General features: G+C 69.9%; 96 protein-coding genes, 3 tRNA genes and 4 pseudogenes. 43 read left to right on the top strand and 60 right to left on the bottom strand.

Translation table 11 applies throughout. The annotated features are described in order from the left end of the window. Window positions 1-13 precede the first annotated feature (13 nt). The 3 genes from rfbH to AB0D04_RS05275 all read left to right on the top strand — a co-directional run bounded on the left by rfbH (window position 14) and on the right by AB0D04_RS05275 (window position 3727). Window positions 14-1318: a lipopolysaccharide biosynthesis protein RfbH gene (rfbH, locus tag AB0D04_RS05285; protein ID WP_362699575.1), complete on the top strand. Its 1305-nt coding sequence runs from the start codon at window positions 14-16 to the stop codon at window positions 1316-1318. A 106-nt stretch (window positions 1319-1424) separates the two neighbouring features. Continuing rightward, window positions 1425-1976, top strand: a complete 552-nt coding sequence (locus tag AB0D04_RS05280; protein WP_362699573.1) for a PH domain-containing protein — start codon at window positions 1425-1427, stop codon at window positions 1974-1976. Next, window positions 1973-3727, top strand: a complete 1755-nt coding sequence (locus tag AB0D04_RS05275) for a PH domain-containing protein (RefSeq protein WP_362699571.1) — start codon at window positions 1973-1975, stop codon at window positions 3725-3727. Before AB0D04_RS05280 ends, AB0D04_RS05275 begins: the two co-directional genes overlap by 4 nt. Window positions 3728-3772: 45 nt before the next feature. On the opposite strand, the gene AB0D04_RS05270 is transcribed toward AB0D04_RS05275, so the two are convergent. The 4 genes from AB0D04_RS05270 to AB0D04_RS05255 all read right to left on the bottom strand — a co-directional run bounded on the left by AB0D04_RS05270 (window position 3773) and on the right by AB0D04_RS05255 (window position 7315). Beyond that, a complete protein-coding gene (locus AB0D04_RS05270) occupies window positions 3773-4378 on the bottom strand; it encodes a response regulator transcription factor (RefSeq protein WP_362699570.1) in 606 nt (201 codons plus the stop codon). After that, a complete protein-coding gene (locus tag AB0D04_RS05265) occupies window positions 4375-5571 on the bottom strand; it encodes a sensor histidine kinase (protein WP_362699568.1) in 1197 nt (398 codons plus the stop codon). Before AB0D04_RS05265 ends, AB0D04_RS05270 begins: the two co-directional genes overlap by 4 nt. 95 nt (window positions 5572-5666) lie before the next feature. Next, window positions 5667-6401, bottom strand: a complete 735-nt coding sequence (locus AB0D04_RS05260) for an ABC transporter permease (RefSeq protein WP_362699566.1) — start codon at window positions 6399-6401, stop codon at window positions 5667-5669. Further along, a complete protein-coding gene (locus AB0D04_RS05255) occupies window positions 6401-7315 on the bottom strand; it encodes an ABC transporter ATP-binding protein (protein WP_362699564.1) in 915 nt (304 codons plus the stop codon). The genes AB0D04_RS05260 and AB0D04_RS05255 overlap by 1 nt, the downstream gene beginning before the upstream one ends. Window positions 7316-7793: 478 nt before the next feature. Between AB0D04_RS05255 and AB0D04_RS05250 the strand changes: the two genes are divergently transcribed. From AB0D04_RS05250 to AB0D04_RS05240, 3 genes and pseudogenes are all read left to right on the top strand, one after another. After that, a complete protein-coding gene (locus AB0D04_RS05250; RefSeq protein WP_362699562.1) occupies window positions 7794-8210 on the top strand; it encodes an enediyne antibiotic chromoprotein in 417 nt (138 codons plus the stop codon). 185 nt (window positions 8211-8395) lie between these two features. Then, window positions 8396-9315, top strand: a pseudogene (locus AB0D04_RS05245) (histidine kinase); the annotation flags it as partial. Continuing rightward, a complete protein-coding gene (locus AB0D04_RS05240) occupies window positions 9298-9612 on the top strand; it encodes a DUF2637 domain-containing protein (RefSeq protein ID WP_362699667.1) in 315 nt (104 codons plus the stop codon). The pseudogene AB0D04_RS05245 and the gene AB0D04_RS05240, both read left to right, overlap by 18 nt. A 373-nt stretch (window positions 9613-9985) precedes the next feature. On the opposite strand, the gene AB0D04_RS05235 is transcribed toward AB0D04_RS05240, so the two are convergent. Together AB0D04_RS05235 and AB0D04_RS05230 are read right to left on the bottom strand one after the other, a co-directional pair. Further along, window positions 9986-10111, bottom strand: a complete 126-nt coding sequence (locus AB0D04_RS05235; protein ID WP_362699560.1) for a hypothetical protein — start codon at window positions 10109-10111, stop codon at window positions 9986-9988. A gap of 842 nt (window positions 10112-10953) precedes the next feature. Then, a pseudogene (locus AB0D04_RS05230) lies at window positions 10954-11178 on the bottom strand (hypothetical protein); the annotation flags it as partial. Window positions 11179-11281: 103 nt separating this feature from the next. Between AB0D04_RS05230 and AB0D04_RS05225 the strand changes: the two are divergent. Both AB0D04_RS05225 and AB0D04_RS05220 read left to right on the top strand, forming a co-directional pair. Next, window positions 11282-11560 carry a hypothetical protein gene (locus tag AB0D04_RS05225; protein WP_362699558.1) on the top strand — a complete coding sequence of 93 codons (279 nt, stop codon included), beginning with the start codon at window positions 11282-11284 and terminating at the stop codon, window positions 11558-11560. Further along, on the top strand, window positions 11557-11949 hold the full coding sequence (locus AB0D04_RS05220) for a PIN domain-containing protein (protein ID WP_362699556.1): 393 nt from the start codon (window positions 11557-11559) through the stop codon (window positions 11947-11949). The genes AB0D04_RS05225 and AB0D04_RS05220 overlap by 4 nt, the downstream gene beginning before the upstream one ends. A gap of 63 nt (window positions 11950-12012) precedes the next feature. Here the strand turns inward: AB0D04_RS05220 and AB0D04_RS05215 are convergent, their stop codons facing one another. From AB0D04_RS05215 to AB0D04_RS05205, 3 genes are all read right to left on the bottom strand, one after another. After that, the gene (locus AB0D04_RS05215) at window positions 12013-14592 is read right to left on the bottom strand and encodes a DUF6397 family protein (protein ID WP_362699554.1); all 2580 of its coding nucleotides are present in this window, start codon (window positions 14590-14592) and stop codon (window positions 12013-12015) included. 306 nt (window positions 14593-14898) lie between these two features. Then, window positions 14899-15624 carry a UPF0158 family protein gene (locus AB0D04_RS05210; RefSeq protein ID WP_362699552.1) on the bottom strand — a complete coding sequence of 242 codons (726 nt, stop codon included), beginning with the start codon at window positions 15622-15624 and terminating at the stop codon, window positions 14899-14901. Window positions 15625-15740: 116 nt separating this feature from the next. Beyond that, window positions 15741-17834, bottom strand: a complete 2094-nt coding sequence (locus tag AB0D04_RS05205) for a hypothetical protein (protein WP_362699550.1) — start codon at window positions 17832-17834, stop codon at window positions 15741-15743. A 461-nt stretch (window positions 17835-18295) separates the two neighbouring features. Here AB0D04_RS05205 and AB0D04_RS05200 point away from each other — a divergent pair, with 461 nt between their 5' ends. After that, on the top strand, window positions 18296-18430 hold the full coding sequence (locus AB0D04_RS05200) for a hypothetical protein (RefSeq protein WP_362699548.1): 135 nt from the start codon (window positions 18296-18298) through the stop codon (window positions 18428-18430). Between the two features lie 12 nt (window positions 18431-18442). After that, on the top strand, window positions 18443-18622 hold the full coding sequence (locus tag AB0D04_RS05195; protein WP_362699665.1) for a hypothetical protein: 180 nt from the start codon (window positions 18443-18445) through the stop codon (window positions 18620-18622). Between the two features lie 707 nt (window positions 18623-19329). On the opposite strand, the gene AB0D04_RS05190 is transcribed toward AB0D04_RS05195, so the two are convergent. The 5 genes from AB0D04_RS05190 to AB0D04_RS05170 form a co-directional block, all read right to left on the bottom strand. Continuing rightward, window positions 19330-20292, bottom strand: coding sequence for a hypothetical protein (locus tag AB0D04_RS05190; protein ID WP_362699547.1), 963 nt, complete (start codon window positions 20290-20292; stop codon window positions 19330-19332). 5 nt (window positions 20293-20297) lie between these two features. Then, on the bottom strand, window positions 20298-21896 hold the full coding sequence (locus tag AB0D04_RS05185) for an N-6 DNA methylase (RefSeq protein ID WP_362699545.1): 1599 nt from the start codon (window positions 21894-21896) through the stop codon (window positions 20298-20300). 236 nt (window positions 21897-22132) lie between these two features. Then, window positions 22133-22206 (bottom strand) — tRNA-Met (locus AB0D04_RS05180). A gap of 113 nt (window positions 22207-22319) precedes the next feature. Then, window positions 22320-22820 carry an NUDIX hydrolase gene (locus AB0D04_RS05175; RefSeq protein WP_362699543.1) on the bottom strand — a complete coding sequence of 167 codons (501 nt, stop codon included), beginning with the start codon at window positions 22818-22820 and terminating at the stop codon, window positions 22320-22322. 10 nt (window positions 22821-22830) lie between these two features. Beyond that, on the bottom strand, window positions 22831-24051 hold the full coding sequence (locus AB0D04_RS05170) for a helix-turn-helix domain-containing protein (protein WP_362699541.1): 1221 nt from the start codon (window positions 24049-24051) through the stop codon (window positions 22831-22833). 207 nt (window positions 24052-24258) lie between these two features. Between AB0D04_RS05170 and AB0D04_RS05165 the strand changes: the two genes are divergently transcribed. Genes AB0D04_RS05165 through AB0D04_RS05140 form a run of 6 tightly spaced genes read left to right on the top strand, consistent with a single transcriptional unit; the run spans window position 24259 to window position 30433 of the window. Continuing rightward, complete coding sequence (locus AB0D04_RS05165; protein WP_362699539.1) at window positions 24259-25491, top strand: methionine adenosyltransferase; 1233 nt, start codon at window positions 24259-24261, stop codon at window positions 25489-25491. A gap of 11 nt (window positions 25492-25502) precedes the next feature. Beyond that, complete coding sequence (locus AB0D04_RS05160; protein WP_362699537.1) at window positions 25503-26417, top strand: aminoglycoside phosphotransferase family protein; 915 nt, start codon at window positions 25503-25505, stop codon at window positions 26415-26417. Continuing rightward, window positions 26414-27124 (top strand): histidine phosphatase family protein, encoded by a 711-nt coding sequence (locus AB0D04_RS05155; RefSeq protein ID WP_362699535.1) that lies wholly within the window; start codon window positions 26414-26416, stop codon window positions 27122-27124. Before AB0D04_RS05160 ends, AB0D04_RS05155 begins: the two co-directional genes overlap by 4 nt. Then, complete coding sequence (gene serS, locus AB0D04_RS05150) at window positions 27117-28409, top strand: serine--tRNA ligase (protein ID WP_362699533.1); 1293 nt, start codon at window positions 27117-27119, stop codon at window positions 28407-28409. The genes AB0D04_RS05155 and serS overlap by 8 nt, the downstream gene beginning before the upstream one ends. Further along, on the top strand, window positions 28410-29435 hold the full coding sequence (locus AB0D04_RS05145; protein WP_362699531.1) for a glycosyltransferase: 1026 nt from the start codon (window positions 28410-28412) through the stop codon (window positions 29433-29435). Then, the gene (locus AB0D04_RS05140) at window positions 29426-30433 is read left to right on the top strand and encodes a hypothetical protein (RefSeq protein ID WP_362699529.1); all 1008 of its coding nucleotides are present in this window, start codon (window positions 29426-29428) and stop codon (window positions 30431-30433) included. The genes AB0D04_RS05145 and AB0D04_RS05140 overlap by 10 nt, the downstream gene beginning before the upstream one ends. A 75-nt stretch (window positions 30434-30508) precedes the next feature. On the opposite strand, the gene AB0D04_RS05135 is transcribed toward AB0D04_RS05140, so the two are convergent. From AB0D04_RS05135 to AB0D04_RS05110, 6 genes are all read right to left on the bottom strand, one after another. Continuing rightward, on the bottom strand, window positions 30509-31045 hold the full coding sequence (locus tag AB0D04_RS05135) for a hypothetical protein (protein ID WP_362699527.1): 537 nt from the start codon (window positions 31043-31045) through the stop codon (window positions 30509-30511). 175 nt (window positions 31046-31220) lie between these two features. After that, complete coding sequence (locus AB0D04_RS05130) at window positions 31221-32963, bottom strand: mobilization protein (RefSeq protein ID WP_362699525.1); 1743 nt, start codon at window positions 32961-32963, stop codon at window positions 31221-31223. Window positions 32964-32968: 5 nt separating this feature from the next. After that, entirely contained in the window at window positions 32969-33523 is a 555-nt protein-coding gene (locus tag AB0D04_RS05125; RefSeq protein ID WP_362699523.1) for a MobC family plasmid mobilization relaxosome protein, read from the bottom strand. Between the two features lie 346 nt (window positions 33524-33869). Next, window positions 33870-34670, bottom strand: coding sequence for a DUF2637 domain-containing protein (locus AB0D04_RS05120; RefSeq protein ID WP_362699663.1), 801 nt, complete (start codon window positions 34668-34670; stop codon window positions 33870-33872). A gap of 492 nt (window positions 34671-35162) precedes the next feature. After that, window positions 35163-36497, bottom strand: coding sequence for a DUF3631 domain-containing protein (locus AB0D04_RS05115; protein WP_362699521.1), 1335 nt, complete (start codon window positions 36495-36497; stop codon window positions 35163-35165). Window positions 36498-36859: 362 nt separating this feature from the next. Next, window positions 36860-37111: a hypothetical protein gene (locus AB0D04_RS05110; protein WP_362699519.1), complete on the bottom strand. Its 252-nt coding sequence runs from the start codon at window positions 37109-37111 to the stop codon at window positions 36860-36862. A 94-nt stretch (window positions 37112-37205) separates the two neighbouring features. Here AB0D04_RS05110 and AB0D04_RS05105 point away from each other — a divergent pair, with 94 nt between their 5' ends. Next, the gene (locus tag AB0D04_RS05105; protein WP_362699517.1) at window positions 37206-37889 is read left to right on the top strand and encodes a helix-turn-helix transcriptional regulator; all 684 of its coding nucleotides are present in this window, start codon (window positions 37206-37208) and stop codon (window positions 37887-37889) included. 77 nt (window positions 37890-37966) lie between these two features. Continuing rightward, window positions 37967-39592: a tyrosine-type recombinase/integrase gene (locus tag AB0D04_RS05100; RefSeq protein WP_362699515.1), complete on the top strand. Its 1626-nt coding sequence runs from the start codon at window positions 37967-37969 to the stop codon at window positions 39590-39592. Window positions 39593-39723: 131 nt separating this feature from the next. Here the strand turns inward: AB0D04_RS05100 and AB0D04_RS05095 are convergent. From AB0D04_RS05095 to topA, 5 genes are all read right to left on the bottom strand, one after another. Beyond that, window positions 39724-39797, bottom strand: a tRNA-Thr gene (locus AB0D04_RS05095). A 74-nt stretch (window positions 39798-39871) separates the two neighbouring features. Next, complete coding sequence (locus AB0D04_RS05090) at window positions 39872-41479, bottom strand: alpha/beta hydrolase (protein ID WP_362699513.1); 1608 nt, start codon at window positions 41477-41479, stop codon at window positions 39872-39874. Window positions 41480-41899: 420 nt separating this feature from the next. Next, window positions 41900-43150, bottom strand: a complete 1251-nt coding sequence (locus AB0D04_RS05085; protein ID WP_362699661.1) for a DNA polymerase III subunit delta' — start codon at window positions 43148-43150, stop codon at window positions 41900-41902. A gap of 215 nt (window positions 43151-43365) precedes the next feature. Continuing rightward, window positions 43366-46575, bottom strand: a complete 3210-nt coding sequence (tmk, locus tag AB0D04_RS05080; RefSeq protein WP_362699511.1) for a dTMP kinase — start codon at window positions 46573-46575, stop codon at window positions 43366-43368. A 151-nt stretch (window positions 46576-46726) separates the two neighbouring features. Further along, window positions 46727-49573 carry a type I DNA topoisomerase gene (topA, locus tag AB0D04_RS05075; RefSeq protein ID WP_362699510.1) on the bottom strand — a complete coding sequence of 949 codons (2847 nt, stop codon included), beginning with the start codon at window positions 49571-49573 and terminating at the stop codon, window positions 46727-46729. A 482-nt stretch (window positions 49574-50055) separates the two neighbouring features. On the opposite strand from topA, the gene AB0D04_RS05070 reads away from it, so the two are divergent. Then, entirely contained in the window at window positions 50056-50718 is a 663-nt protein-coding gene (locus AB0D04_RS05070; RefSeq protein WP_362699508.1) for a hypothetical protein, read from the top strand. Between the two features lie 5 nt (window positions 50719-50723). Continuing rightward, window positions 50724-51128: a DUF2752 domain-containing protein gene (locus AB0D04_RS05065; RefSeq protein ID WP_362699659.1), complete on the top strand. Its 405-nt coding sequence runs from the start codon at window positions 50724-50726 to the stop codon at window positions 51126-51128. 61 nt (window positions 51129-51189) lie between these two features. On the opposite strand, the gene AB0D04_RS05060 is transcribed toward AB0D04_RS05065, so the two are convergent. The 7 genes from AB0D04_RS05060 to bldG all read right to left on the bottom strand — a co-directional run bounded on the left by AB0D04_RS05060 (window position 51190) and on the right by bldG (window position 58341). Next, the gene (locus AB0D04_RS05060; protein WP_362699506.1) at window positions 51190-51594 is read right to left on the bottom strand and encodes a hypothetical protein; all 405 of its coding nucleotides are present in this window, start codon (window positions 51592-51594) and stop codon (window positions 51190-51192) included. 194 nt (window positions 51595-51788) lie between these two features. Continuing rightward, entirely contained in the window at window positions 51789-51986 is a 198-nt protein-coding gene (locus tag AB0D04_RS05055) for a hypothetical protein (RefSeq protein ID WP_362699504.1), read from the bottom strand. A gap of 121 nt (window positions 51987-52107) precedes the next feature. Next, window positions 52108-53646 carry a methyltransferase gene (locus AB0D04_RS05050; protein ID WP_362699502.1) on the bottom strand — a complete coding sequence of 513 codons (1539 nt, stop codon included), beginning with the start codon at window positions 53644-53646 and terminating at the stop codon, window positions 52108-52110. A 101-nt stretch (window positions 53647-53747) separates the two neighbouring features. Next, complete coding sequence (locus tag AB0D04_RS05045; protein ID WP_362699500.1) at window positions 53748-54332, bottom strand: small secreted protein; 585 nt, start codon at window positions 54330-54332, stop codon at window positions 53748-53750. 216 nt (window positions 54333-54548) lie between these two features. Further along, window positions 54549-56954, bottom strand: coding sequence for a sodium-translocating pyrophosphatase (locus tag AB0D04_RS05040; RefSeq protein WP_362699498.1), 2406 nt, complete (start codon window positions 56952-56954; stop codon window positions 54549-54551). Window positions 56955-57459: 505 nt separating this feature from the next. Further along, window positions 57460-57891, bottom strand: coding sequence for an ATP-binding protein (locus tag AB0D04_RS05035; protein ID WP_362699496.1), 432 nt, complete (start codon window positions 57889-57891; stop codon window positions 57460-57462). Between the two features lie 108 nt (window positions 57892-57999). Then, window positions 58000-58341, bottom strand: a complete 342-nt coding sequence (bldG, locus tag AB0D04_RS05030; protein ID WP_046926810.1) for an anti-sigma factor antagonist BldG — start codon at window positions 58339-58341, stop codon at window positions 58000-58002. A gap of 80 nt (window positions 58342-58421) precedes the next feature. Here bldG and AB0D04_RS05025 point away from each other — a divergent pair, with 80 nt between their 5' ends. Continuing rightward, a complete protein-coding gene (locus AB0D04_RS05025; protein WP_362699494.1) occupies window positions 58422-60866 on the top strand; it encodes a DEAD/DEAH box helicase in 2445 nt (814 codons plus the stop codon). Between the two features lie 96 nt (window positions 60867-60962). Here the strand turns inward: AB0D04_RS05025 and AB0D04_RS05020 are convergent. The 7 genes and pseudogenes from AB0D04_RS05020 to ssd all read right to left on the bottom strand — a co-directional run. Then, window positions 60963-61196: pseudogene (locus AB0D04_RS05020) on the bottom strand (Rv3654c family TadE-like protein); the annotation flags it as partial. A gap of 13 nt (window positions 61197-61209) precedes the next feature. Next, window positions 61210-61590, bottom strand: a complete 381-nt coding sequence (locus tag AB0D04_RS05015; protein WP_362699492.1) for a TadE family type IV pilus minor pilin — start codon at window positions 61588-61590, stop codon at window positions 61210-61212. Next, window positions 61577-61777 carry a DUF4244 domain-containing protein gene (locus tag AB0D04_RS05010; RefSeq protein WP_362699490.1) on the bottom strand — a complete coding sequence of 67 codons (201 nt, stop codon included), beginning with the start codon at window positions 61775-61777 and terminating at the stop codon, window positions 61577-61579. Before AB0D04_RS05010 ends, AB0D04_RS05015 begins: the two co-directional genes overlap by 14 nt. A gap of 73 nt (window positions 61778-61850) precedes the next feature. Then, on the bottom strand, window positions 61851-62651 hold the full coding sequence (locus AB0D04_RS05005) for a type II secretion system F family protein (protein WP_362699489.1): 801 nt from the start codon (window positions 62649-62651) through the stop codon (window positions 61851-61853). Further along, window positions 62648-63541, bottom strand: a complete 894-nt coding sequence (locus tag AB0D04_RS05000; RefSeq protein ID WP_362699487.1) for a type II secretion system F family protein — start codon at window positions 63539-63541, stop codon at window positions 62648-62650. The genes AB0D04_RS05005 and AB0D04_RS05000 overlap by 4 nt, the downstream gene beginning before the upstream one ends. Next, on the bottom strand, window positions 63541-64698 hold the full coding sequence (locus tag AB0D04_RS04995; RefSeq protein ID WP_362699485.1) for a TadA family conjugal transfer-associated ATPase: 1158 nt from the start codon (window positions 64696-64698) through the stop codon (window positions 63541-63543). Before AB0D04_RS04995 ends, AB0D04_RS05000 begins: the two co-directional genes overlap by 1 nt. Then, window positions 64695-65882 carry a septum site-determining protein Ssd gene (gene ssd / locus AB0D04_RS04990; protein WP_362699483.1) on the bottom strand — a complete coding sequence of 396 codons (1188 nt, stop codon included), beginning with the start codon at window positions 65880-65882 and terminating at the stop codon, window positions 64695-64697. Before ssd ends, AB0D04_RS04995 begins: the two co-directional genes overlap by 4 nt. A gap of 506 nt (window positions 65883-66388) precedes the next feature. Between ssd and AB0D04_RS04985 the strand changes: the two genes are divergently transcribed. Then, window positions 66389-67270, top strand: a complete 882-nt coding sequence (locus tag AB0D04_RS04985; protein WP_362699481.1) for an HAD-IB family hydrolase — start codon at window positions 66389-66391, stop codon at window positions 67268-67270. 430 nt (window positions 67271-67700) lie between these two features. Here the strand turns inward: AB0D04_RS04985 and AB0D04_RS04980 are convergent, their stop codons facing one another. Continuing rightward, window positions 67701-68558, bottom strand: a complete 858-nt coding sequence (locus AB0D04_RS04980) for an oxidoreductase (protein ID WP_362699479.1) — start codon at window positions 68556-68558, stop codon at window positions 67701-67703. Between the two features lie 101 nt (window positions 68559-68659). Here AB0D04_RS04980 and AB0D04_RS04975 point away from each other — a divergent pair, with 101 nt between their 5' ends. Then, a complete protein-coding gene (locus AB0D04_RS04975; protein ID WP_362699477.1) occupies window positions 68660-69646 on the top strand; it encodes an ATP-binding protein in 987 nt (328 codons plus the stop codon). Here AB0D04_RS04975 and AB0D04_RS04970 read toward each other — a convergent pair. Next, a complete protein-coding gene (locus AB0D04_RS04970) occupies window positions 69627-70916 on the bottom strand; it encodes a hypothetical protein (protein ID WP_362699475.1) in 1290 nt (429 codons plus the stop codon). The genes AB0D04_RS04975 and AB0D04_RS04970 overlap by 20 nt on opposite strands. A gap of 342 nt (window positions 70917-71258) precedes the next feature. Between AB0D04_RS04970 and AB0D04_RS04965 the strand changes: the two genes are divergently transcribed. From AB0D04_RS04965 to AB0D04_RS04940, 6 genes are all read left to right on the top strand, one after another. Beyond that, window positions 71259-73595 carry a bifunctional SulP family inorganic anion transporter/carbonic anhydrase gene (locus AB0D04_RS04965; RefSeq protein ID WP_362699473.1) on the top strand — a complete coding sequence of 779 codons (2337 nt, stop codon included), beginning with the start codon at window positions 71259-71261 and terminating at the stop codon, window positions 73593-73595. A 149-nt stretch (window positions 73596-73744) separates the two neighbouring features. Next, window positions 73745-75715, top strand: a complete 1971-nt coding sequence (gene acs / locus AB0D04_RS04960) for an acetate--CoA ligase (RefSeq protein WP_362699471.1) — start codon at window positions 73745-73747, stop codon at window positions 75713-75715. A 278-nt stretch (window positions 75716-75993) separates the two neighbouring features. Then, a complete protein-coding gene (nhaA, locus tag AB0D04_RS04955) occupies window positions 75994-77346 on the top strand; it encodes a Na+/H+ antiporter NhaA (protein WP_362699470.1) in 1353 nt (450 codons plus the stop codon). Between the two features lie 45 nt (window positions 77347-77391). After that, window positions 77392-77847 (top strand): phage holin family protein, encoded by a 456-nt coding sequence (locus tag AB0D04_RS04950; RefSeq protein WP_362699468.1) that lies wholly within the window; start codon window positions 77392-77394, stop codon window positions 77845-77847. Continuing rightward, window positions 77844-78782 carry an alpha/beta hydrolase gene (locus AB0D04_RS04945; RefSeq protein ID WP_362699466.1) on the top strand — a complete coding sequence of 313 codons (939 nt, stop codon included), beginning with the start codon at window positions 77844-77846 and terminating at the stop codon, window positions 78780-78782. Before AB0D04_RS04950 ends, AB0D04_RS04945 begins: the two co-directional genes overlap by 4 nt. Window positions 78783-79010: 228 nt before the next feature. Next, a complete protein-coding gene (locus AB0D04_RS04940; protein WP_362699464.1) occupies window positions 79011-79208 on the top strand; it encodes a hypothetical protein in 198 nt (65 codons plus the stop codon). 72 nt (window positions 79209-79280) lie between these two features. On the opposite strand, the gene AB0D04_RS04935 is transcribed toward AB0D04_RS04940, so the two are convergent. From AB0D04_RS04935 to nth, 3 genes are all read right to left on the bottom strand, one after another. Further along, a complete protein-coding gene (locus AB0D04_RS04935; RefSeq protein ID WP_362699462.1) occupies window positions 79281-80480 on the bottom strand; it encodes a MarP family serine protease in 1200 nt (399 codons plus the stop codon). Window positions 80481-80493: 13 nt separating this feature from the next. Next, window positions 80494-81222 carry a CoA pyrophosphatase gene (locus AB0D04_RS04930; RefSeq protein ID WP_362699460.1) on the bottom strand — a complete coding sequence of 243 codons (729 nt, stop codon included), beginning with the start codon at window positions 81220-81222 and terminating at the stop codon, window positions 80494-80496. A 74-nt stretch (window positions 81223-81296) separates the two neighbouring features. After that, a complete protein-coding gene (gene nth, locus AB0D04_RS04925) occupies window positions 81297-82250 on the bottom strand; it encodes an endonuclease III (protein ID WP_362699657.1) in 954 nt (317 codons plus the stop codon). 551 nt (window positions 82251-82801) lie between these two features. Between nth and AB0D04_RS04920 the strand changes: the two genes are divergently transcribed. After that, window positions 82802-83476: a Crp/Fnr family transcriptional regulator gene (locus AB0D04_RS04920; RefSeq protein ID WP_006604164.1), complete on the top strand. Its 675-nt coding sequence runs from the start codon at window positions 82802-82804 to the stop codon at window positions 83474-83476. Window positions 83477-83554: 78 nt separating this feature from the next. Here AB0D04_RS04920 and AB0D04_RS04915 read toward each other — a convergent pair whose 3' ends face one another. From AB0D04_RS04915 to AB0D04_RS04895, 5 genes are all read right to left on the bottom strand, one after another. Continuing rightward, entirely contained in the window at window positions 83555-84613 is a 1059-nt protein-coding gene (locus AB0D04_RS04915) for an agmatine deiminase family protein (protein WP_362699458.1), read from the bottom strand. 24 nt (window positions 84614-84637) lie between these two features. Then, window positions 84638-85468, bottom strand: coding sequence for an MBL fold metallo-hydrolase (locus tag AB0D04_RS04910; RefSeq protein WP_362699456.1), 831 nt, complete (start codon window positions 85466-85468; stop codon window positions 84638-84640). Beyond that, complete coding sequence (locus AB0D04_RS04905; RefSeq protein ID WP_362699454.1) at window positions 85465-86418, bottom strand: NUDIX hydrolase; 954 nt, start codon at window positions 86416-86418, stop codon at window positions 85465-85467. The genes AB0D04_RS04910 and AB0D04_RS04905 overlap by 4 nt, the downstream gene beginning before the upstream one ends. 101 nt (window positions 86419-86519) lie before the next feature. After that, window positions 86520-86984, bottom strand: coding sequence for a RidA family protein (locus AB0D04_RS04900; RefSeq protein ID WP_362699452.1), 465 nt, complete (start codon window positions 86982-86984; stop codon window positions 86520-86522). Next, complete coding sequence (locus AB0D04_RS04895; protein WP_020129281.1) at window positions 86981-87139, bottom strand: DUF4177 domain-containing protein; 159 nt, start codon at window positions 87137-87139, stop codon at window positions 86981-86983. Before AB0D04_RS04895 ends, AB0D04_RS04900 begins: the two co-directional genes overlap by 4 nt. Window positions 87140-87312: 173 nt before the next feature. Here AB0D04_RS04895 and AB0D04_RS04890 point away from each other — a divergent pair, with 173 nt between their 5' ends. Further along, entirely contained in the window at window positions 87313-88290 is a 978-nt protein-coding gene (locus AB0D04_RS04890) for an ArsA-related P-loop ATPase (RefSeq protein WP_362699450.1), read from the top strand. Beyond that, window positions 88287-89597: an ArsA family ATPase gene (locus tag AB0D04_RS04885; protein WP_362699449.1), complete on the top strand. Its 1311-nt coding sequence runs from the start codon at window positions 88287-88289 to the stop codon at window positions 89595-89597. The genes AB0D04_RS04890 and AB0D04_RS04885 overlap by 4 nt, the downstream gene beginning before the upstream one ends. Before the next feature lie 70 nt (window positions 89598-89667). Here AB0D04_RS04885 and AB0D04_RS04880 read toward each other — a convergent pair whose 3' ends face one another. Next, window positions 89668-90009, bottom strand: coding sequence for a WhiB family transcriptional regulator (locus AB0D04_RS04880; RefSeq protein WP_362699447.1), 342 nt, complete (start codon window positions 90007-90009; stop codon window positions 89668-89670). Between the two features lie 384 nt (window positions 90010-90393). Between AB0D04_RS04880 and AB0D04_RS04875 the strand changes: the two genes are divergently transcribed. Then, a complete protein-coding gene (locus tag AB0D04_RS04875; RefSeq protein ID WP_362699445.1) occupies window positions 90394-92592 on the top strand; it encodes a transglycosylase domain-containing protein in 2199 nt (732 codons plus the stop codon). 167 nt (window positions 92593-92759) lie between these two features. Here the strand turns inward: AB0D04_RS04875 and AB0D04_RS04870 are convergent, their stop codons facing one another. Continuing rightward, a complete protein-coding gene (locus tag AB0D04_RS04870; RefSeq protein ID WP_362699443.1) occupies window positions 92760-93224 on the bottom strand; it encodes a GatB/YqeY domain-containing protein in 465 nt (154 codons plus the stop codon). A gap of 121 nt (window positions 93225-93345) precedes the next feature. Between AB0D04_RS04870 and AB0D04_RS04865 the strand changes: the two genes are divergently transcribed. The 3 genes from AB0D04_RS04865 (at window position 93346) to AB0D04_RS04855 (ending at window position 95227) form a co-directional block, all read left to right on the top strand. Then, on the top strand, window positions 93346-94272 hold the full coding sequence (locus AB0D04_RS04865; RefSeq protein ID WP_362699441.1) for a metallophosphoesterase: 927 nt from the start codon (window positions 93346-93348) through the stop codon (window positions 94270-94272). Between the two features lie 203 nt (window positions 94273-94475). Continuing rightward, window positions 94476-95141: an integral membrane regulator gene (locus AB0D04_RS04860; protein WP_362699439.1), complete on the top strand. Its 666-nt coding sequence runs from the start codon at window positions 94476-94478 to the stop codon at window positions 95139-95141. A 12-nt stretch (window positions 95142-95153) separates the two neighbouring features. Continuing rightward, window positions 95154-95227 (top strand) — tRNA-Pro (locus AB0D04_RS04855). A 110-nt stretch (window positions 95228-95337) separates the two neighbouring features. On the opposite strand, the pseudogene AB0D04_RS04850 reads toward AB0D04_RS04855, so the two are convergent. From AB0D04_RS04850 to AB0D04_RS04830, 5 genes and pseudogenes are all read right to left on the bottom strand, one after another. After that, a pseudogene (locus AB0D04_RS04850) lies at window positions 95338-95581 on the bottom strand (site-specific integrase); the annotation flags it as partial. A gap of 153 nt (window positions 95582-95734) precedes the next feature. Beyond that, a complete protein-coding gene (locus AB0D04_RS04845; protein WP_362699437.1) occupies window positions 95735-96028 on the bottom strand; it encodes a hypothetical protein in 294 nt (97 codons plus the stop codon). Beyond that, window positions 96018-96257, bottom strand: a complete 240-nt coding sequence (locus AB0D04_RS04840; RefSeq protein ID WP_362699435.1) for a hypothetical protein — start codon at window positions 96255-96257, stop codon at window positions 96018-96020. Before AB0D04_RS04840 ends, AB0D04_RS04845 begins: the two co-directional genes overlap by 11 nt. Before the next feature lie 285 nt (window positions 96258-96542). Next, window positions 96543-98081, bottom strand: a complete 1539-nt coding sequence (locus AB0D04_RS04835; protein WP_362699433.1) for an FG-GAP-like repeat-containing protein — start codon at window positions 98079-98081, stop codon at window positions 96543-96545. A gap of 99 nt (window positions 98082-98180) precedes the next feature. After that, window positions 98181-98678, bottom strand: coding sequence for a hypothetical protein (locus AB0D04_RS04830; RefSeq protein WP_362699431.1), 498 nt, complete (start codon window positions 98676-98678; stop codon window positions 98181-98183). Window positions 98679-99100: 422 nt separating this feature from the next. Between AB0D04_RS04830 and AB0D04_RS04825 the strand changes: the two genes are divergently transcribed. The 5 genes from AB0D04_RS04825 to AB0D04_RS04805 all read left to right on the top strand — a co-directional run bounded on the left by AB0D04_RS04825 (window position 99101) and on the right by AB0D04_RS04805 (window position 109239). Beyond that, on the top strand, window positions 99101-102409 hold the full coding sequence (locus AB0D04_RS04825) for an ALF repeat-containing protein (RefSeq protein WP_362699429.1): 3309 nt from the start codon (window positions 99101-99103) through the stop codon (window positions 102407-102409). Window positions 102410-102420: 11 nt separating this feature from the next. Beyond that, window positions 102421-102705: a hypothetical protein gene (locus AB0D04_RS04820; protein ID WP_362699427.1), complete on the top strand. Its 285-nt coding sequence runs from the start codon at window positions 102421-102423 to the stop codon at window positions 102703-102705. Window positions 102706-103287: 582 nt separating this feature from the next. After that, window positions 103288-107295, top strand: coding sequence for an AAA family ATPase (locus AB0D04_RS04815; protein ID WP_362699425.1), 4008 nt, complete (start codon window positions 103288-103290; stop codon window positions 107293-107295). A 391-nt stretch (window positions 107296-107686) separates the two neighbouring features. Beyond that, the gene (locus AB0D04_RS04810; RefSeq protein ID WP_362699423.1) at window positions 107687-108475 is read left to right on the top strand and encodes a GntR family transcriptional regulator; all 789 of its coding nucleotides are present in this window, start codon (window positions 107687-107689) and stop codon (window positions 108473-108475) included. 5 nt (window positions 108476-108480) lie between these two features. Beyond that, window positions 108481-109239, top strand: coding sequence for a glycosyltransferase (locus AB0D04_RS04805; RefSeq protein WP_362699421.1), 759 nt, complete (start codon window positions 108481-108483; stop codon window positions 109237-109239). Here the strand turns inward: AB0D04_RS04805 and AB0D04_RS04800 are convergent. The 3 genes from AB0D04_RS04800 to AB0D04_RS04790 all read right to left on the bottom strand — a co-directional run bounded on the left by AB0D04_RS04800 (window position 109229) and on the right by AB0D04_RS04790 (window position 112737). Next, window positions 109229-110359 carry a PP2C family protein-serine/threonine phosphatase gene (locus tag AB0D04_RS04800; RefSeq protein ID WP_362699419.1) on the bottom strand — a complete coding sequence of 377 codons (1131 nt, stop codon included), beginning with the start codon at window positions 110357-110359 and terminating at the stop codon, window positions 109229-109231. The genes AB0D04_RS04805 and AB0D04_RS04800 overlap by 11 nt on opposite strands. Window positions 110360-110503: 144 nt before the next feature. Next, window positions 110504-111427 carry an FkbM family methyltransferase gene (locus AB0D04_RS04795; RefSeq protein ID WP_362699417.1) on the bottom strand — a complete coding sequence of 308 codons (924 nt, stop codon included), beginning with the start codon at window positions 111425-111427 and terminating at the stop codon, window positions 110504-110506. A gap of 74 nt (window positions 111428-111501) precedes the next feature. Then, window positions 111502-112737 (bottom strand): amidohydrolase family protein, encoded by a 1236-nt coding sequence (locus AB0D04_RS04790; protein WP_362699415.1) that lies wholly within the window; start codon window positions 112735-112737, stop codon window positions 111502-111504. Window positions 112738-112916: 179 nt separating this feature from the next. On the opposite strand from AB0D04_RS04790, the gene AB0D04_RS04785 reads away from it, so the two are divergent. Both AB0D04_RS04785 and AB0D04_RS04780 read left to right on the top strand, forming a co-directional pair. After that, window positions 112917-113366, top strand: coding sequence for a DoxX family protein (locus AB0D04_RS04785; RefSeq protein WP_362699413.1), 450 nt, complete (start codon window positions 112917-112919; stop codon window positions 113364-113366). 244 nt (window positions 113367-113610) lie between these two features. Continuing rightward, window positions 113611-114168: a hypothetical protein gene (locus AB0D04_RS04780; RefSeq protein WP_362699411.1), complete on the top strand. Its 558-nt coding sequence runs from the start codon at window positions 113611-113613 to the stop codon at window positions 114166-114168. 15 nt (window positions 114169-114183) lie between these two features. Here the strand turns inward: AB0D04_RS04780 and AB0D04_RS04775 are convergent, their stop codons facing one another. Beyond that, window positions 114184-115239: an LCP family protein gene (locus AB0D04_RS04775; RefSeq protein ID WP_362699655.1), complete on the bottom strand. Its 1056-nt coding sequence runs from the start codon at window positions 115237-115239 to the stop codon at window positions 114184-114186. Window positions 115240-115343: the final 104 nt, after the last annotated feature.

Here is a 115343-nt window from a genome sequence, read left to right as displayed (position 1 = left end):
GGAGGCTGGCCCGATGGCCGACCAGGTGAAGGCTCGCCTGCTCGACGAGGTGCGCACGTACCACCGCGATCAGGAGCAGGACACGGGCTTCGTCCCAGGCGTGACGCCAGTGCTCTCTTCCGGCGCCGTGCTCGACGAGGACGACCGGGCGGCCCTGGTGGGCGCCGCCCTGGACCTGCGGATCGCGGCGGGTACGCACACCCGCAAGTTCGAGAGCACCTTCGCCAGGACACTCCGGATGCGCAAGGCCCATCTGACCAACTCCGGCTCCTCGGCCAACCTGCTGGCCCTCTCCGCCCTGACCTCCCCCCAGCTCGGGGACCGACGGCTGCGTCCGGGTGACGAGGTGATCACCGTTGCCACGAGCTTCCCGACCACGGTCAACCCCATCCTGCAGAACGGCCTGGTTCCGGTATTCGTGGATGTCGAGCTCGGCACCTACAACGTGGCCGCGGAGCAGATCGCGGCGGCCATCGGACCGCGGACCAGGGCCGTCATGATCGCGCACACCCTGGGCAACCCCTTCCCGGTGGCGGAGGTGGCCGCCCTCGCGGAGGAGCACGACCTCTTCCTGATCGAGGACAACTGTGATGCGGTCGGCTCCACTTACCAGGGCCGGCTCACCGGCACGTTCGGCGATCTGAGCACGGTCAGCTTCTATCCGGCGCACCACATCACCATGGGAGAGGGGGGCTGTGTCCTGACCGGGAACCTCGCCCTGGCCCGGATCGTGGAGTCGATGCGTGACTGGGGCCGCGACTGCTGGTGCGAGCCGGGCGAGGACGACCGGTGCATGAAGCGATTCCAGTACCAGCTGGGTACGCTCCCGGCCGGCTACGACCACAAGTACATCTTCTCTCACGTGGGTTACAACCTGAAGACGACCGATCTCCAGGCGGCACTCGGGCTCTCGCAGCTCAAGAAGCTTCCCGAGTTCACCGAGGCACGCAAGCGCAACTGGCGGCGGATGCGCGAGCGGCTGGACGGCGCCCCCGGCCTCCTCCTCCCCGAGGCCACCCCCGGGTCCGACCCCAGCTGGTTCGGCTTTCCGATGACGGTGCTGCCGGACGCGGGCTACACCCGTGGTGCGCTGGTGGACTTCCTCGAAGCGCGAAAGATCGGCACCCGCAGGCTGTTCGCCGGAAACCTCATCCGGCACCCCGCGTACCAGGACCGCCGGTATCGCGTCGTCGGCACTCTCGCCAACAGCGACGTGATCACCGAACACACCTTCTGGACCGGCGTCTACCCCGGCCTCACCATCGAAATGATCGACTACGTCGCGGACTCCATCCGGGAGTTCGTCGCCAAGAGCTGACGTCCGAGTGCGACGGCACGTCCCGGCCGCCGGGACATCTGTCCCGGAAGAGTCGGGACGCGAACCTCTGGGAGCGGGCCGCCGGTTCGGCCAGTGTGGAGTGGTGATGAAGACAACCATGGACAGGACGGACGGCTCCGCCGGGCGGGCCGTGGTGCGCCTGCGGACGCCCAGGGAGACGGCCAGCCGCCGCGCCCCGCTGTTCTGGGCGACCCGCGCCGGACTCGGCTGGGCCGTACCGCTGCTGGCGGAAGCCGGCTGGTTGCTGAACGGCCGGGTCGATACGGTGCCGTACCTGCCGGTGGCCTGCCCGCAGTATCTGCTCATCGCGGTGACCGCGGTGCTGGCGCTCCTCCACCTGTCCGTCATGCCCCGCTGGCGCTTCCGGGTGCACCGCTGGGAGGTCGCACCGGTCGCCGTCTATACCCGAACGGGCTGGCTCAACCAGGAACGGCGGATCGTCCCCGTGTCGCGCATCCAGACCGTGGACACTCAACGGGGACTGCTCGCCGCCCTCTTCGGTCTGGTCTCCGTCACCGTGACGACCGCCTCGGCCCGCGGTCCGGTCCGGATCCACGCACTGGACCGGGATGTCGCGGAACGGCTGGTCGAGGAGCTCACCGTCCAGACCGGCCAGACCCCCGGAGACGCCACATGAAGGACCGGAACGCTGCCGCCGCCGAGGGAGCACCGGCGACGGACACCGAGCAGGAGACCGCGTGGCGGCGGCTGAGTCCGCGCATGCTGGCGGTCCATCCCCTCCACGAGGCGCTCCGGTTCCTGCCGGTGGTCCTGGGCGTCTTCGTCCTCGGCCACGACAGCGAGAAGCCCTGGGGCCTGATCGGTCTCGCACTGGCCCTGGTGATCGGCCTCGGCCGTTACTTCACCACCACGTACCGGGTGACGGCCGATTACGTACAGGTCCGCCGCGGGCTGCTGCGCCGGGAGGTGCTGTCCGTTCCCCGGGACCGCATCCGGTCGGTCGACATCAGCGCCCGGGTGCTCCAGCGGGCGCTGGGGCTGCGGCGGCTGGCAATCGGCACGGGCCGGTCGGACCGGCACGGCGACGGACTGGCACTGGACGCTCTGGACACCGCGGCCGCCGAGCGGCTGAGGAGTGAGCTTCTGCACCGCACCGGGCAGCCCGCCCAGGCCGCGCCGCAGCCCGGCGTCCCCGGGGACGCCGATGCCTCGGTGCCGCGTCCCCGTCCCGCCGAGGCCGAGCGCCCCCGCGCCGCGAAGCCGCGTCCCCCGGGCCGTGAACGGAGCCGCGAAGAGCGCGGCGACGAGAGCCCGGGAAAGGACCGCGGGGATGCGGACCTCGCGGGGGAAGAGCTGATCGCCGCGCTGCGGCCCGCATGGGTACGGTTCGGCGCCTTCACCCTCAGCGGACTGGCGGGCGCCGGTGTGCTGCTGACGTCGGCCGTCACCTTCCTCAACTCCGCGGAACTCGGCCCCGACCGCTTCCCTCCGGTGCGCGCTCTCGCCCGGCAGCTCTCCTCGCTGCCGACGCCGCTGGCGGTGCTGGAGTGCCTCGTACTGGGCGTGCTGGCGGTGTCGCTGCTATCCGCCCTCGGCTACGCCGCGTCCTTCTGGAACTTCCGGCTCACCCGGCTCGCGAACGGCACCCTGCGGCTGACCCGGGGCCTGGCAACTACGCGCTCTGTCACCATCGAAGGGCGCCGGCTCAGGGGGGTCGAGATCAGCGAGACGCTGCCGCTGCGCCTCGTCCGCGGCGCCCGCTGCGTCGCCATCACCACCGGCCTGCGGGCCGGACGAGGGGCGGAACACGGCGGCTCGCTGCTGCTGCCCCCGGCGCCGCTCGCCCGCGCCCGCGAGGTAGGCGCGGCCGTGTACGGGAACGCGGCACCGATGGACTGCCCGTTGACCCGGCACGGCGACGGGGCCAGGAGGCGCCGGCTCACCCGGGCCCGGACCACGGCCGTGGTGGGCGTCGCCCTGACCGGTGCACTGACGCTGTGGGCCGGGTGGTGGCCCGCCTGGAGCTGCGCGGCTTCCCTGGTGCTGCTCCCGCTCGCCGAACTGGTCGGCCGGGACCGATACCGCAATCTCGGCCACGCCCTCCTGGACGGGGGCCACTTGGTGACCCGGCAAGGGTCGCTGGTGCGGCGCCGCCAGGTCCTGTCCGGTGACGCGGCCGTCGGCTGGGTCTTCCACCAGTCCTTCTTCCAGCGCCGGTCGGGCGTGACCACCCTCACCGTGGCCACGGCTGCCGGGCGGCAGTACTACAACGTCCTGGACCTTCCTACGGACGAGGCGACCGCACTGGCCGCCGCCGCCCGTCCCAACTGGCTCGAACCCTTTCTCGTCAGCGAGGACGACGCCAACGGCGGTACCCCCACCGGCACCGGGGCCGCCACCGCGCGGCGCCTGCCCGCACGCAGCTGAACCCGCGGCCCCCACGGTCCTCGTGGAGCCCGTGACCGCCCGGCCCTACAGCCAGCCGTTGTCACGGGCCGTATGGGCCGCCTCGAAGCGGTTGGCGCAGTCCGTCTTCTGGATGGCCGAGGAGAGGTAGTTCCGCACCGTCTTCACGGAGAGGTGCACCCGCGTCGCGATGGCCGGGATCGGTGAACCGTCGATCGCCGCGGCCAGGACCTCCCGTTCCCTGGGGGTGAGCGGGTTGGGCGCGGCCCGCAGCGCGGTGGCGGCCAGCGCGGGCTCCATCACGGTCTCTCCGGCCATCACCTGCCGGATCGCCGCCGCGAGTTCCTCCACCGGCCGGTTCTTCCCGATGAAGCCGCTGGCCCCGGCCGCAAGCGCGCGCCGCAAATGGCCGGGCCGGTCGAAGACCGTGAAGACCAGGATCTTCGTCTCGGGAAGCTTGGTGTGCAATGCCTCCGCGGCGTCCAGCCCGCTGCCGCCGGGCATCTCTATGTCCAGCAGGCACAGGTCCGGGCGCAGCTCCAGGGCGGCGGACACCGCGCCGGGCCCGTCACAGACCTGGCCGACCACCTCGATGTCCGGCTCCAGCCCCAGCAAGGTCGCGATGGCACCGCGCACCATGGCCTGGTCCTCTGCGAGCAGTACCCGGATCACGTCGTGCCTTCCGTAAGGGAGTGGGCGAGGGAGCCCCTGGAGTCCGTGGAGTCCGTGAGCGGGACGGCGGCCAGGAGGCGAAAGCCGCCGCCCGGCGCGGCACTCGTCCGGAGGGAGCCGCCGAGGGCGGTAACCCGCTCGGTGAGACCGGTCAGCCCGTTCCCGCCCGGTCCGGAGAGCGGGCGCCGGACGGGCCCCTTGCCGTCGTCGAGCACCTCCAGGACGGCACGGCCACCCTCCGTGGACAACGCGACCCGGCAGTGGGTCGCCTGTGCGTGCCGGACGACGTTCGTCAGCGCCTCACGGACGACCCAGCTCAGTGCCGTCTCCACTTCCTGGGGCAGCTGGTCCGTCGCAGCGTCCACCGACACCGAGACACCGGCGTCGCCCAGCGTCGGCCGGGCCTCCTCGATGACCGCGGGCAGGCTGAGCCGCCGGTATCCGGTGACCGCCTCCCGCACCCGGTCCAGGCACTGACGGCCCATGTCCTCGATCTGCTGGAGCTCCGCCTCCACATCCATCCCACCAGCCCGGTACAGCCTCCTTGTCACCTCCGTGCGCAGGGTGAGCTGGAGCAGGTCGTGGCCCAGCGTGTCGTGCATGTCCCGGGCGAAGCGCAGCCGCTCCTCGGTCACCGCGGCCCGCGCCAGTTCGCGGCGGGTGCGCCGCAGCTCGGCGTTGAGGTCGAGGATCCGGCGGTAGGTGGTCATGGAGAGGCCGACCGCCGCGGTCATCACCACCAGCGAGGTGGTGTCCGCTCCGTTGACGTGCTCGGCCACGAAGGCGGCCAGCGAGACCGATGTCGCGAGGGCCGGCAGGGTCAGCCTGGGAGGTACGGCGACCGCGCAGGTGGCCGCCAGATACGTCAGCAGGATCGTCCAGTCCTTGCCGAGCCACAGCGGGAGGGCCACGGACAGCGCCGCGAGCGGCACCAGCAGCGCCAGCCGGAACCGGTCGTCGAGCCGAGCGGAGTGGTAGGACCAGGAGATGGTCACCTGGGAGACCGCGAAGAGGGCCAGGGCGAAGGCGGCCACGAGGACGGTGATGAGCGGGCTGTCCGACGCGGAGAGCGAGGGAACCAAGCCGAAGAGGGGAATGACGGCGGCCGTGGCGCCCACCGCCGCGCCCCGGGTGGAGGGGAGCCCGGCGAGTCCGCCCGCCCCCTCCGTGCGCGCGCCGAACCTCTGGCTCATCGGCTTCCCCCTTCCGTGCCCCCAAGCCGGGGCCACGCCGTGCGCCCCTCACTCTAACCTCAGCTTTTTCCAGGGACAGGGCCGCCCGAGGGGGCTCAGCGCGCGGTGTCCCGGCGGAAGGCGAACCCGGCCAGCAGCGCGAAGCCCAGCGTCCAGCCCCCCAGTACCAGAAGGTCCGACAGCGGGGACGCCCCGCCGTCCAGCAGGGCCTGGCTGAGGTGGGCCCAGCGGCTGGTCGGCAGCGCCCTGGATATGTGCTGGAGGGTGTCCGGGAACAGCCGAGTCGGTATCCACAGCCCGCCCAGCGCGGACATGCCGATCACACAGGCCATCACGGCGGGACCGCTGGTGGTGGGCGAGGTGAGGAATCCCAGGGCCATGCCCAGCAGGGCGAACGGCAGGCTGCCCAGCCAGGTGATCGCGCCGATCTCCAGCCACTGGGTGGCGCTCAGCTCGACACCCTGCGCCAGTCCGCCGATCAGGAAGATGGCGAGGAGGGAGAGCAGGGACAGCAGCAGGCCGCTGACGGTCTTGCCGATGAGTACCTGGGGCGCACGCAGCGGAGTGGTGCGCAGCTGGGCGATCCAGCCGATGTTCCGGTCGAGCGCGACGTTGACGCCATTGGTGATGGTCACCATCAGCACTCCGTAGCAAGCCATCCCAGCCATGACCCCGGCATCCGCGCCGCCCGCGGCTCCCGAGGACGCCCTGTTCCCGGCCGTGGAGACCATCAGGTACAGCAGCGCCGGAACGGCCACCGTGAGCACCACGAACCTCGGGTCACGACGGAGCCGTCCGAGTTCGAAGAAGATGTAATGGCGCGTCAGCATCAGTGCTTCACCTCTTGTGCGGTGCCGGTGAGCGCACGGAACGCCTCTTCGAGGCTGCCCCCGGACGTTTCGAGATCCCTGACCGTGAAGTCGCCGGACAGCAGGGCGTTGATGGTGGCATCGGAGTCGGTGGTGTGGAGACGGACCCGGTCATGGTGCCGCTCCACACCGCATACACCGGGCAGCAGCTCCAGTCCCGTTGGGGCCGGGCCGTCGGGGCGGAAGCTGACCGTACGCTTGCCGACGGTCCGTTTGATCTCCTCGCCGGTGCCCTCGACCAGGACCTTGCCCTTGGCCAGCACGGTGATCCGGTCAGCCGCCTCGTCGGCCTCTTCCAGGTAGTGGGTGGAGAACAGCACGGTGCGGCCCTGCTCGGCGTAGCTCCTGATGCCGTCCCAGAACCGGGTCCGCGCCTCGACGTCCATCGCGACCGTCGGCTCGTCGAGCACGAGCAGGTCGGGCGCTCCAGCGGCCGCGAAGGCGAAACGCACCCGCTGCAGCTGGCCGCCCGACAGCTTGTCCACCCGACGGCTCAGGAGGCTGCCGAGATCGGCCACGTCGACCAGCTCGCCCAGGGGCGCCGGCTGTGGGTAGAGGCGGCGGGCCAGCTCCAGGACCTCCCGGACCTTGGCGCTGGCGGGGAAGGCGCCGCCTTGCCGCATGGCCCCGACCCGGCCGGCCCGCACGGCAGCGGCCGGCGTGCCGCCCAGCACTTCGATCTGTCCGCGGTCCGGGGATAGCAGGCCCAGGAGCATATCGATCGACGTGGACTTCCCCGACCCGTTCGGGCCGAGCAGCGCCGTCGTCTGCCCACGACCGATCGACAGGTCCAACCCGTCGACCGCTTTCACCTGGTCGAAACTCTTGAACACGCCGGAAAACCGCATTGCGTGATCCGTGGCCATCTGTGACATGCCAACACGCTAAATAACTGGCACCTCCGCCGACAGTGACACCGACCCTGAATTCCCCGGGACAATTGTCCCGCGTTTCCTGGGACATTTGTCCCGCCAAACTCAGGCCATGACCGCACGCCTTTCTGGCCCCGCCATTCCCTCTCCCTCGGTTACCTTTCGCCTCCTCCCGAGGGCCTCCCGGCAAGGACCGAGCACCTTCGGGCCCCAGGCCCCAGGCCCCAGGCCCCAGGGCCTCGACGGAGCATGACTCGAAATCCAGTAGAGATTCCCTTTACGCATCAACGAGGCACCATTATGACCAACGTCACTCCTACCCTCATGCTGAATTCCGGGAGGGCGCCAAGTAGATTGACGACGGGTGATCACAAAGGTCATCCTGAGCGAGCGACCCGGGTCCCATTCAGCATTTCGCAATCAGTGCTACGTCAGGAGATAAGCGATGACATCGCAGAACAGTCTGCGTTCCATAGTGCGAGTGTCTGCGGTTGCCGCGGCATCCCTCACTCTCGCCTTCAGCGGCGCCACGGCGATGGCCGCATCGGCACCGACCATGAAGGTGACGCCGTCGAGCGGCCTGAGCGACGGCGCCACCGTCTCCGTCACCGGGGCCGGCTTCGCCAAGAACACTCCCGTCTTCCTCGCGGAGTGTGCGCAGGTGAAGGGCGGCACCGTGGTGTGCAACAGCCACGATGTGAAGGTCGTGGCCACGACCGCTGACGGCAAGATCCCGTCAACCTCGCTGACCGTGAGGAAGACGTTCAAGGGCTACACCCCGGATCACAAGCTGTGGGGCACGGTTGACTGCTCGACCACGCCCAACGGCTGTGTGATCGGCGCGGCAACCGACAAGGCCCCCGCGGGGGCTCGCACAGCCATCACGTTCAAGAAGTAGCTTCCGAGTATCCGAAGGGCCGCACCCACAGCGCGGGGTGCGGCCCTTCCGCTGCCTCGGAACCGGTGCGGCTCCCCCGAGCCCGGCCCCGCCCCGTCGGCCGGTGGTTTCTCTGCCTTCCGGCAGAGGAACCATCCCCCGCAAGTCGCAGGGGCACAGCGCCGGTGGCGCCGATGATCGGCGGTATGCCGTCCAGTGCTCCGTCAGTGTCCGCAAACCGTCCGGCCCGCCGGGGCCCTTCGCCGGTCCCGGAGACGCGGGGCGGGGGCTTTGGCTGGCGGCGGGTGAGGCGATCGCCGCCGGGTGTGGCTCACGTACGGGATCGATCCGTCGCTGTTCGGCATGCGTCGCGGCGGTGGGGTCATGGTGGTCCTGGCGCTCGTCGGACCGGGCTGGTGCTGGTGCGGCGCCGGTTCCCGGTGGTGGCTGTGCTGGGGCTGTCGGCGCTGGTGGGCGTGGTGCCCACGGCCGTACGGGCTCGCGCTCGGTGCGGTGCTGGCCGCGACCACGGTCCTGGTGCCGGCCGGGCCTGGCCGGCACCGCGGGCGGGCAACAGGACCAACTGGTGCCGACGCTGCGGGAGCGTACGGCCGCCACCGAGGAGGCTCGGCGGCTCGCGGACAGCGAGTCGCGGATGCACGAGCGGTCGCGGATCACCGCCGAGATGCACGATCTGGTCGGCCACCGGCTGAGTCTGATCTCGCTGCACGCGGGCGGCCTGGAGATAGTGCTGCATGAGCAGGCCCTGAGCTGCGGGAGGAGGCCGCGCTGGTGCGTGGCGCCACCCGCGATGCGATGCGGGAGCTGCGCGAGGCGCTGGGGGTGCTGGGTCCGCTGGGTCGGGACACCGGTACCGACGCGCTGACCGACACGACGGGTACCTGTGCGGACATCGAGGCGCTGGTGGCGGAGTCGCGAGGGGTCGGCGTGCCCGTGGAGTTCTCGTGGGACGGCGGACGATCTGGACGCACGGCCGGCCCGGGTGCGGCGAGCGGTGCACCGGGTGGTGCGCGAGTCCCTCACCAACGTGCACCGGTATGCGGCCGGGGCCCATGTGACGGTGGCCGCGACCCATACCGGGGAGCGGGTGAAGGTCCGCGTGCGCTTCTCATACGACGCGCTGCGGCAAGTCGCCATTGCCGTCCACGCACGAGAGTCGCTCTCGTACCTGTTCCCGGTCTTCGTTGACGGGTCTATCGCCTATGGGGTGAGGGCGCTGGTGCTGCTCCGAAGCCGTGACTTCGGCTCCCATCTGTACGTCTGGTTTCCCTTCTTGGCGGCCACCGGAGCAAGTCTTTGGGCGAACGCCTTGCACGCGATCACGCTGAACCACGGACCGCTCGCCGGACGGTCCGCGCTGCACCTGGGGGGCAGTGTCGTCGGTGTGCTTGCGGTCGCTTGATGAGGCCGTGCTTCTCCGCAGCAAGCTTGATCGCGGGCACCCAGCGCAGGCGACAGAGCGTGCCTGGATCCCACTTACCCCCTTCAGGGCCCGTGAACAGGAGCGCGTCGGGAGCCAGCCCCTTGGCACGCCGCCTCAGCATCCGGTCCAGCTTGTGGGTGATCACGATGGTCCGGCGAGACTTCCTGGTTTTCGGCGGGCCGAGTACGGACTGGCCGTCCTCGTCCTCCTTCCAGGCCCTCTGGACGCGGATGGCGGGCCTGCCGTTCCGGCGGCGGAGGTCCCGGGGCTGGAGTGCGGTGGCCTCGCCCCGTCGAAAGCCTGTCTCGGCGAGGTCCTTGGCGTCATCGGCGATGCACTCATACAGCCAGGCTCATTCCTCGCGTTCGAGGAAGACCATCTCCTCCTCGTCCTCGGCTCCGTCGAGCCGCGGCAGGCGCGTCTTTGCGCACGGGTTGGAGGCCCGCAGGGGCGGTTCTGCGTCGACGGCGGACTGCATGATTGCGTAGAGCAGACCGTGTTTGTTCTGGATGGTCTTCGGTTTGTATTCCGTCCGGGACCCCGGACGCTTGGGTCGAGAGGGGCCGGAGATCCGGCCTCCAGGCAGTTGACCCAGCCCTACACCATCTCCTGGACGATGCTGCCCTCGCCGTCCTCCACGGAGTAGGGCCCGAACCAGGGCGCCATGTTCTCGCGTATCTCTTTTCTGTACCTGGCGCGTGTCGCGCCCTGGATGCCCCTAGCCGATCGACGTAGGCGAGCGCGAAAGGCCCGAACGTAGTTGCTGACCTGCGCTGGTCCGCGATGAAGGCTTGGCCTCGCACCCGTCCCGGCGGCCACTGCTGGCCGTGCCCGTTCACCAGGTCACGGAAGCGCTCAGCGGCCGTCAGGTCGTCGAAGACCTCGGATCCAGGGGGTCGAACCCCTGGGTTCATGCGTCCCCTCGCGCTCCCCTCGCTCCAACGCCGGACGCCGGACGCCGGACGCCGGACGCCGGACGCCAAACTGATACCCCATCAGGGGCTCAGCACTAAAGACCAGGTCAGACACGGTCTGACCTGATCTTTCTCTGAGCCGCCTTTGGGATTCGAACCCGAGACCTACGCATCACGAGGCCGGTAGTGATCGTGCCGTGCTGTGCCACGCGGTTGCATCAGGTCCTGTTTCTGCAGATCAGAGCACCGATCGCGGTCCCGCTGCTCGCATGCCGTGTTGCACCGTCCACAGGCATCCGCGCTCCCCTTGCGCTCCCCGCCCCTTGAAAAGCGATGAACCGGCCTGCGCGGCTCCTTGGCGACACCATGGTGGCGCAGCTTGTAGAGATCGCACATACGAGATGATGGCCATCACTCGCAGACTCAGCTTGAGCAAGCCGGCGGTAACGACCCGGTAGGCGTTGCCCAAACGCAAGACCGTGCACGGATACCGGCCGCGCTTGGCGAGGTCGTACCCCGTGGTGCGACTGAGAGACAGCGCGCGGTTCGCCGTCTCCAGGTCCACGGCTGCAGGCAGCGCGAGCAGTTCCTCGCGCGTCAGCCCACGGGACGCATCGTCGCGCTTAGTGATCACAGCGGATCTGTACCCCGAGGCAATCCGCCACTGTCTCCAGACAAGCCGCACACCGCAGAATCACTCCACCCAATAACAAGAGTTTTGTTAATATGGCTCCATGGCCACCACCCCCGAACCCGCTCCCGGCGAAGGCCCCGTCCGCCCGGTCTCCGTCTCCCTCCACGAAGGCACCATCGCCGCCCTCAAGGCACGCACCGGCAAGCGCGGCATGTCCGCCTACGTCGAAACCCTCATCCAGCGCCAACTCGAACGTGAACGGCTGCGCGAACTCATTGAAGACGCGGAGACCGACCACGGGCCTGTGGATCAGGCAGCGGTCGAGGCCAAGCGGGCGCTCCTGCGTGGCGACGCAGCCGGCTCGGCGGACGCCGCATGAGCGGCACCCTCGTCCTGGACTGCGAAGGCCTGTCCAAACTCGTACGCCGCACACCCGAACTCACCGAATGGCTCGCTGCCGCCGAGGCGGAAGACATCCGCGTCATCACCAGTTCCGTCACCCTCGTCGAAGCCCGCGACCCCAAGACCAACCAGGCCCGCTTCGACTACGCCGTCTCCCGCGTGAACATCATCCCGCCCACCGAAGCCATCGCCCGCCACGCCAGCAAACTCCTCGCCGCGGCCGACCTCCACGGCCACAAGTACGCCATCGACGCGATCGTGGCCGCCACCGCGATGGCCTCCCCCTCCCCTGTGACCGTCCTGACGTCGGACCCCGAGGACCTCCTGATGCTGTGCGGCCCTGGCGTCCGTGTGATGAAAATCTGACCACGCATCCCCAACCCGCTCGCGAGGTGTGGAAGAAACCGGGCGGCCGGAACCACGCCGCTCTCACCAGTCGAGCCACTCGGTGTCATGGCAGGAGAAGCGGGAGGAGTGGCAGGCATCGCAGTGTGTGTACCAGGGAGCGCAGGGTTCGCCGCAGGAGGCGCAGCTGCCATGCGTGGCCAGTGGCCGGGAGGCAGCGACCAGTTGGTTGATCCGTTCAGCAGCCGCCTGCTCGCAGGTGGCCACTTCCTCGGTGCTCAGGCCGCCACATTCACGGCCGAAGGCCAGGACGGCGATGCGCAGGTCCCGCATGGTCGCGGCGTACTCCTCGGCTTGGGGCAAGGTCATTCGTTCGATGCCTGTGAGCGGACGGACCAGGTGGTGCAGGGCCGCGCCACGCAGGACCGCTCGGCAGATGACCGGGTAGGCCGGGCGGTCCGCGTCGACGGGCAGGGTGATCAAGCGCCAGACGGTGTGGCCGTCGCGTGGCCAGCAACCGTCGACGCCCCGTGGTGCCCCGACGGCCTGGCGTGCCGCCAATAGTTTGGAGTGAACCTCGTCCACGGGCATCGGCCGCAGCCATGAGCGCTCCTGGGCGGCCGTACAGGCGGCAGCGGTCCAGCCGGCCAGAGCGTGCGGAATCTCTCCGGGCTCCGGTTGTCCGAGGTCGGCCCAAGCGGGGCGCAGCCGGGCCGTCGTGACGCGCAGGTCACCGGGCCGCGCTCCATGGGCTGCCTGGACAGCCCGGTCGAGGAGCTTGGCCCTGGCGGTGAGGCCGGGCAGTCGGCTGCGGTAGGCGCCCACGAGCCCCTCCCCCGCGTCATGGCCCTGTCGGCCGGCCCGGCCGGCGATCTGGGCCGCTTCCCAGATCAGCAGCTCCCTGCGGGATCTGCCGTCGTACTTGCCCGTTTCCGCGAACGCCACGGCACGCAGCGGAAGGTTGACGCCATGACCGATCACATCTGTAGTGACGATCACGTCGACCTCGCCCTCGGACAGGCGCCGGATCTGCTCGCGGCGGGCCGCGGGCGGCATCGCGCCGTAGAGGACAGTCGCTGATCGGCCCGCCCCGAGCAACTCGCGGTGCAGAGCGAGAACGGCTTTGCGGGAGAAGGCCACCACCGCGCTTGCCGGCGGGAGGGTCGCAGCACTGAACTCCTTCGTCCGGCTCAGTGCGCCGTGCCGGGTGTGTCGGACCACGGTGATGTCCGTGCCGGGGGCGAAGAGCTTGCGCAGCAGGTCTTCGGCTTCCGGCGCGGCACAGACGTGTACGTCGGTGTGGGCTCCGCCCAGTAGCAGGCCGGTCCAGGCGTGGCCGCGGTCTTCGTCGGCCAGCCAGTGCGCTTCGTCGACGACCAGGAAATCGCCGGCGGTGGGCGCCGCCTCAGCCGTGCAGCACAGCACCGGCGCGTCCGGGTTGAGATGCTCCTCACCCGTGCGCAGGCCGACCCCCTCGGCACCGAGCCGGGTGCGCAGCCGTTCGTAGACCTCCAAGGCGAGCATGCGTAGCGGCGCCGCGTACACGCCGGTCCGGCCGGCCTCGGCGTGGGCGGCCAGCAGGGCAATGGCGTCATGCGTCTTGCCGGAGTTGGTGGGGCCCAGGTGGAGGGTCACTTCGGGGACGGTTGCCCGTTCCGGGATATGGGCGCGGGCACGCGCGGCGGCCGCGCGCTCGCGCTGCTCGCGCAGCCGCTTCGCCGCCTGTTCACCTTCCCAGGCCGCCTTCCGCTCGTCCTTCCGGTGCTGCGCGGCCCGTCGTGCACGCACCGCCGCGACCCGCGCGGGGGTGGGCACCGTAGCCAGGCCGTCGGCCACGCTCTGCTCAAGCAGATCCGCGGGGACGCCGCGGTCACGGTACTCGTCCGGGATCCGCTCCACGTCACAGCCCAGCCGTGCCGCCGCGTCGGCGGGCGCGACCAGTTCGGGCGCCGGGCGGCTGCGCCTGGCTCTGCGCAGCGCGGCCGTGAACTCCCGGGCGGCTTCTGCCTGTTCCTCAAGAGTGACGGGATTCACGTGTGAGCCCAGCACATCCCCCAGCCTCTCCTCCGCCGCACGCCTCGCGAGATGAACGGCCTCGGCCTGACTGATCCGCGCGGGGTCGACGGGCGACTGCGCGGAACGCAACCAGTGCGACCACGCGGCAACCTTCGTCCAGGGGTCACGCAACATGAGCAACGTCTGGGCACGGAGCCGCGAGCGGTAGCCCTCGGCCCGGCGGTCGGCGCCGGATGTCAGTTCGGCCAGGAAGGGACCGGGCAGCCTGGTACCAAGCAACTCGGGACGCCGCTCGGGCAATCGGCGGGCCTCGGCGGCCGAGTACTGCCAGACCTCGGCGTGATAGCGGTTGGTGTACGACCGGACCGGGCGGATGACACCGCCGCGCGTCAACTGGTCGAAACGGTGCCTGCTGATGCCTGCAAGCTCGGCGGCCTCTGCCGCGTGCACCAGGCGGGTGAGCTCGGCGAGTTCACCGGGGCTCGCGCGCCACCGGGCCACCTCGCCCGCTCTGACGCATAGTTCGTCCCCGCTCCAGCATGTACGGATCACTCCGTGTTCGACCCCCAGGGCGAACTCGTCCTTGCGCAGGCCGAGTTCCCGGCGTGCCGCTTCGAGCGTGGCGTGTTTTGCCGTCGTACCGGCCACGATGGTCCTCCCCCGTGTTCACCGTGCTTCACACTGTGACACGACGGTCTGACAATCAGTGATCGGGCCATCGCTGGCAGCGGGCCCGTCCGGGCGTGAGAGCGCGGGTGCGGCCTGCTGCGTCCCCCGTCCCGGGCAACGCCGCATCCACCATCAGCCGATGGTCCAGGGGCCATCCAGTGGAGCCCTGCACGATGTCCCCCCGGTCGGCGCCCACATCCTCGGCCTCGCACTGTGGGAGCCCGGCGTTCCTTCCCACTGCGGTACGGCAGTCCAAGGACCGGTTCGTCCCGGCCTTTGCACGGGTCAGGGCTGCGCTGTCCTCCGTGGTGCGGGAAACCTCGGAAAGTACCCTTCCTCCGCCAGCCAGGCCCGGGCCCGACCGCGCTGTCGCTCATCGCTGAGCCGGTGATACCGGCGCCAGGCGCGCTCGTCACGCGCGAGGACGTCCTTGAAGCGCCGGAAGGTGCCCCGCCCGCCGACGGCGATCCGCAGTCGGTCGGCGAGGGCCGCGTCGCCGAGCCCTTCGATGAACAGCTCCATGTCTCGGTTGCCGGCACGGGAACCCAGAGCCGGCACACGCAGCCATCGCTCGGGATCGTCCGCCTCCTCGGCCTCGTACCTGGCATCCAGCTCCTCGGTGAACGCCGGCCGGCACTCCCCGGTGAACAGATCGAGCCGACCGCCGGACTCGGCCGGATCTCCCTCCAACAGCATGACGAGCATCTCCAGATCGACTGCCAGCGGGCGCAGGAGGGGGATAGCCGCGTGTTCCGTGGTCGTGGGCAACCGGTCCGCCAGCTCCTGATCGCCCCGGAAGCCGCGTTCCTGGAGTGCGCCGAGAAACGAGGCCGCCGTCTCCACTGCCCCCGGCAGCCCTTGCGCCGCGGCCATGGCCACACCATCGCCGGCCAGTTGCAGCACCTCACGTGCGGGGCCACGGCGCAACGCAGCGAGCAGCGCCGCCCAGTCCTGCGCGTGGAGCGCGCCGCGCACGGCTCGCAGCCCGTCCTTGTTCCATTCCCCGGCCATGTGCCGACGGTAACGTGCGCCACCGAGGCCGTAAGCCGCCGAGGGCTACCCGGCTGCCGGCTCCGTGCCCATGCCGGTCCCGCCTCGCGCAGCAGAAAAGAGCGGTGTCGCCCTGGTCAACGTCGCCGCTTACGGCCACTCTTGCCGGCGTGGCGTCGCCCCTTCCGGGCGCGGCCGAGGCGGGCGGCCGGAGTACGCAGTGCCCGGGCCGCCAGTTGCCTGAGTTCTTCGAGCCCGGCCCGGTCCGGGTGCGCGGAGTCCAGCACGGCGGCGACCGCGTCCCTGGCCTCGCTGCCCTGGGCGCGCAGAGCGTCCTCGGCGCCGTCGCGACCGCCCGCCAGCTCCACGAGTTGGAGCAGGCTCTCTGCGAGCACCAGCAGATGCTCCGCATCGGTCATGTCCTCGGGGGACAGCAGTTCACGGTGCGCCAGCGTGGTCAGCGCGAGCGGCGCCAGCACCGGATCGCCGCGCAGCGCGCGCAGCAGCCGCTCGCCCTCGCTGCCCGGCAACGCCGTCAGAAGTACGTCGAGCATGGCCTGCGCCCGCGTGCGGAGGACCATGGTCCGTACGGCTTCGGCGAGTTGCCGCAGTGCGGCTTCCCGCTCGCCGTGGGCAGAGATCCAGCCGGCCAGCTCCGCACGAGCGGCATCCGGGTCGTAGTCCTCGGCCAACACCCCCAGCAGGCCGGCCGCCGACGCCTGGGCCAGTTCACCGACCAGCGGTGCGTCCCGGCCGGCCGTCAGCAGCCGCTGCCGTACCGCTCGGGTGCCCAACCCGGTGAGACGGATGAGCTCCACCGGCCCGGCGGTCAGCTCCTCACGCTGGGCGCGGGCACGCTCCCGCGCCGCCGGGGCCGCCGCCGCCTCCGCGACGCCCAGCAGCTCCGCGAACTCCGGCGGCATGTCCGCAGGCAGCTCGTCTCCGGCACCGGAGAGGTCGACTTCGAGGAACACGGGATCGGCCATCCCCCGATCGCGTTCGACCGCGCCCAGGTCCACCAGCGCGTCGAGCACCGCGCGCAGGTCCCGGTCGGCGTGCTCGAACCACATCCGGTGCTGGATGTCCGACCCACCCTCCAGCCGGAAGCGGGCCCGATAGGCGAGGTGCACGGAGTCGCGCAGGCGGGGCCAGGGCATCGGGTGCGGCAGGCTGTAGAGCGTGTTCAGCACGTCCTCCATCACATCCTCGTAGACGTCGAAGAGCATCGACTCGATGTGCCGGCCGCTGCGGGCCCCGATCAGGGCCTGCCTCAGTTCAAAGCACGCGTCGAAGGCACGCAGCCACAGCTGCAGCGGGTCGGCCAGCACCGGCCGGGCCTTGGCCACCGCGTACAATCGCCCCTTGGCCACCCGAACCAGCCGCGCCTTCTTCGCCCACTCCACCAGCAGTCCCAGACGCGGCAGGTCGGCCGAAGAGCGCACCCCCTCGGTGTTGTCGCCAGTACCCAGTACGTCCACCAGCTCGCGGGCGTCGCCCATCCTTAGCCGCCCCGCCGCCGTCACCGCGCGGCCGCCGCGGCCCGCCCACTCGGCGAGCCCGCACAGCTGCGCCACGACGGTCGACGCCTCGGCCTGTCGGCGGAGCTCGTCGCTCGGGGGCAGCACCACAGGCAGCTGCGGCTCGGCCCGGGCCACACCGGACAACACCTGGCCGGTCAGCCGCCGTTCCATGACCGCTTCAAGGGCCTCTTCGTCGTAGGCGACCTCCCCGCGCTGAGCACGCTCCGCGAATCGCTGCAACGCCGACCCGTCCGACACGTCCACACCCTGCTCGGCAGCGGTCATCACCCAGAACTTCGCCAAACCCCAACGGGCGCGGTCCGCCATCGCCGACGGATACTCTCCCGCAGCCGCGTTGACGGCAGCGAGGGAGTCCGGAAGTGCGGGACCTCGCGGGTCCGCCAACTGTACGGCGTGCAGAAAGCGCAGCAGCGTACGCAACGTGCCCGGGGCGTCGGCACGTTCCTCACCGGGAAGTTCGGTGACCTGCTCCGGCAACCAGGACACCAGCAGCTCCTCCACATGCCGCGGCTCCCACAGCCCCAGCCGACCGTCGATAGTCGCCCGGTGCCGGTAATCCAGCGCCACCTCGGCCATGAACCCGTCCGCCGGCAGCCCCTGCTCCCCGGCCCACCGGACCAGCCGGTCGACCAGCAGCTCGCACGCCGCCTCGAACTCCTCCTCGGCCCCGGCTTCGAACCGCATCCGCATGAACCCGCCTGCCCAACCTGTCCGCAGCACTGCTTACCTCGCCACGCTATCGCCGAACCACGGCACACAACCCGGCCGAGGAACAACAGCCCACTACCGGGCAAAGGTCACCCCTCCGCGGACCAGGTACTGGGCCAACTCCAGTACAGAGGCGCAGCTTTGGCCCGGAGTTCCGGTTTCGGGAGCTGTGCGCATCGTGAGGGAAACCGGTAAGCCGTCCACTGAGGCGGCGCGGGATCTGGGGATCAACGCGTACACCCTGCACAACGGGGTGAAGGCCGACCACGAGCCCGGCAGCCAGGACGCCGGTGCAGGCGGTGCGTTGAGCGAGTCGGAGCGGGAGGGCTGGCCCGGCTGCGGGCGCAGAAGGCACAGTGGGACAAGGAGCGGGCCGAGTTGCTGCTGGAGCGTGATGTCCTCAAGCGCTCGGTGACCCTGTGGGTGAAAGACGCGATGAACCGGTGAGCGTGGCGGAGTCCATCGCGTCCCTGAGGACCAGGTTCGGTATCCCGCACGCGATCGCCCGCCGGGTCCTTGAGGTCTCGCAGTCCTGGTTCTACAAGTGGATCAACCGCAAGCCGACCGCCCGCGAGTAGCGGCGGGAGCGGCTGGATGAGGAGATCAAGCGGCTGTTCACCGCCTCGGGCGGCACCTACGGCTCGCGGAGGGTAGCCCGTGACCTGGGCGAGGCGGGGTGGGGTGGGGTGGGCGGTCGCCAAGAACACGGTCGCGGCGCGCATGGCCGAGCTGGGGCTGTGCGGGCGTGCGCCGAAACGGCGGTGGCCTGACCCGGCCAGGCCGCCGGCCCGCGGCCCGTGCCCTGATCCGCCGGAACTTCAGCGCCGTTGCGCGGAACGTGCTGTGGTGCGGGGGACGTCACACAGATCGACACCCACGAGGGACCGCTCTACCTGGCCACCGTCGAGGACCCGTTCTCCCGCCGGATGCTCCAGATGCTGTTCGTTCCCGACAACGGCAACATCAACGCACTCACCGGACAATCCGACACCGCACACCACCGCCCACCGCACGACTTCTGCACCGATGCGCTCCCCTGGCGCACCCCAGCACCGGCCACAGCTGACCACGCGTCAGCCAACCCACGAAAACGCCAGGTCAGACAGTATTCAGAGGCCCTCGGGCCGCCCCCTACCCCAAACCTCTGACCGACGCATTCCGATACGCAGGCCAGAAAGTACGTCCAGCACCGGACCACCCAGCACGAAAGCAAAGAAACCCCAGGTCAGATCCCTGACCTGGGGTTTAAAGAGAGCCGCCTTCGGGATTCGAACCCGAGACCTACGCATTACGAGGGGGTGCAAGATCGTGACGGATGGTGGCCCGTGATCACACTCGGTCCGGTTTTGCCTGGTCAGAGACTTGCCGGCCTCGCTGGCGTGACACTCAATCCAACGGGTGCTGTCCCGTCCGCTCACGCATCGCTCACGCAGATCAGCGCCTAGCCCACCGCAGCAGGCATGAGATTGCCCGAGCGTCACTCAGCGTCGTCAGCCTCATCTTCAAGATCTTCTACGGCTGCGGCGACGCTCGACATGAAGATGTGATGCTTGTCGTCGTTCGCCAGGTAGGTCACCAGGTTCTCGCGCAGCCGCTGCGTCCCCAGGTAGTAGTCCCGAAACGCCTTCGAGACCTCGTCTGCTGCCTCGCGGCTCGAAGGGACAGGGATACGAATTTCCCTATACCGCCGGCCGACGTCTTCCCGGTTGGTCTGCATGAAGACGACGCGATCCCACTGCCGACGCACGGCTTTCAGCGTCATTGCCCACAAGAGATAGAAGTTATCGAAGGAGGCGGACTCGGAGGCCCGCAGCACCAGCACCTCCTTGGTCAGCACGACTCTCTCTTGACCTGGCATGATTACCGCAAAATCGCCGATATTTTTGCTGGTCCGGATCGGGGAGATCAGGTCATACTCTTCGAGCCCGGACTCACTCCCTTTCCAGAAGCGTTCGGCGACCACATCCGGCACACGATTCGTCGGATTGATATTCACCTGCCCGGCGCGAATATCGGAGACCTTAATGTAAGGGACGTGCCCGGTCCGAAAGTCTGCCGACGGGCTTCCATGCCCATGCATCGAGACCAGCACCCCATCGTCAATCAATTCTCCGATAGAAGCGCTCGCGAAAGCTCCCATCTCGGGCGCATCCATAAGCGTGAAGAAGTCACGCACTGAACGTTCGTCGAAATAGTTTGGAACGGCAGTCAGCTGTTCAGTGAGCTCGCTCTCATCTACCCAACAACTCGTTGCCGTCGTACCGAACTCGTCCACCAGAGCAGTGACATCTGCGGCGATCTGGTCGTCGATCACATCTGTTCGAGTTCCAGTATAAGCATCAACGACGAATAGATCTTCGCCGTCCTTATTAATACCTACGGTCGGAGCGTAGGAAACGAATACCTGACCTTCACGGAACCAAGCCGGCCTATGCACCATGGAAATCACTTCTTCTCAAATACGTAGAAGTTGGTCTTTGCTCGGCAGAACCCTTGAAACGCTTCCATGGGGATGTTGAGAACGCCCCGCAGGGCGAACCGGTCACTCAGCCATTCTGGCAGCCATTTATACGTGGGCGAAAAGAAGTAGGTTTCCGGCAGGATGATTCCGAGCCTGCCCCCCTTCATCAGGAGCCTGTACGCGCGCTCAAGAAAGACGAGGCCGATTTCGAGGTCCGCATACTCGCCCTTCTTCCGGTTGGCTGCGGCCGCGATGCTGTAATCGTTACGGCGCGCATCAACCTTGCTGACCTTTAGGTTCTTACCGAAAGGCGGGTTTGTGATCACCACCGTGAACGACCCGTCACTGAGAGGTCGCTCAAGCTGAGGGTAGTCCTTCGCCCACCTGTCTCCCCTTATCGAATCGCCAATGTGCACATTGACAGATCCGTCGCCAAGACCCACCATGATCGCCCGGGTAAGCTTGACGTTAATGGAGTCTTTGTCCACTCCGTAGACGTTCCGGTGCGCCCAGGTTCTCGCTGCAGCGGCAGAGTCGCCAGCAGGGATGCGATCGACCAGCGAAAGGAACGCTTCGGTGAGAAACCCGCCCGTTCCACATGCCGGGTCGATGATCCTGTCTTCCAGGCGAATATCCATCATTTTGACGGCGGCAGCGATTACGCGCTGCGGGGTGAAGTACTGCCCTTCACCCGCCTTCAGGTTTGCCCTGCGAAAGACCTGGAAGGCGGAAGAAATCGCTTCAGGTCCCACACTATTGAGATTCAAACTGGAAAGCTCATACACCGCTTCCTGAATGGTGTGATCATCCAGCTCGAGGGCGCCTTCACGATGCTCAGCAAATACTTCTGGTCGAAAATTCTTGAGAGTATCGAACTGTGCCCGCATCGCTTTAGCGGTCGCGGATTCCCCTCCCTGGGAGAGCTGGAAAGCAACTGCCTTGCTGTGGTCATACGACGCGTTTGAATCTGACTCCAGCTTAAGTAGCAAGAGGTTGCAAAGTTCGTTAAGTTGTGCTTCCGAACGAGTCGATCGGCTATCCCGTGCAACCACTACATCCAACAGTCGACCAAAGATTGACCGCAGCTGGCCGTTCTTCGGTGTAACCAAGTCGCTGAACGTCAACGGCTTCTCGGAGGGGCGCGTAAACCCTTCCCCAGGCTGTGGCAGGCCGCGGTTTCGAACATGCTGAAACCTACCGTCGGCCAACTTATAGACCCTGACGTTATCGGAACCATTGGTCCAATAACCCATCCGCGCACGCGGCTCACGGCTGAGGTAGATCTCAAGCTGCGAAATGCCGGCGTCGATCGTAGGCTGCTTGAATTCACAGATGACTAGGAGGTGTTCCCAATCACCCGCATTCCGCACATCGTCAAAAATGGCCAGATCAACAGGCCATCCAGCGAAGGACTTTCCATCCTCCCGCTTCGCCGCGTCGTGAGGTGACTGCGGTACGCGCCACTCAGGCTTCCACTGCAGCTGGCCTGAATCCCAACCTGCCTCCATGAGGCTCTTGAGCACCGGCACCCGCACCTTCTGGTGCTCGGGGCCACTGGGAGTACGCGTAGAGTCATCCGTCACGGCACAACCTTAGCCGCTCGTCGCAAATCGCTGGCGCCAACCACGAGTACGCCCCGGGGTGCGCGGGCCCTGAACAGGATCGTGTCAGGCGTTGGGGAACCTTCGGGGGTGGTCAATGCGGAGCGCACGTGTGTCATTGGGTAGACGCCACCCGGCCCCATCCGCTGAAACAACAGACGGCCGAACCCATGACTAGCGAGTTCGGCCGTCCAGGATGTCCTGAGACATCACACTCGTAGCGGGGACAGGATTTGAACCTGCGACCTCTGGGTTATGAGCCCAGCGAGCTACCGAGCTGCTCCACCCCGCGTCGGTGCCCTAACCATACGCCATGCTGGCACCGACGTTGATCCCCCTCCCCTGGGGACCAGGTTGGTGCCAACCACAGCCCCGTTCAATCTTGGGGGTGTAGCGCCGCCTCTCTTACTTCCCCGGTCCTGGACCGCCTACTGCTTCCGGCGCCGTTCCATGCTCCAGATAGGCGGTCACACCGCTGGCGCGGGCCTCGATGCCCTCGGTGATACGGCGTACGAGGCGGGGGATGGTGAGTTCCGGCAGCTCTCCGGCGTCGTGGAAGGCGTAGCCGCGGAGCTCATTGGCCTGTAGCTCGATGTGCCGACACTCGTCCGCGGCGAGGCGCCCCCCGTCGAAGAGATAGAGGACCTTGTCCCCCTCTCCCGGATTCGGTGCCCAGTCCACGACGAGCAGGCGGCCGATGCCGGGCTTGATGCCGAGCTCCTCGTGGACTTCGCGCACGCAGGCTTGCAGGGGTGACTCCCCCCGCTCGACATATCCGCCGGGGATGTCGCGGTAGTCCTTGTACGAGGGTTCGACGAGCAGGACACGGTCGGCGTCGTCGAAGAAGAGCGCGCCAGCTGCCATGCGCGGGTGGGCCATCTTCGCTTCGTGCTCGTTCTCGCTCACGGGACGGACTCTAACCGCCGACTACCCCGAGCCGACGGGCCAGGTCTGCCGCGGGCTGGGACGGACGGCCTCGGGTGCCGCGGATCCATCCGATGACTAGCTCCCGGCTCAGGTAGTGGTGGCGTACCTGTTCGGGGGCGGCCTGCTCGGCGTCGAGCAGGGTAGCCAGAGCTTCGTCGGTCCGGTTCCAGGCGCTGAGTGCTCGGGCGACTTCCAGGCTGTGCCTCACGCGCCGTTCCACCGGCAAGCCGCTGGTGTCGATTCGTTGCCCGAGGTCCGCGGCTATCTGGATGTCGCCGAGCTCGCCGGCGGTGGCGACGCAGTGGATGGTCACGTTGGTCGGGCCGAAGGCCGTCCACAGGTGGTTGGCGTCGGCACCCAGCCGCTGTGCGGCTTCGTCGGCTTCCCGGAGGAAGGTCTGCGCAGCTGCCCGGTCCTCTGCTCGTGCAGCCGCCATGGCGCCGGCGAGGAAGAGCGTGCCATAAACCGAAAGGTACTCGTCGTTCGCGGTGCCCAGGCCGGGCTGCATGACGGCCGCCGCATCGTTGACCAGCTGGATCGCTGCGGTGAAGCGGCCGGTGGCCATCAGGCAGTGCGTGACCGCACGGAAGAGCGAGCCCGTCACTGTGCTCTGGCCGCTCTGCTGCGCTGCCGCCAGGCCACGGTCAGCGGCGATCCATGCCAGTTCTGACTCACCGACCTTGCCCAGCACCATTGCCGCACCGTGGTAGGCCAGAGCGAGCTCGGCGTGGGCCTCCTCCCCTTCGCGCCCTGAGTACGCGCGGGAGGCGGCAAGGGCATCGGCCAGGACGAGGGGAAGCCGTCGGGTGGCGAAGCCGTACCGGGATACCTGGTACGCGTCGAAGACTTCCTTCACGTCGGCCCGCAGGTCCTCCAGGGCGGGTGGTTCGTCATCGGGAGGAGTTCCCAGCAGGGGCGTGAGCTGCTTGTAGTCCATGAGCGCTTCGCGCAACGCGGGGACTGTGCGGTGGCCGCTATCGCTCGACCACTCCAGGAGGGTCGGCTCGCCGAGCAGGTCTCCGAGGGAGACGTCAAGGGCGTCGGCGAGTGAGGTGATGACCGAGAGGCGGTCGAGCTCGATCCGGTTGTTCTCCGCTTTGCTCAGCCAGTCCGTGGTGCGTCCGACAAGGCCGGCCAGGACCTCTTGGGAGAGGCCACGTCGGCGGCGGTACCAGGCGACGCGCTCGCCGATGGTCAGGTTCTCTGTCATTCCTCGCATGTCCTGAGCATCACCTCGTGGCCGAAAGGGACCCCGGAAGGTTTTTCCGGGGTGCTGCCGGGCGCCTTGCCTACTGTCGCAGCAGACCGAGAAAGCCGCCGGGCAATGCGGTCAGCTACCTGCCGGACCGACTGACGCTCGTCCGTTCCACCCCTTCCTCAGGTACAGAGATCGGAGCTTGTCGTGCCCAAAACAGTTGTGACTGACGGAAGCCACCTGTCCATAGAGACCGGCGTCGCCGAGCCGGATGCGACGACGATCGTCGAGCGCAAGGGCCTCGGCCACCCGGATACGCTCGCTGACCACCTCGCCGAGCGACTGTCCCGTGCCTACAGCCGCTACACCGTGCAGCGCTTCGGCGCCGTGCTGCACCACAACTTCGACAAGCTCGCCCTGCTCGGAGGAGCCAGCGAAGTCCGTTACGGGGGCGGCGAGATGACGTCTCCGGTGCGGGTCCTGGTCAATGGCAGGGCGGCACCCATGTGTGGTGGTGAGCGCATCCCTGTTACCGAGATCGTGGAGGCCGAAGTCAGGGCGTTCTTCGCCGAGCGGCTCGCGGAGGTCTCGGAACACCTCGACATCACCTTCAACATCACGAGCAATTCGAGCCCGGGTGCCGTCCTTACCGGTGACGGCGTGCCTGATCGGACCCGCTGGTTCAACCCGCGTTCCGTCGACGACCTCCGCGAACGTCGGGTACGGCTCTCGAACGACACATCTCTGGGCACCGGTTGGGCGCCGGAGAACCCCTTCGAATCGTTCGTGCGGGAACTGGTTGATCACTTCTCCGGAGAGAGCGACTTCACGCGCGCCCACCCGTGGTGCGGCTCGGACGTCAAGCTCATGGGGTACTGGGACGGAGATCGGGCGGACGTCGTGCTGTGCGTCCCCCAGAAGTCGCGTCATGTCGGCAGTCGTGAGGCGTACGTCCGCAACACGGAGGCCGTCCTTGCCGAATGCCGTCGGCTCGCCGGCCTTCGGCTGCCCGGCGCGGCGGCCCGCTTCCGGTTGAACGCACGTGATGTCCCGGAGAAGGACGAGTTGTACCTGACGTACACCGGCAGCTCGATCGAGTCGGGTGACGAGGGCGTCGTGGGGCGGGGCAACCGCGTCAACGGGCTCATCACGCCGCTGCGGCCGATGAACCTGGAGGGCGCCAACGGCAAGAACCCCGTGTATCACGTCGGCAAGCTCTACAACATCGCCGCGCAGCGCCTCGCCGGCCGTCTTCACGAGATGACCGACGGACATGCAGAGGTTCACCTGGTGAGCACCACCGGGCAGCGACTCGATCAGCCCTGGCGCATCCTCGTCCGTCTCTCCTCGCCTGACGCCGAGCTCGACAAGGTGCAGGCGATGGTGACGGAGGCCCTCGGCGAGTTCCCCGCGCTGACGGACGAGCTCGTCTCCGACGGGATCGTGCTCAGCTGATGACGGAATGGATGCTCGGAGAGGTACCCGCAGGATGTCGGCAGCGGCTGGTCGCGCACTACGGACCGCAGGCCCAAGCGTGGCTCGACGACGTACCTGATCTGCTGGAACGGGCCGCGGAACGCTGGAAGCTCACCGTCGAGGACTACCACGATGCCGGACATGCCTCCGTCATCGCGACGGCGGTCACCTTCGACGGGCGTCCGCTGCTGCTCAAGGCATGGGCGGACCCTGCCCGCTACCGTCAAGAGGCCACCGCACTACAGCTGTGGTCCGGCGGGCCGGCGGCAGCCGTCGTCGAGGCTGCGGACGATCTGGCCGTGGCCGCGTTGGAACTGGTGGGAGGCCGCCCAGGTGGTGGCGAGCGGCCGCAGCGCGAGGTGCAGATGGTGGCTGCCGCTCTTCAAGGGCTGCACACCCTCGGGCGTCGCAGGGGCCGGCTGAATCGCTTCCCTCTCCTCGCCGACCACCTGCAACAGGAGGTACTACCGCGGATTCGGCGCCGGACGCGAGAGCTCGACCTTGGTTCATGGCGCCCCCTCGTCGATGTCCTGCTGCCGACTCTCGACGGCCTGCAGCAGGACACGGACCGGCTGACGGTTCTGCACGCCGACCTGTACCGGGAGAACGTCCCGTTCGACGGGCGTGGGCACCCGCGCCTGATTGATCCGCTCCCCATGCTGGGTGACGCGGCCTTCGACTGGGCTTTCTGGACCGTGTACTACGACCTCGGCAACGGGACCGATGGCAGGCTCTCCGCCGCCGCCCTTGTCTCCCGTATCCCCGTTCCGCTGCTTGGGCCGTGGTGTCGAGCGCTGGCGCTCGACGGCTTCCTCTTCTACCTGGAGACCGGCGACCCAAGGGCACCCCGGATGGCGGACGTGCTCTCCAGCCTGTCGCCGTCGGCTCCAAGGAGCGGATCATGACTACCTACCTCCTCCGCCACGGGCAGACGAACTACAGCAGGCGGTACCTCGTCAACGGCGATCCGTCCCAACCCATCCATCTGACAGAGGAAGGCCGGCGGTCACTCCGCAACGTCTGGTCAGAGGTCCCCCTCCGCTCCGTACGGACATGGCTGACCAGCGAATTCCCGCGCGCCCAGCAGACAGCCTCTCTGCTGATGGGCGTTCCGGCACCAGACCTGGTCATCGACACTCGGCTGAACGAACTCGACTACGGGGATTTCGAGGGCGGCCCATTCCTGGAATACGCGGCGTGGCTCGACGCCCACGGTCCGACCCAGGGTCCACCGGGTGGCACAGAATCCCAGCGGGACGGCATCCACAGGATGCTCATCGGCGTGCTCGCCGCGTTGGAACACCCTGGCCCCCGTGTCCTCGTAGGCCACGGCCTGCTGCTCTCCGTACTCCTCTGGTACCGGGACCGCGCCGAGGGCGAGGTGATGCCGCTCTTCTTCCCGGAGGCTCCCTATGTCGAGCCGATCGCGATACCCGACGACGAGCTGCCGAAGTGGGTCACAGCGCTGTTGAATCATCTTGAGACGGGCGTTCGCCGAGATCGCGCCTTCGACAGTGATGCGGGGAAATTCCGGATCGAGGGCGGCTCGGCGGTTGCTACCGTCGATTCCGTATCCCACTCGCCGGATCAGAAGGATTTCCCTCATGCATGATGCCCGCGCCCTGCTTGAAATGGGTGCCGAAGCGGTTCGTCGGCTCGCTCGTCGCGGTTACTCCCTGGACCTGTCCGTGCTGGAGGACCTCCAGTCTCGGCGCAACCAGAGCATCCGCTCGGCCGACGAGCTGCGGGCGGAGTCCAAGCGGGTGGCGAACGAGGTCCAGCAGACGGCCAAGCAGGGCGGCGACATCTCCAAACTGAAGGAGCGCGCCCGCGAGCTGAAGGACCAGATCCGGGGCATCGACACCGAGCAGGAGAAGGTCCAGGAGGAGCTCCGCGACCTGCTCCTGAGCATCCCGAACCTGCCGGACGACGCGGCCCCGGACGGTGACTCCGAGGAGTTCGCGGTCGAGGTCCGGCGCGTAGGCACTCCGCCCGCGTTCTCGTTCGAGCCGAAGGATCACGTCGACATCGGGGAGGCCACCGGCATCCTCGACTTCGCACGGGCGACGAAGCTGTCCGGCCCGCGCTTCGCGGTCTCCCGCGGCGCCGGCGCGGCCCTTGAGCGTGCCCTGGCCACGCTCTTCCTCGACATCCACACCCGTCGGCACGGGTACGTCGAGCACGCGGTCCCGTATCTGGTCACGCGTAAGACCATGACCGGTACCGGGCAGCTGCCGAAGTTCGAGGAGGACCTGTTCAAGACCGGCGTCGCCGACCGCGAGCTGTTCCTGATCCCGACGGCCGAGGTGCCGCTGACCAACCTCTACGCCGACGAGATCATCCCTGCGTCCGAGCTGCCGGTGGCCATGACGGCGCACACCCCCTGCTTCCGGTCCGAGGCAGGTTCGTACGGCCGCGACACCAGGGGCCTGATCCGCCAGCACCAGTTCGCCAAGGTGGAGATGGTCCGCATCGTCGACCCGGCGGACGCCGACGCCGAGCTGGAGAAGATGGTCGGCCACGCCGAGGCGTGCCTCAAGGAGCTGGGCCTCGCCTACCGGGTCGTCACCCTCGCTGCCGGCGACACGGGCTTCTCCGCCCAGCTCACGTACGACATCGAAGTCTGGATTCCGAGCCAGAACACGTACCGAGAGATCTCCTCGGTCTCCAACTTCGGCACCTTCCAGGCCCGCCGGGCGAACATCCGCACCCGCGGCGAGGACGGCAAGCCCAAGCTCGTGGCCACCCTCAACGGCTCCGGCCTCCCCGTCGGCCGCACCGTGGCCGCGCTGCTCGAACAGTGCCAGCAGCAGGACGGCTCCCTCGTCCTGCCCGAATCGCTCTTCCCATACCTTGGCTTCCGCCGTATTGCGGCGGACGGAACACCGGAGGCATAAGTGCTCGTCGGCGTCTGCGACTTCCCTGGCAGCTACGCCTTTCCACCCGCCGGATACGGCGGAATCGAACGCTGGCTGTGGGCGGTCGCCGTAGGCGCCCGAACCACAGGCGCCGACGTACACCTCCTTGGGCCGGGCTGGCTCACGGACCTGGAGAACGACTGGGTCCGCAAGCCAGCCCGCCTGGAGGACGTCACCTCCGGGTCGCTCGCCGAGCGCGAACTCCGCAGCACCGGATACGACCTCCTGGTGGTGGGGCACGAATACCCGTCGCTGCCCGCCTGGACGCGGACCCGGAATCAGCTGGACTGCGACGTCGCCACGTTCCAGCACTCGCCGGTCTTCCGGCACACCGAGGCGGCCTTCGACGGCAAGAAGTCACGGCTCTACTGCTACTCGCCTGAGATGATCGAGCGGTACGCGGACCACCAGCCGATCCCCGAACTCGCCGTTCACCTCGGTCTCGACGAGGAGGAGCCGCCGGCGGTCGATGGTAAGGACCTGGTGTGGCTCGGCCGAATAGACGAGGAGAAGGCGCCACACCTCGCCGTACGAGCGGCGCAGATACTCGGCCGCCGGATCCGCATCGTCGGCCCGGTCTTCGACGAGAGTTACGTGCGGCGCCACCACCGGCTCTTCAGCGCGGATCACGTCGAGTGGGTGGGCGAACTGGGCGGCCCCGCCAAGGCCGCCGCCATCCGGGACGCCTCCGTCTTCGTCTACACCTACGCCCGCACCTACGTGGAGGCCGGCGCTGCCGTATTCGGCGAGACCCTCCGAGCAGGAACGCCCATGGCCGCGCTCACTTGGCGCGAGGGCACCTGTGCCGAGGCTGCACTGTGCGACCAGACCGGTGTGATCGCCGTGGCTGACCCCGACGAGGATGACGAGGCAGCTGCCCGTCAGCTCGCCCGCGCGATCGAACAAGCTGAGGTTCTCAATTACGGGCAGGTCCAGGCGATCGGCATGGATCGATTCGATCCCGCCCGTCACTTCAAGGCGATGTCAGCCGGGCCGTGCTCGTGACCGGCCGTATAGGCCGTGTCACCAAGCCATCGATAGACAAGGAAACCCAGTTATCCACTGTTCTGCGCCAAGCTCTGGGGAACCATTGGGAGTTCGCCGTTGCTGATGGCCGAATCGACATTCAACATGCGCACCGCGGTTCTCCCTACCGGCCGCCACGTCGCCTGCCCACGTGGGCAGACCTGCTGGAAGGGTTGAAGGCGGGTTTCGCAGCGCAGGGCGTCCCACAAGCCGCCTGCTTGCCGCTTCGATGGGGCCGTGAAACCGAGCTGACCATCTCGGCAGTCCAGGCCCTCGATCCACTCCTCAAAGACGGGCGTCCGCAGACCTACCGAAGCGGTTTCCTGCCCCAGCCCGTCGTCCGCTTCACCGGACAGCGCGACGCTGCGGGAGACCTCGCGAAAGGCTTCCTGACCTCCTTCGTCAACGTCTCCCGGGTCCACCCCATACAGCGCATCGACGAGTACGGGGTGATCCTGGATGGCTGGCTCACGGTGCTGTCCCGACTCGGTTTCCATGCCCGGCACCTCAGTGCCCACGGCAAGCTCACGACGTGGAGCCGACGCCAAGTCGAAGGCGTAACCATCCACTTCAGCCACTTGGACCTCCCCCTTGGTGACCTCGTCCTTCTCTGGAACGTCGAGAACCCGGGACGCATGGCCGTAGACCTGGGCACGGGGCTGGAACGCCTGGCGTGGGCCCGCACTCGCATGAACTGGCACCGACTCGTCTACGGCAGATTCGCCCAGGCGGCACCGACGGGAACCTTGGACGCCATCCGCACAGCCACGCTCCTCGTAGGGCACGGGATTACTCCCGCGGCCAGAGGGCCTGGTGGAATCACCCGGCGGGTGGTTGGCGCGATCTCGCCCGACTCCGCGCACCTCGGCGTCAGCGCCTTCGTCCGCGCCTCGTACGACTACTGGTCGCTCTTTGGCCCTCTCTCCGTTTCGTGGCCAGCGGTTGCGGCCACTATCGAGAAGGAGCTGCGGCTGTGAGTGCACGTTCCGGACGCCATATCCGCCATGTGGGGATACCAGCAAGGCCGGAAGGCCAAACAAGAGGATCACGTGTCACAACTCCGCGTGCCCCAAAGCGCGAAGGCGCTGATTCTCCTTCTCCAAGGCGGCCACGCGGCGCTCAAGCTGAGCACGGGTGGGTTTCTTTGGGGGCGGCACCGGCGCTGCCACTGGCTCCGGCGGAGGGGGAGGTTCGCCGGCCAGCCCGATTGGTTCGAAGGCCACGATTTTCGACGGGTCCTTCCCGCACTCCGGGCACGTCATCGACGTTGGGCTGTGCCCGGTGAGAGTGGTGACCTCGCGATGCCGACGGGTCTCGGCAATGTGGCCGCAGTAGAGCCGTACGCGCCAGCGCATGATCTCGTGGTCAGGCTTCTTGAAGGACTGCATTAGTTTCCAGGCGTTCTCGAAGCACACACGGCGGCGCTCCGCCCGCTCCGGATCTGCCCGGCACTTGGCAAGGTCCTCTTCGACCTGCCGCGCAATCGACTGGCTACTCACCTCATGCTGCTTCTGTCGACGGTGGTCACTGTGTGTGAGCTGATAGTCCTCAAGTGGAACACCGTGGTTCTCGTACTCGACTTTACGCATGGTCGGCACCGTAGCTTCGGGCTAGCAGGTGGCCGAGGTAACGATCGATCCTGACCGACCGTGATGCCGACCTGAGCGGGGGTGACGGCCGACTAGAGCAGGCCCGTTCGAACCTGACCGGCTGTGGGGCCCTGCGCCCAGCGCAGGACCTCACAGGACTCCCAGTCGAACTGCTCTACCGTCGGGGGCGGTTGCTCCGTCCTGGGGTCGTGGACAGGATGGCCGGCTGTGGTGCTGGCATCGTGCCACTGGCAGGCCCTGCCCCTGTAGTCGTGCGCTGTCGGGCGGCTGCGGCGAGACGGTTGCGTACCGGGTTGCGGCTGGTGTGCTGGATGCGGGTGATCAGGACGCGGGCGGGCTGGCGGGCGGTGTCCAGTTCGCGCTGGACAGCGGCCTCCTTGAGCAGTTGGTGGGGTTGGTGGCCGCGTGCTTCGGCGTCAGCGAGGACCGTGGCGAGTGCGGGCCAGCTGGTGTCGGTGAGGATCCGCTCGGCGTGGTCGGGCACGGCGGCGCGGACGTCGCTGGCCAGGGTGCGGCGGGCCTGTTCCTTCGGTTGGCGGTTGTCGAGCTCCGCGAGTGTGGGGGCCAGGGCTTGGTTGGCTGCGGCCTGGAGGTGGTGGAGGGCTTGTCGGGCCGCGTCGGCCTGGTGGGCGTGGTTCTTCGCCTCGTGCCAGCGCCCGGCCAGGATGGCCGCCCAGACCATGGCTGCGACGAGGGCGGCCAGCGCGCTGCCGTCCGGGCCGGTGGCGGTGTTGACGATGTCGCGGGCGGCGATACGTACGGAGTCGGCGGCGCGGTCTTCTGTTCGGATCTGGGAGCGCTGGGCGCGGACGAACGCCTTGGATGCTGCTTGGAGTTCAGCGTGCAAGTCCGCGGGGGCCTTCTGCGCGGTCGCTTCCATCAGTTCGCCGAGGGCGGCGATGTGCCCCTGTGCTCGCGCGTCTGCACCTTCGTCACCCGTGCCGGTGTCGGTGCCGGTGAGCTGGCTGTGGAGGGTGTCGAGGGCCTCGGTGGCCTGGTGCCAGGGGGTGGTGGGCCGGTTGCGGCGGGCGGTGGGGTGCTCCACCGGCGTGCTGGTCTCCAGGCGGGCCTTGAGTTTAGGCAAGGAGAGGTCAGGGGCGATCCTGCCGCCGGGGTGGAAGATCTGTTCGTGTTTGCCGTTGAGGTCGCCGGGGCGGCCAGCGGCGTAACCGAGGGGATCCCCGGACGGGCCGCGCTTGACCTTGAGCAGGACACCATCGGCTTCGAGGTAGGCCAGGAGTTCCTCGGCATCGGTGACGTGCGGGATGGCGGCGCGGATGCGGTCTTCGAGCCACTGTTGGGCGGGCTGCTCCCAGCCGAGGCGTTCGGCCTTGTGCATCTCGGCCTGGGTGGGGCGGCGCGTGCCGGTGCCATCGCCCTTCTTCAGCCGACGCAGCCCGTAGTCCTTCTCGATCTCGCGGCACTCGTCGCCGACGCGTATGCCGCTGTCGTGGAGTTTGGGGCGGCGGCCGTCTTCTCGGACGGTGGTGGCGAGGATGTGGATGTGGTCATCCGCGTGGCGTACCGCGATCCAGCGGCAGGCCAGGTCATCACCTTCAGGCGCGATGCTGGCGGCGGCCACGATGCGCTGGGCGATCTCGCCCCACTCGGCGTCGGAGAGGTAGCGGTCCTCGGGGGCGGCGCGCACGGGGCAGTGCCAGACATGGTCAGTGACCGGCTTGCCGAACTCACTGTTGCGCAGCCGCACCGGCTCATCCAGGTAGTGGCCGAGCTCGGTCAACGTCGCGTTCTCGTCGCGGCCGGGGTCGGGCATGGCGAGCATCGCGAAGGCAGCGACGATGTGCGGATCGAAGTGCTCGTCGTGGGTACCGCGGCCGTAGAGGTAAGCGAGCAGCCCACGGGTCTTGGTCCCGGCGGGTTTGATGGCGGCGATCATTCCGGTCAGACCTCCGTCGGGTCGTCGGCGGGCTCGCGCAGGGCCTCGGCGATCAGGGCTAGCAGGTGGTCCAGCTCGTCGAGACGCTCGCGTATATCAGGTGGGGTGAGGTCGCTATTGAGCGCGCGGGCGATCTGGTTGACGTTGACGCCGATGCGGTTGAGCTGGCGCAGAACCTGGGCGCGGAAGTGGTGGGTGCGGCGGCGGTCCTCAGACAGAGGCAGGTTCGCGGTGAACCGGTTGGTGACGAACGCGAGTACGACGTCGGCGGCGAAGCCGGACTTGCCCTTGTAGCCGTGCTCGGCGGTGGCCTCCTGGAGGCGGGCGTCCTCGGCCTCGGTGAAGAGCATGGGACCGACGCGGACGGTGCGCTTGGTGCCGGTGAAGCGGCGGATCGTGGGCTGCACGCTCTTGACGGCGGGCTCGCCGGCGGTGGGAACAGCTTCGGGTACGGGGCAGAGAACGGCTTGCTGGACGGCGTGAAGCTCGTCCGGGTCGGGGCCGCCCTCGACCCCGGCCTCCTGGTCCAGCGCCCCCTGGTGCTGGGCCTCCTCCGCCACCCCCGGGGCGGAGATCCCCGAAGTCCGGCCTTGAGTCGGACTCGGGGTACTACTGGCTCCGCCAGGGGCAGCCCGTCCGAACGCCCGCCGCAGACGGCTCATCAGCGTAGGCGACTTCGTCAGCGGCACCGGCTTGTCGAGAGCGTCCTTGGGATGGTGCGGGTCGTGCGTCACAGGCGGTTCTCCATAAAGGGCTGGGGAGGCAGGCAGGTCGTCGGCGCAGGATTGACGGAGTGCTGGGTCACCACCCCCGTCCACAGGTGTGGATAAGCGGGGCGACGAGTGGGGCGGTGACCGGCTCGCCGGGTGACCGGAAAGGGTTCCGATCACCCGGCAGGGGTTCCGGTCAGTCGTCGTTCGGGCCAGTCACGGCGACGGCTTCGATTTCGGGCCGGAGGATCACCATCACCTCGGTCTGCCGCTTGCTGCCGATCGTCAGGTCCCTCGTCTTGACGGCCTTTCGGAGAAGGGACCGGGTGAGCGTGCCGTGCTCAGCGAGGGCGGTCCGGCCGATCTCCACGAGTTTCTCGATCGGAGCGCCGGGCGGACGACCACCGCGCGGCTTGCTCTCCGAAACCTCGGAAGGTGGTTCCGGCGACTGGACGGACATGGCGGCCGATGACTCAGCGGGCTGGGCAGGCCCGACTGGTGGCTCGATGGGCTGGACGGATGCGGTGACCAGCGCTTCCGGCACCTCGACAGGTGCGGGGTGCGGGTGTGCGGCAGGCCGGTCGACGAGTTGGTGGATCTGCCGCATCAGGACACCGAAGGCCAGCAGCGCGGCGGTCGGGGGAACCGCGGCGACCACGTAGTCGAGCAGCGGCACGGTGCTGGCGTTCCCCGTGCCGCTGACGCCGGCGACGTTCAGCGCGATGGAGCCGACCGCCCCGGTGGTGGTCAGCGCGATCGCCCACCCGTCGGTGACCCGGCGCAGGCCCGCGCGAAGCATGAGCAGTTCGCCCGCGACGATGAACGCGTCCAGGGTCGCAGGCCACGCCCAGCGGCGAACCGGTGAACTTCCCAGCCCGTGCTGGCCAGCGACATCAGCCAAGTGCGCGTACGAGAGCCAGAACGCTCCGGCGGTGAGGGCGACGATGACGGCTCCCGCCGCGAGGAGCGCGTAGCGCTCGGCAGCGCGCTTGGCGATCGCTGGCTGCCCTTCGCCGGGCCGGTCACTCGGCGGCTGATGGTGCGGTGGATGCGGGATGGCTTGGGTGGTCAAGCGGGGTACTCCTGCGGTAGCGGTGTGGTGCGTCTTTGCCGTCTTGGGCGTTGCAAGCGCAGGTCAGGGCGAGTACGGGAACAGTCCCGGCCTTCCGTCCTGGCGGGTGCTGCTGGCGTCTCGGGCCTGCCGCGAGCGGGCTCAGGCCAGTCATCGCACCTGAGCCCGGCTTCGGGGGTCTTGTCCGGCCAGGACGGTGGCGTTGCGCCTTCCGTCCCGGCAGGCAGGGCTTTGACCTGCGGTGATACGGCAAGGACGCTGAGGACGGCACAAGACGGATGTGGGCGGTATCTGGGCGGGCGGCACGCGATTCGTGATCGCGTTGCCGTCTTGACTCCGGCTGCCGTCTTGGCCGTATGCCGTATGACCTGCGAGATCACGGCAGGGACGGCAAGGACGGCAACCAGGGTCGGGGGCTCAGCCCTCGCTCGGGCCAGCAGGTTGGGCGTTCCCTGAGGGAACAGGTTGGGTGTCTACCGGGTGAACGGTGGGGCAGTAACGCCGCCAGGCGTCGAGGAACTTGTTGCGCATATACCCCTTGCGCTGGGTTCCGTCGGCCATGCGGACGTTGCCTGACTTGATCCCGTACTCGCGTAGCATCGCGCCCAGGTCGCGGGCGGTCAGCCCACTGCGCCCCCACTCCACCCACGGGCTTTCTACGTCTTGACGCAGGTGGTGGAGGAGTTCCTCGGTGCTAAGGCTGTCGACCTCACGCTGGGCGACGAAGACCCGGCGGATGTCGGCGAGGATGCGCGCCCCGCTGGGATGGTCCTCCTCGGCTGCCACTTCGGCGGCGACCATCTGCGCGCACGCGCTCCGAGCCAGACGGGGCCAGGCCCCACCAGCCAGGTCGGCGACGATCACCAGGGGCTCCCAGGTGTCGGCAGCCCGGTCCTCAACCGGCATCTCCGGCTCCAGGTTCGCGGCCTCGTCAAGGAGCGGCCGTGTCCAGGCGGCGATACGGTCGCGCAGCTCGTGCAGGGCGGGCGTATCTCGGCGGGACCGGAACGGCTTGACGCTCTCGCCCTCGGCCCGGCGGCGCATACGGATCACCACCGACCGGTCCATGACCGTGTCGGGCAGATCCCCGATTCCGGCCAGGGCAGCCATGGCGAAGGTGGCGAACTGGTGGGGCGTATGGTCGTTGCCGACGACCCGGGTGACATAACGGCCCCGCTGATGACCGGCGTTGAGCAGGCCGCGCATCTCCTCATTCTTCTCCGCCTGCTTCGGCGTACCGAAGATCGTGTCCGCCTCGTCGACGAGCAGAGTCGGCGGATTCTCCTCGGTGATGGAACGGAAGATCGCCGCAGGCGTGGTGTTGATCGTCAGCATCGGCGCGTGGACCGTCTCGGTCAGCACGTCCAGGAGCCGCGACTTGCCGCACCGTTTCGCTGGTCCCACCACGGCCAGGCGCGGGGCGTGCTGCCACGCGGGCTGCAGGTGCGTCGCCGCTACCCAGAGGGTGACCGCGTCCAGCGCCTGCTCGGACGGGAAGATCACGAACCGGGCGAGCAGCGCACGCAGTTCGTCCAGCAACCCCGCGCCCTCGGTCGGCTCGGTGTCGGGTATCGACTCCGGACCGCTCGGCGGGGCCTCGTCCTCGACGCCGTGGGAGCGCTCGGCATGGTCGGCGTTCGCGTCCTCGGTCTCGTCGCCGCGCAGGTGCGCGCCGGGTCGGCCGGGGATAGCCGACGTGGGCCAGACCGCCTTGGCGGATGCGGAATAGGGCTCAGGGGCGGCAGGTTGCATAGAGCAGCTCCTCGTCTGGCGGTAGCGGGCTGGCACGCCCTCACTGCCGGGTTTGGTCACTTCAAGCCGTGCAGGGGAGTTGTGAGGGCCTCCGGCGTGGCACCGCCGGAGGCTCACTTTGTCCCGAGTCGGGACGCACGCCCTGTTTCCTGAGGAAACACTCGCTTCGTCTCCTGAGGAGACACTCACTTCGTTTCCTGAGGAAACGCTGGCTTCGTTCCGTGGCGGAACACTCGCCTTGTTCCGTGACGGAACGCTCGCTCTGTCCCGTGACGGAACACGGACAGTACGTCCACGTCCGGCCACAGTCCAGCGTTTCTGTGTCAGCTCAGCGCAGAACGGTTTGCGACGTACGCGCACCCTCATGCAGCCAGGCCCAGCAGCGCCTGCAGCTCGGCTGTCACCACGCGGTAAGCGTTGCCGAGCCGCAGCAGCCGGCACGGGTACTGACCACGCTTGGCCAGCTCGTACCCCTTGCTCCGCCCCAGCCCCAGCGCCCGGTTAGCGGTCTCCAGGTCAACGGCTGCAGGCAGGGCCAGGATCTCCTCCCGGCCCATCCCCCGCCCCCGGCTCCCCTCACAACTGCCGGCCTGACTGGTCTCGCTCTCGCGCATCAGCGCCCCTCCATATCCAACGCCCTCGGCGAACGCGGCAGGTCGCGCCCGGCTCCAGGCATGTAATCCACGTTAGGCGAGCTAACGTGTCTCCATGACACAACGCGATTTGGATGCTGGATACGACGACGAGGACGACGCCCCGGAGTGGGCGGACCAGGTCATGGCCACCGTGGCCGCCGAGGTTCGACGTAGGAGGAAGGAATTGCGGATGAGCGCCCAGGACCTCGCGGATGCGTGCGCGGAGCTCGGCCACCCGATCCCGCGCAACGTGATCGCCAACATGGAATCCGGCCGCCGCGCCAACCTGCCCCTGGTCGACGTCATGGTCTTGGCCCAGGCGCTCAACACCGCCCCGATCTGCCTCATCTACCCCGTCGGATACGTCGAGGAGGTGCAGAGACTCCCGTTCCAGCACCCCACCTCAACCTGGGGCGCCCTGAGCTGGTTCACCGGCGAGGACCTCGAACTCGGCGCCGACGACGACATGCTGCGTTACTTCCGCGCCCACCACGCCGCCGAGGAAGAGGTCACGGAAGCTCGGAAGGGCGAAATGCTCGCCCGGCTCGAAGTGGACCACCCTTCCGGCACCGTCTCGAAGGCCGAGGCCCTTCGCACCCAGGCCCATCACACCCAAGAGGCTGAGGAAGCCAAGGCCCGGCTGCGCACCATCCGCGCATTCATCCGCGAGGACGGCGGAACAACGCCCTTCCTCTGGCCAGACCTTGCCGCCGAAGTCGACCTACCCACCAACACCCAGCAGGAGAGCGACACGTGATCACCAACACACGCTTACGCCATCAGCACCCACCCTCACCCACAGCCGACGCCCGAATTCCTTGAGGAGATACACACTTGAAGGGCTCCACCTACCGCCGCTGTTCCTGCCGCGACCCGAAGACCGGTAAGGAACTCGGCACCGCCTGCCCCAAGCGCAACAGCAGGAACCACTGCACCTACTCCATACGGCAGGAACTGCCGCCCCGTGAGGACGGCAGCCGCAGGTCCTTCGCCCGTGGCGGCTACGACAGTCGCAAGGCCGCCCAGGCCGACCTCGACCACGTCCGCGCCCTCCTGGCCCTTGCCGAGTCAGACGACCCCGAGGGCACGGAGCTGATCGCCGCCATGCTGTCGGAAGTCAGCAGGGAGAAGGCTCCGCTGCCGGATGTCGAGGAGACGAGGCGGCGCCTCAACGCCGGCCAGGACCTCATCGGCAGCCTGACGATGAGCGAATGGCTCGACCGGTGGTTGGAGGGCAAGCGAATACGGAAGTCCGGCCTGAACCGCTACGAGACCGACATCCGCGTCCACCTCAAGCCCCACATCGGGCACCGCCGCCTCGACCGGCTGCGCGTGACCCACCTCAGCGACATGTTCGCAGCCATCGCCGATGCCAACGCCGAGATCCTGGAGCAGAACGCCCAACGGCGTGCGGCGAACGAGGAATTGGCGACCGTCCCGTGGAAGGGCGCGGAGAACCGCGCCCGCCGCAAGGCGTTGAAGGCCGCGATTGACGCGATGCCGCCCTTCCGCCGCGTCACCGGGCCCGCCACGCGTCAGCGCGTCAAGGCCACACTGCGGGCCTCGCTGAACGACGCGATCAGCCAGCAGATCCTCACCTTCAACCCGGCCGCCCACGTCGAACTCGACCCCGTACGCAAGCCGAAGGCGCTCGTGTGGACGGACGAGCGGGTCGCCAAGTGGGAGCAGACGGGCGAGAAGCCGTCGCCCGTGATGGTCTGGACGCCCAAGCAGACCGGCGCGTTCCTCGACTTCGTCGCCGAGGACCGGCTGTACGCGATGTGGCACCTGATCGCCTTCCGCGGCCTGCGACGGGGCGAGGCGTGCGGGCAGCCGTGGTCGGAGACCAATCTCGACACCCACTCCCTCACGGTCTCCTCCCAACTCGTGCAGGATGGCTGGGATGTGGAGACCTCCGACCCCAAGACCGACAGCGGCTTTCGCGTGGTCGCGCTCGACGACGACACCGTCAACGTCCTCAAGCAGCACCGCGAACGGCAGGACGCGGACCGCGAAGAGTGGGGCTCGGCCTGGATGGAGACCGGTCATGTCTTCACCCAGGAGGACGGCTCCTGGCTCCACCCCGGCAAGGTGACCGACCTCTTCGAGCGTCTCGTCGCCGCCTCCGGCCTCCCTCCAATCCGGCTGCACGACCTGCGCCACGGCGCGGCCACCCTCATGCTGGCTGCCGATATCGACATCAAGATCGTGTCGGACACCCTCGGGCACAGCGACACCCGCATCACGCGGGACATTTACCAGAGCGTCCTGCCCCAGGTCGGCAAGAACGCCGCCGAGGCGACCGCGAAGCTGGTCCCGCTCCAGCGGAAGGCCGAGGAAGAGAAGGCGGCCCGCAAGGCCGCGAAGGCTGCCAAGAAGGCGAAGCGGGCGAAGAAGCCGCAGGCGGCAGCCAAGAAGAAGAGCGGCGAGAAGGCCAAGCGCAAGAAGCCCAAGAAGTAGGTCACCAGACCACTCCGCTCACGCATCGCTCACGCAAGCCCTCCCACGGCACCCCAGCCGTGTGACGCGCCATGCCCCGAAAAAAAGCAAAAGCCCCAGGTCACGGCGAGTGAGTCCTAGGGCTTCTACAGAGCCGCCTTCGGGATTCGAACCCGAGACCTACGCATTACGAGTGCGTTGCTCTGGCCAACTGAGCTAAGGCGGCGTGGTGCGCGGCCCAGTCTACACAGTGCCAGGGGGTGCTTCGTCACCGGTTTAGCGGCTGGTCAGGGGGTGGGGTCAGGTGCAGCGCTTGCTTTTGGGTGGGGCGGTGCCTTCGAGGAGATAGGTGTTGATGGCGGTGTCGATGCAGTCGCTGCCGCGGCCGTAGGCGGTGTGCCCGTCGCCCTCGTAGGTGAGGAGGGTGGCGCTGGAGAGCTGGCGGGCGAGGGACTGGGCCCAGGTGTACGGGGTGGCGGGGTCGCGGGTGGTGCCCACGACGACGATGGGGGCGGCGCCCTTGGCCTCGATGCGGTGGGTGTTACCGGAGGGCTTGACGGGCCAGTAGGCGCAGTTCAGGGCGGCCCAGGCGAAGGAGTCGCCGAAGACCGGGGAGGCCTTGCGGAAGGCCGGGAGGTCGGCGCGGACCTGGTCGGGGGAGGTGAAGGCGGGCGGGAGGTCGAGGCAGTTGACGGCCGGGTTGGCGTACATCTGGTTGGCGTAGCGGCCGCTGGGGTCACGCTCGTAGTAGCTGTCGGAGAGGGTGAGCAGGCCGCGGCCGTCGCCGTTCTTGGCCTGGGAGAGGTATCCGCGCAGGAGGGGCCAGGACTGTTCGTCGTACATGGCGGCGACCACGCCCGTGGTGGCCAGGGACTCGGTGAGCTTGCGGTTCTCGCCGGTCTGGGCCGGGTGCGCGTCGAGCTTCTTGAAGAGCGCGGAGAGCTGACGGCCGGCGTCCGCTGTGTCCTTGTTGCCGAGGGGGCAGCCCTTGCGTTTGATGCAGTCCGCAGCGAAGGCGGTGAAGGCGGTGTTGAAGCCGGCGGTCTGGTTGATGTTGATGGTGCGGGAGTCGAGCGCCGGGTCCATGGCGCCGTCGAGGACCAGGCGGCCGGCGCGGGTGGGGTAGAGACCGGCGTACGTGGCCCCGAGGAAGGTGCCGTAGGAGGCGCCCACATAGGTCAGCTTCTTGTCACCCAGGACAGCGCGCAGGACGTCCATGTCGCGGGCCGCCTCGATGGTGGAGACGTGCGGCAGCAGCTTGCCGGAGCGGGACGCGCAGCCCTTGGCGAAGGCACGGTAGGCGGTGGTGAGCTTGTCGAACTCGGCGGATGAGTCCGGGGTCTGGTCGGTCTGGGTGTAGCGGTCCATCTCCTTGTTGGAGAGGCATTCGACCGGCTCGCTGCGGGCCACGCCGCGGGGGTCCATGGCCACCATGTCGTAGCGCGCGCGGACGGCCGCGGGCTGGGGCGCGTACTTCTGGAGATAGTCGATCGCCGAACCGCCGGGGCCGCCCGGATTGACCATGAGGGAGCCGAGGCGGCTGCCGGGGCCGGTGGCCTTCTTGCGGGCCACGGCAAGCTTGATGTCGGTGGCTTCGCTGGGGCTGTCGTAGGCGAGGGGCGCCTTCATCGTGGCGCACTCGAAGCCGGAGACGCTGCATGCGTGCCAGCTGAGCTTCTGGTCGTAGTACGGGCGGAGGTCGGCCGGGATGCCGGCCGGGAGGGGCGCGAGGACGGATGTCCCGTCGTCGGGAGTGGTGCGCTCGGCGCCGGCGCCGTTCGCGCGGCCAGGGGACGCCGCCGAATCGGGGGCGGCCGGGCCTCCCGGCGAGCAGCCGGAGATCAGCAGGGCGGTTGCCGCGCAGACGGCAGCGGCAGTCGTACGGAGCAGGCGGCGGCTGGTGGGCATGGGCATCGATCCCTCGGTCTCGGTCCCTGATGCGGCGAGGCGACGTCGGCGGTTGGGCGGGATGGGCGGCTGAGCACGGCGGACGGCTGAGCGGGGGTAGCGGCTGAGCGGGTACGCACCGGTGGCGGCGGTGGCGGTAACGGTGACTGTGGCGGCGGGGCGGAGATGGCGGTGATGTGGGTTCCGGCCTTGGTCGGAGCGTAGCCGGGGTGGGACGGTGTGTGCGCCTTGGCCAGGGCTGTTCCGGGCTGTTTCGGGCCGTTTCAGGCCGCTCCGGCCCGTACTGGTGCGTTCCGGTTGATCTGGTGGTTCCAGCCGATCCGGCGGTTCCCGGTGGGAAAACTCAGGGGTGAGTGGTGTGGGGGGCCGTGGCCCGGGGCCCGGCCCGCACGGCCCGAGCGCCGCGGCCGCCCCGCCCCGTCAACCAGCCCGCAAGGCCACCGTCATCGCCTCCACGGCCAGCAGCGGCGCCACATTGCGGTCCAGGGCGTCGCGGCAGGCGATGACCGCTTCTATGCGGCGGAGGGTGCGCTCGGCGGTTGAGGTGGTGGCGATGCGCTGGAGGCTGTCGCGGGCCTCGTCGTTGGCCAGGGGGACGGAGGCGCCCATCTGGAGGGCGAGGACGTCACGGTAGAAGCCGGTGAGGTCGACCAGGGCGAGGTCGAGGCTGTCGCGCTGGGTGCGGGTGGACCGGCGCTTTTGTTTGTCCTGGAGTTCCTTCATGGCGCCGGCCGTACCGCGGGGCAGCCGGCCGCCGGTGCCGGCGGCGGCGCCGAGGGCGGCGCGCAGTTCCTCGGTCTCCTTGGCGTCGACCTCTTCGGCGACCTGCTTGGCGTCCTCGCCCGCGGCGTCGATCAGCTCCTGGGCGGCCTTGAGACAGCCGCCGATGTCTTCGACGCGCAGGGGAAGCTTGAGGACGGCCGCACGGCGGGCGCGGGTGCGCTCGTCGGTGGCGAGGCGGCGGGCGCGGCCGATGTGCCCCTGGGTGGCGCGGGCGACGCGGACGGCGGTCTCCGGCTCGATGCCGTCGCGGCGGACCAGGACGTCCGCCACGGCGTCGACCGGCGGCGTCGTTAGGGTGAGGTGGCGGCAGCGCGAGCGGATGGTGGGCAGGACGTCCTCGATGGAGGGCGCGCACAGCAGCCAGACCGTACGGGGGGCGGGTTCCTCGACGGCCTTGAGGAGGACGTTGCCGGCGCCTTCGGTGAGGCGGTCGGCGTCCTCCAGGACGATCACCTGCCAGCGGCCGCCGGCGGGCGAAAGGGAGGCGCGGCGGACCAGGTCGCGGGTCTCCTTGACGCCGATGGAGAGCAGATCCGTACGGACGATCTCGACGTCGGCGTGCGTGCCCACCAAGGTGGTGTGGCAGCCGTCGCAGAAGCCGCAGCCGGGCGCGCCGCCGAGCGCGCGGTCCGGGCTGACGCACTGCAGCGCGGCGGCGAACGCGCGGGCGGCGGTGGCACGGCCGGACCCGGGCGGGCCCGTGAACAGCCAGGCGTGGGTCATCTGGGAGGCGCCGCTCCGGCCGGCGGGCGCCGGTTCGGCGAGCGGGGCCGCGGCGGCCGCGCCCGCCGCGTTGTCGGCGGTCACGATGGCATCCGCGTCGCGCGCGGCGGCAGCGAGCTGCTCGGTCACCCGGTCCTGGCCGACCACGTCGTCCCATACCGCCATCGCGCTGCCTGCCATTCCTGTCCGTGCTGCCTGAAGTGCCCGTACCGCCCGTGGTGCCGTACTGCCTCGACCCATTGTGGTGCAACCCACTGACACGTGGAGGCGAGAGCCGGTCCGGGCGCCCCCGCCGGTACGGAAAACGCCCCCGTCCCGGAAACCGGCCGTGGCCGCAGCATGTCCGCTGCGGCCACGGCCGGTTCGTACCAGGTGACGGCTCAGCCGCGCCGCCGGCGCGGCCCGTGACGGCCGTCGTCGCCCCCCGTCTCCTCGTCCGCGTGCGAGCCGAGGAGCTCGTCGGCCAGCGTCGGCAGATCGTCCAGCGGGGTCTCCTCCGCCCAGTCCGGGCGCGGGCGGTTGCGCGGCGCCTCCACGGGGTGGCCGGTGGACGGGTCGATCTGCGGGAGTTCGCGGGTGCGCTCGGCGCCCTGTTCGGCGGGGCCGGACTGCTGCCGCGCCGCGCCGTTCGGGTCGTCCTGGCGGAACGCCCACGGCGGCACCCGGTCGGCGGGGTCGCCCCCGTCCCGTACGGGCGGCAGCACGCTGGTCTCCTGGGCATCCGGCCCGGCGCCGTACTGCGGCAGCACCGCCGTCTCGTCCGCCGCGCCCTGCGGCGCCTCGGGCCGCGGCAGCGACTCCGTAGGCTCGACGTCGGCATCGCGGCGCGAGGTTTCACGTGAAACAGCGGAGGAGTCCTCCGGGGAACCGGAAGCCGCGGAGGGGCCCGTACCGGCATCCTCCACGTACCGCTTCCGCAGATCCGCCACCGGCGTCTCCTTGGTCGGCGCATCCGCCGCCTCGGCAGCCTCCGCCGCCGCCTTGGCCTCCGCCGCGGCAGCCGCCTCGGCCGCCGCCACCCGGGCCTGTTCGGCGCGGAGCAGGGCCTCCTCGGCCTTGCGCTGCTTCTCCAGGCGGCGCTCATCGGCCTCCCGGCGCAGCTTCGCCTCCTCCTCGGCGCGCAGGCGCAGCCGCTCCTGCTCGGCGTGGCGGGCCTGCTCCTCGGCCTCGCGGCGCTGACGCTCCGACTCCGCCGCCTGCCGGGCCTCCTCGGCGCGCCGCCGCGCCTCCTCCGCCTGGCGGGCGGCCTCGCGGGCCCTGGCGGCCTCCGCCTCCTGGCGCTTGCGCTCCTCTTCCTCGGCGCGCAGCTTGGCAAGCTGCTCCTGGCGCTCACGCTCGAGCCGCGCCTCCTCCGCCTTGCGCGCGGCCTCCTCCTCGGCCCTGCGGCGGGCCTCTTCCTCGGCGGCCTTACGGGCCTCGGCCTGGGCCTTGGCCTCGAACTCGGACAGCGGGAGCACCTGGTCGAGGCGGTGCCGTACGACGGTGGTGACGGCCTCCGGCTCCTGTCCGGCGTCGACGACGAGGTAGCGGGCCGGGTCGGCGGCGGCCAGGGTGAGGAATCCGGCCCGCACCCGCTCATGGAACTCGGCGGGCTCGGACTCCATCCGGTCGGGCGCCTCGGTGAAGCGCTCGCGGGCGGTCTCCGGGGAGACGTCCAGGAGGACGGTCAGATGCGGGACCAGGCCGTCCGTCGCCCAGCGGGAGATACGGGCGATCTCGGTGGGGGCGAGATTGCGGCCGGCGCCCTGGTAGGCGACGGAGGAGTCGATGTAGCGGTCGGTGATGACGATGGCGCCACGCGCCAGGGCGGGCCGGATCACGCTGTCGACGTGCTCGGCGCGGTCCGCGGCGAACATCAGCGCCTCCGCCCGGTCCGAGAAGCCGGACGAGGAGACGTCCAGGATGATCGAGCGCAGCCGCTTGCCGATGGCGGTGGCGCCCGGCTCGCGGGTCACCACGACCTCGTGGCCCTTGGCGCGGATCCATTCGGCCAGCGCCTCGACCTGGGTGGACTTCCCGGCGCCGTCGCCGCCCTCCAGGGCGATGAAGAAGCCTGTGGCGGCGGGCGTCTGGTCCGGGTCGCCACCGCGCAGCGCCTCGCGCAGATCGCGCCGCAGCGGTACGCCGTGCCGGTCGTCGAGCTTGCTCAGCACCCAGGCGGCCACCGGCAGCAGCAGCGCGCCGGCCAGCATCAGGGTGAAGGCGGCGCCGCCGTGCGCGAACTCGAAGGTGCCGTTGTCGAAGCGGTGCGGGCCGATGACCGCGGCGAGCCCCGGCGCGACGATGGCGGCCAGCGCGACCGCGAGGCGGACGACGGCGTGCAGATGCTCGGTCGTACGCGCCGTACGGGACTCCTCGACCTCCTGCTCCAGCAGCACATGCCCGGTGTTGGCCGCGACACCCGCGCCGACTCCGGCGAGCAGGCCCAGCAGCAGCACCGTCGTCGGGTCCGGGACGAGCCCCATGGCCAGCAGCGCGAGGCCGGTGACGGCCACCGCCAGGGCGAGCAGCCGGCGCCGGGAGAGGCCGGGCAGCACCTTGTGGGCACCGCGGATCCCGGCGACCGTACCGCCGGTCAGCGCGAGCACCAGGAGCGCGAAGGCGGCCGGTCCGCCGCTCAGGTCGAAGGCGTGCAGAACGGCCGACGCGACGGCCGCGGCGATCGCGGCGGAGACGGCGGCGCAGGCAAGCACCAGCAGCGGGATCGCGCCCGTACGGCCCTTGTCGACGCCCGAGCCGGCGTTCTTGGGACGGCGCAGCCCCTCCAGAGGGGAGCGCGGCCGCGGCGTCTGCGCACCGGGCAGCTCGATGAAGTAGAGGATCGATACGGACGCGGCGAACAGCCCGGCCGCCACATAGGAGCCAAGGGCCGCCTGGTGGAGGTGGAACCAGTCGAGGCCGGTGCCCAGCAGCTTGCTGACGAGGGTGACGACCACCAGGGCGGCGGCCGCGAGGGGCAGCACGATGAAGCTGGTGCGCAGCGAGAGGCGGCGCAGCGCGTCCATGTTGTCGGGCAGCGGCCGGACGGCGGCGCCCTCGGGGGGCGGCGCAGGCAGCAGGGCGGGCGCCGCGCTCTCGCGGGCGACGGTCCAGAAGCGCTCGGCGACGCCGCCGACGAAGACCGTGACCAGCAGCCAGGCCAGTGCGTCGGCGGGCGTCCAGTCGATCCACAGGGGCGCGACGACCAGCAGCGCCAGCCGCAGGCCGTCCGCACCGATCATCGTCCAGCGCCGGTCGAGCGGACCGGAGGGCGCGGTCAGCGCGGACAGCGGCCCCAGCAGGACCGCCCCGAAGAGCAAGGTGGCGAGCATCCTGGCCCCGAAGACCGCGGTGACCGCGAGGGCGGCGCCCCGATAGTCACCGCCGAAGACCGCCTCGCCGCCCACCGGCACGTAAAGCGCCGCCTGGAGGGCGAGGAGTACCAGGACAAGCATGGACAAGGCATCGCCGATACCCCCGACAAACTGGGCGCTCCACAGTCGCTTCAACGGAGGGAAGCGGAGCAGAGCTCGCACAGCGCGCTCGCGGGAATCCGCGGTGAGGGCGCCTGAAGTGGGGGTCACGACCGTTGGCTGCTCGGCACGCGTCATCCTGCCAGCCTATCGGGACCGTACGTACCGCCGGGCGGCGGCCGAACAAACAGGCGGGCCCGACGAACCGGAGTCCGCCTTGCCCGCCCTTGTCCCGTCGGTCAGCGACGTCGGTGCGTGGTGCCGTGCAGGGACATCACGCCGCGACGGCTCAGTCCTCGGCCGGCGCCGCCGTCTTCTTGGCCGCGGCCTTCTTGGTGGTCGTCTTCTTCGCCGCAGTCGTCTTCTTGGCCGTGGTGGTCTTCTTCGCCGCGGTCTTCTTGGCCGTGGTGGTCTTCTTCGCGGCCGTCTTCTTCGCCGGCGCCTTCTTGGCCGCCTTCTTCGCGGTCTTCTTCGCCGGCCCCTTGGCGCGCTTCTCCGCCAGCAGCTCATAGCCGCGCTCGGGCGTGACCGTCTCGACGTCGTCGTCCCGCCGCAGCGTCGCGTTGGTCTCGCCGTCGGTCACATACGCACCGAACCGGCCGTCCTTGACCACCACCGGCTGGCCGCTGACCGGGTCCGTGCCCAGCTCCTTCAGCGGTGGCTTGGCGGCGGCCCGCCCGCGCTGCTTGGGCTGCGCGTAGATCGCGAGGGCCTCGTCAAGGGTGATGTTGAAGAGCTGGTCCTCGGTCTCCAGGGAGCGCGAGTCCGTGCCCTTCTTCAGGTACGGGCCGTAGCGGCCGTTCTGCGCGGTGATCTCCACGCCCTCGGGGTCCTTGCCGACGACCCGCGGCAGCGACATCAGCTTGAGCGCGTCCGCCAGGGTGACGGTGTCCAGGGACATCGACTTGAAGAGCGAGGCGGTGCGCGGCTTGACGGCGTTCTTGCCGGTCTTCGGGGTGCCCTCGGGCAGGATCTCGGTGACGTACGGGCCGTAGCGGCCGTCCTTCGCGACGATCTCGTTGCCGGACTCCGGGTCGGTGCCCAGCGCGAAGTCGCCGCTCGGCTTGGCCAGGAGCTCCTCCGCGTAGTCCACGGTCAGCTCGTCGGGCGCCAGGTCGTCGGGGACATCGGCGCGCTGGTGTCCCTCGGTGTCCTTCTCCCCGCGCTCGACGTACGGGCCGTAGCGGCCGACCCGCAGCTTGATGTCCTCGCTGACCGGGAAGGAGGAGATCTCCCGGGCGTCGATCGCGCCCAGGTCCTCGACCAGTTCCTTCAGCCCGCCGAGGTGGTCGCCGTCGCCGTTGCCGGCATCCGCGGCGCCGCCCTCGCCATGGCCCTGGCCGAAGTAGAAGCGCCGCAGCCACGGCACGGACTGCGCCTCACCGCGGGCGATGCGGTCGAGGTCGTCCTCCATCTTGGCGGTGAAGCTGTAGTCGACCAGGCGGCCGAAGTGCTTCTCCAGGAGGTTGACCACCGCGAAGGAGAGGAAGGAGGGGACGAGCGCGGTGCCCTTCTTGAAGACGTACCCGCGGTCCAGGATCGTGCCGATGATCGACGCGTACGTCGACGGGCGGCCGATCTCGCGCTCCTCCAGCTCCTTGACCAGCGTGGCCTCGGTGTAGCGGGCGGGCGGCTTGGTGGCGTGCCCGTCGACGGTGATCTCCCGCGCGGCCAGCGCATCGCCCTCGGCGACCTGCGGCAGCCGGCGCTCGCGGTCGTCCAGCTCGGCGTTCGGGTCGTCGGCGCCTTCGACGTAGGCCTTGAGGAAGCCGTGGAAGGTGATGGTCTTGCCGGACGCGTTGAACTCGGCGTCCCGCCCGTCCGCGGCCCGGCCGCCGATCTTGACGGTGACGGAGTTACCCGTCGCGTCCTTCATCTGCGAAGCCACCGTCCGCTTCCAGATCAGCTCGTAGAGCTTGAACTGGTCGCCGGTCAGCCCGGTCTCGGCGGGCGTACGGAAGCGATCGCCGGAGGGGCGGATCGCCTCGTGCGCCTCCTGGGCGTTCTTGACCTTGGCGGCGTACGTGCGCGGCTTGTCCGGCAGGTAGTCGGCGCCGTACAGCTGCGTCACCTGGCGCCGGGCCGCGGTGACCGCGGTGTCCGAGAGCGTGGTGGAGTCCGTACGCATATAGGTGATGTAGCCGTTCTCGTACAGCTTCTGCGCCACCTGCATCGTGGACTTGGCGCCGAAGCCGAGCTTGCGGCTGGCCTCCTGCTGGAGGGTGGTCGTACGGAAGGGGGCGTACGGCGAGCGGCGGTAGGGCTTGGACTCGACCGAGCGGACCGCGAAGTCGGTGTTCTCCAGGGCGGCGGCGAGCGCCCGGGCATTCGCCTCGTCCAGATGGAGTACGTCGCTGTTCTTCAGCTGACCGTTGGGACCGAAGTCGCGGCCCTGCGCGACACGGCGGCCGTCGACGCTGTTCAGGCGCGCGACCAGGGTGGACGGGTCGCTGGCGTCACCGGCCCGGCCCGTGGCGAAAGTGCCGGTCAGGTCCCAGTACTCGGCGGAACGGAACGCGATGCGCTCGCGCTCCCGCTCGACGACGAGACGGGTCGCAACGGACTGCACACGGCCGGCCGACAGCCGCGGCATGACCTTCTTCCACAGGACCGGCGAGACCTCGTAGCCGTAGAGGCGGTCGAGGATACGGCGGGTCTCCTGGGCGTCGACCAGCTTCTGGTTCAGATCGCGGGGGTTCTCGACGGCCTCGCGGATGGCGTCCTTGGTGATCTCGTGGAAGACCATCCGGTGGACCGGGACCTTGGGCTTGAGGATCTCCTGGAGGTGCCAGGCGATGGCCTCGCCCTCGCGGTCCTCATCTGTGGCGAGGAAGAGCTCGTCCGACTCGGCCAGCAGCTCCTTGAGCTTCTTGACCTGGTCCTTCTTGTCGCTATTGACCACATAGATCGGCTGGAAGTCGGCGTCGACATTCACCCCGAGGCGGGCCCACGGCTCGCCCTTGTACTTCGCGGGGACCTCCGCCGCGCCGTTGGGCAGGTCGCGGATGTGCCCGACGCTGGCCTCGACCACATAGCCAGGGCCGAGGTAGCCCTTGATCGTCTTCGCCTTGGCAGGCGACTCGACGATGACGAGTCGGCGGCCGCCGCCCCCTGTGGCTTTGCTGGTCGCGGACAACTTCGCTCTTCTCTCCGGTCGACGCTGGGAATGTCCCCCGGCCGGACGCCGGGGGCCACTGCGGTGACGCTTGACGCTGCGGAGTGTGACGGTACCTCCCGCCCCCGTGTCAAACGGAAAAACCCCGCAACGCCACTCGAACGGTAACCCGACTACATAACTTCCTGCCGCCCCGGACCGCTCACGGCGCTTCCTGCGGGGCTTTGACGATCTTCGCCAGCAGGGCGGCACCCCTTCCGTACCCTGCCCCGATCCCGCGCCCGGCGCCATAGCGCAGCCGCCGGTGATCTCACACAGTGACGATCCCCACCACGACCGCCGCCGGATCGCGGCTGCTCACGAACCCGCCGACGGCCACAAGGCGGCCCGGAAGCCGCCGCTGTCTTGCTGGTACATGTCAGTTGGCTGGCAGGATGGACGCGGCACGGCCCACCGCTCGGGCCGGTAACTGCCGCCATCACGCACTCGGGGGGTCAACACCCATGGCGAACCAGTACCCCGGACCGCCTCCGGACGAGCCCGGCCAGAATCCGTACGCGAAGCCGGAGGCCGGCCCGGCGGCCGACAACCCGTACGCCAAGCCGGCCGACAGCGGGCCCGCCGGCGCCGGCTACGGCTTCCCGCAGGGCGGCCGGCCCGGTGAGCCCGGTTACGGATATCCGCAGACCCCGCCGGGATACGGCTACCCGAACGCGGCGCCGCCGCCCGTGGGCGCGCCGCCGGCCGCCGGGCCCGGATTCCCGCCGGGCGCGCCGCAGCAGCCCGCGCCCGGCGTCGTGCCGGGGCAGGCCCTGCAGCCCGCCGGTATGGCGCTGTCGCTCGGCGATATTGCGGTGACCGGCGACACGATCATGACGCCCGCCGGTCCGATGCCGCTCAAGGGCGCGGTGTGGACGGCGACCGACATGTCGCGGACCGAGGAGAAGATCCAGACGGCCGGCATCGTGCTCGCTATTGTCTTCTTCTTTTTCTGTTTGCTCGGTTTGCTCTTTCTTCTGATGAAGGAGCGCGTCACGATCGGGTTTGTGCAGGTCACGGTCACCAGCGGCGGCCGGCACCACTCCACGATGATCCCGGTGCAGTCACCCGAGCAGGTCATGTTCGTCATGAACCAGGTCAACTACGCCAGGTCGCTGAGCGTGTGAGCCATATGCCGCTCTCCGCCACGGCGATCCGCAAGCGCACCGTCCGCGTGGCCGCCCTCGGGCTGGGCGTCGGTGCGCTGGGCGCCGTCTATCTCTGGCACACCAACCCGCACCAGCCGGGCCAGGTGCTGCTCCCCTGCCCGCTCAAATGGGCCACCGGGGTGCTGTGCCCGCTGTGCGGCGGGACGCGGATGGCGTACGACCTGCTGCACGGCGATGTCGTGGCGGCCTTCCACGACAACATCGTGCTGTTCACGCTGGGGATACCGGCCGCCGTCTATATCGTCGCGCGCTGGCTGGGCGCGGGACTGCGGGGGCGGTACTGCCGGCCGCGGCTCAGCGCCCGCGGCAATGCCGTGGTGCTGGGTATCGCCGCGGTGTGGATGCTCGCCCGCAACCTCGGCGGCTGAGCCCGTCCGGATCGGTCCGGGTGGGATGCCGACCCGGACCGGCTCCGGCCGCCGCTGTGGCTCAGCGGACGGTGACGGTCACCACCGGCGATATCGCACCGCCCGAGCCGACCCGGAGCTGGTTGACTCCCTTGAGGCCGAGCTTGACCCGCACCGAGTACGTACCACCGGCATTGACCGGTGCCTTGGCGGGCAGCGCAACCCACTTGGTCCCCTGCTTCTGCTGGACGGTGACCTTGCTCCCCGTCTCGATGCCCTTCGCCGTGCCGGAGATCCGGAACTCCTGCCAGGCGTCGACGGTGGTCGCGCTCGCCTTGGCCGTCAGCTGCGCCGCGGTCGGGGCGGTGGCCACGACGGACGCCGGCGCGTCCAAGTGAGCCGGCTCGGCGAAGGCGACGGCCGACCCTCCGACGAGAACGGAGACGGCGACCGCACCGATGGCGACGTAGCGGAGTGCGCGATTCATGGGGTTTCCTCACTGACAAGCCGGTTCGTGACCTTCATCGAGAAACACGAACGGCACGATGCGGGGGTTCCCCGGTCCGCTGCGTGTCGGCCACCCGGAACACAACTGGCCGGAAGCGAACGCCCCTCGTCCGGCGCCCCGTTGACGGCCCGTCGCAGAGCGGGCCGGACCGGGCCGGGCCGGACCGGACCGGGCTACAGCGACGCCAGCAACCAGCCCCCCGCGCCCAGGAACACCACTCCGAACAGGAGCGCCGTCACGGCCCCCACCACCCGGCCGACGCCATCGGCAACCGGCGCCCCGGCCCGTACGCATACGCCCGTCCACAGCAGCAGTCCGGCACCGAACAGCGCAAAGGCCGCCCCTGCGAACGCCTCGGGTCCACTCTCCATACGAGCAGCGTGGCACCCACGGGCAGCGCCCGGGAGAACGCCGGATGAACGGCTTCCACTTGTGTCGTACGGATGCGCCGTACGGATAACGCCGAACGGGCGTCCCGTAGGGAGCCGCCCGCTAGCTCTCCGACGCCACCGGCTCCAGGAACCCCTGCTCGATCAGCATCCGGATCGACTCCGGCGTACGGTCCCGCAGCCGCACCGGGTCCTCGCCGACGAGTTGGGCGATGGCGTCCAGGATCCGCCCGGCGGGCAACGAGCCGTCACACACGCCGGCGAAGCCCGCGCCGACCGTGTCCACCTTCGTGGCCCGCCGCATGCCGCGGTTCTGACGCAGCACCACATGCTCGGGGTCCTCCGCCCCGGGCAGCCCGACCTGCTCCTGGACCACCTCGTCGGCGAGCCGGAAATGGGCGCCCAGCAGCGCCGCGTCGTCCGTGGCGCGCAGATAGTCCTGGCGGTCGAAGTGCCGTACGACCGACTCCCCCAGCGGCTGCTCCACCGGGTGCGGCCACTCCTCGACCGTGATGGCCGGAGTGTCGGAGCCGGACTTGCGCAGCGTGATCCAGCCGAAGCCGACGGCCTTGGTCCTGCGCTCCTCGAATTCGTCGAGCCAGGCGTCGTACCGCGCGGCGTACTCCTTCTCGCCGACGCGGTGATCGCCCGCATCGCGCAGCCACAGCTCGGCGTACTGCGTGATGTCCTGCACCTCCCGCTGCACGATCCAGGCGTCGCAGCCGCGCGGCACCCAGGAGCGCAGCCGGTCGTGCCACTCCTCGCCCTCCACATGCTGCCAATTGGCCAGCAGCTGGCAGTACCCGCCGTCATTGAGATGCGCCGCGGACTGCTGGACGAGGGTCCGGCACAGGTCGTCGCCGCCCATCCCGCCGTCCCGGTAGGTGAGGCGGGCGCCGGGAGAGATCACAAAAGGCGGGTTGGACACGATCAGGTCGTACGTCTCGTCGCCGACCGGCTCGAAGAGCGAGCCCTCCCTCAGGTCCGCCGGGCGCGCCCCGGACAGCGCCAGCGTCAGCGCGGCGATCCGCAGCGCCCGCGGGTTGAGGTCGGTGGCCGTGACGCGGGTGGCGTGCTGGGCGGCGTGCAGCGCCTGGATGCCGGAGCCCGTACCGAGGTCGAGGGCCTTGGCGACGGGCGTACGCGCGGTGATCCCGGAGAGGGTCGTGGACGCGCCGCCCACGCCGAGCACCAGCTCCGAGCGGTCCACCGCCCCCGCGCCCCGGATGCCGCCCGCACCGCCGACCGCGCAGCCCAGGTCGGAGACGATCCACCAGTCCTGCCCCTCGGGGCCGCCGTACGGCCGTACGTCCACCGTGGCGCGCACCTCGTCGCCGTCCCGCTCCAGCCAGCCGTCGGCGAGGCAGTCCGCCACCGGCAGCGCGGCCCGGGCCCGGTGCTCCGTCACGGGACGCTGGAGCAGGAACAGCCGCACCAGGGTCTCCAGCGGGCCGTCGCCGCGCGTGGCCCGCAGCGCCGGGACGGTCTCGCTGCGCGCCAGCGCGGCATAGGCCGGGGCGCCGAGCAGGTCGAGCAGGCCGTCGGCGGTGAAGGCGGCGGCCAGCAGCGCCTGGCGCAGCCGCTCGGTGCGGGCGCTGCTCTCGGGGTCCTGGGCATCTGCGGTGGGGAGGTGCGTACTCACGCTCCTATTGTCAGGCCAACCACTGACAATCGGCGACGGCCCGGCGCCACACCCCTCTCGGGCGCGTCGCCGGGCCGTTGCGGGCCTGCGGACGAGAACGGCTACGACGACTTGGGCGGCTTGGCCGACGGTGCTCCGGACCCGCTCTGGCTCTGGCAGCCCTTCTGATTGGCCATCGCCTTGCCTACGTCGCCGGACTCCAGCTTCTTGAAGGCCTGCTCGCTCTGGGTGTTGAGCTTCTTGATGCCCTCGGACAGATCGCTCAGGCCCGCCGCGAACTTCGCCTTGTCCTGGGTGTTCAGCGAGTCGATCTGCTTCTGGAGGCTCTCATAGCCCTTGGAGAGCGAGTTGAGCTCGTTGACCGCGTTCTTCTGGGCGTCCTGGCCGCCGTCACTGGGCGGGGCGCCCGCCTTGTCCAGGGACTTGGCCAACGAGGCGTAGGCGTCGGAGATCTTCTGGAAGGCCGCCGAATCCGTCTGCTGGATCTTCTTGGAGTCGGTGCTGCCGCCTTCGGTCGCCTGCATGGCGGCGTTCGCGTCCTGGATCGCCTTGAACTGGGCCTGCGCAGGATCGCAGAACTTCTTCGCCCAGCTGTCGAGTTCCTTGTTGCTGTCGTCGCTGCAGCCGGTCAGCGCGAGCAGGAGTGCCGCACCGCCGGACAGTGCAGCCACAAGCTTCTTGTTCACCGGATTGGTCCCTTCCATGGCTCTCGGCCCCGGAACATACACGTCCAAACGGCCTGGTCCATGGGTCGGGCAGCCCGTCCACCCCTCATTGCAGCCATTTGCACCAAGGAGTACGGGGCCGCACGGGCACAACGACGGCGGGTGGCCGGCGCCCGCAAAATGCGCCGTCCACCCGCCTGTTGAGCCGCTGTAGGGCCTTTTCGGAGGCCCCGTCGGTCAGGACACTGCGGCCGTCTCTGTCGACTTGGCTACTTTTTCCGAACTTCCGGAGTTGGATTCGTCACCTACGGCGATCCCGCGCCGCTTCGAGACGTACACCGCACCGACGATGACGACGAGCGCCAGCACCGAGACCACGATCCGCACCCCGGTGCTCTTGTCGTCGCCGTACGAGAACTTGACCACCGCGGGCGCGATCAGCAGCGCCACCAGGTTCATGACCTTCAGCAGCGGGTTGATGGCCGGTCCCGCGGTGTCCTTGAACGGGTCGCCCACGGTGTCACCGATGACGGTTGCGGCATGCGCCTCGCTGCCCTTGCCGCCGTGGTGCCCGTCCTCGACCAGCTTCTTGGCGTTGTCCCAGGCGCCACCGGAGTTGGCGAGGAAGACCGCCATCAGGGTGCCGGTGCCGATCGCGCCCGCCAGGAACGAGCCGAGTGCACCGACGCCGAGCGAGAAGCCGACCGCGATCGGGGTGAGCACCGCCAGCAGGCCCGGGGTGGCCAGTTCCCGCAGCGCATCCTTGGTGCAGATGTCCACGACCCGCCCGTACTCCGGCGTCTCGGTGTAGTCCATGATCCCGGGCTTCTCGCGGAACTGCCGACGCACCTCGAAGACCACCGCGCCCGCCGACCGCGACACGGCATTGATCGCCAGCCCCGAGAACAGGAAGACGACCGAGGCTCCGAGCACCAGCCCCACCAGGTTGTTGGGCTGCGAGATGTCCAGGCTCAGGCCCATCCCGCTCGCGGCACTGCCGATCTCCCGTACGGCGGTGCCGATCGCATCCCGGTACGAGCCGAACAGCGCGGCCGCCGCCAGTACGGCCGTCGCGATGGCGATGCCCTTGGTGATGGCCTTGGTGGTGTTGCCGACGGCGTCCAGGTCGGTCAGGACCTGCGCGCCGTCGCCGGTGACATCGCCGGACATCTCGGCGATGCCCTGCGCGTTGTCGGAGACCGGGCCGAAGGTGTCCATCGCCACGATCACGCCGACGGTGGTCAGCAGGCCGGTACCGGCCAGCGCCACCGCGAACAGCGCCAGCATGATCGACGCCCCGCCCAGCAGGAACGCCCCGTAGACGGCCAGACCGATCAGCACTGCCGAGTAGACCGCCGACTCCAGACCGAGCGAGATACCGGAGAGGACGACGGTGGCCGGGCCGGTCAGCGAGGTCTTCCCGATGTCCCTGACGGGACGCCGGGTGGTCTCGGTGAAGTAGCCGGTCAGCTGCTGGATCAGCGCGGCGAGCACGATGCCGATGGCGACCGCCACCAGGGCCAGCATCCGCGGATCGCCGGCGTGGCCCAGGACGCCCGCGTCGGTGACGCCCTTCAGGTCCGCGTAGCGCGACGGCAGGTACATGAACACCGCGGCGGCCACCAGGACCAGCGAGATGCCCGCGGAGATGAAGAAGCCGCGGTTGATGGCCGTCATGCCGCTGCGGTCGCTGCGCCGGGGCGCGACGACGAAGATGCCGATCATCGCGGTGACCACGCCGATGGCCGGGACCAGCAGCGGGAAGGCGAGCCCGGCGTTACCGAAGGCCGCCGTGCCCAGGATGAGGGCGGCCACCAGGGTGACGGCGTACGACTCGAAGAGGTCGGCCGCCATACCGGCGCAGTCGCCGACGTTGTCGCCCACGTTGTCCGCGATGGTCGCGGCGTTGCGCGGGTCGTCCTCGGGGATGCCCTTCTCGACCTTGCCGACGAGGTCGGCGCCGACGTCGGCGGCCTTGGTGAAGATGCCGCCGCCGACCCTCATGAACATCGCGATCAGCGCGGCGCCCAAGCCGAAGCCCTCCAGCACCTTGGGCGCGTCGACCGCGTAGACCAGCACCACGCAGGAGGCACCGAGCAGGCCGAGCCCGACGGTGAACATTCCGACGACGCCGCCCGTGCGAAATGCGATCTTCATTGCCTTGTGCGCGACCGCCGTAAGATCTTTTTCTTTGGTATCGCCTTCGGCCGGTGTGGCCTCCCTGGCGGCGGCGGCCACTCGCACATTGCTGCGCACGGCGAGCCACATGCCGATATAGCCGGTGGCCGCAGAGAATCCGGCACCGATCAAGAAGAAGGCGCTGCGTCCCGCGCGCTGCGTCCAATTTTCCGCGGGCAGCAGCATGAGCAGGAAGAACACCACAACGGCGAATACGCCGAGGGTCCGCAACTGCCGGGCCAGGTAGGCATTTGCGCCTTCCTGCACGGCCGCTGCGATCTTCTTCATACTGTCGGTTCCCTCGCCGGCCGCAAGCACTTGGCGGACCAGCACCGCCGCGACGGCCAGGGCAGCCAGCGCGACGACGGCGATCACCAGCACGATGCCGCGATTGCCCGACGTCAGCGTCGGTCCAGCCAGAATTGAGGGGGTGTCCAGCAACTGAGGGGTGTAAGGCCCCGCCATTCGTCCTCCTTGACGTTTGGCACATGGGCGCGCGGAAGCACGCTCAGGCGTCCTGAGCAAGATGTGGACGGATTGTAGGGAGCCGCACCTGATCAAAACAGGGCGCCTCAAAGGGAATTCGCCGGTAGCCGCGATGATCAAAAGGATGTCGGCCCCAGAATTCGCCCAGACGAAGGAAAGCGGCGAATTCGCTGACCGGTGACAGATGATCTCTCTGTCGTACTGATCGCCGCTGTTCAAGGACATGATGCGACCGCCCGAGCCGGATGTGGCCCGCGTGGCAACAGAGATAATTGGTTCGCCCGGATACCGCCGAACGGGTGGCGGGGATGGTCGCCGACCTCGTCGAGCCCGCTCAACGGAGCGTCAGATCGCGTCCGGATCGGAACGTTGGAGGGTGCCGGCACAGGGGCGGGCGGCGGCCGTCAGCGGTGCCCCGCGCGCATCGGGAACGGAGGGCACGGCCCAGCTCGTGGCCGCCCCAGTGGTGTGCCGCGCGGTCGCGCTACGGCAGGACCGCGGCCGGTGCCGTCGGCCAGCTCATCCGGATGACGCCGCCGCCCTCGCCGGTCGTCACCTCGACGTCGTCGACCAGCCCGCTGATGACCGCGAGGCCCATCTCGTCCTCGCCCTCGGGCTCGCTCTCCGCGCCGCCCTCGGTCTCGTCCGCGTGCGCGCCGGCGCCGCCCGGCACCTCGTCGCCCACCTCGATGGAGAACTTCTTCTCGTCCTCGATCAGCAGCACCCGCACCGGGGCCGCGATGTCGTTGCTGGCATGCAGGCCCACCGCACGGCTGCAGGCCTCACCGACGGCGAGGCGGACCTCGTCCAGCACGGCCTCGTCCACCCCGGCGCGCCTTGCCACGGCAGCGGCGACCAGACGCGCGGTCCGGACGTGCTCGGGAAGGGCGCTGAAGCGAAGTTCGACGGTGGCCATGCCATCCCCCTCGTTATGCGGACGTGCAACGCAGGGGGCCGGACGAGACGTCCGGTACCCCCCACTCCTTCCTTCCCCGCGCCTGGGGCGCGGGGCACCACCAAGCCGTCAGTCAGTCGCCGACACGGCTTCGTCGACCGAGGTGTGAATCGGGAACACCTTGGTCAGACCGGTGATACGGAAGATCTTGAGAATGCGCTCCTGGTTGCAGACCAGGCGCAGCGAGCCCTCATGGGCACGCACCCGCTTGAGCCCGCCGACCAGCACGCCGAGCCCAGTGGAGTCCAGGAAGTCGACACGTTCCATGTCCACCACGAGGTGGTAGCTTCCGTCGTTCACAAGCTCGACCAGCTGCTCACGCAGCTTGGGCGCGGTGTATACATCAATCTCGCCACCGACCTCGACGACCGTACGGTCGCCAACGGTCCGGGTCGACAGGGACAGGTCCACGGATCCTCCAGCACCTTGCTATCGAGCGGTCGCCCCCCTGGGGCCTCCCCACCGAAGTAGGGGCGGATCTGGCAGCCGCGATGGCATTCAATCACTTACCAGCAGGCGTGCACGACGCCTTGTCAGCATTGTCGGTCAGTCCGGTGACACACTCGATGCCGATGGCCTCCAATCGACTGCCGCAGGACGCGGGTGCGCGTCCCTCCCCAGGCATGATTCTCGACCGTCTCGCCCGGGGCGCGACCCGCGCTGCGCGCATCACTCATACGGAGCACTTGCCCCCGCGCATCGGCAGCCATGCCGACTGGCCCGAAGAGATCCGGCCGGAAGTGATCGAGGCCATCCGTTCGGCCGGAATCGATCGTCCCTGGGCCCACCAGGCACGGACATCCGAACACGCGCTGCGCGGCGAGTCGGCCGTCGTCGCCACCGGGACCGCCTCGGGCAAGTCCCTGGCGTATCTCGCACCGGTCCTCTCGACGCTTCTGGACGGCTCCGAGGCCCCCAACGGCAGGGGGGCCACGGCCCTGTATCTGGCGCCCACCAAGGCACTGGCGGCCGATCAGCGGCGCGCCGTACGCGAGCTGGCCGCCCCACTGGGCTCGGCCGTGCGGCCCGCGGTCTACGACGGCGACACCCCGGCCGAGGAGCGCGAGTGGGTACGCCAGTACGGCAACTACGTCCTGACCAACCCCGACATGCTGCACCGCGGGATCCTGCCGGCCCACCCCCGCTGGTCCTCCTTCCTGCGCGCCCTGCGCTATGTCGTCATCGACGAGTGCCACTCCTACCGCGGCGTCTTCGGCTCGCATGTCGCCCAGGTCGTCCGCCGGCTGCGGCGGATCTGCGCCCGCTACGGCTCCGAGCCGGTCTTCCTGCTGGCCTCCGCCACGGCCGCTGAGCCGGGCGAGGCCGCGACCCGGCTCACCGGGCTGCCCGTGGTGGAGATCACCGAGGACACCTCGCCGCGCGGGGAGCTGGTCTTCGCCCTGTGGGAGCCGCCGCTGACCGAACTCCACGGCGAGCAGGGCGCCCCGGTACGCCGCACCGCCATCGCCGAGACCGCCGATCTGCTCACCGACCTCGCCGTCCAGGGCGTCCGCACCGTCGCCTTCGTACGCTCCCGGCGCGGCGCCGAACTGATCTCCCTGATCGCCCAGGAGCGGCTCGCCGAGGTGGACCGCTCGCTGCCCGCGCGGGTCGCCGCCTACCGGGGCGGCTATCTGCCCGAGGAACGCCGCGCCCTGGAGCGCGCCCTGCACAACGGCGACCTGCTCGGTCTGGCCGCCACCACCGCCCTCGAACTGGGCGTGGACGTCTCCGGCCTCGACGCCGTGGTCATCGCCGGATATCCCGGCACCCGCGCCTCCCTGTGGCAGCAGGCCGGGCGCGCCGGCCGCGCCGGGCAGGGCGCCCTCGCCGTCCTCGTGGCCCGCGACGATCCGCTGGACACGTATCTCGTCCACCACCCCGAGGCGCTCTTCGACCAGCCAGTCGAGTCGACCGTGCTCGACCCCGACAACCCCTACGTGCTCGCCCCGCACCTGTGCGCGGCCGCCTCCGAACTTCCGCTCACCGAGGCCGACTTCCCGCTCTTCGGCCCCGCGACGGCCGGACTGCTGCCGCAGCTGGAGTCCGCCGCGCTGCTGCGCCGGCGCGCCACCTCCTGGTACTGGACGCGCCGCGAACGGGCCGCCGACCTCACCGACATCCGCGGCCAGGGCGGCTCGCCGGTGCAGATCGTGGAGGCCGGCACCGGGCGGCTGCTGGGCACCGTGGACGCGGCCGCCGCGCACACCGCCGTCCACGACGGCGCCGTCCACATCCACCAGGGCCGCACCTACGTCGTCCAGCACCTCGACCTGGACGACGACGTCGCCCTCGTCGAGGAGGCCAGCCCGCCGTATTCCACGACCGCCCGCGACACCACCGCCATCTCCATCCTCGAAACCGACACCGAGATCCCCTGGGGCGATGCACGGCTGTGCTTCGGCTCCGTGGAGGTCACCAACCAGGTCGTCTCCTTCCTGCGCCGCAAGCTGATCACCGGCGAGGTCCTGGGCGAGACCAAGCTGGACCTGCCGCCACGGACACTGCGCACCCGCGCGGTGTGGTGGACGGTCACCGAGGACCAGCTCGACGCCGCCCGGGTCAACCCCCAGCAGCTGGGCGGTGCGCTGCACGCCGCCGAACACGCCTCCATCGGCATGCTCCCGCTGTTCGCCACCTGCGACCGCTGGGACATCGGCGGCGTCTCCGTCCCGCTCCACCCGGACACCCTCCTGCCGACCGTCTTCGTCTACGACGGCCACCCCGGCGGCGCGGGATTCGCCGAGCGCGCCTTCCACACCGCCGCCGACTGGCTCACCGCCACCCGCAGCGCCATCGCCGCCTGCGAGTGCGAGGCCGGCTGCCCGTCCTGCATCCAGTCCCCCAAGTGCGGCAACGGCAACGATCCGCTCCATAAGCGGGGCGCGATCCGACTCCTGGGCGAGCTGCTGCGGGGGGCTCCGAAGGAGGCTTAGGGGGTGTGGTGCGCCGCCCCCTGCCGCATCCGTCGCCGGACCCGCTCTGGCCCGCACCTGCGCCGTGTACGGACCGCTGCCGGCCTCGGCCGATACGTCGGCGACCGGCCCTGCCAGGGAACAGCGCACCAGGCGGGTGTGCTGCGCGACCGCCACCCGCCGGGCCGCCGCGCAGGCCGCGGGCCGGCCCTGGAGGGCACGGTCCGCGGCGGCCAGCGCCGCCAGATCCGCGGCACCGCCCGCCCGGTGCCGTGCCGTGACGGCCTGGCCCACGCCGATCAGGGCGGCGAAGACCGCGCACAGCGCCGCCGCCGCGAAGACCGTCCACACCGTCGCGAACCCTTCATCGCCGCCCCACCGTCTCCTCCGCAAGAGCCACCGCCTCCCCTCCGACCTGCGCCGTCAGCCGGCCCGGACCGGGCAGCTCGGCCTCGACCCGTACGCGCACCAGGTCGCCCTCCTGCGCCAGCGCGACCCGTGCACCCCGTGGAGCCGCGCCCCTGGCCGCCTGGATCACCGCCGCGCGCGGTTCCGAGCGGGCCGCCGCCCGCGCCCCGGCCCGTGCCGCGTCCACACACTCGATTCGGGCGCAGACGGCCATCAGGCCCCAGATGAGCGCCCCCGCGACCGCTACCAGCAGCGGCAGCACCATGGCCGTCTCCGCGGTCACAAATCCCGCGTCGCGCGCGATCCGGCCGCGCGGGGCGGCGTCAGAACTGGACATCGAACGCCCTCTTCAACGCCGCTTGCAGCAGCTCCGCCATCACGCCGCTGGTCACGACCTTGTAGAGCACCGCCGCCACCGCACAGGCCGCGAGCGTGCCCATGGCGTACTCGGCCGTGGCCATCCCCCGGTCCGCCTCCGCGGTGCGCAGTCGCAGCCACCACCGTCGGGACAGCCCCCGAGACATCCCCCGAAACCTTCCTTGCGCCATGCCAACCCCCTTGAACTCATGACTAGTCCGAACTCATGTCTCGTACAGCTCAGTTACGTCCCAGCAGTCCGCCCGCCAGCCCGATCAGCACCGGTGCCACACCGAGCGTCAGGAACGCCGGCAGGAAGCACGCCGACAGCGGCAGGGTGACCAGCACTCCCGCCCGCCGGGCGCGTGCGGCCGCCGCTCTGCCGTGCTCCGCGCGGAGCTCCGCCGCGATGCGGGCCACCGGCTCGACGGCCGGCACCCCCGATATCCCGGCGCGCTCCATGCAACGCGCCAGCGCCTCGGCTCCGGGGAGGGCGGCCAATCGGGGCCATACGACGGCCGGTTCGCCGCCCAGGCGGAGTTCCGCCGCGATGTGGCGCAATCGCTCGGCGACGGTGCCGTCCAGCGACCGGCCCACCGCCTCGGCCGACTCCCGCGGCCCGGCCCCGGCGGCGAGGGTGGCCGCCAACAGGTCGGCGGCCGGGGCCAGTTCGGCACGCAACCTGGCCTCCGCCACCCGCTCGGCCTCTGCGGCCCGCTGCCGTGCGAGCCAGAGGTGTGCGCCGTAGCCCACGGCCAGCCCCGCGATGACGCCGGTCACGCCGTCGACGAGAATGATCACGAACCCCGCCGCCCCGAGCGGCCCCGACCACTCCCTCAGCCGACGCCCCGCCCGCTTGCCGTCCCTCTCCCGGCGCCCACGACCCCGCGCCGGGCGCCCGCCGCCGTACCCGAACATGGCCCGCACCCGATTCCGTACGGTCCGCCCGCGGTGCACCTCCCGCACCAGCGCGATCGCGCACACCACGAACATCGCGACCGGGACGACTGTCCCCACCCTGTGGACAACTTCTGCATTCACCGTTTCCCCCTCTCCTCGCCGGCGTGCGCGACGATCCGCGCCGTCCAGGCCACGCCGCCCCACTCCAGTAGCCCGCCGACCACCAGGCAGCCCCATCCGGCCGGGGTGTGCAGCAGCACCCGTAGCGGGTCGGCGCCGAGCGCGCTGCCCATCAGGAGCCCGCACACCGGAAGCAGTGCGAGCATCAGCGCCGTGGCCCGGGGTCCCGCCAACTGGGCCCGTAATTCCCCCCGTTGGTCATGCCGGGTCCGGAGAGCGGCCGCGATCCGCTCCAGCCCGGAGGCGAGCCCGGCTCCGCCCTGCACCGCGACCTGCCAGCAGGCCGCCATCCCGGTCAGCCCGTCGGCCCCGGGCAGCCGCGCCGCCGTGCGCAGCGCCCGGGGGACGTCGCCGCCGTAGCGCGCGGCCGCCAGCACCGCCGCCCCCTCTTGCCCGAGGCCCGGCGCCCCGGTGGCGAGCAGGGCCCGGTGCGGCTGCTGTCCGGCCCGCAGTTCGCCCGCCACGGCCGCGCACAGCCCGATCACCCCCGCGGTACGCCGCTCCCGCTCGCGCTCCGCCTCGCGGGCGGCCAGCCACCGGCGGACGGCGACCGCGGCCGCCACCGAGGCGAGTACGGGCACCACGGACCCGTCGGCCAGGCCGACCGCCAGCCCCACCGGGAGGCACCAGGCCTCCCGGCCGATGCGTCCGCGGCCCCAGCGCCCGGCACGCCGCCACCGGACCCGCCAGGCCACCGGATCCAGCACCCCTCCGTCCCCCGCGAGCAACTCCCGGGCCCGCCGCCCCGTAACGTCCCGCCCGCCCACGGCCAACCACCCCGCCGCGCCCGCACAGAGGACCGCCACCACCGCCGCGCCCAGGACCGGACCCAGGCCGCCCGGAGAGGCCATCACCGCTCACCCCCGCGCTCGCAGAGTTCGGTCAACCGCCCCCAGCCACGCGCCTCCCGGAACCCGTCCGGGGCCCAGAGCGCGGCCGGTACGGTCACCACGAAGCCGTCCCGGTCCCGCTCCAGCACATGGATCTCGGCGATCCGCCGACGCCCGGACCGGTCGCGTGCGAGATGCAGTACGAGCGAGAGGGCGGCCGCCAGCTGACTGTGCAGGGCGGCGCGGTCCAGCCCGGCCGTCGAGCCGAGGGCCTCCAGGCGGGCGGGGACGTCGCACGCGGCGTTCGCATGCACCGTGCCGCTGCCGCCCTCATGGCCGGTGTTCAGCGCCGCCAGCAGGTCGGTGACCTCGGCACCGCGGACCTCGCCGACCACCAGCCGGTCCGGCCTCATCCGCAGCGCCTGCCGTACGAGGTCCCGCAGCGTCACCCGGCCGATGCCCTCCTGGTTGGCGGGCCGGGTCTCCAGCCGCACCACATGGGGATGGTCCGGCCGCAGCTCCGCCGAATCCTCGGCCAGCACGATCCGCTCGGCCGGGCCGACCAGCCCCAGCAGCGTGCTGAGCAGCGTCGTCTTACCGGATCCCGTTCCGCCGCTGATGACAAAGGACAGCCGGGCCGCCAGTACGGCGCCGAGCAGCCGGTCGCCGCCCGGCGGTACCGTCCCGGCCGCCACCAGGTCGGCGAGGGTGAAGGCCCGTGGCCGCAGCACCCTCAGGGACAGACAGGTCCCGGCTACGGCCACCGGGGGCAGCACGGCATGCAGCCGGGTGCCGTCCGGGAGGCGGGCGTCGACCCAGGGGCGGGCGTCGTCGAGGCGCCGCCCGGCCACCGCCGCCAACCGCTGGGCCAGCCGTCGCACCTCCGCCGCATCCCGGAAGCGCACCGCCGTACGCTCCAGCCCGCCGCCCCGGTCCACCCACACCTCGTCCGGCGCGGTGACCAGCACATCCGTCACATCCGCGGCGGCCAGCAGCGGCTCCAGCGGCCCGCTGCCCACCATCTCGGAACGCAACGCGGCGACCACGCCCAGCACTTCGGCGTCCCCGAGCAGCCGCCCCTCCTCCCGCAGCGCCACCGCCACCCGGGCCGGTGTCGGCTCCGCCCCGGCCTCGGCCAGTCGCCGGCGTACCGCGTCGAGCAGGTCCTGGCCGGTCATGTGCGGACACCGCCACGGACGGCCGTGCGGGCGGACCGGCCGGCAACCGGCCGGGGGCGCGGCATGCGCGGGCCCGGTGGTGGGCCCGATGCCGGCGACACCCGTTCCCAGAACTCCGTACAGAACCGCGCCAGCGGCCCCCGCGGGCCGGCCCCCGGTGGCACGCCCCGCGCCAGATCCCCCAACAGGCCGGCCTCCCACGCCAGTTCACCGGCCAGCGGCAGCTCCAGCAGCCGGGCGATCTCGTCCGGGGCCAGACCCGGATCCGGCCCGGGAACGCCCCGCACAACCACCCGCAGATCGCCGAGCACCGGCCGTACACCCACCATGACGCGCTGCGCCGCCGCGACCGCGCGCAGCTCCGCGGGGACGATCAGCAGCCCGACGTCCACCTGGGCCAGCGCCTCCGCCACCGCGTCATCCACCCGCCGTGGCAGGTCCACCACCACGACGCCGCCCCGCCTGCGCGCCGCCGCGAGCACCGCGCGCATGGCTGATGGCGGGATGACCACCTCGCCACCCCGGTCCCAGCTGAGCACGCGCAGGGAGTGCAGCTGCGGCAGCGAATCCGCCAGGGCGCCGCCGGCCACCCGGCCGCGCGATTCGCAGAAGGCGGGCCAGCGCAGGCCCTGCTCCTTCTCCCCACCCAGGAGGACGTCGAGCCCGCCGCCCAGGGGATCGCCGTCCACCAGCATGGTGCGCGCGCCCGTACGGGCCGCCGTGACGGCGAGGGCGCAGGCCAGGCTGCTCGCCCCTGCCCCGCCGCGGCCCCCGACGACGCCGACCGTCAGGGCCGGTGAGCCGACGCCCTCGACCGCGTCGGCGATCCGGTCGGCCAGCCAGCGCTCTCCGTCGGGGAGGGCCAGCACCCGCTCCGCGCCGAGGGCGACGGCCTGGTGCAGGAGCACGGGATCGTCGGCGCAGCGGCCGGCGAGGATCACGCCCTCCCGGCGTCCGACGCCGCGCAGCCGGGCCGCGCAGTCCTCCCCGATGATCACCAGAGGCGCCGTTTCCCAGGCCGTGTTGCGGCCCGGCGGGCCGTAACCCACCTCGGGCAGCGCGCCGGCCGCCGCGCACAGCCGCAGAAGATCGTCGAGAAGCCGTTCGTCCTCGGTGAGGATCAGCGGACCGCCCCGCTCCCCGCCGTTTCGGTCCGCCCGGTGATTCGGCCCCTCGGATGTCATGGATCCAGACACGTTCCGTCCCCCTATCGCCACACAACTCACCCGTCCGCGAACTCGCGGACTTTTACGGTGCAGCGATCGGGAAAATCCCGTGGATCTTGCCCCAAATCTGTGGACAACTCAGCGCCTGTGAATATCCCCGTCACCTATTCCAGCGAGGAACGACTAGTTCCGGTGGCACAGAGCGGGACGAAGTCCGACAAGGAGATCGACCTCGGAGAGAATCTTTCACAGAGCAGCGCCACGACTACGGAGAGTGACGAGCGGTGCGGGTCAGCGAGGGCCGCAGCACAGGAGGAAGGGAGGGGCCGGATCCGGGTTTCGCGGCGCAAAAGGCGTCCGGACATGCGACGACCCCCGCCGGGGGGGAGAGCGGGGGTCGTCCCCACGGCCGACTCGGGGGGGGAGGAGCCGGACCGGGTTAGCACGGTCGCGAACGATCCGTGACTTCCATGGTGTACCCGAGAGCCTTCTCAGGCAAACCCACGCGCCGCACCTTACGCCGAATGGTTGGCCCCTATGCTCACCCCGTGGAAAACCACTCCGTGCCTCACTCGACTCCCCGTACTGCCGCGTTCTTCGACTTGGACAAGACCGTGATTGCAAAGTCGAGCACGCTGACCTTCAGCAAGTCGTTCTACCAAGGCGGCCTGATCAATCGCCGGGCCGTCCTGCGTACTGCGTATGCCCAGTTCGTGTTCCTCGCCGGCGGCGCCGATCACGACCAGATGGAGCGTATGCGCGAATATCTCTCCTCGCTCTGCCGTGGCTGGGATGTGGCCCAGGTCCGGGAGATCGTCGCCGAAACATTGCACCGTCTGATCGACCCGATCATTTATGACGAGGCGGCTTCGCTCATCGAGGAACACCACGCCGCCGGGCGGGACGTCGTCATCGTCTCCACGTCGGGCGCAGAGGTCGTCGAGCCCATCGGTGAACTCCTGGGCGCCGACCGGGTCGTGGCCACCAGGATGGTGGTCGGCGAGGACGGCCGCTTCACCGGCGAGGTGGAGTACTACGCCTATGGGCCGACCAAGGCGCAGGCCGTCCGGGAGCTCGCCGCGTCCGAGGGCTATGACCTCGAGCGCTGCTATGCGTACAGCGATTCGGCGACCGATGTGCCGATGCTGGAGGCGGTCGGCCACGCCTTCGCGGTCAATCCGGACCGGGCGCTGCGCCGCGAGGCGGTGGCGCGCGGCTGGCCGGTGCTCTCGTTCAACCGGCCGGTGCCGCTCAAGCAGCGGCTGCCGGCGCTGTCGCTGCCCCCTCGGCCGGTGCTCGCCGCCGTCGCCGCGGTGGGTGCGGCGGCCGCCACCGCCGGCCTGGTCTGGTACGCGAGCCGGCGCCGGACGACGTCAAGGCGCCTGGCCCGCATTGCCCGTATTTGAGGCCAAACGTAAATATCTGCGGTGCGGGCTTCCGCTTGCCCCGCATAAGTAGTACAAAGGACTTAACGGCCCGCGAGACCAAGGACATCCGAGAGGACTACCTAGAAACGCAGCAAGGCCCCACGGACCGAAGCATGAAAGTCGGGCACCCACGCGACGCCGACCCGTCGATTACGGGCCAGCCGCACCAGGTAACGGACAAAGTTTCCGACCTGATCGGCAAAATATCGTGCACGCATGGTCACGCGACGGACATGCCAGCGGCGGTACCAAAGCAGAACCGGTACCGCCGCAACCCCTGTTCAGGGCAATTGCGGTGAATCCGCTAAAGGCCAGTTAAGGGCGCCGCCCTTGAGGACGAGCCCCCTTAGCGCTGCTTATACCGACGGTCCGGCCCATACCGCCGGCGACTTGTCCCGCCGGTCCGGCTCTATGCCGCGCCGCGCTGCAGCGCCTCACACACCGCGGTGCTCTCCCGCGCCCCGAGGTCCACCGCGCGCCCGCAGTGCGCGATCCACGCCGCGACACCCTCCGGCGTCCCCGAGGCATAGCCCTCCAGGGCCGCCACATACGCCGCGCGCCCCAGTTCGGCATGTCCCACCTCGGCCGGGCAGATGGACTTCGGGTCCAGCCCGCTGCCGACCAGCACGATCCGCTCGGCGGCCCGCGCGACCAGCCCGTTGTACGAACCGAAGGGCCGCAGCGCCAACAGCTCGCCGTGCACCACCGCGGCCGTCACCAGGGCGGGGGCCTCGCTGCCGGCCAGCAGCAGCCGCGACAGCCCGTCCAGCCGCCCAGCGACCTCATTGGCGTCCGGCAGCGCCAGCTCGATGAGCGGCTCGTCCACCGGCTCGGCGCCCAGCCGCGGCCGCCCCACCGTCTCGTCCGCCGCCTCTCCCCCGGCCGCCACCAGGTGGAGCCGCGCCAGCACCCGCAGCGGCGACTGCCGCCATACGCTCAGCAGCTGCCCGGACTCGGCGGTCAGCCGCAGCGCCGCACCGACCGTCCGCGGCTCACCGTCAACACCGAAATCGGTGCGCCGCCGGACCTCTTCGAGCGCCCAGTCGGCCCCCGCGAGAGCAGCGGAACCACGCGCTCCGCGCAGCGCGGCCTCGGAGGTGACCTCATTGCTGCGGCGGCGCATGATCCGGTGCCCGTAGACCCGGTCGACGCTCTTGCGTACGGAGTCCACCGCGTCGGCGACCCCCGGGAGCGACGCCAGGGCGACGAGTGGATCGGCGCTCGCGTTCGGGGATGCGGGGGTCGTGCCCCGGGAGTGTGCAGCCATGGGTACGACCCTACGCACCACCGGGCCGGACCCCTCGAAGGAGTGGTCTTCTTCACGCAAAGCACTCACCCATCGCGATATGACGATTACCCTTGGTGAACATGAAGATCGCTTTCGTAGGCAAGGGCGGCAGCGGCAAGACGACGCTGTCCTCCCTGTTCATCCGCCACCTCGCCGCCGCCCGGCTCCCCGTGATCGCGGTGGACGCCGATATCAACCAGCATCTGGGCGCCGCCCTCGGCCTCGACGAGGCGGCCGCCGCCGCGCTCCCCGCGATGGGCGCCCATCTCCCGTTGATCAAGGACTACTTGCGCGGCAGCAACCCCCGGCTCCCCTCCGCCGAGACCATGATCAAGACCACTCCGCCCGGTGAGGGCTCCCGTCTGCTGCGGGTCTGCGAGGACAACCCCGTCTACGACGCCTGCGCCCGGACCGTGCCGCTGGACGACGGCTTCGTACGGCTGATGGCGACCGGCCCGTTCACCGAGTCCGATCTGGGCGTGGCCTGCTACCACTCCAAGGTCGGCGCGGTCGAGCTGTGCCTCAATCACCTGGTGGACGGCCGCGAGGAGTATGTCGTCGTCGATATGACGGCCGGTTCGGACTCCTTCGCCTCCGGGATGTTCACCCGCTTCGACATGACCTTCCTGGTGGCCGAGCCGACCCGTAAGGGCATCTCCGTCTACCGCCAGTACAAGGAGTACGCCCGGGACTTCGGCGTCCCCCTGAAGGTGGTGGGCAACAAGGTGCAGGGCCCGGACGACCTGGCGTATCTGCGCGCCGAGGTGGGTGACGACCTGCTGGTGACCGTCGGGCACTCCGACTGGGTGCGCGCCATGGAGAAGGGCCGCCAGGCCCCGTTCGCGCAGCTGGAGGAGGTCAACCGCGGTGCCCTCGAGGCGTTGCACCACGCGGCCGACGCCTCGTACGAACGCCGTGACTGGGAGCGCTACACCCGTCAGATGGTGCACTTCCACCTCAAGAACGCCGAGAGCTGGGGAAATGCCAAGACGGGCGCCGACCTGGCCGCGCAGGTCGACCCCGCCTTTGTGCTGCTGGAGGGGGCGGCTACTCCGCAACCGGCCTGATCCTCGCGTTTGCGGCGGCGGGCAGCACCGGTTCGGCCGTTCTGCCCGTCGGCCCATAGGGGGCGCCGGTGAGATACGCCCAGCCGCCGTCCGGCGCCTCGCCGACCGGCAGTTCCTGCAGCCTGGCCAACACCTGCGGCTGCTGCGCATCCAGCCAGTCGGCCAGCTGCTTGAAGCTGACGCACCGGACGCCCTTCCTGAGGCAGATGGTCTTGATGGCCTTCTCGACGGCAGCCATATAGGTGCCGCCGTTCCAGGACTCGAAGTGGTCGCCGATAAACAGTGGTGCGCGGTTGCCGTGATAGGCGCGCTCGAAGCCCGCCATGACGCCGGCGAGCATCTGCCGGCCCCAGGTGGCGTGCAGCGCGCGGCTGCCGTCGGTGGTGCCGGACTGGTTGGCGAGGAAGTTGTAGTCCATCGAGAGGATCTCGGAGTCCCGGCCGGGCAGCGGTATCGCCTGCAGCGGGAAGTCCCAGATGCCGTCGGTCCGGTGCGGCCAGGTCTGCAGTCCGCCGGACGAGCTGGCGTCGTAGCGGAAGCCCATCTCCCGGGCGGCGGGGAGCAGATTGCGCTGCCCCTCCAGGCACGGCGCCCGCCCGCCGACCAGTTCCCTGGAGTAGTCGAACGGCAGCGGCCGCTCGGATATCAGGCCCGAGTTGGTCTTCCAGTGCTTGACGAACCCCTCGGCCTGCTCGATCTCGCTGATCCATTCGTCCGGCGTCCAGACGCGGCCGCCACGAGGGCCGCAGAAGTGGCCGTTGAAGTGCGTGCCTATCTCGTGGCCCTCCTGCCAGGCGCCGCGCAACTGCGTCACGGTGTCCTTGATTCCCCGGACGTCGTTGAAGCCGATCGCCGAGGTGCCGGGGGCGTGCCGGGGCGGGGTGTACAGGTCCCGTCTGGCCTCCGGGAGCAGGTAGACGCCGCTGAGGAAGAACGTCATGGTCGCCTGGTACTTCCTACCGACCGCGCGGAAGTGCGAGAACAGTTTCTGGCTGTCCTCGCCCGCGCCGTCCCAGGAGAACACCACGAACTGCGGGGGCCGTTTGCCCGGCTCGAGGCGCAGGGGGGTGGGCTGATGCGGCTGCTCTCCGGTGTAGGCGGTCGAGCCGTCGCCGATGAGCCGGACCGTCTGTGCGGAGGCGGGCGGCGCCGCGCGTCCCTTTCCGGTGTGCTGCGGTGGGCCGCTGCGCGATGACCCGCCGCAGCCGGCTATCGCGGCCAGCGCCACCGCCGTCGCTATGGACGCCGTGACCTTCGCCGGTGGCGCCATTGGCCCACCTCATTCCCGGTGCCGCGGCACCTTCCGAGTGATTCCGAGCGCTTCCGAGTGATTAATCGGAAGGACTACCCCAAAACGCCCGCACCTTAAGAGGAGGGCGAAAAAGCCAGTCGAATAGTCATTTAATTCACTCAATGGAGTGAGCGACTGCCTCATATGCCCGAAAAAGCTTCTCTTTGTCTTTACGTGACATTACGATCCATTTACCGATGCTTGAGAGTGACCGGACCGTCACCCATCGCGACGTCCACCCGGTCGGCTCGCGTCCCGCCGCAGTACACCGCCGCCCACGATCGCGCCCCGCGCGACCGCGCCGCCCCGGAGGAGACGGGAATGTCGCAGATCGAGAAGTCGCCGCCGCCCAAGCCGCGCGCCCCGCACCCCACCGAGAACCCGCCCGAGACCCGTACGGACCCCGTATCCGAGCCGCGCGCCAAGAGGGCCGGCCTCCCGGCGCTGCGCCGGGACCTCTCCGCCTCGATCGTCGTCTTCCTGCTCGCCGTTCCGCTGTCGCTCGGCATCGCCCTCGCCACCGGTGCCCCGCCGCAGGCCGGCCTGATCGCCGCGGCCGTCGGCGGCATCGTCGCGGGGCTGCTGGGCGGTGCCCCGCTCCAGGTCAGCGGCGCGGCCACCGGCCTCCTGGTGGTCACCGCCGACCTCGTCCAGCGCTACGGCTGGCGCGCCACCTGCGCCATCACCGCCCTTGCCGGGCTCGTCCAACTCGCCCTCGGGGTGCTGCGGGTGGCCCGCGCGGCGCTGGCCGTCAGCCCGGCGATCGTGCACGGCATGCTCGCCGGGATCGGCGTGACCATCGCCGTCGGACAGCTCCATGTGGTGCTCGGCGGCCGCCCGGACAGCTCGGCGCTCGACAACGCCGCCGCGCTGCCGCGCCAGCTGGAGCACCCGCACACCGCCGCACTGCTGATCGGCGCCGTCACCGTCGCCGTACTGGCCGGCTGGAAGCATCTGCCGGGCCGCGGCGGGCGCTGGGCACGGGCCGTCCCGGCTCCGCTGGCCGCCGTCCTTGCCGCTACGGCCGTCAGTACGGGGACGGCGGTGCCGCGGGTCGATCTGCCGTCCTGGCGACTGCCCGAACTGCCCGCGCTGCCGGACGCCTCCTGGCCGGCCGTCGCCGCCGCGGTGCTGACCGTCACCCTGGTGGCCAGCATGGAGTCGCTGCTGTCCGCGGTGGCGGTGGACCGCCTCGCGGCCGAGCAGCCCGGCGCCCCACAGGGCCGTTCGCACCTCAACCGCGAGCTGGCCGGCCAGGGCGTCGCCAATGCCGTCTCCGGGCTGCTGGGCGGCATGCCCGTCTCCGGTGGCGCGATGCGCGGCTCGGCGAATGTGAAGGCGGGCGCGGAAGGCCGGCGCGCCACCGTGCTGCACGGCGTCTGGGTGCTGCTCTGCGCGGGCCTGCTGGCCGGGACGCTGGAGCTGATCCCGCTGGCCTCGCTCGCCGCCCTGGTGATGGTCGTCGGCGTACGCATGGTGAGCTTTGCGCACATCCGCCATGTGCAGCGGCACCGCGAATTCCCGGTGTACGCCGCCACCTTGGGCGCGGTCGTGATTCTGGGCGTACTGCAGGGCGTGGCAACCGGAATCGCGGTCGCGGTGTTTCTTGCACTGAGGCGGCTGACCCACACACGCATTGCCGTGACCGAGGAGGAGGACTGCCACCGGGTGCGGGTCAGCGGACAGTTGACGTTCCTGGCGGTGCCGCGGCTGACGCGGGCGCTGGCGCTGGTGCCGGCCCGCGCCAATGTCGTCGTCGAGCTGTGCGGCTCGTTCATGGACCATGCCGCCTACGAGGCGCTGCGGTCCTGGTCCGCCGGGCACCGGGCGCACGGCGGCTGGGTCACCCTCGGCGGCCGCTCGGGCCGCCCGATCGCCGAGCCCGCCAGCGCGCACTCCTGCCGCCCGTGGACGCCGTGGCGCAACCACCACTGCACCCGGCCCGCCCCGGCCCGCGCCTCGGCGCCGGAGAGCAGCGGCAGCCAATTGCTGGGCGGGGTCAGCGCGTTCCAGCGCCACACGGCGCCTCTGGTGCGCGAGGAGCTGGCACGGCTGGCGCGCGAGGGCCAGCGGCCCACCCAGCTGTTTCTGACCTGCGCCGATTCCCGGCTGGTCACGAGCATGATCACGTCCAGCGGTCCGGGCGACCTGTTCACCGTACGCAATGTGGGCAATCTGATGCCGCCCCCCGGCTCGGACGCCTCCTGCGACTCCGTGGCGGCGGCGATCGAGTACGCGGTGGAGGTGCTGCGGGTCGGCTCGATCACGGTGTGCGGCCATTCGGGGTGCGGCGCGATGGGGGCGCTGCTGGCCTCCGCCGCACCGGACGAGACCGAGCCGACCCCGCTCGCCCGGTGGCTGCGGCACGGCCACCCGAGCCTGGCCCGTATGGCGCGCATCGGACGGCTCGGCCGGGGCGAAGTCGCCCTCAACAACCGGCCGGTGACCGATGACCAGGAACGGCTGGCGCTCGTCAATGTCCTGCAGCAGCTCGACCACCTGCGGGCACACCCGTGTGTGGCCCGCCGGGTGGCGGAGGGCTCGCTCGCGCTGCACGGCATGTATTTCCATGTCGGCGACGCGCAGGCGTATGTGCTCGACGAGGCCTCCGGGCGGTTCTCGGCGGTACGCGGCGAGCCGGCGTCGGCCAGGGTCTGACCTGCGCGGCGGCCACCGAACGGCCCTCCGGGGCAGGAGATTCTGACAGGTCTACACCAATAGTTTTCCACAGCCCTTGTCACGGCCGGGCGCGGGCTGATGAGCTATGGCCCGGGACACATCGGACGCCCCTGGGAATGGGAGAAGTCGTGAGCAACGAAAGCCTGGCCAACCTGCTGAAAGAGGAGCGACGGTTCGCACCGCCCGCCGATCTGGCCGCGCATGCCAACGTCACGGCTGCCGCGTACGAACAGGCCGCGGCGGACCGGCTGGGCTTCTGGGCCGAGCAGGCCAAACGCCTCAACTGGGCGGTGGAGCCCACCGAAACACTCGACTGGTCCAACGCGCCCTTCGCAAAGTGGTTCGCCGACGGGAAGCTCAACGTCGCGTACAACTGCGTGGACCGGCATGTGGAGAACGGCCTCGGCGAGCGGGTCGCCCTCCACTTCGAGGGCGAGGGCGGCGACACCCGCACGATCACCTACGCCGAACTCCAGCGTGAGGTCTCCAAGGCCGCCAACGCCCTGATCGAGCTGGGCGTGCAGACCGGCGACCGGGTGGCCATCTACATGCCGATGATCCCGGAGACGGTCATCGCCATGCTGGCCTGCGCCCGCCTGGGCGCCCCGCACTCCGTCGTCTTCGGCGGCTTCTCGGCGGAAGCGCTGGCGACCCGCATCGAGGATGCCGACGCCCGGGTCGTCATCACCGCGGACGGCGGCTACCGGCGCGGCAAGCCCAGCGCACTCAAGCCGGCCGTGGACGACGCCATCGAGCGCGTGGACCGGGTGCGCCACGTCCTCGTCGTCCGCCGCACCGGCCAGTCCCTCGAAGAGGCAGGAGGGACCTGGAACAACGACCGGGACGTGTGGTGGCACGAGATCGTCGAGCGGCAGAGCGAGACGCACACGCCCGAGGCGTTCGACGCCGAGCACCCGCTGTTCATCCTCTACACCTCCGGGACGACGGGTAAGCCCAAGGGCATCCTGCACACGACCGGCGGCTACCTCACCCAGGTCTCGTACACCCACCACGCCGTCTTCGACCTCAAGCCGGAGACCGACGTCTTCTGGTGCACCGCCGACGTCGGCTGGGTGACCGGCCACTCGTACATCACCTACGGTCCGCTCTCCAACGGCGCGACCCAGGTGCTCTACGAGGGCACGCCCGACACCCCGCACCAGGGCCGCTGGTGGGAGATCGTCCAGAAGTACGGCGTGACGATCCTCTACACCGCCCCCACCGCGATCCGCGCCTGCATGAAGTGGGGCGACGACATCCCGGCGAAGTTCGACCTGTCGTCGCTGCGGGTCCTCGGGTCGGTCGGCGAGCCGATCAACCCCGAGGCATGGATGTGGTACCGCAAGCACATCGGGGCGGATGCCACGCCGGTCGTCGACACCTGGTGGCAGACCGAGACCGGCGCGATGATGCTCAGCCCGCTGCCCGGCGTCACGGAGACCAAGCCGGGCTCGGCGCAGCTGCCGCTGCCCGGCATCGCGGCGACCGTCGTGGACGACGACGCCAACGAGGTCCCGGACGGCGCCGGCGGCTATCTCGTCCTCACCGAGCCGTGGCCGTCGATGCTGCGCACCATCTGGGGCGACGACCAGCGCTATCTGGACACGTACTGGTCCCGCTTCGAGGGCAAGTACTTCGCGGGCGACGGCGCCAAGAAGGACGAGGACGGCGACATCTGGCTGCTGGGCCGGGTGGACGACGTCATGCTCGTCTCCGGGCACAACATCTCCACCACCGAGGTGGAGTCGGCGCTGGTGTCGCACCCGAAGGTCGCCGAGGCCGCGGTCGTCGGCGCCACCGACCCGCAGACCACCCAGGCCATCTGCGCCTTCGTCATCCTGCGCGGCGGGGCGACGGAGGACGAGGGCCTGGTCGACGAGCTGCGCGCGCATGTCGCCCAGCAGCTCGGCCCGATCGCCAAGCCCAAGCGGATCCTGCCGGTCGCGGAGCTGCCCAAGACCCGCTCCGGCAAGATCATGCGGCGGCTGCTGCGCGATGTGGCCGAGAACCGCGACCTCGGTGATGTCACCACGCTCACCGACTCCACGGTCATGGACCTGATCCAGGCGAAGCTGCCGGGCGCGGCCAGCGAGGACTGAGCCGGACGGCTCACGGAGGGGCACCGGGCTGTAGTGGCCCGGTGCCCCTCCGTCGCACTCCGGCGGCCGGGCGCCCGTTATACCCGTAAAGTGAGGGCCACTGGATCACCCCTTGCACCCGCCGGTAAAGTAGTGAGCGCGTTAATGACACGCAAAGAATTTCAGGGTGCGCCGGGAAGTCTGGTCGGCAACTGCAACAGCCGTACACAGCTGCCGAATTGACCGGAGGCCATTCCGTGAGCGCGCCCCACAACCGTCGTTCCATTTTCCTTGGGCGGATGTCACTGCCCGAGCGGAACTTCATCGCGGACGCGCTGCGCGCGGAAACCGTCGGCGGTGTCCTGCTCCTCGTCGCCGCCGTCGCGGCCCTGATCTGGGCAAACACCCTCAGCGGCAGCTATGAGGCGATCCGCGACTTCCACCTCGGGCCCGCCTCGCTGGGCCTGGACCTGTCCGTCCAGCACTGGGCCGCCAACGGCCTGCTCGCGCTCTTCTTCTTCGTGGCCGGTATCGAGCTCAAGCGTGAACTCGTCGCCGGCGAACTGCGCGACCCCAAGGCCGCCGCCCTCCCGGTGATCGCCGCGATCTGCGGGATGGCGATGCCCGCGATCGTCTACGCCGTGGTCAACGCCATCGGCGGCGGCTCGCTCCAGGGCTGGGCCGTCCCCACCGCCACCGACATCGCCTTCGCGCTCGCCGTCCTGGCCGTCATCGGCACGTCCCTGCCGTCCGCGCTGCGCGCCTTCCTGCTCACCCTCGCCGTCGTCGACGACCTCTTCGCGATCCTGATCATCGCGGTCTTCTTCACCTCAAAGATCAATTTCCTGGCGCTCGGCTTCGCCGTCATCGGCCTGGCGATCTTCTATCTGCTGCTCCGCAAGGGCGTTCGCGGCTGGTACATCTACCTCCCGCTCGCGCTGATCATCTGGGGCCTGATGGAGAACAGCGGGGTGCACGCCACCATCGCGGGCGTCGCCATGGGTCTGATGCTGCGCTGCCACCGCCACGACGGTGAGCGCCACTCCCCCGGCGAGCACATCGAGCACCTGGTCCGCCCGCTCTCGGCCGGCCTCGCGGTGCCGCTGTTCGCCCTCTTCTCCGCGGGCGTGTCCATCTCCGACGGCGCGGTCCACGACGTCTTCACCCGGCCCGAGACGCTCGGCGTCGTCCTCGGCCTGGTGGTCGGCAAAGCGCTGGGGGTCTTCGGCGGCACCTGGGCCACCGCCCGCTTCACCAAGGCGGAACTCAACCCCGACCTCAAGTGGCCGGATGTCTTCGCCGTCGCCACCCTGGCCGGAATCGGGTTCACGGTCTCGCTGCTCATCGGCGAACTGGCCTTCTCCGACGACCTCGCACTGGCCGCCGAGATCAAGGCATCGGTGCTGATCGGCTCGCTGCTCGCCGCCGTATTCGCCGCCGTACTCCTCAAGTTGCGGAACAACAAGTACCGCAAGCTGTGCGAGGAGGAGGAGCGGGACGAGGACCGCGACGGCATCCCCGACATCTACGAACTCGACAAGCCCGAGTACCACCTGCGGATGGCCGCGATCCTCGAGGCAAGGGCCGCCGAACACCGCCGCCTTGCCGAAGTAGCCGCCGACCCCCACGCCGGAGACGATGGTCCGGCATGATCTGAGAGGCTTTGCCATCCGGGCGAAGAGAAGAGGGAGACGGCGATGAGCGCAGCCGACGGCAGCACGGACCGCAGCCTCGGGCAACTGGTGGCCACGGCCACCGCCGAGATGTCCGCACTGGTGCACGACGAGATCGCGCTGGCCAAGGCGGAGTTGAGGCAGGACGCCAAGCGGGCCGGCATCGGCGGCGCCGCCTTCATGGTGGCGGGCTCGCTGGCGCTGTTCGCGCTGCCGGTGCTCAGCTTCGCGGCGGCGTACGGTATCCACAACCTCGGCCTCGGGCTCGCCTGGTCCTTTCTGATCGTGGGCGGCGCCTTCCTGGTCCTCGCCGGCCTGCTGGTCCTCATCGCGATGGCCAAGGTCAAGAAGATCAAGAAGCCGGAGAAGTCGATCATCTCCGCCAGGGAGACCGCGGCCGTACTGCAGAAGGCCAAGCCGCACCCGCGCGTCGCGCCGGACCACCCGGCCCTGGAGTCTGTGACACGCTCGTCGGTATGACAGCCCCTGACAGCACCGCCTCGGTCGTACGGCTCGACGTCCCCGGCGCGAGAGAGGTGGCACACCGGGACGTCGCGGCGAACGGCGCGCGTTTCCACATCGCCGAGATGGGCGACGGCCCCCTGGTGCTGCTGCTGCACGGCTTCCCGCAGTTCTGGTGGACCTGGCGCCACCAGCTCCCCGCGCTCGCCGACGCGGGCTTCCGGGCGGTCGCGATGGACCTGCGCGGCGTCGGCGGCAGCGACCGCACCCCGCGCGGCTACGACCCGGCGAACCTCGCCCTCGACATCACCGGGGTCGTACGGTCCCTGGGCGAGCCGGACGCCGCGCTGGTCGGGCACGACCTGGGCGGCTACCTCGCCTGGACGGCGGCGGTGATGCGGCCCAAGCTGGTGCGCCGGCTCGCGGTGTCCTCGATGCCGCACCCGCGGCGGTGGCGCTCGTCGATGCTCGCCGACGTACGGCAGAGCACCCGCAGCTCGCACATCTGGAACTTCCAGCGGCCCTGGCTGCCCGAACGCCGGCTGACCGCGGACGACGCGGCGCTGGTCGGCCGCATGATCCGCGACTGGTCCGGGCCCCGGCCGCCCGAGGACGACGCCGTCGAGGTCTATCAGCGAGCGATGAGCATCCCCTCGACGGCGCACTGCGCGATCGAGCCGTACCGCTGGATGGTGCGCTCGATGGCCCGTCCGGACGGTATCCAGTTCAACCGCCGCATGAAGATGCCGGTACGGGTCCCGACGCTGCATCTGCACGGCTCCCTCGACCCGGTGATGCGCACCCGCAGCGCGGCCGGCTCCGGCGAGTACGTGGAGGCCCCGTACCGGTGGCGGCTCTTCGACGGGCTGGGGCACTTCCCGCACGAGGAGGACCCGGCGGCGTTCTCCACGGAGCTGATCAACTGGCTCAAGGACCCCGAACCGGACCGCTGACCGCGAGCGCCCGGCCGGCCTCTGTGGCGGGACCCACCACGGCGCCCCGAACCGTACCGCTGAGCGAACGCCGTACGCCGCTGAACGGAGCAAGCCGGAGAGTTCGGCATGGTCCGTTCGCCGCTACGCCGAACGTTCGTATGACGAACGGCCAATTGCCTGGCGCATAGGCCAATTGGCGGCTCGCAGGGCGGTTACGGACCTTGGGGCACGGGCAGTGTCGTGGGTATGGGCTGGACGCACGACTACCGTGACGTGGCACGCAACCGCCGCAGCAGTGCCGCTGCAGTGGGCACTCGGGAGAGGGAAGCCCCGGATCTCAGGTCCGACGGCTCCCCCGAACCCGCGCACCCGATGGGCATTCCGCTCATCCTGCGCCGCAGAGCGCGCTGGATGAGTGCGCGTCTGCGCCATCCCCGAAGCTGAGCCGCCGCGCCCCGGCACGCGCCCGGCGCGGGAAACCTCCGTTCCCCGCGCCGCTCGCAGCGCCGGCCCGCCTCAGATCGCGCAGCCCTGGCTGTTGACCTGCCGCACGGCCGTACGCCCCTTGGTGACGTCCTCGCGGACCTCGTCGGCGGTCAGCGCATAGCCGGTGCGGGAGTCGTCCCGCGACTTCGCGAAGACGACGCCGTAGACCTCGCCCTTGGGGGTGAGCAGCGGGCCGCCGGAGTTGCCCTGCCGGACCGTGGCGTAGAGGGAGTAGACGTCCCTGGCGACCGTGCCGCGGTGGTAGATGTCCGTGCCGTTGGCCTGGATGCGGTCGCGGATGCGGGCCGCACGGACGTCATAGCCGCCGTTCTCCGGGAAGCCGGCGACGATGGCGTTCTTGCCACTGCTCGCGTCCTTGCCGGCGAACTTGAGCGCCGGGGCGTTCAGCGAGGGCACGTCCAGGACGGCGATATCGCGCCGCCAGTCGTAGAGCACCACCTTGGCGTCGTACTGGCGCCCCTCGCCGCCCACCTGGACGGTCGGCCGGGTGACGCCCCCCACGACATGCGCATTGGTCATGACGCGGTGCCTGCCGAAGACGAACCCGCTGCCTTCGAGGACCTTGCCGCAGCTGGGCGCCGTACCGACGATCTTGACGATGCTGCGCCGGGCGTCCTCCGCCACCGGGCCGCCCGCCAGCCTGGGGTCGGGCGCGGGCACGGACGTGATCGGCTCGTTGGAGAACGGCGTGAAGACCTGCGGGAAGCCGTTCTGCGCGAGCGCGGTGGAGAAGTCCGCGAACCAGGTGTTGGCCGCCTGCGGCAGCACTCTGGACACACCGAACAGCACCTTGGAGTTACGGACCTCCTTGCCCAGCGTCGGCAGCGAGGTCCCGGCCAGGGCCGAGCCGATCAGCCAGGCGACCAGCAGCATCGCCAGGACGTTGACCAGCGCGCCGCCGGTCGCGTCCAGTGCCCGCGCCGGTGACCAGGTGATGTGGCGGCGCAGTTTGTTGCCCAGATGGGTGGTGAGGGCCTGGCCCACCGAGGCACACACGATCACGATGGCGACCGCCGCGATGGCTGCGAAGGTGCCGGGCGTCGCGTCGCCGGTGATCTCGTTCCAGATCAACGGCAGCAGAAAGACCGCGATCAGACCGCCCCCGAGGAAGCCGATCACGGACAGGATGCCGACGACAAAGCCTTGCCGATAGCCGACGATCGCGAACCACACGGCGGCGACCAGCAGCAGGATGTCCAGGACGTTCACGCCGGACACCGTCTCACGAGCGCCAGTCGAGCGGGACGTGCTTGTCACGGTCCCACGGAATCTCCCAGCCCGCGTAATGCAGGATCCGGTCGATGACACCGGCCGTAAAGCCCCAGACCAGGGCGTCCTCGACCAGGAACGCCGGGCCGGTGTGACCGCTGGGGTGACGCGTGGTGACCCGGTGACCCGGATCCGTGAGATCCGCCACGGGAACCGTGAAGACCCGGGCAGTCTCCGCCTGGTCCACCGCGCCCACCGGGCTCGGCTCGCGCCACCAGCCCAGCACGGGTGTCACCACGAAGCCGCTGACCGGGATGTAGACCCGCGGCAGCACGCCGAAGACCTGGACACCCGCCGGATCGAGGCCGGTCTCCTCCTGGGCCTCGCGCAGCGCCGCCCGCACCGGGCCGCGCCCCTCGGGATCGCCGTCCTCCGGGTCGAGGGCGCCGCCGGGGAAGGACGGCTGACCGGCGTGCGAGCGCAGGGTGCCGGCGCGCTCCATCAGGAGCAGCTCGGGGCCGCGGAGGCCATGACCGAAGAGGATCAGCACCGCGGACTGCCGGCCGCCGCTCTCGGGCGGCAGGAAGCGGCTTAGCTGCCGCGGCTCTATCGTCGCGGCAGCCTTGGCCACCGGGGCCAGCCATTCGGGCAGGCCGTCGGCCGTGACGGTGACCTCCCGGCCGTACGCGGTCCCCGCGCGGGTCCCGGATTCCTCGCCGTACTGCTCCCGTGCACTCGTCATACGCGCCCCCTCAGGCCCTGGCATCAATGATCGGTCCCCCGGTCGGGGTCACCCTGTGGTCGCCGCGGCTGCCGTCATGGAGCCGCCATCGGGGACGCGGGCTGCCCCGGATAGTCGGCCGGCGGTTTCAGCCGCTGCCCCGGCTGGCCGCCCAGCTCGTACTTCAGCAGCTTCTTCGCCTTCTCCGGGTCCGTCTCGCCCTCGCCGTACGCGGGGCACAGCGGGGCGATGGCGCAGGCGCCACAGGCGGGCTTACGGGAGTGGCAGACGCGGCGGCCGTGGAAGACGACGCGGTGCGAGAGCATCGTCCACTCGCTCTTGGGGAAGATCGCGGCGACGTCCGCCTCGACCTTCTCGGCATCCTCCTGGGCGGTCCAGCCGAAGCGGCGCGCAAGGCGGCCGAAGTGCGTGTCGACGGTGATCCCCGGGACGCCGAAGGCGTTGCCCAGCACGACATTGGCGGTCTTGCGGCCGACACCGGGCAGCGTGACGAGATCCTCCAGGCGGCCGGGCACCTCGCCGCCGAAGCGGTCGCGCAGCGCCGTCGACAGCCCGAGCAGCGACTTGGTCTTGGCCCGGAAGAAGCCCGTCGGCCGGATCAGCTCCTCCAGCCGCTCCGGGTCCATCGCCGCCATGTCCTCGGGCGTCGGGCAGACCGCGAACAGGCGCGGGGTGGTCTGGTTGACCCGCAGGTCGGTGGTCTGCGCCGACAGCACCGTGGCAACCAGGAGATCGAAGGGATTGGTGAAGTCCAGCTCGGGATGAGCGTACGGATACAGCTCGGCCAGCTCCCGGTTGATCCGCCGCGCCCGCCGCACCATGGCGACCCGCGACTCGGGCTTGCGGGCGGGGGCCTTCTTGGCGGGGGCGGCTTTCTTTGCGGCGGCGGTCTTCTTCGCCGGGGCGGCCTTCTTCGCCGGGGCGGTCCTCTTCGCCGGGGCGGTCCTCTTCGCGGCAGCCGCAGCCTTCTTCGCGGCGGGCGCCTTGGCCACGGCGGCCTTCTTCGTCGCCGCGTCCTTCGTCGTCACGGCCTTCTTGGCCACGGCCTTCTCGGCGGTGTTCCGCGCAGTCGTCTTCGCGGTCTTCCCGGTGGCGCTCTTGGCGGCCGCCGGCTTCGCGGGCGGGGTTTCCTTCACGGCGGCCTTCTTCCCTGCCGAGGTCTTGCCTAGCGGGCTCTTGGGTGCGGAGGTCTGGGCGGTCGCGCCCGCCGGTATCGTCCGCGACGCGCCGGACCGCTGCTCCGCCGCCTCCTGGCCGGACGTCACCCTGGAGAGGGATTTGCTACTTTTATCCGCATTCGCCGCATCGGTGGACGGGTGTTCGCCCACAGCGGAATCGCCCACGGTACTCACTCACTCAGCCCCCCAGTCCCGTGCTCTCACTGGCGTATTGGACACTCGGCCAGACTAAAGCCACCCACTGACATCCGCCCCGACCACTGTGATTCGTGACCCCAATCGGCCCCCTGCCTTACGGCGTGCGGCACCGGTCCGGCAAACTTGTGATTGATCGCACTGTTTTGCATTCCGGCATGATGGGGACCACAGTCCCCCGGAGCATGTCGACAAGGAGAGATCTCGTGGACGACGTTCTGCGGCGCGCACCGCTCTTTGCGGCGCTCGATGACGAGCAGGCGGCCGAGCTGCGCGCCTCAATGGGAGAGGTCACGCTCGCCCGCGGCGACGCCCTGTTCCACGAAGGGGACCCCGGCGACCGCCTCTACGTGGTCACCGAGGGCAAGGTGAAGCTGCACCGCACCTCCCCGGACGGCCGCGAGAACATGCTCGCCGTCCTGGGCCCCGGCGAGCTGATCGGTGAGCTCTCGCTCTTCGACCCGGGCCCGCGCACGGCCACCGCCTCCGCGCTCACCGAGGTCAAGCTCCTCGGCCTGGGCCACGGCGACCTTCAGCCCTGGCTCAACGCCCGCCCCGAGGTCGCCACGGCCCTGCTGCGCGCCGTTGCCCGCCGCCTGCGCAAGACCAACGACCAGATGTCCGACCTGGTCTTTTCCGACGTACCGGGCCGCGTGGCACGCGCCCTCCTGGACCTGTCGCGCCGCTTCGGCGTCCAGTCCGAGGAAGGCATCCACGTCGTCCACGATCTGACGCAGGAAGAGCTGGCCCAGCTGGTCGGTGCCTCCCGCGAGACCGTCAACAAGGCCCTCGCCGACTTCGCCGGCCGCGGCTGGCTCCGCCTGGAGGCCCGCGCCGTGATCCTCCTGGACGTCGAGCGACTGGCCAAGCGGTCGCGCTGACACCGGCTCGCCAAAAGCCTTGCGAAGGGCCCCGCTCCGGCGGGGCCCTTCGTCATGCCGGCGCCACCTCGGCCACCCCTACCCCACCGGCTCCTGCTGCGTGGCGCAATGGATCCCGCCGCCGCCCTCCGCGATCATGTCGACCGGAATCTGCCGGATCTCCCGGCCCGGATAGAGCTCGCGCAGCGTCCCGGCGGCGCGGTCGTCGGCCGTACGGTCGCCGAAGCGGGGCACGATCACCGCCCCATTGGCGACGTAGTAGTTGACGTACGAGCCCAGGAACTCCGGGCCGCGCCTGCCCGCCTCCGAGGCGTCCGGCAGGTCGATGAGGCGGAGCCGACGGCCCGCGGCGTCCGTGGCCTGTTCCAGGGCCGTACGGGCCTGTTCGTGGACCCGCTGCCATACCGGGGGCGCATCGGGCGCCGGGCTGCCCAGGACGACCACACCGGGCTCGGCGAAGCGGGCCAGGGCGTCGATGTGGCAGTCGGTGATGTCTTCACCGCGTACGCCCTCGGTCCAGATGACGGTGCGTACGCCGAGCGCCTGCCGCAGCGCCTGTTCGATATCGGTGCGCGAACGGCCCGGATTACGGTTGGGGTTGACCAGCGAGCTCTCGGTGGCCAGCAGGGTCCCCTCGCCGTCGGCCTCCAGGGAGCCGCCCTCCGCGGTGATCCCGGCGGGGATCCGGAGCCTCCCGGCGCACTCCAGGAGGCGGCGGGCGACCTGGCTGTCCCGGGGATGGTCCTGTTTTCCGCCCCACCCGTTGAAGCCCAGGTCGACGCCCGCCACTCCACCGGGGCCCGTCACAAAGACCGGCCCGCTGTCCCGCACCCACAGGTCGTCCACCGGGACGGGCATGATCTCCACCCCGGAGCCGTCCGGTCCGGCCGCCCCACAAGCCTTGCGGGCCCGCCGTTCCTCCGCCGGGGCGGCCAGCAGCGTCACCGGCTCGTACGCGGCGATGGTCCGGGCCAGCCGGGCGATGTCCTGTTGGACGGCGGGGGTGTCGGCGCCCCATACGGAACCGGCAGGCGGCCAGGCCAGGTACGTACGGGCATGCGGCACGGTCTCGGCGGGCATCGCCCAGGCGCCCGCAGCCCCGGCCCCGGCCCCGGCCCCGTACGGAAGTTCGGTCACGGCAGGCTCCGGCTCGTCCACGGGTCAGATCAGCCCATGCTCGCCCAGATAGTCCAACTGCGCCCGTACCGACAGCTCCGCGGCCGGCCACAGGGAACGATCGACGTCGGCGTACACACTGGCGACGACCTCGGCGGGCATACGGTGGCCGGCCTCGACCGCGGTCTCCACCTGGGCGAGCCGGTGCGCGCGGTGCGCCAGATAGAACTCCACCGCCCCCTGGGCGTCGTTCAGCACCGGACCGTGGCCGGGAAGGACCGTCGCCACGCCGTCGTCCACGGTGAGGGAGCGCAGCCGCCGCAGCGAGTCCAGGTAGTCGCCCAGCCGGCCATCGGGGTGCGCGACCATGGTGGTGCCGCGTCCCAGGATCGTGTCTCCGGTGAGGACCGCGGCATCGGCCGGGAGGTGGAAGGAGAGCGAGTCCGCGGTGTGGCCCGGCGTGGGCACCACGCGCATCTCCAGGCCGCCGGTGGTGATGACATCGCCGGCCGCCAGTCCTTCGCCGCCCAGCCGCAGCGCCGGGTCCAGGGCCCGTACGGCCGAACGGGTCAGCGCGGCGAACCGGGCGGCGCCGTCGGCGTGGTCGGGGTGACCGTGGGTCAGCAGGGTCAGCGCGATGCGCTTGCCGGCCCGTTCGGCGGTGTCGACGACCGCCTGGAGGTGGGCCTCGTCGAGCGGCCCGGGGTCGATGACGACGGCGAGATCGGAGTCCGGCTCGGCGACGATCCAGGTGTTGGTGCCGTCCAGGGTCATCGCCGACGGGTTCGGCGCCAGCACACAGTGGGCGCGTGCGGTGGCCTGTCCGGAGATCGCTCCGCCGCGGGGCTGGCCGGGAAGAGCGGCTGCGTCGGTCATGCGGGGGTGTCTCCCGAGGGGCTCGTGGTGTCAGAGGAGTTCTTGGCGCCTGAGGGACCGTCGGAATCGCCGTCCCCCGGGCCGTCGTCGGTCGTGATGTGCTTGGTGAACTCGTCGTGCCCCGGCCAGCTCAGGACGATCTCGCCGCCCACCAGGCGCGCGCGGGCCAGCACCGGCGTCAGGTCCTGCGCCTCCGCCGCGGCCAGCGCGTCCGCGGCCGTCCCGTACGGCTGGAGCCCGCGCAGCGTCGCGACGGTCGGCGGCATCATCAGCAGCTCGCCGCGGTCGTACCCGGCCATCGCCTCCTCCGGCCGGATCCACACCGTACGGTCGGCCTCGGTGGAGGCATTCCGGGTGCGCTGGCCCTCGGGGAGCGCGGCGACGAAGAACCAGGTGTCGTAGCGCCGCGGCTCGAACTCCGGGGTGATCCAGCGCGCCCAGGCGCCCAGCAGATCGGAGCGCAGCACCAGGCCGCGGCGGCCCAGGAAGTCGGCGAAGGACAGCTCGTGGGCCACCAGGGCGGCGCGGTCGGCCTCCCAGTCCGCACCGGTGGTGTCCTCGACAACGGTGTCGGCCGAGGTCCCGGCGAGCAGCACGCCCGCCTCTTCGAACGTCTCCCGTACGGCCGCGCAGACGATAGCCTGCGCGGCGGCCGGGTCGACGCCCATCCGCACCGCCCACTGGGCGCGCGACGGCCCTGCCCAGGCCACCGGGCGTTCGTCGCGCGGGTCGACGGAGCCGCCCGGATATGCGTACGCGCCTCCGGCGAAGGCCATGGAGGCGCGTCTGCGCAGCATATGGACGGCGGGGCCGCCTGCCTCGGAATCCCGCAGCAGCAGGACGGTCGCGGCCCGCCGGGGTGTGGCGGGGGTCAGCCGGCCGCTCGCGAGCGCCCGGATGCGGTCCGGCCACTCCGGCGGATACCACTGGCCATTGGTCGTCGACGACATGGCCGGATGGTATGCGCTCGCGCGCGGATGTTCGAGGGCTCCTTGGGCCCCGAGGGCGCTATTCGGCACACCCCTGACGGGTATTCGGAGCCCCCTGGAGGCTATTCCGCGATCTCGACCTGGATCTCGACCTCGACCGGCGCATCGAGCGGCAGCACCGCAACGCCGACCGCGGACCGGGCGTGCACGCCCTTGTCGCCCAGGATCTCGCCCAGCAGCTCGCTGGCACCGTTGATGACGCCCGGCTGCCCGGTGAAGTCCGGCGCGGAGGCCACGAACCCGACGACCTTCACGACCCGCTGGATCTTGTCCAGGTCGCCGACCACCGACTTCACGGCGGCCAGCGCGTTGAGCGCGCAGGTCGCGGCGAGTTCCTTGGCCCGCTCCGGGCTGATCTCGGCGCCCACCTTGCCGGTGGCCGGCAGCGCGCCGTCCACCATCGGGAGCTGGCCGGAGGTGAAGACGTACGCACCGGAGCGCACCGCCGGCTGGTACGCAGCCAGTGGCGGCACGACCTGCGGCAGCTTCAGGCCCAGCTCCGCGATCTTGTCCTCGACGGCGCTCACGCCTTCGCCCGCTTCAGGTAGGCCACCAACTGCTCGGGGTTGTTCGGGCCCGGCACGACCTGGACCAGCTCCCAGCCGTCCTCGCCCCAGGTGTCCAGAATCTGCTTCGTCGCGTGCACGAGCAGCGGCACGGTCGCGTATTCCCACTTGGTCATGGGCCGAGCGTAATACCTGTACGGGGCGCTGACGGACGCCGTCCACACCCGGGACCAAAGGTGTATTCCCGGTGCAACCCTGACTTGTCCCGGAGAAATGTTCAGCTGATCTCCGGGTCATCCCAGGCGTATCCCGTGCGTATCCGCGACACGGACTGGTTAGGCTCCTTGGCGTGAGCAGGCTCCATGTCGTCAGCGGCAAGGGCGGCACCGGCAAGACCACGGTCGCCGCCGCCCTCGCCCTCGCCCTCGCCACCGAGGGGCGCCGTACCCTCCTGGTCGAGGTCGAGGGCCGGCAGGGCATTGCCCAGGTGTTCGAGACCGAGGCGCTTCCCTACGAGGAGCGCAAGATCGCTGTGGGGCCAGGCGGCGGGGAGGTCCATGCGCTGGCCATCGACGCCGAGCGCGCCCTCCTGGACTACCTCCAGATGTTCTACAAACTGGGCGGCGCCGGCCGGGCCCTGAAGAAGCTCGGGGCGATCGACTTCGCCACGACCATCGCGCCGGGCCTGCGGGACGTCCTGCTGTCCGGCAAGGCGTGCGAGGCGGTCCGCCGTAAGGACAAGAGCGGACGGTTCGTCTACGACGCAGTGGTGATGGATGCCCCGCCGACCGGCCGCATCACCCGCTTCCTGAACGTCAACGACGAGGTGGCGGGCCTGGCGAAGATAGGCCCCGTCCACAATCAGGCGCAGGCCGTGATGCGGGTCCTCAAGTCGCCGGAGACCGCGGTCCACATGGTGACCCTCCTGGAGGAGATGCCGGTCCAGGAGACCGCCGACGGCATCGCCGAACTGCGCGCCGCCGGCATCCCGGTGGGCGGCATCGTCATCAACATGACCCGCCCCGCGCTGCTGGACAACGGCGACCTCGACATCGCCGCCCGCGGCGCGCGTACGGGCGTCGCCAAGGCGCTCTCCCAGGCCGGCCTGGGCAGCGCGCGCCGCGGCGGACTGGCCGACCGGCTGATCGACCCGCTGCTGGAGCAGGCCCGCGAACACGCCGAACGGGTCGAGCTCGAGCGCGCCGAACACGCCGAGCTGACGGCAATCGGCCTGCCCACCTACGAGTTGGAGCTGCTCCCCGAGGGAGTGGACCTCGCCGGGCTCTACCGCCTGGCGAGAGACCTGCGGAAACAGGGGCCCATATGACCTCGGACGACACCACGCTGGACACCTCGGCCCCCTGGCTCGAGGTCGATGCGCTGCTGGACGACCCGCGCACCCGCATCGTGGTGTGCTGCGGGTCGGGCGGCGTCGGCAAGACCACGACCGCCGCGGCGCTGGGCGTACGGGCCGCGGAGCGCGGCCGCAAGGTCGTCGTGCTGACCATCGACCCGGCCCGCCGGCTGGCGCAGTCGATGGGTATCTCGGAACTCGACAACGTCCCGCGGCAGGTCAAGGGCATCGACGAGACCGCAGGCGGCGAACTGCACGCGATGATGCTCGACATGAAGCGCACCTTCGACGAGATCGTCGAGGGTCATGCGGACGCCGAGCGGGCGCGCGCCATTCTGGAGAACCCCTTCTACCAGTCCCTGTCGGCCGGCTTCGCGGGCACGCAGGAATACATGGCCATGGAGAAGCTCGGCCAGCTCCGCTCCGGCGACGAATGGGACCTGATCGTCGTCGACACCCCGCCGAGCCGCTCCGCCCTGGACTTCCTGGACGCGCCCAAGCGCCTCGGTTCCTTCCTGGACGGCAAGTTCATCCGGGTCCTGATGGCGCCGGCGAAGGTCGGAGGCCGGGCCGGGATGAAATTCCTGAACGTCGGCATGTCCATGATGACGGGCACCCTCAGCAAGCTGATGGGCGGTCAACTCCTCCGGGACGTACAGACCTTCGTCGCCGCCATGGACACCATGTTCGGCGGCTTCCGCACCCGCGCGGACGCCACCTACCGGCTGCTGCAGGCGCCCGGCACTGCATTCCTCGTGGTGGCCGCGCCGGAGCGGGACGCGCTGCGCGAGGCGGCCTACTTCGTCGAGCGGCTGGCCGCCGAGCAGATGCCGCTGGCCGGTCTCGTACTGAACCGGGTGCACGGCAGCGGCGCCGCCCAACTCAGCGCGGAGCGGGCGCTGGCCGCCGCGGAGGCCCTCACGGAGCAGACCGCGGAAAGCCGCCGGGCCGAAAATCTTGAACCGGCCGGCATTGTCGATCATCACAACGGGAAGGCTCCTTCAGGAACCGCCGGCGGCCTCTCCCCCGCTGCCGCGGCGGAGCAGGAGCCACCCACGTCTGCCTCAGCGGCGCAACTCGCCGCCAGGCTGCTACGACTGCACGCGGAACGCATGCAGGTCCTCGCGCGCGAACGGCGCACACGGGACCGCTTCGCCGCGCTGCATCCCGAGGTCCCGGTGACCGAGGTCGCCGCGCTGCCCGGTGACGTCCATGACCTCGCCGGCCTGCGCGCGATCGGCGACCGTCTCGCACTGGGCCCGGCCGAAGCCGACGGCTGACCGCGACGGCCGCACCGCCACAGCTGACCGCCAAGGCCCACGGCCTCAACGGGTCACCGGCCGCTGCCGGTTAGCCGACCGCGGCATACTCGTCGAAGGTCTCGTCCTCGCAGTCCACCGGCAGGATGCCCGTGCTGCGCTCGTATTCCGTACGCGCTGTCTCCAGCAGACGACGCCATGACGTCACGGTCGGGCGGCGGCGCAGCAACGCCCTCCGCTCCCGCTCGGTCATACCGCCCCACACGCCGAACTCCACCCGGTTGTCCAGGGCGTCGGCCAGGCACTCCGTACGCACCGGACACCCGGTGCACACTGCCTTGGCGCGGTTTTGCGCCGCCCCTTGCACGAACAATTCATCCGGATCGGTAGTGCGGCAGGCTGCCTGTGCACTCCAGTCGGTTACCCAGCTCATGCTGGCGCCGTCCTCTCCCGAATCGAGGCTCCCCCACGGCGGCAAGCGGCATATTCACCGTTGCCAGTTGAGGACGTTACGGAAGGCAGGCAGGGCGCAACACCCCCTTCGGGCCCAATCTTGAATGGCCCGAACGGACTATGCGTACGCGGCAGATCACCCAACGGAGTGACCGGACGGCATACGTCGCTTTCCGCGCAAGTCCGGACACTTCACCGTGGACACACGGGATTTCTGGCGACAGAAGGGGGCAAGAGGGGCAGGGTCCGCACAGAGAGAGGGGGTTGACGAGCCGAGGCGTAACCATCCCGCTGTGGCAGGTGGGAACAGGCTAAGCGAACAGGTGCACCCCTGTCCGGCGATTCAGAACGTAGGGTTGTCCGCATGGCTAAGAAGCGCGATGGCGGGGGTCCATCCAAGATCCAGATGGCCGCCAAGTTCCTCGGTGTCAGTGTCCTGGCCGGCGCCGTGCTCGCCGGCATCGCGCTGCCCGCCGCCGGGGCCCTGGGCCTCGCGGCCAAGGGCTCGGTCGAGGGTTTCGACGACATACCGGCCAACCTGAAGACGCCACCGCTCAGCCAGCGGACCACCATCCTGGACGCCAAGGGCGGCGAGATCGCGAAGGTCTACGACCGCGACCGCACCGTGGTGGGCCTCAAGGACATGTCGCCGTACATGCAAAAGGCGATCGTCGCGATCGAGGACGCCCGCTTCTACCAGCACGGCGCCGTCGACCTGAAGGGCATCCTGCGCGCGGTCAACAAGAACGCCCAGTCCGGCGGGGTCTCCCAGGGCGCCTCGACACTGACCCAGCAGTATGTGAAGAACGTCTTCATCGAGGAGGCGGGCGACGACGCCGACAAGGTCGCGCAGGCCACCCAGCAGACGCTCGGCCGCAAGGTCAAGGAGCTCAAGTACGCGATCCAGCTGGAGAAGGAGCTCGGCAAGCGCAAGATCTTGCAGAACTACCTCAACATCACGTTCTTCGGGCAGCAGGCATACGGCGTCGAGGCCGCCTCCCAGCGGTACTTCAGCAAGCACGCCAAGGACCTGAAGCTGGAGGAGGCGGCCCTGCTGGCCGGCATCGTCCAGTCGCCGAGCCGCTACGACCCGGTCAACGACCCGCAGGAAGCGACCCGGCGGCGCAATACGGTGCTGCAGCGGATGGCCGATGTGAAGGACATCACCCGGGCCGAGGCCCACGCGGCCGCCGCGAAGCCGATCCATCTCGCGGTCAGCCGCCCCCAGAGCGGCTGCATCACCGCCACGGACGGCGCGGGCTTCTTCTGTGACTACATCCGCAAGGTCTTCCTCAACGACAAGTCCTTCGGAAAGACCCGCAAGATCCGCTCCAAGCTCTGGAGCCAGGGCGGCATGACGATTCACACCACCCTGGATCCGCAGACCCAGAAGTCCATTCAGAAGTCGGTCAGCGATCACGTCTACGCCGACGACCCGGTCGCCAGCGCCGCAACCATCGTCGAGCCGGGCACCGGCAAGATCCTCGGCATGGGCCAGTCCCTTCCGTACGGCTTCAAGCCGCACCAGACCCAGATCAACCTCTCGGTGGACCACGACATGGGCGGCGGCGCCGGCTACCAGCCCGGGTCGACCTTCAAGCCGGTGGTCGCGGCGGCCGCGCTGGAGCAGGGCACCAGCCCGTACCAGAAGTACTCCTCACCGTTCCGGATGCAGTATCCGAGCCCGGTGCAGACCTGTAACGGCGAGTGGCAGGGCACGGACGCCACCCAGAACGAGAACAAGACCGAGGTCGGCCCGTACGGCATGAAGGAAGCAACCGCGAAGTCGGTCAACACCTACTTCGTGCAGCTGATCTCCGACATGGGTATCTGCCCCGCGGTCAAGATGGCCCAGAAGATGGGCATCGAGCGGGCGGACGGCAAGCCGTTGCAGCAAGTTCCGTCGATGACGCTGGGCGTGCAGGAAATGTCGCCGCTGACGATGGCCGCCGGTTACGCCGCGTTCGCCAACAGCGGCGAGTACTGCTCCCCCGTCGCCATCGAGTCGATCACCGACCCGCGCGGCAAGGCGATGACCGTCCCGCAGACCAGCTGCCGTAGCGCGATGTCCAAGAGGACCGCGGACACCGTCAACACCCTTCTCCGGGGCGTCGTCCAGGACGGCACCGGCAAGAAGGCGGGCCTCCAGGGCCGCGACAGCGCCGGCAAGACGGGCACCAGCGACAGCCGTTACGCCGCCTGGTTCGTGGGCTACACCCCGAACGCGGCCGGCGCGGTCTGGGTCGGCGACCCGCAGCACCAGCGCAAGATGTACAACATCACCATCGGCGGCGTCACCCACGACAAGGTCTACGGCGCCGACACCCCCGGCCCCATCTGGCGCGATGCGATGACCGGCGCCCTGGCGGGCCGCCCCGCGCCGGCCCTGTCCACGGTCCCGATCAACGATCCGGACAAGGGCAAGGGCGACGGCGGCAAGGGGAAGGGCAAGCAGCGCCCCGGCCGGGGTCACGGCGGCGACAACAAGCCGGGCGGCGGATGGCACATCCCGGACTTCCCGCACTTCCCCGACGTACTGGGCGGCGGTAACGGCGGCTGGTGACCGTCCCGTCAGACGGCCGGCGGCAGCCGACGGGCCGGACCGGCCGCCACGCCGACGAGACGCAGTAGCCACGAGACGCTGTAGCTCACGAGACGCGGAAGGGGCGCCCTCCTCAAGGAGGGCGCCCCTTCTCGTGCGGTCCGGCATGCCGCCGAGGCGGCGTGGGCTCAGCCCGCCAGCAGCTTCTTGACCACCGCGGCGACCCGGCCGCCCTCGGCACGGCCCGCCACCTGCGGGTTGACGATCTTCATGACGGCGCCCATCGCCCGCGGCCCCTCGGCGCCGGCCCCCTTGGCCTCCGCCACCGCCGCCGCGACCAGCTGCTCCAGCTCGTCGTCGGTGAGCTGCTTGGGCAGATAGTCCGCGAGCACCTCACCCTCGGCAAGCTCACGCGCCGCCGATTCGGCCCGGCCGCCCTTCTCGAACGCCTCCGCGGCCTCGCGGCGCTTCTTCGCCTCCCGCGCGATGATCTTCTCGACCTCGCCGTCGGACAGCACGCGCGCCTCGGTCCCCGAGACCTCCTCCTTCTGGATCGCGGTCAGCGTGAGGCGGAGGGTGGAGGAGCGCAGCTCGTCGCGCGCCTTGATCGCGGTGGTGAGGTCGTCCTGCAGCTTGGACTTGAGCGTGGTCATGCCGTCGAGTATGCCCCCACCCACCGACAACCGCCGCGCCTTTTCCCCGCAGGCCCCGCCCCCGCGCTCCCCGGCTCCCTCGCATTCCCTTCTTCCCCCTCCCCTCTGCCACGATGGGGTCATGCGCGCGCGATACGGAGTACCCCTGACCCTGACCGCAGTCGGCGCGGCCGGCCTGGCCTACGCCGCAGGCTACGAAGTCCGCTCCTTCCGCCTCCGGCGCGTCACCGTGCCCGTACTGCCCCGCGGAATGCGGCCGTTGCGCGTCCTGCAGGTCTCCGACGTCCACATGGTCGGCGGCCAGCTCAAGAAACAGCGCTGGCTGCAGTCGCTCGCCGGGCTGCGCCCCGACTTCGTCATCAACACGGGCGACAACCTCTCCGACCCCAACGGTGTCCCGGAGGCGCTCGACGCGCTCGGCCCGCTGATGGAGTTCCCCGGTGCGTACGTCTTCGGGTCGAACGACTACTACGGCCCCAAGCTGCGCAACCCCGCCCGCTATCTGATCGAGCGGGTCCAGGGCCGGCACGGCCTCAACGGCAACGCCCCCGCCGTCGGCGTCGTCCACAACCCGTGGGAAGACCTCCGCGACGCCTTCGACGCGGCGGGCTGGGTCGGACTGTCCAATTCCCGCGGCCGCCTCAAGCTGGAGGGCATCGAGATCGCCCTGACCGGCCTGGACGACCCGCACATCAAGCGCGACCGCTACGCCGAGGTGGCCGGCGGCCCGGAATCCGGCGCCGATCTCTCCCTGGCCGTCGTCCACGCCCCCTACCTGCGCTCCCTGGACGCCTTCACCGCCGACGGCTACCCGCTGATTCTGGCGGGCCACACCCACGGCGGCCAGCTGTGCATCCCCTTCTACGGTGCCCTGGTCACCAACTGCGACATCGACACCGACCGCGTCAAGGGCCTGTCCACCCACACCACCGCCGGCCGCACCTCCTACCTCCACGTCTCCGCCGGCTGCGGCACCAACCGGTACACCCCGGTCCGCTTCGCCTGCCCCCCGGAGGCCACGCTGCTGACGCTGGTGGCGCGGGACTGAGGGCACGGTCGGCACGGGACTGAGGGCACGGTCGGCACGGGACTGAGGGGCCGGCCGACGCAGGGCCGAGGGCACGACCGACGCCCGGACCCCGGCAGCGGCCGACGCGGGGCCGACCGCCGGACGCCGATCAGGAGGGACGGGGCCGGGCAGCCCCGGCCCCGTCCCTCCCCCTACCGGGGCCCGCCCCCTACCGTGGAGGAATGTCCGATCCCACCCGGACCTCGCAGTCCACGCGCCACGCGACCGGCCCGGCCGGCGCCGCCGCCCGGACCCCGGCAGCGGCCGTCGCCCCCACCGTCCGCCGCCCCCTCGCCGCCGCCGTCCGCGCCCTGATCACCGCAACCGCCCTCACCGGCCTCGCCCTCGCGGCGCTCCGCTTCCCCGACCCGCCGCGCCTCCTCGCCGACTTCACCCTCCAGGCCAACCTCGCCGCGGCCCTCGGCTTCGCCTTCTCCGCCCATCGCGCCTGGACCGGCCGCCGCCCCGTATCCCCCCGCCTCACCGGCGCGCTCCTCGTCTTCCTCACTCTCGCCGCCCTCACCCACCACCTCACCCCACCCACCAGCACCACCAGCCCCCTCCTCGCCACGGCCACCCCCCTCGGCGCCCTCGCCGACTGGCTCCTCCTGACGGCGCCCCGCACCTTCCGCCTCCCGTACGCCTGGCAGTGGCCGCTCTACCCCCTCCTCCACCTCTCCCTCACCACCTTCCTCAGCTCCCCGCCCCGCCCCCTCTCCACCACCCTCACCATCGCCACCGCCGCCTGCCTCCTCCCCTTGATCACCATCGCGATCGACCAGGTCAGGCCCGCTCCCCCGCTCCACAGAAACCGGATTTCGCCTACGGGGATCAGTCCGCTAAAGTAGAGCTCGTTGCTTCGGGGTGTAGCGCAGCTTGGCAGCGCGCTTCGTTCGGGACGAAGAGGTCGTGGGTTCAAATCCCGCCACCCCGACTGAAGGAACACAGGTCAGAGGCACCTACGGATAACCGTAGGTGCCTCTCCTGTTTTGTGCGTGACCAACTGCGTGACCAACGCTCCGGATTCGCCTTGAAGATGCCGTCCAGCAGCGAAACAAAGCTGTGGCGTAGCTCACGCGGCGTACATTCCATGGCGTTCACCCCGTCGGCCTCCTTGATCGCTGGCGGAAGGCTCTCCGGACGGCCCCGGCCCTGCTCCTCCCAGTGCTGCCAGAGGACGTCTTTACAGCGGGCCGGGAGGGCGCGCGGCCGGATCGCCCTTGAGGAAGACGTGGTCCCACGTGAGGGCCCGCAGTTCTTCGGCACGTGCTCCCGTGAGCAGCGCCAGCGGTGGCCTCCGCTCCGTCCCAGGAGCAGATCGACGGGGGCGCCGACAGGTCGTCCGTCGAGCACGACGGCCACGGCGACACGGCCAACGAGCCCGAGGTAAACGGCGCCGCCGCCCCCTCTTCCTTCACCTCAGGCGGCGGCGCCGCCGTGTTCAAAACGGAGGTCGGCCCGTGACCCGGTGCGCGGAGACCAGGCCGTCCTCCATGGCGACAGCGACGTAGCCGTCCATCGCGTACGGCGCGAGCCCGGGCTTGTCCTCCTTGTCCTCGCCGGTAGCGGCGTCCAGGACGACAGGGCCGTTCTCCGTCGTCCCGTACACCAGCCCCTGCCGTACCAGGGTGACGGTGGGCGTCACTCGGCCCGCTGTCTCGTCGGGCAGGGACCAGCGGGTCCTGCCCGTGGCGGAGTTGTAGGCGACGGCGGCGGAATCGTCATCAGTGCACACGACGGTCTTGAGTCCGTCGTGTGCACTCGCTCGCCTCGAGTTCCTCGCCGTAGGTACGCAGGCGCTTGCCGCTCGCCGCGTCGAGGAGGGCGCCGCCGTTGCCCTTGGCGTCGAAGTCGTACCCGCCGATCATCGCGGTGGTCCTGCCGGCCGCGGCGATCCCCACGACGGAGATGGACTTGTTGACCCAGCGCTGCCGCCCGTCGTCGAAGCTCAGGCCCATCGCCATGCCGTCGTCCTCCTCCCGAAGGAGTTCCCCGACCAGGTGGCCATCCCGCCGGCCAAGCCGAAGGGCGACGCCTGCGACGGGGACACCTACGCCTGGCGCGAGGCGCGGCGGCGCGACGCGATCTGTTCCGCGGCGAGCGAGGCACCTGCTGAGACGGTGACGGTCCGGCCGCCGGGCGTGGTGGTGTGGAGGGCGCCTTGGCGAAGTGGGCGACCGAGGCGTGCGAGCTCCGACCCGCTGACGTGCCGGGCCGGAGCAGTACGACGCCTTGCCTGCCCGCGTCGGTCAGGCGAACTGGAGCATGGTCTTCCAGGTGCTGCCGCCGTAGGGGATGCTGGTGGCGGTGTTGATGCCGCCGGTCCCGTTGCCCTCGTAGAGGTGGAGGGTGCCGTCGGTCCAGATGGCCATGAGGTCGGCGATGCCATCTCCGGTGTAGTCACCGGCGGTCAGCTGGCGGACCGTGCCCCAGGTGTCGCCGCCGACCGGGACGGGGATCTGCTTGGCGACCTGGCCGGTGCCGTCACCGGGGTAGTAGTGCAGTGTGCCGTCGGACCAGACCGCCATGAGGTCGGCGATCCCGTCACCGTTGAAGTCACCGCCTGGCAGCAGCTTCACCGTGCCCCAGGTGTCTCCGCCGGTGTTCACCTTGGCCTGCGGCGCGACCTGCCCGTTCCCCTTGCCCTTGTACAGGTGCAGGGTGCCGTCGGACCAGACCGCCATGACGTCGGCGATCCCGTCACCGTCGTAGTCGCCGACGGTCAGCTGCTTCATCGTGTCCCAGGTCCTGCCGCCCTCGGTGACCGTGATCGCCGAGCCGAACTTCCCCTTGCCCTCGCCCTTGTAGAGGTGGAGGGTGCCGTCCGTCCAGATGGCCATGAGGTCGGCGATGCCGTCGTTGGTGAAGTCGCCCTTGGCGAGCTGCTTCATGGACTTCCAGCTGGTACCGCCGGTCTGTGCGATGTTCTCGCCGCTGAGCCCCTTGGCCGGGTCGCCCGGATACAGGTGCAGGGTCCCGTCGGCCCAGATCGCAGCGAGATCGGCGATGCCGTCACCCGTGACGTCGTCCTGGACTCGGAAGGCAGTCTTACGTATCCACTCGCTCAGATCGTCCACACGCACGTCGACCGCACCGGTGCGCTTCTCCCTCGCGTCGGTGCCCAGGCAGCCACCCTGCCAGGAGCGGCTGTTGACAGCGACGAGTTCCGGAATCCCGTCCTTGACGCGCAGGGCAGGACCGCCGGCGTCGCCCTGGCAGATCGTGGCCTGGTCGGAGCCGTTGAGGTTGACCGCACTGCCGGTGACGGAGTCGACGGTGAACACGGAGGAGTGCAGCTTGTCGGGCACCCATTCGGTCTTGGTGCGGCCGAAGCCCGTCACCGTCAGCTGTTCGCCCGCGGCCGGGGCGGCTGCGGCGAGCTTGGCCGGGGCGATGCCCAGGGCGCGGTGTGCGAGCTTGACCATCACCACGTCGCGGTCAGCGTGCGGCACAAGTTCGACCGCCTCCACGACCTTTCCGCCCTTCTGGGTCAGGTCGGTGCGGCCCACGGTCACGGTGGTCTTGGAGGCAGGCTTGCCGGCCTGGACCGGCTTGCCGCTGTTCGCGAAGCAACTCTTGTCGCTGAGCACCCATTGCGGGTCCACCAGCACGCCTGAGCAAGCCTGCACGTCCGCTACGTTGATCTTCGCAGTGAATGCGTAGGTCTCATCCTTGACGTCACCGCCCTGCAGGGCGGTCGCGGGGGCGGCGGTGACGAGGCAGCTTGCCAGGGTGGTGGCGGCGAGAAGACCTGTGGTCCACGCGGCGCGTGAACGCCTTCCAGGCATGTTCATTCCTTGATTGATGTTCATGTGGGTGTCCCGAGCGTGCTGCCGGCATTCTGGGAACGCGGTGCGGGTCGGGCGAGCTGGTAAATGGGGCGGGATCTACTTCCCCGTGACGATCTCCACGAGTACGTGGTTGCGCCCTGCCGGGTCGGTGGTCTCGCCGATGCCCTGCCACTTGTTCTTGCCTATGTCGTAGGACTTGGTCTTGTCATCGACGGTCATCTCGACGCGTGCGGTGTGGTCCTTGGTCTGCACTCCGGTCACGGCGGGGACTTCGAGGCTGAGGTAGCCCTTACTGCCTGTCACACGGAAACAGAAATCATCCCGATCGCGGGCGATGAACTGCAACAGGTCGGGAGAGCTACCACACTCGGCCAGCATGATGTTGCCATCTCCGCGCTTAAGTTTCAGGTTCTTCTCCGCGAGAATTTTTGCCGCGTTGGGATAGGAGAAGTCCTCGACAGCAGCAGGCATTTGGGCCGCTTCGTTGGGCGCAGGCGCTGACGGTGCCCGGGTGCCGGCTGCGTGGGCTGCTCCGGCCAGCAGCAGGGTGCCGCCGGCCAGAGCCAGGGCCAGCAGGCGCGAAGGGGTCTTCATCTATAGATCTTTCATTGAGATACAGCCCGTCTACCACCAGTTCATGGCGGAGATAGACATGCGGGAGTACGGGACCAGTCCGCCGAGGGTCACGTCCGGGCTATAGCCCACCGAACCGGCAGATCTAAACAGCTATCACCAGGCTTGCCGGATCGACAATTTCCAGGGCGTGACGAAGCTCGCATTTGCAGCTCCCGTGCATCTACCGCGAGTTGCGCTCAGGACTAAAGTCCCAAGCCGAACTTCATTCCTTGCGGCGGGAATTGACCACCCATCGAAGGAGAGCACGGAGGCATATCAGGACTTTAGTCCCCTTTTGCCTTGGCTTTAATCTATTGAGGCCGCATGTGACCATCGGATCCGGCGCCAAGCACACCCAGGAAACGACTATTAACGCGAGAAGTCGGTAGCGAATACTTGACATGAAACGGACAGATTTGATGCGCGGTCAACCGCGCCACACAGGGAAGAGATTCACGGCTCTCACCGCACTGACGGTCTCTGCAGTTCTCTTCGGGACCGTTGTCGCCGAGGCAGCTCCTCCGGCGCAGCCCGCGCTACCGGCCAATGCCCGGGCTCAGGCCGTCGACGCCTGGATGAGTGGTGACGCGGGAGTGAAGCGCGCCGCGGCCACGGCCCTGACCGGAACCGATGCGGATCTGCAGGACTTCCTGACGCGGGGACTCCATCGCGCCACCGTCGACGACGCACGCATCGCGATCCTCAAGATGCTCCCTACCTCCGGTAAGGGGGTGAGTGAAGCAGGGCAGAAGGCATTGTCCGGAAGCGATCAGGATGTTCTCGACTTCGTGAAGTCCGGGTTCGAGAAGCCCTTGCAGGATGACCGACGCGTCGCTGTGCTGCGGGCCATGAACGAAGGCGGCAAGGCCGTTGACCGGGAGGGCCAGAAGGCCCTGAACGACGGTTCGGCCAAGGCGCTGGAGGAGTTCTTCGAGAAGGGCCGGCCCAAGGCCGAGGACGAGGACAACCGAGTCCGGGTGCTGGCGCTCATGAACTCCGGCGGTCAAGCGGTGAAGCAGGCCGGCGAACGGGCAATGAACGGAACGCCGCAGGACAGAGTCCAGTTCCTGGAGACCGGGCAGCACCTGGCTCGTGCCCATGACCAGGAGCTGATGACGGTCACCCAACTCGCGGAAGCGGCCACCGCGGCGGGTAAGCATGCCAAGGCCGAGACCGAAGAGGCCAAGGCGGCAGCGGGCCGCGCCGACAAGGCCGCAGCCTTGGCCAAGGAGGCTGCGGAGAAGGCAGCGGAAGAGACCCGGGCAGCGAAGGGGGATGCGGACAAGGCCGGGCGTGCCGCCACCCGCGCCGCTCAAGCCGCCGAAGGAGCGGCGGCTGCTGCCCGTACCGCGATCCAGGCGTCGAACGCTGCGGTGGCCGCGTCGCGTACCGCCGCACAAGCTGCCGCTAATGCTGCGCATGCCGCTGCTGCGGCGGGGCGGGCAGCCGCCAGGGCGTACCAGTCGGCGAATGCCGCCATAGCGGACCGCCATCAGGCCGCGAACGCGCGAAAGGCCGCCCAGGCAGCCCGCGATGCCGCCGCCGGCGCCCGCACCGCAGCTCGGGCCGCCTCGCACGCCGCGGAGGCGAGTGCCGCCGCCGGGAGCTCATCCTCCGCTGCTGCCCGCGCCGGACAGAACGCGGCCGCGGCCGCCGAGGCCGCAGCCGCCGCAGGCGAGCAGTCCGGGGTCGCTGCCGGCGAGGCCGCACATGCACGACGAGCCGCAGCCCAGGCTCGCTCGGCAGCAACGCAGGCCACCAACGCCTCTGGCCGCTCCCAGAAGCTGGCCAACCAGTCAGCTGCGGCGGCCCGTGCCGCCCGCCAGTTCGCCGACTCTTCGGCCGGCCACGCCGAGGCAGCTGCGAAGGCGGCGGAGGACGCCGCTCAGCATGCAGGCGAGGCCGACGCAGAGGGGAGGAAGGCCACCGCACACGCCGACGCCTCCCTCAAGGCAGCAGAACAAGCCACGTCCGCAACCACTCAGGCCCAACAGGTCGAGAAGGTTGCCCGCGCGGCTGAGCAGTACCTGCTTGAGCAGGAGGAGGCGAAGGCGGTCGCGGACGCCGAATTGCTGAAGTCCCTCGACGGCGAGGCCAGGGCCACCAACAAATACGCCCGGACGCAGGCTGCCCGCATGGACGAGGAGACCAAGAAGCTTCTCGCCGAGGGGCCGGGCAAGGCCAAGTCGGACCCTGCGGCGGCAGCCACCCTTGCCCGCAAGGCCGCGGCCAACCTCCTCAGCAGCAGCGGCAACTGGACCAGCGAGGCGGCCGGCCAGGCCCTGTCCGGCACCGACGCCGACGTGCTCACCTGGCTCGCGACCGGCCGCGTCACCGCGCAACAGGAGGACGATCGCGAGACTGCCCTCCACCTCGCCCGCATCGGCACACCGAAGACGGCTGCCGCCGCCGAAGCTGCACTCACCGAGGGCCCCAAGGCAGTCGAAGCGTTCTTGACGGACGGAGTGGTGGAGAGCCAGCGCGACGAGTACCGCATCCAGACCCTGCGGGCAATGGAAGACGCCGGCAAAGCCGTGACGGCAGCGGGCAACGCGGCCATGGACGACGGCTCGGCCAAGGCTCTCCACGCCTTCCTCCTCAGCGGATACCCGAGAGCCCAGGCCGAAGACGACCGGGTGGAGACTCTGCGGATCATGGAAAGGGGCGGCCCGAACGTAAAGGCCGCAGCCCGTATAGCCATGACCGGACCCCGCTGGATGCCGGGCATCTTCGTGACGCGTATCCAGTACAAGGCCGCACAGGCTGATCAGGACACCGCCGCCCACGTCGCGGCCGTCCGTGCACAGATCAGCATCGCCGCCAAGGCCGCAGCCACTGCCCGCAAGGACGCCAACACCGCCGCCGCGGCGGCCGCCCACGCCAGAGGAAGGGCTGACGAGGCGAACGGCTACGCCAAGCAGGCGAAGCAGGCTGCACAGGAAGCAGGCGACCACGCCGCACGGGCACGCGAGAGTTCGCAGGCCGCCGACAAGTCCGCCACCGACGCAGCAGCCTCCGCCACCCGGGCCAAGTCCGCAGCTGCTACCGCGCGTAAGGCCAGCCGGGCCGCAAACTATTCAGCCGTCCAGGCCACGTCCTCCGCGGCCCAAGCCAGCATTTCGGCCGGCAATGCGGCCGCATCCGCCCGTCGAGCCCGGCAGGCTGCCCTGGACGCGGGCAAGGACGCCGCCGCGGCCGGCCAAGCCGCACGCGAGGCGTACGCCATCGCCGCCGAGAAGCGCCGCCAGGAACAAAAGGCGGAAGCGAAAGCAGCCCGCGAAAAAGCACAGGAGAACGCGGAGAACAACTACCGCCCCCAGGACGATCCCAAGAACGACGATGTCATCTTCGAAAAGCACAGCAACGCCGGAATCCCCGACAGTGTGCGTAACGTAGTGGGATTCTTCAGCCTGCGAGGAGCCTTCGACACGGTCGCATTCACCGTGCTCGGACGTACCGACGAGGCCAAGGAGTCCTTCCAGGGATTCATCGGCCCGTTCTTCGCGGGGCAGCTCGGGGGCTACGTCAGCGGCTCTGCCGCCGAGATGGGCAAGGGGGCGGGCGTCATCGGTAGGGCCGGCGCCAGGGTGTTCGGGTGGCCGGTGGCCCTGGGCGCGACGGTCATCGACTACCTCCTGCCCGAAGGCGGTCCGGTACGATATATCGAGCCCGGCCCTTTCCAGCGACGTCCCATCGCTCCCATCACATGAGGGTGAAATAAATGGCGAACAAGGAAAACTGGCTGAACTCGCTGAAAGGCGGGGGCTTCATAAAGGGTTCCGCCGTCGGGCTCGGCGAAATGCTCGGTGGCATGTTCCTCGGCTGGCGTTCGCTGCTCCTCGGCTGCTGTGGAACAATTGCCGGTTTCATTGGTGCGGTCACCAACAGCGGCCTCGTCACAAGGATTGCGCTCTTGGGCATCGGCGGCGCGTCCCTCGTACTTACATGGGTGACGTGGAAATACATGAAGCGCCGGCAGAACGGGCACAACAGCCCGCAGCGCTGACGACGCGGCCAGGAGTGCCCGGCACACGGGCAGGCCGCGATCTCGCCCGAACCCCGTTCGGGACGAGGGCACGGCAGCAGAAGCGATCCGGGCCACAGGCGGCAGCGGCTCCACCGCCGCATGGGCGATACCACGCCGCGCGGCTGTGGAGTACACGACCTCCGCGCCATTCAGCGCCGGTCCCTCCCCTCGTGGGGACCGGTGCCGAACGGCGCGGGCTGCGTCGATCCGCGCCGTACCGGCGCGGATCGAGGAAGGCCGGACCCGTCGTGGTCGACCCGATGGCGGTCCGGATGGGACCGGCTCCACGGATCTTTCGGACTCACGTGCCGAGACCGGCGCCGACGTCTCGTAACTTTGGCGGAAGCTGACCGAGAACATGCGACGTCATGAGGTGTCTCTCCGAGCGCTGAACTGGTGGCCTGTCTGGGCGACGCCCGGCTGATGCGCTGCTGCGTCGTGATCCTGCCAGCTGTGGCTGCCGCCGAAGAGGTTCCGGTCTCGGGCCAACTGCCTCACCGCAGGTCAGCCGTATAAAGTGGGTTTTCCGGTCCGGAAGTCCAGGCGCGGGGGAAGTAAGGAGTGGAGACCTTGAGTTCCGACTCAGGGGCACGCACAGCCTTCGCCGAACGTCTCGCGCTGCTGTACAAGGAGGCCGGCAACCCTCCCCTCACACGCGTGGCCGAGTCGGTCGTCCGGCTTCAGCGGGTCGATGAACGAGGGCGGCCCGTGCGGGTGTCCGCTCAGCGGATCAGCGACTGGCGACGGGCCAAGAACGTGCCTGCCCAGTTCGCCGCCCTCGCGGCGGTGCTGCAGATCCTGATCCCCGAAGCACGGCGCTCGCGGCCCGCTCCGGTGTCCACGGGTCTATACGACCTGGCGCAGTGGCAGCGTCTGTGGGAGCGCGCGGTGGCCGACCCGGTCGGCGACCGCCCCGCGGCATCCGCGGACAAGGAGGAACGGCCCCCGGACGACGCCCCGACCGTCTCCGGTGGGGTGTGCCCGTACCGGGGGCTGGCGTCGTACCGCCGGCAGGACTCCCGGTGGTTCTTCGGCCGGGAGCGGAGCACGGATGCCCTCGTTGCCCAGCTCCGCGCGGTGGAGACGACGGGTGGCCTGGTCATGCTCGTGGGCGCCTCGGGAGCCGGAAAGTCCTCCCTGCTGAACGCCGGCTTGGTGCCCGCATTGCGCAACGGCGCGCTGGGCGACGGGAACGGCCAGGAGCGGGAGGTGCTGCAGCTCCTGCCAGGAGGCGATCCGCTCGGGGAGCTGACCCGCCGGATCCCCGAGTTCGCCCGCGTCCTCTTGGCCGTGGAGGAACCCGCGGCGAAGAAACCCGGCACTCCGCACTTCGCGCACGCGGTGCGGGAGGCCGCCACGGCATGGGCAAGGCGCACGACATCCTCCGCCGCACGTCCGGTCGTCATCGTGGATCAGTTCGAGGAGGCGTTCACCCTCTGCTCCAACGAGGCGGACAGGCGCACGTTCCTCCAGCTCCTCCACGCCGCGTGCACCCCAGCCGATTCGGGCGCCCCGGCCCCCGTACTCGTCATCCTCGGCATACGCGCCGACTTCTACGAGCAATGCCTCGGGTACCCCGAACTGGCCGACGCGCTGCAGCACCGGCACATGGTGCTCGGGCCGCTGACCAGCACGGAGCTGCGCGAAGCGGTGACCGGTCCGGCCAAGGCCGTGGGCCTGGAACTCGAACCGGGACTGGCGGAGCTGATCGTCCGGGAAGTGAGCGCCGACGGGCCCGGCGGGGCGCACGACGCGGGCGTGCTGCCGCTCCTCTCCCACGCCCTGCTCGCCACCTGGCAGCGACGCAAGGCGCGGCGGCTGACGCTGGCCGGCTACCGCGCGGCGGGCGGAATCCAGGGAGCGGTGGCGGCGACCGCCGAGCGGGCCTGGTCCAGCCTCGACCCGGCAGCACGCGCGGCCGCGCGACAGCTCCTCCTCAGGCTGGTCCGGCTGAGTGAAGACACCCAGGCCACCCGGAGGCGGGGGACGCGGCGCCAACTGGCGAAGGAGTCGACGGACCCCAACAAAACGGAGGAATCGCTCGAAGCGCTGGTTCACGCCCGGTTGGTGACCCTCGACGCGGAGACCGTGGAGATCACCCACGAAGCGCTGCTGCACGCCTGGCCACGCCTGCGCGACTGGATCGACGAGGACAGGAACGGCAATCTGCTGCGCCAGCGGCTGGAGGAGGACGGCAGGACCTGGGAGGCCTCGCACCGCGACACGTCGCTGCTGTACCGGGGTTCCCGTCTGGAACAGGCCCGCAACTGGGCACAATCCGCCGGTAACACCTTTCTGACCCGGAGCGCGGTGGAATTCCTGGCCGCTTCGGTCAGGTTGCGCAAGCGCACGGTATGGATCAGCCGTGCTGCGGTGTCGGCGCTGGTCGTCCTGGCGATGCTGGCCGTCGGCTCGGCGGTGGTGGCGTGGCAGCAGCGGGACGACGCGGTGTTCGAGCAGGTGCTCGCCGAAGCCGATCGCGTCCAGCACACGGATCCGTCGCTGTCCGCTCGGCTCGACCTGGTGGCACACCACTTGCGGCCGGACGACGAGGGCGCGAACAACCGGTTGATCTCGATCGTGAACGCGCCGCTGGCCACGCCGCTTCTTGGCCACACCGGCGCCGTCTACCTCACCTCCTTCAGCCCGAACGGACGGATCCTGGCCACCGCGAGCTACGACCGCACCGTTCGGCTGTGGGACGTGGCGGACCCGACGCGCCCCAAACCCCTGGGCAAGCCCCTCACCGGCCACACCAGCTGGGTGACCACCGCGGTCTTCAGCCCGGACGGACACACCCTCGCCAGCGCTTCGGACGACGGCACGATCCGGCTCTGGAACGTGCGGGACCCCAGCCACCCGCGCCCGATCGGTGCGCCCTTGACCGGCCACGACGGCACGCTCTCCCTGCTCGCCTTCAGCCCGGACGGCCGCACCCTGGCCTCCGCCACCGAAAAGCACGCCGTCCGCCTGTGGGACGTGGGCGACCCGCGCCGGCCGAGGTCGCTCGGCGCCTTGACCGGACACACCACCGCCGTGCGCTCCGTGGCGTTCAGCCACGACGGACGGACGCTGGCAGCCGGCGGCGACGACGGCACGATCCGGCTGTGGGACAGCTCCGATCCGCGGCGTCCGACGCCGATCGACACGGTGCTGACCGGTCACAAGAGCACGGTGCACTCCGTGGCCTTCAGCCCCGACGGCCGCACCCTCGCCAGCGGCAGCGCGGACGACACCATCCGGCTCTGGAAGGTGGCCGCCCCACGTCACCCGACGCCGCTCGGTGCGCCGCTCACCGGCCACACCGGCCCCGTATGGTCGGTGGCCTTCAGCCCCGACGGCGGCATGCTCGCCGCCGGCAGTGCGGACAGCACGGCGAGCCTGTGGAACGTCAGCAATCCGGCATATCCGTCGCAGGTCGGCGAGCCGCTCGCCGGCAGCAGTGGCGAGATGTACGCCGTGGGCTTCAGCCCCGACGGTCGCACCCTCGCCACCGGGAGCGGCGACAACAAGGCCCGCCTGTGGTCGATCCCGACGTCGGACATGATCGGCCGCATCGGAGCGTTCCGCCCGGACGGTCGGGTGCTCGCCACGGCCTCGCGCGACCAACGAGTTCGGCTGTGGAACGTGAAGACTCCCCGCCGGCCCGTATTGCTGGGCAAACCGTTCACTCCCGGGGTGGGTGACGTGCGGTCGCTGACGTTCTCCCCCGACGGCCACACCCTCGCGGTGCGGACGGGAAGCCGCGCACTGCATCTGTGGAACGTCACCGATCCGGCTCGGCCGGTCCTCTACGGGCCGCCCCTCACGCTGCAGACGCGCTATGCGGACGCGCTGGCCTTCAGCCCGGACGGGCACACGCTGGCAACCGCCCACGACGACCGCACCCTCCAGTTGTGGAACGCCGGCGACCCGTCCCACCTCCGCCCGCTCGGCCCGCCGCTCACCGGCCACAAGGGTTACGTCAACTCGCTCGCCTTCAGCCCGGACGGCCGAACTCTGGCCAGCGGCAGCTCCGACGGCACCGTCCGGCTCTGGAACGTGGCCGCCCCGCGGCATGCCGCCCCACTCGGCGCGCCTCTCAAGGGGCACCTGGGCCCCGTCAACGCGCTCGCCTACAGTCCGGACGGCCATACGCTGGCCAGCGGCAGCGACGACAACACGGTCCGGCTCTGGGACGTCACCGACCCCCTCGAACCAACCCGGCTCTCCTCCCTCACGGGCCACACCGAAGCGATCGTGTCGCTGACGTTCAGCCGGAACGGCCGCACCCTGGCGAGCGGCGGCAACGACGACACGGTCCGGCTCTGGAACGTCGCCCACCCCTCCAGGGCCACTCCCATCGGTCAATCGCTGAGCCCCAACGCCAAGACAGGCAATTTCCTGTCGTTCAGTCCCAAGAACCGCCTGCTCGGAGTGTCGAGCGGCGCCGATACCGTCCGCCTGTGGAACCCGGACACCGACGAGGCAATTCGTCGCATCTGCTCGACCACCCGGGGCGTTCTGACACCGGAGAAATGGCACGAGTATCTGCCCCGTCTGTCGTACGCGCCTCCGTGTGGCGAGTAACGGAGCCGAGGACCGGCCAACGCCGGGTGCCGGAGCGTCAGTTGGGACACCTCCGGTCGGCTCTGCAAGCACCCTTGGCTCTCTCCTCCGTTGCCACCCCCCGGCGGACCGCATCACGTGATCCCGATCACAACTCCTCATGGCAACGGGGAAGTCGTCTCCCGCCACACGAGCAGCGTTGTTAGTCTTGGCCGCAGCCCGATCGCTGGTGCATCCCCCGTCGCCAGCGGTCGGGCGTTTTCATGCCCTCGGGGCCCCCTTAGGGCGTAGAGGTGCGCGCCTCTCCACTCGTCAACACCTCTTGAGGAGTCGTAGGCTGGAGCCGCCTGACCGGCCGGCTCGGCCGGGGCGGCGAGCGACGGAACGGCGAACGACGGAACGGTGAGCGCCCATGGCAGTGGCGTACGAGCGGATCGCGGACACCCTCCGGCAGTCCATCCGTGCAGGTCGGCTGAAGCCTGGTGAGCGCTTGCCCTCAGAGGCGAAGCTCGCCGAGGAGTTCCGACGGAGCGTGCCCACCGTCCGGGACGCCCTTCGGGTCCTGCAGGACGAAGGGCTCATCGAGAAGCAGCACGGCCGTGGCAATTTCGTCCGGCGCCGCCGCACCCTGGCACTCCGCACCAATCTCCGGCACCAGTGGGAGAAGAACCGCGCGCGCAAACCGCTGGAGCAGCGGGCCCGGACCGGCGCCACGGAGCAGGACACCGGCCTCCAGGTCGACGACCTCGTCTTTTCCGCGTCGTACCGAGAGATCGAGGCGAACGAGGATCTCGCGAGGGCGTTCGGCCTCCCGGCAGGCACCACCCTTCTCGAACGCATCTACAGAACGCGGTGCACGGCCGAGAGTGCGCCCTTCAGTCTGGTGACCTCCTACCTCGTCCACGATCTGATCGCGCAGAACCCGGATCTGCTGGACGAGACGAAGGAGCCGTGGCCAGGGGGTTCGCAGAGCCAGCTGCACTCGGTGGGGATCGAGCTGGACCGCATCGAGGAGCGCGTCACCGCCCGCCCGCCGATGCCCGAAGAAGCGGAAGAGCTGGAGCTACCGCCCGGCACGTCGGTGCTCGTCCTCCGGAAGACCTCGTACGACACCCATGACCGCGCCGTGGGCGTCTCCTACGTCATCCTGCCCGGCGACCGCACGGAAATGCTGTTCACCACTTCCCTGGAAAGGTGGTGAGTGCCGTGCGTCGGCGCATCATCATCGTCACCGCCGTTCATGCACCGTCGGCGCACTTCTTGCCGGACGCCTACACCTCGCTCTGCCGGCAGGAACTCCCCGAGGGCTGGGAGTGGCACTGGGTCGTCCAGGAGGACGGAGAGACCGACGAGGTCGCCCCCCATGTCCCCGACGACGCCCGCGTGACCTTCCGGCAGGGACGGCCGGGCGGCCCCGGTGTCGCCCGCACCATGGCCCTCTCACAGGCCGACGGCACCTACGTCAAGATCCTCGACGCCGACGATCAGCTGCCACCGGGCGCGCTGGCTCGTGACCTGGCCGCTCTCGAAGGCGACCGGAGCATCGGCTGGGCGACCTCCCGCGCCCTCGATCTGCTGCCCGACGGGTCGACCGCCGGCTTCTCCTCGGACCCCGAGGCGGGGCCGATCGAGCGCGGCGCCGTACTCGACTTCTGGAAGGCGAACGGATTCCGCGCCCAGGTCCACCCGGCAACCCTCTGCGTACGCCGCGACCTGCTCCTCGCCCTCGGTGGCTGGATGGCCCTCCCGGCTTCGGAAGACACCGGTCTCCTGCTCGCCCTGAACGCGACGAGCCGCGGCTGGTTCTCGCCCGAGGTGGGGCTCCTCTACCGGAAGTGGCCTGGTCAGGCGACCGGCCAGGCCTCCCACACCGACACCGCGGAGCGCGCCGCCCGCATGGCGGTCGTCGAGGCCCGAGCGCGGGAGCTCGCGTCCTTCGCGTGGCGCTACCCGGCTACCGATTGACCGGATCTCGTTCCCCGGTGCGGCCTCTGCCGCGGCTGACCGCGAGCAGTGCCAGGTCATCGGTGATGCGGCCGCCGGTGTGGCGGCTCACCCCGGTGAGAAGGGTGTCCAGGAGCACATCCGGGCCGGGAAAGTCGCGCCCGGTCAGCCCGGACGCGGGGTCGTAGAAGTCCCCGGCGTGGTTCCGCGCCTCGTTCAGGCCATCGGTGTACAGCAGGAGCGTCGCCCCTGAGGGGAAGGGCACCGTGTCGGTCCGGTCCCGCTCGGCGCCCAGCTCCGCCAGCCCCAGGGGGAGGGCCGGCTCGGACGGTTCCGCGCTGCGCACCTGGCCGGCGTGCAGCAGCAGAGGCGCCGGGTGACCGCGGTTGACCAGCCGCAGTTCATCGCCGCGGTGCGGGATCTCGACGAGAACGCCGGTGACGAACCCCTCGGTCCGCTCGGGTCCCTTCCGCCGCGCTCTTTCCCGTACCAGTGCCCGCTCCAGCCTGGCCGCGATCCCGACGAGGGTGGGTTCCTCCTCGGCGGCCTCCCGGAACACCCCCATGGCCACGTCCACCACCTTGACCGCGTCCATGCCCTTGCCCCGGACATCGCCGACCAGGCAGCGCACGCCGTACGGGGTGTCCTGCGCGCTGTACAGATCGCCCCCGATCTGTGCGTCCTTCACGGCTGCCCGGTAGCGCACGGCGATCTGCAGGGGCCCGATCGAGGCCGGCAGCTGCGGCAGGACGGCGCGCTGCACGGCGAGGGCGATTCTGCGTGCAGCCTGCAGCCGCACATTGCTGTAGTACATGAGGCGGTTGACGCCGATGGCGAGGGCCGAGACGGTCGCGACCGCTGCCAGTTCGCTGACCCCACCGGAGTTGTCCACGAAGCCGAAGTGGGTGAGCAGCGCGATGTCGGCGGCACAGGCGCCGATGCCCGCCAGGACCGTCGCGCGCAGCGACAGCAGTGCGGCGGCTGTCATCGGCGCGGCTGTATAGAAGGCCTCCGCGCTGACATGCGGAGAAGTGTGGTAGTCGAGGACGGCACCGCCGAGGAGCAGGACGACGGGCAGCAGCTGGAGGTGGCCCAGACACCAGCGTCCGACGCTGGTGCGCCCCACGCTCGGTGCCCTCACGTACCCGCTCCCGCTCTGTCGCGCCGTGCCGACACCTCAAGCATCCTCGGGCCGGATTACGGCTGCCAGTCGTGGAGCGGCCGTATGGGTACGTGCCGTACGTGCCGTACGTGCCGTAGGCGCCCCGGGGGTCCCACCACTGGCTCAGGGCAGCTCTTCGGCATCGACGCGAGAGAAGATCAGGTCACTCTCTTCGGCGACCGGGCCGCGCAGCCGCACCGGCACGGCCACCGACCGACGCAGCGCCGCCGGATAGCTCCCGGGGGCGTAGTCGTTGGGAAGGCGATACGTATGAAAGCCGTGTTCCCGCATCGTCTCCAGCAGCTCGGTGACCGAGTCCCCCAAGCGCTCCATCCGCTCGGGATTCACCTCGACGGTGATCTCCGCGTCCGGCCGCAGCTTTTCGAGTATCGGCGCCATGCCTCGTACGACAGCACCCTCCGCGCCCTCCACATCGATCTTGATCACTCGGGCCGAGGCGATCTCCTCCGGCGCAAGCAGATCGGGCAGCGGGTAGGCGTCCACCTCAAAAGTGGCCTCGGCGGGGCCTTCGTACGGGACGATGCTGGCGGCGCCCAGGTTGCTGGAGCTGGCCAGTATGAAGGTCAGCTTCCTGGGCTCGTCGGAGACCGCGGCGTTGATCGCACGGACGTTGTCGCACCGGTTCATCTCGGTGTGGAGCAGCACGCGGCGGTGGAAGGCCGGGGTGGCCTCGATGGCCACCACCTTGCCCGTCCCGCCGACGAGCCGTGAGGCGAGCAGGCTGTAGTAGCCCACGTTGGCCCCGACATCGACAAACGTGTCGCCGGGACGCAGCCGGCGCTCCAGCCAGTGCGTCATGTGCGGCTCCCACAGGCCGAACAGGTAGATGAAGCGCTGGATGAGATCCCGCGTATCGACGGCCATCTCCGAGCCGAATCCGGTGCGGACGACCCTCCGCCGAGGATGGTCCCGCAGCCAGGGGTTCAGGAACCGCTCCGCCAGCATCGCCTTGCCGAGACAGCCAGGGGCGTCCCGCACGTATCCACGCCCGATGGTCACCAGGGTCTCGCTGATGTGGTTGCTCATCCGACCACCTCTCCGCGCGGCCGGCGCGAACCGTCCCGCTTAACGCCAAGGCACCCCAGAGCTCCACCGCGGGCTCAGGAGACGACCGCCGTCCGATCTTGGTCGAATGGTAGATCCAGCATACGAATCGCGTTCCCGCGCAACAGCTTGTACGCCACTTCGTCGGGCAGACCGCCGACATGCTCGGCCGCCACCTGCTTCGTGTGCGGCCACGTCGAATCGACATGCGGGTAGTCGGTCTCGAACGTCGCGTTGTTCACCCCCACCGTCTCGATCGACTCGACGCCGTGCTTGTCACGGAAGAAGCAGCAGAAGATCTGCCGGTAGTAGTACGTCGACGGGGGTTCGGGGATCAGGTCCTTCACCCCACCCCAGGCCCGGTGCTCCTCCCATACGTCGTCCGCACGCTCCAGGGCGTACGGGATCCATCCCATCTGGCCTTCGCTGTAGGCCAGTTTCAGCCGGGGGAACTTCACGAGGACGCCGCTGAACAGGAAGTCCATCATCGAGGCCATCGCATTGTTGAAGCTCAGGGATGCCTGTACGGCGGGCGGCGCGTCCGGCGAGGCCGCCGGCATCTGGGACGAGGACCCGATGTGCATGTTCACGACGGTGCCGGTCTCCTCGCACGCCGCGAAGAACGGGTCCCAGTAGCCGGAGTGGATCGACGGCAGGCCCAGATGGGTGGGAATCTCGCTGAAGGTCACCGCCCGCACACCGCGCGCGGCATTGCGCCTGATCTCGGCGACCGCGAGGTCGATGTCCCACAGCGGGATGAGGCAGAGCGGGATCAGCCGGCCACCGCTGTCGCCGCACCACTCCTCCACCATCCAGTCGTTGTAGGCCCGGACGCAGGCCAGCCCGACCTCCTTGTCCTCGGCCTCCGCGAAGGTCTGCCCACAGAAGCGCGGGAACGTCGGGAAGCAGAGCGACGCCTCCACGTGGTTGATGTCCATGTCCTCCAGCCGGGCCTTGGGGTCCCAGCAACCGCGCCGCATCTGCTCCCGCGTGATGCCGTCCAGCGTCATCTCGTCACGGGAGAAGCCGACGGCCGCAATGATGCGCTTGTACGGGAAGATCAGGCCCTCGTACTCCCACCAGTCGGTGATCTGGCCTTCCGGATCGGTGGTGAACCGGTACTTCCCGCCGACGTACTCCAGCTCACCGATGCCGGCCGTGAAGGGCTTCGGTCCCCGGTCCCGGTACTTCTGGGGAAGCCAGGTCTCGAAGAGGTGCGCGGGCTCGATCACATGATCGTCCACGCTGATGACCTTGGGGAGGTCTCCCGTACCGCTGCCGTTGCTGACCACGCTGTACCCCCAACTGTCCGACGGTTCGGTCGAGCACAATCTGACGGTGCATCAGCTTCAGGCTATGGGCCAACCCCCGCGACAACAAGGAGGAATCCGGATCTGCACCTCTTGCCAGATCAGGCACCTTCCGTTGAACTGACGTACCGTCAGCTCAACTCTCGGGCGGAAGGATCGGCATGCACACAATCTGGCTCAGCGGGGCCGAATGGCTCGCGGTCCTCCGTATCGGGCTGGGCCTCTGGTGGCTGGAGAGCTGGCGCCACAAGGACAAGAAGGACTGGTTCGCCGGCGGCGGCATCGCCTGGGCGGCGGGCGTGGCAGCCAAGCATCGCTGGCCCGTGGTCCGGAAGGGCTTCGACCGCATGGTGAAGCCCCGTCCCCGGCTGATGGCGTACCTCGTCGCCTACGCAGAGCTGGCTCTCGGTCTGGGCCTGATCGTCGGATTCCTCACACCCATCGCCCTGGGATGCGGCCTCGCGCTCAACCTGATCTACCTCGTGCTGATGATTCACGACTGGGGCGAGCAAGGGCAGAACCTCATGATGGCCCTGATCTCCGCGGTCGGGCTGTTCGGCATGTGCTGGCAGGTGTGGTCACTCGACGCGGGGGTCGGACTCTTCCTCTAGGCCGTGATCGCCATCGTGATCGTGATCGTGATCGTGATCGCCGCACCTTCGCCACCGCGCGGCGACCGGTTGGGCGTCAGCGGCCCGGGACTTCCCTCGCCGCTCTGGCCTGTTGGCGCCCGGCATGTCAATCTGCGCACGCCCGAGCCACGCCCCTTCACCCCGGCCTTTCGGCCACAAGGACGGACAGGGGACGCTTTTCACAAGGCACTGTCCACTGTCGTCCGCAGACGAGGAGATGGTGATGAGCGATCCCAACGCCGCAGCACAGCAAGCCACTTCAGGCACTTCAGGCACTTCAGGCACTTCAGGCACGTCAAGCACTTCGACGATTCAGGACGCCCCTGAAGCCACCCTTGAAGGGGAGCTCAGGGAGTCGCACGCGGCACGCGCCCGAAGCGCTCTCGTCCGTGCCAGGGCCACGTGCCTCCACGTCGGCATCGAAGAGCACGAGGCCAAGCTCGTTCCCACCGGTCCTGCGGGAACGGCTGCCGGCGCCATACGTCTGTCGGAGCAGGGGCTGGCCGCGCTCGAAGAGCGTTCCCCCGATCCCGCGGCGGACGCCCGCTGCGCGAGGAACGCCGCCGCCGCCGCGACCCTTGCCGCCCAGATAGCCCGGGCCCACGATGACTCCGAGCTCTCCGGCGCCGCCCACCAGGCCGCCCTGGCGGCGTCGATGGCGGCCATGGAGGCCGCGGGCGGGAAGGCACTGGGAAGGGACCCGCACCTGAACGCCAGGGCGAGCACCGCCGAGGCGACGGCGTGCGCCGCCGCCACGGCAGCCGGCTGGCTAGAGCCGTAAAGACCTGGCGGACGGTCAGCCGGTCAGCACCGGTTGGTCGTTCCGCAGTTCCGCGAAGAGCTTCTTCGCCCGGGGCAGGTCCCACTTCACGGCGCTGCCCTTGGAGGTCGGGAAGCCGAGGCTGGCCACGGGGACGTTGAGGCGCTTGCCGTCGCCGGCGGTGACGCTCTTCATCGCCTGGAAGAGCGAGGTGAGGTTCAACAGGCTCATGTCCTTGTCCACGATGAGCGTGTCCAGCCCGGCGCTCATGGTGGGGTAGACCTTGGACGGGTTGAGCACGATGCCCGGCGTGGCGGTCCTCTTGGCGAGCGCGGCCAGGAACTTCTGCTGGTTCTGGCTGCGGCCGAGATCGCCCTGGGCCTCCTGGTGGCGCTGGCGGACGAAGGCGAGCGCCATGCGGCCGTTGAGCGTATGGCAGCCCTTCGTCAGGTTCGCGCCCGACTTCTCGTCCTTGATGTCCTTGTCCAGACACATCGGCACACCGCCGACGGCGTCCACGATGCCCACGAAACCCGCGAAGCCGATCTCCGTGTAGTGGTCGATGGGCAGCCCGGTGTTGCGCTCGATGGTGCGGACGAGGAGGTTGGGGCCGCCGAGCGAGAACGCCGCGTTGAGCTTGTTCTTCGATGTGCGGTAGTGCTTGCCGGTTTCGGGGCGGATGTGCGGCGGGATGGTCACCCAGGAGTCGCGCGGCAGGCTCATCATGGTGGTGCCGTGGGCGCCGGTGTGCAGCAGGATCATCGAGTCGGTGCGGCGGCCCGCGTCCGCCGAGCCGCCGGTGTGGAGATCCTTCTTGTCCCGGTCGGAGAGGCCCGCCCGGCTGTCGGAGCCCACGATCAGATAGTTGGTTCCCTTGCCCTGCAACGGCCGGTCGGCGATCTTGGCGAGGTCGACCTCGCGGTTGAGCTTGGTGTCGGCCCAGACGTAGGTGCCGGCGGATGTGATGAGACTCACCGCGGCCAGGAGCGTCGCGATCCGCAGGAACCGGCGGCGCCTGCGGGGGCGGGGGCGGGCCTCGGCGGGTCTGCCGGACCTGGGGCTGCGTCCGCGACCGGGAGAGGTGCGGCGCATGCCGCCGCTGTGCCCCCCGCCGGATATGTGCCCGTCGAGCGGCGGCGACGCGAGGTCCGCGTCATGCGGCGCGAGGGCCGCGTCGTACGAGGACGGGAGGCCCG

Source organism: Streptomyces sp. NPDC048483 (assembly GCF_040651455.1).
Lineage (GTDB): Bacteria > Actinomycetota > Actinomycetes > Streptomycetales > Streptomycetaceae > Streptomyces.
This window is presented reverse-complemented; position numbering and strand designations above follow the sequence as displayed.

Excerpts from the sequence above, each read along its gene's own strand:
- AB0D04_RS04875 (WP_362699445.1), top strand. The coding sequence starts at position 90,394 with ATGGCTAAGAAGCGCGATGGCGGGGGTCCATCCAAGATCCAGATGGCC.
- AB0D04_RS04785 (WP_362699413.1), top strand. The coding sequence starts at position 112,917 with ATGCACACAATCTGGCTCAGCGGGGCCGAATGGCTCGCGGTCCTCCGT.
- ssd (WP_362699483.1), bottom strand. The coding sequence starts at position 65,882 with ATGACATCCGAGGGGCCGAATCACCGGGCGGACCGAAACGGCGGGGAG.
- AB0D04_RS05260 (WP_362699566.1), bottom strand. The coding sequence starts at position 6,401 with ATGCTGACGCGCCATTACATCTTCTTCGAACTCGGACGGCTCCGTCGT.
- AB0D04_RS04880 (WP_362699447.1), bottom strand. The coding sequence starts at position 90,009 with ATGAGCTGGGTAACCGACTGGAGTGCACAGGCAGCCTGCCGCACTACC.
- AB0D04_RS04945 (WP_362699466.1), top strand. The coding sequence starts at position 77,844 with ATGACAGCCCCTGACAGCACCGCCTCGGTCGTACGGCTCGACGTCCCC.
- AB0D04_RS05015 (WP_362699492.1), bottom strand. The coding sequence starts at position 61,590 with ATGTCCAGTTCTGACGCCGCCCCGCGCGGCCGGATCGCGCGCGACGCG.
- AB0D04_RS04905 (WP_362699454.1), bottom strand. The coding sequence starts at position 86,418 with ATGTCGTCGACGACCAATGGCCAGTGGTATCCGCCGGAGTGGCCGGAC.
- AB0D04_RS05010 (WP_362699490.1), bottom strand. The coding sequence starts at position 61,777 with ATGTCTCGGGGGCTGTCCCGACGGTGGTGGCTGCGACTGCGCACCGCG.
- AB0D04_RS04930 (WP_362699460.1), bottom strand. The coding sequence starts at position 81,222 with ATGACGAGTGCACGGGAGCAGTACGGCGAGGAATCCGGGACCCGCGCG.
- AB0D04_RS04860 (WP_362699439.1), top strand. The coding sequence starts at position 94,476 with ATGTCCGATCCCACCCGGACCTCGCAGTCCACGCGCCACGCGACCGGC.
- AB0D04_RS04975 (WP_362699477.1), top strand. The coding sequence starts at position 68,660 with ATGAAGATCGCTTTCGTAGGCAAGGGCGGCAGCGGCAAGACGACGCTG.
- AB0D04_RS04965 (WP_362699473.1), top strand. The coding sequence starts at position 71,259 with ATGTCGCAGATCGAGAAGTCGCCGCCGCCCAAGCCGCGCGCCCCGCAC.
- AB0D04_RS04940 (WP_362699464.1), top strand. The coding sequence starts at position 79,011 with ATGGGCTGGACGCACGACTACCGTGACGTGGCACGCAACCGCCGCAGC.
- AB0D04_RS05025 (WP_362699494.1), top strand. The coding sequence starts at position 58,422 with ATGGCATTCAATCACTTACCAGCAGGCGTGCACGACGCCTTGTCAGCA.
- rfbH (WP_362699575.1), top strand. The coding sequence starts at position 14 with ATGGCCGACCAGGTGAAGGCTCGCCTGCTCGACGAGGTGCGCACGTAC.
- AB0D04_RS05205 (WP_362699550.1), bottom strand. The coding sequence starts at position 17,834 with ATGCGGATGCGGTTCGAAGCCGGGGCCGAGGAGGAGTTCGAGGCGGCG.
- AB0D04_RS05110 (WP_362699519.1), bottom strand. The coding sequence starts at position 37,111 with ATGCGCGAGAGCGAGACCAGTCAGGCCGGCAGTTGTGAGGGGAGCCGG.
- AB0D04_RS04825 (WP_362699429.1), top strand. The coding sequence starts at position 99,101 with ATGAAACGGACAGATTTGATGCGCGGTCAACCGCGCCACACAGGGAAG.
- AB0D04_RS05035 (WP_362699496.1), bottom strand. The coding sequence starts at position 57,891 with ATGGCCACCGTCGAACTTCGCTTCAGCGCCCTTCCCGAGCACGTCCGG.
- AB0D04_RS05225 (WP_362699558.1), top strand. The coding sequence starts at position 11,282 with ATGGCCACCACCCCCGAACCCGCTCCCGGCGAAGGCCCCGTCCGCCCG.
- AB0D04_RS05220 (WP_362699556.1), top strand. The coding sequence starts at position 11,557 with ATGAGCGGCACCCTCGTCCTGGACTGCGAAGGCCTGTCCAAACTCGTA.
- AB0D04_RS04775 (WP_362699655.1), bottom strand. The coding sequence starts at position 115,239 with ATGCGCCGCACCTCTCCCGGTCGCGGACGCAGCCCCAGGTCCGGCAGA.
- AB0D04_RS05105 (WP_362699517.1), top strand. The coding sequence starts at position 37,206 with ATGACACAACGCGATTTGGATGCTGGATACGACGACGAGGACGACGCC.
- AB0D04_RS04835 (WP_362699433.1), bottom strand. The coding sequence starts at position 98,081 with ATGCCTGGAAGGCGTTCACGCGCCGCGTGGACCACAGGTCTTCTCGCC.
- AB0D04_RS04910 (WP_362699456.1), bottom strand. The coding sequence starts at position 85,468 with ATGACCGACGCAGCCGCTCTTCCCGGCCAGCCCCGCGGCGGAGCGATC.
- AB0D04_RS05130 (WP_362699525.1), bottom strand. The coding sequence starts at position 32,963 with ATGATCGCCGCCATCAAACCCGCCGGGACCAAGACCCGTGGGCTGCTC.
- AB0D04_RS04970 (WP_362699475.1), bottom strand. The coding sequence starts at position 70,916 with ATGGCGCCACCGGCGAAGGTCACGGCGTCCATAGCGACGGCGGTGGCG.
- AB0D04_RS04885 (WP_362699449.1), top strand. The coding sequence starts at position 88,287 with ATGACCTCGGACGACACCACGCTGGACACCTCGGCCCCCTGGCTCGAG.
- AB0D04_RS05155 (WP_362699535.1), top strand. The coding sequence starts at position 26,414 with ATGACTACCTACCTCCTCCGCCACGGGCAGACGAACTACAGCAGGCGG.
- AB0D04_RS05115 (WP_362699521.1), bottom strand. The coding sequence starts at position 36,497 with ATGCAACCTGCCGCCCCTGAGCCCTATTCCGCATCCGCCAAGGCGGTC.
- AB0D04_RS05055 (WP_362699504.1), bottom strand. The coding sequence starts at position 51,986 with ATGGAGAGTGGACCCGAGGCGTTCGCAGGGGCGGCCTTTGCGCTGTTC.
- AB0D04_RS05275 (WP_362699571.1), top strand. The coding sequence starts at position 1,973 with ATGAAGGACCGGAACGCTGCCGCCGCCGAGGGAGCACCGGCGACGGAC.
- AB0D04_RS05280 (WP_362699573.1), top strand. The coding sequence starts at position 1,425 with ATGAAGACAACCATGGACAGGACGGACGGCTCCGCCGGGCGGGCCGTG.
- AB0D04_RS05065 (WP_362699659.1), top strand. The coding sequence starts at position 50,724 with ATGCCGCTCTCCGCCACGGCGATCCGCAAGCGCACCGTCCGCGTGGCC.
- AB0D04_RS05060 (WP_362699506.1), bottom strand. The coding sequence starts at position 51,594 with ATGAATCGCGCACTCCGCTACGTCGCCATCGGTGCGGTCGCCGTCTCC.
- AB0D04_RS05085 (WP_362699661.1), bottom strand. The coding sequence starts at position 43,150 with ATGGCGGTATGGGACGACGTGGTCGGCCAGGACCGGGTGACCGAGCAG.
- AB0D04_RS04950 (WP_362699468.1), top strand. The coding sequence starts at position 77,392 with ATGAGCGCAGCCGACGGCAGCACGGACCGCAGCCTCGGGCAACTGGTG.
- AB0D04_RS04895 (WP_020129281.1), bottom strand. The coding sequence starts at position 87,139 with ATGACCAAGTGGGAATACGCGACCGTGCCGCTGCTCGTGCACGCGACG.
- AB0D04_RS05190 (WP_362699547.1), bottom strand. The coding sequence starts at position 20,292 with ATGGTGCATAGGCCGGCTTGGTTCCGTGAAGGTCAGGTATTCGTTTCC.
- AB0D04_RS05040 (WP_362699498.1), bottom strand. The coding sequence starts at position 56,954 with ATGGCGGGGCCTTACACCCCTCAGTTGCTGGACACCCCCTCAATTCTG.
- AB0D04_RS04780 (WP_362699411.1), top strand. The coding sequence starts at position 113,611 with ATGAGCGATCCCAACGCCGCAGCACAGCAAGCCACTTCAGGCACTTCA.
- AB0D04_RS05235 (WP_362699560.1), bottom strand. The coding sequence starts at position 10,111 with ATGCAGTCCGCCGTCGACGCAGAACCGCCCCTGCGGGCCTCCAACCCG.
- AB0D04_RS05265 (WP_362699568.1), bottom strand. The coding sequence starts at position 5,571 with ATGAGCCAGAGGTTCGGCGCGCGCACGGAGGGGGCGGGCGGACTCGCC.
- AB0D04_RS04820 (WP_362699427.1), top strand. The coding sequence starts at position 102,421 with ATGGCGAACAAGGAAAACTGGCTGAACTCGCTGAAAGGCGGGGGCTTC.
- AB0D04_RS04870 (WP_362699443.1), bottom strand. The coding sequence starts at position 93,224 with ATGACCACGCTCAAGTCCAAGCTGCAGGACGACCTCACCACCGCGATC.
- AB0D04_RS05255 (WP_362699564.1), bottom strand. The coding sequence starts at position 7,315 with ATGTCACAGATGGCCACGGATCACGCAATGCGGTTTTCCGGCGTGTTC.
- AB0D04_RS04840 (WP_362699435.1), bottom strand. The coding sequence starts at position 96,257 with ATGGCGATGGGCCTGAGCTTCGACGACGGGCGGCAGCGCTGGGTCAAC.
- AB0D04_RS04980 (WP_362699479.1), bottom strand. The coding sequence starts at position 68,558 with ATGGCTGCACACTCCCGGGGCACGACCCCCGCATCCCCGAACGCGAGC.
- AB0D04_RS05210 (WP_362699552.1), bottom strand. The coding sequence starts at position 15,624 with ATGGCCGGGGAATGGAACAAGGACGGGCTGCGAGCCGTGCGCGGCGCG.
- AB0D04_RS05135 (WP_362699527.1), bottom strand. The coding sequence starts at position 31,045 with ATGCGTAAAGTCGAGTACGAGAACCACGGTGTTCCACTTGAGGACTAT.
- nhaA (WP_362699470.1), top strand. The coding sequence starts at position 75,994 with ATGTCACTGCCCGAGCGGAACTTCATCGCGGACGCGCTGCGCGCGGAA.
- AB0D04_RS04810 (WP_362699423.1), top strand. The coding sequence starts at position 107,687 with ATGGCAGTGGCGTACGAGCGGATCGCGGACACCCTCCGGCAGTCCATC.
- AB0D04_RS04830 (WP_362699431.1), bottom strand. The coding sequence starts at position 98,678 with ATGAAGACCCCTTCGCGCCTGCTGGCCCTGGCTCTGGCCGGCGGCACC.
- AB0D04_RS05000 (WP_362699487.1), bottom strand. The coding sequence starts at position 63,541 with ATGGCCTCTCCGGGCGGCCTGGGTCCGGTCCTGGGCGCGGCGGTGGTG.
- AB0D04_RS04995 (WP_362699485.1), bottom strand. The coding sequence starts at position 64,698 with ATGACCGGCCAGGACCTGCTCGACGCGGTACGCCGGCGACTGGCCGAG.
- AB0D04_RS05170 (WP_362699541.1), bottom strand. The coding sequence starts at position 24,051 with ATGACAGAGAACCTGACCATCGGCGAGCGCGTCGCCTGGTACCGCCGC.
- AB0D04_RS04865 (WP_362699441.1), top strand. The coding sequence starts at position 93,346 with ATGCGCGCGCGATACGGAGTACCCCTGACCCTGACCGCAGTCGGCGCG.
- tmk (WP_362699511.1), bottom strand. The coding sequence starts at position 46,575 with ATGACGCGTGCCGAGCAGCCAACGGTCGTGACCCCCACTTCAGGCGCC.
- AB0D04_RS05160 (WP_362699537.1), top strand. The coding sequence starts at position 25,503 with ATGCTCGGAGAGGTACCCGCAGGATGTCGGCAGCGGCTGGTCGCGCAC.
- serS (WP_362699533.1), top strand. The coding sequence starts at position 27,117 with ATGCATGATGCCCGCGCCCTGCTTGAAATGGGTGCCGAAGCGGTTCGT.
- AB0D04_RS04985 (WP_362699481.1), top strand. The coding sequence starts at position 66,389 with ATGGTTGGCCCCTATGCTCACCCCGTGGAAAACCACTCCGTGCCTCAC.
- AB0D04_RS05070 (WP_362699508.1), top strand. The coding sequence starts at position 50,056 with ATGGCGAACCAGTACCCCGGACCGCCTCCGGACGAGCCCGGCCAGAAT.
- AB0D04_RS05090 (WP_362699513.1), bottom strand. The coding sequence starts at position 41,479 with ATGCCCACCAGCCGCCGCCTGCTCCGTACGACTGCCGCTGCCGTCTGC.
- AB0D04_RS04795 (WP_362699417.1), bottom strand. The coding sequence starts at position 111,427 with ATGAGCAACCACATCAGCGAGACCCTGGTGACCATCGGGCGTGGATAC.